This window comes from Cognatishimia sp. SS12, assembly GCF_028369055.1.
Classification (GTDB): Bacteria; Pseudomonadota; Alphaproteobacteria; order Rhodobacterales; family Rhodobacteraceae; genus Cognatishimia.
Window position 1 is genome coordinate 622,130 of the sequence record NZ_JAQNCZ010000001.1, and the last position, 110,671, is coordinate 732,800.

General features: G+C 59.2%; 115 protein-coding genes and 6 tRNA genes (2 of these 121 cut by a window edge). 57 read left to right on the plus strand and 64 right to left on the minus strand.

Annotation, left to right across the window (positions count from 1 at the left end; translation table 11 throughout):
* Both purN and purM read right to left on the minus strand, forming a co-directional pair.
* A protein-coding gene (gene purN / locus N6L24_RS03015; RefSeq protein WP_271843156.1) for a phosphoribosylglycinamide formyltransferase crosses the window boundary here: on the minus strand, nt 1-149 show its 5' portion. Its footprint begins 445 nt before the window's first position; 149 of the gene's 594 nt are visible here — the first part of the coding sequence; its start codon is at nt 147-149; the stop codon falls past the left edge of the window.
* Nucleotides 146-1,192, minus strand: a complete 1,047-nt coding sequence (purM, locus tag N6L24_RS03020; protein ID WP_271843157.1) for a phosphoribosylformylglycinamidine cyclo-ligase — start codon at nt 1,190-1,192, stop codon at nt 146-148. Before purM ends, purN begins: the two co-directional genes overlap by 4 nt.
* 150 nt (nt 1,193-1,342) lie before the next feature.
* On the opposite strand from purM, the gene N6L24_RS03025 reads away from it, so the two are divergent.
* Nucleotides 1,343-1,419, plus strand: a tRNA-Ile gene (locus tag N6L24_RS03025).
* A gap of 31 nt (nt 1,420-1,450) precedes the next feature.
* On the opposite strand, the gene N6L24_RS03030 is transcribed toward N6L24_RS03025, so the two are convergent.
* The gene (locus N6L24_RS03030; RefSeq protein WP_271843158.1) at nt 1,451-2,782 is read right to left on the minus strand and encodes an ATP-binding protein; all 1,332 of its coding nucleotides are present in this window, start codon (nt 2,780-2,782) and stop codon (nt 1,451-1,453) included.
* A gap of 42 nt (nt 2,783-2,824) precedes the next feature.
* Here N6L24_RS03030 and N6L24_RS03035 point away from each other — a divergent pair, with 42 nt between their 5' ends.
* The 3 genes from N6L24_RS03035 to N6L24_RS03045 all read left to right on the plus strand — a co-directional run bounded on the left by N6L24_RS03035 (nt 2,825) and on the right by N6L24_RS03045 (nt 3,989).
* On the plus strand, nt 2,825-3,739 hold the full coding sequence (locus N6L24_RS03035; protein ID WP_271843159.1) for an MBL fold metallo-hydrolase: 915 nt from the start codon (nt 2,825-2,827) through the stop codon (nt 3,737-3,739).
* A gap of 80 nt (nt 3,740-3,819) precedes the next feature.
* A tRNA-Asn gene (locus N6L24_RS03040) sits at nt 3,820-3,894 on the plus strand.
* 20 nt (nt 3,895-3,914) lie between these two features.
* Nucleotides 3,915-3,989 (plus strand) — tRNA-Asn (locus tag N6L24_RS03045).
* Nucleotides 3,990-4,142: 153 nt separating this feature from the next.
* On the opposite strand, the gene N6L24_RS03050 is transcribed toward N6L24_RS03045, so the two are convergent.
* Entirely contained in the window at nt 4,143-6,482 is a 2,340-nt protein-coding gene (locus N6L24_RS03050) for a Tex family protein (protein ID WP_271843160.1), read from the minus strand.
* Nucleotides 6,483-6,533: 51 nt separating this feature from the next.
* A complete protein-coding gene (locus tag N6L24_RS03055; RefSeq protein ID WP_271843161.1) occupies nt 6,534-8,075 on the minus strand; it encodes a helicase HerA-like domain-containing protein in 1,542 nt (513 codons plus the stop codon).
* A 419-nt stretch (nt 8,076-8,494) separates the two neighbouring features.
* Here N6L24_RS03055 and N6L24_RS03060 point away from each other — a divergent pair, with 419 nt between their 5' ends.
* Nucleotides 8,495-9,097, plus strand: a complete 603-nt coding sequence (locus tag N6L24_RS03060) for an invasion associated locus B family protein (RefSeq protein ID WP_271843162.1) — start codon at nt 8,495-8,497, stop codon at nt 9,095-9,097.
* Nucleotides 9,098-9,170: 73 nt separating this feature from the next.
* On the opposite strand, the gene N6L24_RS03065 is transcribed toward N6L24_RS03060, so the two are convergent.
* Genes N6L24_RS03065 through N6L24_RS03080 form a run of 4 tightly spaced genes read right to left on the minus strand, consistent with a single transcriptional unit; the run spans nt 9,171 to nt 13,438 of the window.
* The gene (locus N6L24_RS03065) at nt 9,171-10,379 is read right to left on the minus strand and encodes a beta-ketoacyl-[acyl-carrier-protein] synthase family protein (protein WP_271843163.1); all 1,209 of its coding nucleotides are present in this window, start codon (nt 10,377-10,379) and stop codon (nt 9,171-9,173) included.
* A 43-nt stretch (nt 10,380-10,422) separates the two neighbouring features.
* On the minus strand, nt 10,423-10,680 hold the full coding sequence (locus N6L24_RS03070) for an acyl carrier protein (protein ID WP_271843164.1): 258 nt from the start codon (nt 10,678-10,680) through the stop codon (nt 10,423-10,425).
* A 33-nt stretch (nt 10,681-10,713) separates the two neighbouring features.
* Complete coding sequence (lpxD, locus tag N6L24_RS03075; protein WP_271843165.1) at nt 10,714-11,805, minus strand: UDP-3-O-(3-hydroxymyristoyl)glucosamine N-acyltransferase; 1,092 nt, start codon at nt 11,803-11,805, stop codon at nt 10,714-10,716.
* Between the two features lie 25 nt (nt 11,806-11,830).
* Nucleotides 11,831-13,438: a L,D-transpeptidase family protein gene (locus N6L24_RS03080; protein ID WP_442872571.1), complete on the minus strand. Its 1,608-nt coding sequence runs from the start codon at nt 13,436-13,438 to the stop codon at nt 11,831-11,833.
* A 326-nt stretch (nt 13,439-13,764) separates the two neighbouring features.
* On the opposite strand from N6L24_RS03080, the gene N6L24_RS03085 reads away from it, so the two are divergent.
* Complete coding sequence (locus N6L24_RS03085) at nt 13,765-14,328, plus strand: YcbK family protein (RefSeq protein ID WP_271843166.1); 564 nt, start codon at nt 13,765-13,767, stop codon at nt 14,326-14,328.
* A gap of 295 nt (nt 14,329-14,623) precedes the next feature.
* Here N6L24_RS03085 and N6L24_RS03090 read toward each other — a convergent pair whose 3' ends face one another.
* Nucleotides 14,624-14,887 (minus strand): glycine zipper 2TM domain-containing protein, encoded by a 264-nt coding sequence (locus N6L24_RS03090; protein WP_271843167.1) that lies wholly within the window; start codon nt 14,885-14,887, stop codon nt 14,624-14,626.
* Nucleotides 14,888-15,158: 271 nt separating this feature from the next.
* Here N6L24_RS03090 and N6L24_RS03095 point away from each other — a divergent pair, with 271 nt between their 5' ends.
* Nucleotides 15,159-15,677: a hypothetical protein gene (locus tag N6L24_RS03095; RefSeq protein ID WP_271843168.1), complete on the plus strand. Its 519-nt coding sequence runs from the start codon at nt 15,159-15,161 to the stop codon at nt 15,675-15,677.
* Nucleotides 15,678-15,789: 112 nt separating this feature from the next.
* Here the strand turns inward: N6L24_RS03095 and N6L24_RS03100 are convergent.
* The 11 genes from N6L24_RS03100 to N6L24_RS03150 all read right to left on the minus strand — a co-directional run bounded on the left by N6L24_RS03100 (nt 15,790) and on the right by N6L24_RS03150 (nt 24,021).
* Nucleotides 15,790-15,866 (minus strand) — tRNA-Arg (locus N6L24_RS03100).
* A gap of 63 nt (nt 15,867-15,929) precedes the next feature.
* Nucleotides 15,930-17,150 (minus strand): cysteine desulfurase, encoded by a 1,221-nt coding sequence (locus tag N6L24_RS03105; RefSeq protein WP_271843169.1) that lies wholly within the window; start codon nt 17,148-17,150, stop codon nt 15,930-15,932.
* A 3-nt stretch (nt 17,151-17,153) separates the two neighbouring features.
* On the minus strand, nt 17,154-17,720 hold the full coding sequence (locus N6L24_RS03110) for a YIP1 family protein (RefSeq protein ID WP_271843170.1): 567 nt from the start codon (nt 17,718-17,720) through the stop codon (nt 17,154-17,156).
* A 3-nt stretch (nt 17,721-17,723) separates the two neighbouring features.
* Entirely contained in the window at nt 17,724-18,221 is a 498-nt protein-coding gene (locus N6L24_RS03115) for a YIP1 family protein (RefSeq protein WP_271843171.1), read from the minus strand.
* On the minus strand, nt 18,221-19,507 hold the full coding sequence (locus tag N6L24_RS03120) for a SufB/SufD family protein (protein WP_271843172.1): 1,287 nt from the start codon (nt 19,505-19,507) through the stop codon (nt 18,221-18,223). The genes N6L24_RS03115 and N6L24_RS03120 overlap by 1 nt, the downstream gene beginning before the upstream one ends.
* Entirely contained in the window at nt 19,507-20,262 is a 756-nt protein-coding gene (sufC, locus tag N6L24_RS03125) for a Fe-S cluster assembly ATPase SufC (protein WP_271843173.1), read from the minus strand. The genes N6L24_RS03120 and sufC overlap by 1 nt, the downstream gene beginning before the upstream one ends.
* A gap of 202 nt (nt 20,263-20,464) precedes the next feature.
* A complete protein-coding gene (locus N6L24_RS03130) occupies nt 20,465-20,779 on the minus strand; it encodes a heavy metal-binding domain-containing protein (RefSeq protein ID WP_271843174.1) in 315 nt (104 codons plus the stop codon).
* A gap of 1 nt (nt 20,780) precedes the next feature.
* Complete coding sequence (locus tag N6L24_RS03135; RefSeq protein ID WP_271843175.1) at nt 20,781-20,981, minus strand: hypothetical protein; 201 nt, start codon at nt 20,979-20,981, stop codon at nt 20,781-20,783.
* Nucleotides 20,981-22,504, minus strand: a complete 1,524-nt coding sequence (sufB, locus tag N6L24_RS03140) for a Fe-S cluster assembly protein SufB (RefSeq protein ID WP_271843176.1) — start codon at nt 22,502-22,504, stop codon at nt 20,981-20,983. The genes N6L24_RS03135 and sufB overlap by 1 nt, the downstream gene beginning before the upstream one ends.
* 15 nt (nt 22,505-22,519) lie before the next feature.
* Complete coding sequence (locus tag N6L24_RS03145) at nt 22,520-23,560, minus strand: cysteine desulfurase family protein (RefSeq protein WP_271843177.1); 1,041 nt, start codon at nt 23,558-23,560, stop codon at nt 22,520-22,522.
* Nucleotides 23,557-24,021, minus strand: a complete 465-nt coding sequence (locus N6L24_RS03150) for an Rrf2 family transcriptional regulator (RefSeq protein WP_271843178.1) — start codon at nt 24,019-24,021, stop codon at nt 23,557-23,559. Before N6L24_RS03150 ends, N6L24_RS03145 begins: the two co-directional genes overlap by 4 nt.
* A gap of 166 nt (nt 24,022-24,187) precedes the next feature.
* Here N6L24_RS03150 and N6L24_RS03155 point away from each other — a divergent pair, with 166 nt between their 5' ends.
* From N6L24_RS03155 to typA, 4 genes are all read left to right on the plus strand, one after another.
* The gene (locus tag N6L24_RS03155; protein WP_271843179.1) at nt 24,188-24,841 is read left to right on the plus strand and encodes an alpha/beta hydrolase; all 654 of its coding nucleotides are present in this window, start codon (nt 24,188-24,190) and stop codon (nt 24,839-24,841) included.
* A gap of 12 nt (nt 24,842-24,853) precedes the next feature.
* Nucleotides 24,854-25,087: a hypothetical protein gene (locus tag N6L24_RS03160; RefSeq protein WP_271843180.1), complete on the plus strand. Its 234-nt coding sequence runs from the start codon at nt 24,854-24,856 to the stop codon at nt 25,085-25,087.
* Nucleotides 25,084-25,665 carry an HD domain-containing protein gene (locus tag N6L24_RS03165; protein ID WP_271843181.1) on the plus strand — a complete coding sequence of 194 codons (582 nt, stop codon included), beginning with the start codon at nt 25,084-25,086 and terminating at the stop codon, nt 25,663-25,665. The genes N6L24_RS03160 and N6L24_RS03165 overlap by 4 nt, the downstream gene beginning before the upstream one ends.
* Nucleotides 25,666-25,810: 145 nt before the next feature.
* A complete protein-coding gene (gene typA, locus N6L24_RS03170; RefSeq protein WP_271843182.1) occupies nt 25,811-27,628 on the plus strand; it encodes a translational GTPase TypA in 1,818 nt (605 codons plus the stop codon).
* A gap of 102 nt (nt 27,629-27,730) precedes the next feature.
* On the opposite strand, the gene N6L24_RS03175 is transcribed toward typA, so the two are convergent.
* The 4 genes from N6L24_RS03175 to recA all read right to left on the minus strand — a co-directional run bounded on the left by N6L24_RS03175 (nt 27,731) and on the right by recA (nt 32,344).
* Nucleotides 27,731-28,114, minus strand: a complete 384-nt coding sequence (locus N6L24_RS03175) for a VOC family protein (protein WP_271843183.1) — start codon at nt 28,112-28,114, stop codon at nt 27,731-27,733.
* Between the two features lie 65 nt (nt 28,115-28,179).
* Nucleotides 28,180-28,467 carry a DUF1330 domain-containing protein gene (locus N6L24_RS03180; RefSeq protein WP_271843184.1) on the minus strand — a complete coding sequence of 96 codons (288 nt, stop codon included), beginning with the start codon at nt 28,465-28,467 and terminating at the stop codon, nt 28,180-28,182.
* Nucleotides 28,467-31,115 carry an alanine--tRNA ligase gene (gene alaS / locus N6L24_RS03185; protein ID WP_271843185.1) on the minus strand — a complete coding sequence of 883 codons (2,649 nt, stop codon included), beginning with the start codon at nt 31,113-31,115 and terminating at the stop codon, nt 28,467-28,469. Before alaS ends, N6L24_RS03180 begins: the two co-directional genes overlap by 1 nt.
* A 152-nt stretch (nt 31,116-31,267) precedes the next feature.
* Complete coding sequence (gene recA / locus N6L24_RS03190) at nt 31,268-32,344, minus strand: recombinase RecA (protein WP_271843186.1); 1,077 nt, start codon at nt 32,342-32,344, stop codon at nt 31,268-31,270.
* A 190-nt stretch (nt 32,345-32,534) separates the two neighbouring features.
* On the opposite strand from recA, the gene N6L24_RS03195 reads away from it, so the two are divergent.
* Nucleotides 32,535-33,131, plus strand: coding sequence for a gamma-glutamyl kinase (locus N6L24_RS03195; protein WP_271843187.1), 597 nt, complete (start codon nt 32,535-32,537; stop codon nt 33,129-33,131).
* On the opposite strand, the gene N6L24_RS03200 is transcribed toward N6L24_RS03195, so the two are convergent.
* The 3 genes from N6L24_RS03200 to guaB all read right to left on the minus strand — a co-directional run bounded on the left by N6L24_RS03200 (nt 33,111) and on the right by guaB (nt 38,121).
* Nucleotides 33,111-35,399 (minus strand): ATP-binding protein, encoded by a 2,289-nt coding sequence (locus tag N6L24_RS03200; protein WP_271843188.1) that lies wholly within the window; start codon nt 35,397-35,399, stop codon nt 33,111-33,113. The two genes, N6L24_RS03195 and N6L24_RS03200, sit on opposite strands and share 21 nt — an antisense overlap.
* A gap of 119 nt (nt 35,400-35,518) precedes the next feature.
* Nucleotides 35,519-36,673: an RsmB/NOP family class I SAM-dependent RNA methyltransferase gene (locus N6L24_RS03205; protein ID WP_271843189.1), complete on the minus strand. Its 1,155-nt coding sequence runs from the start codon at nt 36,671-36,673 to the stop codon at nt 35,519-35,521.
* Nucleotides 36,673-38,121 carry an IMP dehydrogenase gene (gene guaB, locus N6L24_RS03210; RefSeq protein ID WP_271843190.1) on the minus strand — a complete coding sequence of 483 codons (1,449 nt, stop codon included), beginning with the start codon at nt 38,119-38,121 and terminating at the stop codon, nt 36,673-36,675. Before guaB ends, N6L24_RS03205 begins: the two co-directional genes overlap by 1 nt.
* A gap of 188 nt (nt 38,122-38,309) precedes the next feature.
* Between guaB and N6L24_RS03215 the strand changes: the two genes are divergently transcribed.
* From N6L24_RS03215 to N6L24_RS03240, 6 genes are all read left to right on the plus strand, one after another.
* A complete protein-coding gene (locus tag N6L24_RS03215) occupies nt 38,310-40,343 on the plus strand; it encodes an ASKHA domain-containing protein (protein WP_271843191.1) in 2,034 nt (677 codons plus the stop codon).
* Nucleotides 40,344-40,451: 108 nt separating this feature from the next.
* On the plus strand, nt 40,452-41,597 hold the full coding sequence (locus tag N6L24_RS03220) for a DNA cytosine methyltransferase (RefSeq protein WP_271843192.1): 1,146 nt from the start codon (nt 40,452-40,454) through the stop codon (nt 41,595-41,597).
* Between the two features lie 6 nt (nt 41,598-41,603).
* Entirely contained in the window at nt 41,604-42,314 is a 711-nt protein-coding gene (locus N6L24_RS03225) for a GIY-YIG nuclease family protein (protein ID WP_271843193.1), read from the plus strand.
* A gap of 117 nt (nt 42,315-42,431) precedes the next feature.
* Nucleotides 42,432-42,851, plus strand: a complete 420-nt coding sequence (locus tag N6L24_RS03230; protein WP_271843194.1) for a hypothetical protein — start codon at nt 42,432-42,434, stop codon at nt 42,849-42,851.
* A 79-nt stretch (nt 42,852-42,930) separates the two neighbouring features.
* A tRNA-Gly gene (locus N6L24_RS03235) sits at nt 42,931-43,004 on the plus strand.
* 101 nt (nt 43,005-43,105) lie between these two features.
* The gene (locus N6L24_RS03240) at nt 43,106-43,318 is read left to right on the plus strand and encodes a GDCCVxC domain-containing (seleno)protein (protein WP_271843195.1); all 213 of its coding nucleotides are present in this window, start codon (nt 43,106-43,108) and stop codon (nt 43,316-43,318) included.
* 30 nt (nt 43,319-43,348) lie between these two features.
* Here N6L24_RS03240 and phoB read toward each other — a convergent pair whose 3' ends face one another.
* The 10 genes from phoB to N6L24_RS03290 form a co-directional block, all read right to left on the minus strand.
* On the minus strand, nt 43,349-44,038 hold the full coding sequence (phoB, locus tag N6L24_RS03245; RefSeq protein WP_271843196.1) for a phosphate regulon transcriptional regulator PhoB: 690 nt from the start codon (nt 44,036-44,038) through the stop codon (nt 43,349-43,351).
* Between the two features lie 12 nt (nt 44,039-44,050).
* A complete protein-coding gene (gene phoU / locus N6L24_RS03250) occupies nt 44,051-44,770 on the minus strand; it encodes a phosphate signaling complex protein PhoU (protein WP_271843197.1) in 720 nt (239 codons plus the stop codon).
* A gap of 11 nt (nt 44,771-44,781) precedes the next feature.
* Nucleotides 44,782-45,582: a phosphate ABC transporter ATP-binding protein PstB gene (gene pstB, locus N6L24_RS03255; RefSeq protein WP_271843198.1), complete on the minus strand. Its 801-nt coding sequence runs from the start codon at nt 45,580-45,582 to the stop codon at nt 44,782-44,784.
* 22 nt (nt 45,583-45,604) lie between these two features.
* Nucleotides 45,605-46,936: a phosphate ABC transporter permease PstA gene (pstA, locus tag N6L24_RS03260; protein ID WP_271843199.1), complete on the minus strand. Its 1,332-nt coding sequence runs from the start codon at nt 46,934-46,936 to the stop codon at nt 45,605-45,607.
* Nucleotides 46,936-48,417: a phosphate ABC transporter permease subunit PstC gene (gene pstC, locus N6L24_RS03265; RefSeq protein WP_271843200.1), complete on the minus strand. Its 1,482-nt coding sequence runs from the start codon at nt 48,415-48,417 to the stop codon at nt 46,936-46,938. The genes pstA and pstC overlap by 1 nt, the downstream gene beginning before the upstream one ends.
* A gap of 86 nt (nt 48,418-48,503) precedes the next feature.
* Nucleotides 48,504-49,535: a substrate-binding domain-containing protein gene (locus N6L24_RS03270; protein WP_271843201.1), complete on the minus strand. Its 1,032-nt coding sequence runs from the start codon at nt 49,533-49,535 to the stop codon at nt 48,504-48,506.
* A 129-nt stretch (nt 49,536-49,664) separates the two neighbouring features.
* The gene (locus N6L24_RS03275) at nt 49,665-50,702 is read right to left on the minus strand and encodes an ATP-binding protein (protein WP_271843202.1); all 1,038 of its coding nucleotides are present in this window, start codon (nt 50,700-50,702) and stop codon (nt 49,665-49,667) included.
* A gap of 23 nt (nt 50,703-50,725) precedes the next feature.
* Nucleotides 50,726-51,247: a gamma carbonic anhydrase family protein gene (locus N6L24_RS03280; protein WP_271843203.1), complete on the minus strand. Its 522-nt coding sequence runs from the start codon at nt 51,245-51,247 to the stop codon at nt 50,726-50,728.
* The gene (gmk, locus tag N6L24_RS03285; RefSeq protein ID WP_271843204.1) at nt 51,244-51,885 is read right to left on the minus strand and encodes a guanylate kinase; all 642 of its coding nucleotides are present in this window, start codon (nt 51,883-51,885) and stop codon (nt 51,244-51,246) included. Before gmk ends, N6L24_RS03280 begins: the two co-directional genes overlap by 4 nt.
* Before the next feature lie 3 nt (nt 51,886-51,888).
* Complete coding sequence (locus N6L24_RS03290; RefSeq protein WP_271843205.1) at nt 51,889-52,779, minus strand: YicC/YloC family endoribonuclease; 891 nt, start codon at nt 52,777-52,779, stop codon at nt 51,889-51,891.
* A gap of 166 nt (nt 52,780-52,945) precedes the next feature.
* Here N6L24_RS03290 and N6L24_RS03295 point away from each other — a divergent pair, with 166 nt between their 5' ends.
* On the plus strand, nt 52,946-53,617 hold the full coding sequence (locus tag N6L24_RS03295) for a PAS domain-containing protein (RefSeq protein ID WP_271843206.1): 672 nt from the start codon (nt 52,946-52,948) through the stop codon (nt 53,615-53,617).
* 75 nt (nt 53,618-53,692) lie between these two features.
* Here N6L24_RS03295 and N6L24_RS03300 read toward each other — a convergent pair whose 3' ends face one another.
* Entirely contained in the window at nt 53,693-55,063 is a 1,371-nt protein-coding gene (locus tag N6L24_RS03300) for a class II 3-deoxy-7-phosphoheptulonate synthase (RefSeq protein WP_271843207.1), read from the minus strand.
* Between the two features lie 182 nt (nt 55,064-55,245).
* Nucleotides 55,246-56,346, minus strand: coding sequence for a PQQ-dependent sugar dehydrogenase (locus N6L24_RS03305; RefSeq protein ID WP_442872579.1), 1,101 nt, complete (start codon nt 56,344-56,346; stop codon nt 55,246-55,248).
* Nucleotides 56,347-56,585: 239 nt separating this feature from the next.
* On the opposite strand from N6L24_RS03305, the gene N6L24_RS03310 reads away from it, so the two are divergent.
* Both N6L24_RS03310 and N6L24_RS03315 read left to right on the plus strand, forming a co-directional pair.
* Nucleotides 56,586-56,714, plus strand: coding sequence for a hypothetical protein (locus tag N6L24_RS03310; protein ID WP_271843209.1), 129 nt, complete (start codon nt 56,586-56,588; stop codon nt 56,712-56,714).
* Between the two features lie 44 nt (nt 56,715-56,758).
* Nucleotides 56,759-57,091 (plus strand): TfoX/Sxy family protein, encoded by a 333-nt coding sequence (locus tag N6L24_RS03315; protein ID WP_271843210.1) that lies wholly within the window; start codon nt 56,759-56,761, stop codon nt 57,089-57,091.
* A gap of 4 nt (nt 57,092-57,095) precedes the next feature.
* Here the strand turns inward: N6L24_RS03315 and rpiB are convergent, their stop codons facing one another.
* Complete coding sequence (rpiB, locus tag N6L24_RS03320; protein WP_271843211.1) at nt 57,096-57,530, minus strand: ribose 5-phosphate isomerase B; 435 nt, start codon at nt 57,528-57,530, stop codon at nt 57,096-57,098.
* 82 nt (nt 57,531-57,612) lie between these two features.
* On the minus strand, nt 57,613-58,035 hold the full coding sequence (gene ndk / locus N6L24_RS03325; RefSeq protein ID WP_271843212.1) for a nucleoside-diphosphate kinase: 423 nt from the start codon (nt 58,033-58,035) through the stop codon (nt 57,613-57,615).
* Nucleotides 58,036-58,258: 223 nt separating this feature from the next.
* Between ndk and N6L24_RS03330 the strand changes: the two genes are divergently transcribed.
* The 4 genes from N6L24_RS03330 to N6L24_RS03345 are packed head-to-tail and all read left to right on the plus strand — an operon-like array spanning nt 58,259 to nt 61,696.
* Nucleotides 58,259-58,537, plus strand: a complete 279-nt coding sequence (locus N6L24_RS03330) for a hypothetical protein (RefSeq protein ID WP_271843213.1) — start codon at nt 58,259-58,261, stop codon at nt 58,535-58,537.
* A 47-nt stretch (nt 58,538-58,584) separates the two neighbouring features.
* Nucleotides 58,585-60,435 (plus strand): ABC-F family ATP-binding cassette domain-containing protein, encoded by a 1,851-nt coding sequence (locus N6L24_RS03335; RefSeq protein WP_271843214.1) that lies wholly within the window; start codon nt 58,585-58,587, stop codon nt 60,433-60,435.
* Between the two features lie 14 nt (nt 60,436-60,449).
* Nucleotides 60,450-61,073 carry a MarC family protein gene (locus N6L24_RS03340; RefSeq protein WP_271843215.1) on the plus strand — a complete coding sequence of 208 codons (624 nt, stop codon included), beginning with the start codon at nt 60,450-60,452 and terminating at the stop codon, nt 61,071-61,073.
* Between the two features lie 41 nt (nt 61,074-61,114).
* Nucleotides 61,115-61,696, plus strand: coding sequence for a retropepsin-like aspartic protease family protein (locus tag N6L24_RS03345; RefSeq protein WP_271843216.1), 582 nt, complete (start codon nt 61,115-61,117; stop codon nt 61,694-61,696).
* Here N6L24_RS03345 and N6L24_RS03350 read toward each other — a convergent pair.
* Together N6L24_RS03350 and N6L24_RS03355 are read right to left on the minus strand one after the other, a co-directional pair.
* On the minus strand, nt 61,693-62,160 hold the full coding sequence (locus tag N6L24_RS03350) for a DNA polymerase III subunit chi (RefSeq protein ID WP_271843217.1): 468 nt from the start codon (nt 62,158-62,160) through the stop codon (nt 61,693-61,695). The two genes, N6L24_RS03345 and N6L24_RS03350, sit on opposite strands and share 4 nt — an antisense overlap.
* A gap of 5 nt (nt 62,161-62,165) precedes the next feature.
* Nucleotides 62,166-63,611 carry a leucyl aminopeptidase gene (locus N6L24_RS03355; protein ID WP_271843470.1) on the minus strand — a complete coding sequence of 482 codons (1,446 nt, stop codon included), beginning with the start codon at nt 63,609-63,611 and terminating at the stop codon, nt 62,166-62,168.
* Nucleotides 63,612-63,756: 145 nt separating this feature from the next.
* Here N6L24_RS03355 and lptF point away from each other — a divergent pair, with 145 nt between their 5' ends.
* From lptF to rsmA, 6 genes are read left to right on the plus strand one after another with little or no spacing between them, the layout of a single operon-like run.
* On the plus strand, nt 63,757-64,875 hold the full coding sequence (gene lptF, locus N6L24_RS03360) for an LPS export ABC transporter permease LptF (RefSeq protein ID WP_271843218.1): 1,119 nt from the start codon (nt 63,757-63,759) through the stop codon (nt 64,873-64,875).
* On the plus strand, nt 64,872-65,969 hold the full coding sequence (gene lptG, locus N6L24_RS03365) for an LPS export ABC transporter permease LptG (protein ID WP_271843219.1): 1,098 nt from the start codon (nt 64,872-64,874) through the stop codon (nt 65,967-65,969). The genes lptF and lptG overlap by 4 nt, the downstream gene beginning before the upstream one ends.
* Nucleotides 65,969-68,158 (plus strand): LPS-assembly protein LptD, encoded by a 2,190-nt coding sequence (locus N6L24_RS03370; protein ID WP_271843220.1) that lies wholly within the window; start codon nt 65,969-65,971, stop codon nt 68,156-68,158. Before lptG ends, N6L24_RS03370 begins: the two co-directional genes overlap by 1 nt.
* The gene (locus tag N6L24_RS03375) at nt 68,155-69,384 is read left to right on the plus strand and encodes a peptidylprolyl isomerase (RefSeq protein WP_271843221.1); all 1,230 of its coding nucleotides are present in this window, start codon (nt 68,155-68,157) and stop codon (nt 69,382-69,384) included. The genes N6L24_RS03370 and N6L24_RS03375 overlap by 4 nt, the downstream gene beginning before the upstream one ends.
* Complete coding sequence (pdxA, locus tag N6L24_RS03380) at nt 69,381-70,373, plus strand: 4-hydroxythreonine-4-phosphate dehydrogenase PdxA (protein WP_271843222.1); 993 nt, start codon at nt 69,381-69,383, stop codon at nt 70,371-70,373. Before N6L24_RS03375 ends, pdxA begins: the two co-directional genes overlap by 4 nt.
* A gap of 15 nt (nt 70,374-70,388) precedes the next feature.
* Nucleotides 70,389-71,231, plus strand: coding sequence for a 16S rRNA (adenine(1518)-N(6)/adenine(1519)-N(6))-dimethyltransferase RsmA (gene rsmA / locus N6L24_RS03385; protein ID WP_271843223.1), 843 nt, complete (start codon nt 70,389-70,391; stop codon nt 71,229-71,231).
* Nucleotides 71,232-71,285: 54 nt separating this feature from the next.
* On the opposite strand, the gene N6L24_RS03390 is transcribed toward rsmA, so the two are convergent.
* The 3 genes from N6L24_RS03390 to prfA form a co-directional block, all read right to left on the minus strand.
* Entirely contained in the window at nt 71,286-71,924 is a 639-nt protein-coding gene (locus tag N6L24_RS03390; RefSeq protein WP_271843224.1) for a DUF4167 domain-containing protein, read from the minus strand.
* Nucleotides 71,925-72,147: 223 nt separating this feature from the next.
* Nucleotides 72,148-72,981 (minus strand): peptide chain release factor N(5)-glutamine methyltransferase, encoded by an 834-nt coding sequence (prmC, locus tag N6L24_RS03395; protein WP_271843225.1) that lies wholly within the window; start codon nt 72,979-72,981, stop codon nt 72,148-72,150.
* The gene (gene prfA / locus N6L24_RS03400; RefSeq protein ID WP_271843226.1) at nt 72,978-74,033 is read right to left on the minus strand and encodes a peptide chain release factor 1; all 1,056 of its coding nucleotides are present in this window, start codon (nt 74,031-74,033) and stop codon (nt 72,978-72,980) included. Before prfA ends, prmC begins: the two co-directional genes overlap by 4 nt.
* Before the next feature lie 61 nt (nt 74,034-74,094).
* Here prfA and N6L24_RS03405 point away from each other — a divergent pair, with 61 nt between their 5' ends.
* From N6L24_RS03405 to N6L24_RS03440, 8 genes are all read left to right on the plus strand, one after another.
* Entirely contained in the window at nt 74,095-74,385 is a 291-nt protein-coding gene (locus N6L24_RS03405) for a hypothetical protein (RefSeq protein ID WP_271843227.1), read from the plus strand.
* A gap of 158 nt (nt 74,386-74,543) precedes the next feature.
* Nucleotides 74,544-75,176, plus strand: a complete 633-nt coding sequence (locus N6L24_RS03410; RefSeq protein ID WP_271843228.1) for an outer membrane protein — start codon at nt 74,544-74,546, stop codon at nt 75,174-75,176.
* Nucleotides 75,177-75,269: 93 nt separating this feature from the next.
* A complete protein-coding gene (gene mazG, locus N6L24_RS03415) occupies nt 75,270-76,070 on the plus strand; it encodes a nucleoside triphosphate pyrophosphohydrolase (protein ID WP_271843471.1) in 801 nt (266 codons plus the stop codon).
* 78 nt (nt 76,071-76,148) lie between these two features.
* Entirely contained in the window at nt 76,149-77,162 is a 1,014-nt protein-coding gene (locus N6L24_RS03420; protein WP_271843229.1) for a Fe(3+) ABC transporter substrate-binding protein, read from the plus strand.
* A 164-nt stretch (nt 77,163-77,326) separates the two neighbouring features.
* Nucleotides 77,327-78,268, plus strand: coding sequence for a nucleoside hydrolase (locus tag N6L24_RS03425; RefSeq protein WP_271843230.1), 942 nt, complete (start codon nt 77,327-77,329; stop codon nt 78,266-78,268).
* Complete coding sequence (locus N6L24_RS03430) at nt 78,265-78,714, plus strand: GNAT family N-acetyltransferase (RefSeq protein ID WP_271843231.1); 450 nt, start codon at nt 78,265-78,267, stop codon at nt 78,712-78,714. Before N6L24_RS03425 ends, N6L24_RS03430 begins: the two co-directional genes overlap by 4 nt.
* Nucleotides 78,715-78,744: 30 nt before the next feature.
* The gene (locus N6L24_RS03435; RefSeq protein ID WP_271843232.1) at nt 78,745-80,163 is read left to right on the plus strand and encodes a protein adenylyltransferase SelO; all 1,419 of its coding nucleotides are present in this window, start codon (nt 78,745-78,747) and stop codon (nt 80,161-80,163) included.
* Nucleotides 80,164-80,217: 54 nt separating this feature from the next.
* On the plus strand, nt 80,218-81,060 hold the full coding sequence (locus tag N6L24_RS03440) for a PhzF family phenazine biosynthesis protein (protein ID WP_271843233.1): 843 nt from the start codon (nt 80,218-80,220) through the stop codon (nt 81,058-81,060).
* 1 nt (nt 81,061) lies between these two features.
* Here the strand turns inward: N6L24_RS03440 and N6L24_RS03445 are convergent, their stop codons facing one another.
* Nucleotides 81,062-82,396 (minus strand): DEAD/DEAH box helicase, encoded by a 1,335-nt coding sequence (locus N6L24_RS03445; RefSeq protein ID WP_271843234.1) that lies wholly within the window; start codon nt 82,394-82,396, stop codon nt 81,062-81,064.
* A 286-nt stretch (nt 82,397-82,682) separates the two neighbouring features.
* On the opposite strand from N6L24_RS03445, the gene N6L24_RS03450 reads away from it, so the two are divergent.
* Together N6L24_RS03450 and N6L24_RS03455 are read left to right on the plus strand one after the other, a co-directional pair.
* On the plus strand, nt 82,683-83,102 hold the full coding sequence (locus tag N6L24_RS03450; RefSeq protein WP_271843235.1) for a Fur family transcriptional regulator: 420 nt from the start codon (nt 82,683-82,685) through the stop codon (nt 83,100-83,102).
* Between the two features lies 1 nt (nt 83,103).
* A complete protein-coding gene (locus N6L24_RS03455) occupies nt 83,104-83,979 on the plus strand; it encodes a DMT family transporter (RefSeq protein WP_271843236.1) in 876 nt (291 codons plus the stop codon).
* Here the strand turns inward: N6L24_RS03455 and N6L24_RS03460 are convergent.
* Nucleotides 83,954-85,057: a PAS domain-containing sensor histidine kinase gene (locus N6L24_RS03460; RefSeq protein ID WP_271843237.1), complete on the minus strand. Its 1,104-nt coding sequence runs from the start codon at nt 85,055-85,057 to the stop codon at nt 83,954-83,956. The two genes, N6L24_RS03455 and N6L24_RS03460, sit on opposite strands and share 26 nt — an antisense overlap.
* A 312-nt stretch (nt 85,058-85,369) precedes the next feature.
* Here N6L24_RS03460 and eno point away from each other — a divergent pair, with 312 nt between their 5' ends.
* The 3 genes from eno to N6L24_RS03475 all read left to right on the plus strand — a co-directional run bounded on the left by eno (nt 85,370) and on the right by N6L24_RS03475 (nt 87,625).
* On the plus strand, nt 85,370-86,647 hold the full coding sequence (gene eno, locus N6L24_RS03465; protein ID WP_271843238.1) for a phosphopyruvate hydratase: 1,278 nt from the start codon (nt 85,370-85,372) through the stop codon (nt 86,645-86,647).
* A 106-nt stretch (nt 86,648-86,753) separates the two neighbouring features.
* Nucleotides 86,754-87,206: an MEKHLA domain-containing protein gene (locus N6L24_RS03470; RefSeq protein WP_271843239.1), complete on the plus strand. Its 453-nt coding sequence runs from the start codon at nt 86,754-86,756 to the stop codon at nt 87,204-87,206.
* Nucleotides 87,203-87,625, plus strand: a complete 423-nt coding sequence (locus N6L24_RS03475; RefSeq protein WP_271843240.1) for a cupin domain-containing protein — start codon at nt 87,203-87,205, stop codon at nt 87,623-87,625. Before N6L24_RS03470 ends, N6L24_RS03475 begins: the two co-directional genes overlap by 4 nt.
* Before the next feature lie 79 nt (nt 87,626-87,704).
* On the opposite strand, the gene N6L24_RS03480 is transcribed toward N6L24_RS03475, so the two are convergent.
* Nucleotides 87,705-88,811 carry an anhydro-N-acetylmuramic acid kinase gene (locus tag N6L24_RS03480; protein WP_271843241.1) on the minus strand — a complete coding sequence of 369 codons (1,107 nt, stop codon included), beginning with the start codon at nt 88,809-88,811 and terminating at the stop codon, nt 87,705-87,707.
* 61 nt (nt 88,812-88,872) lie between these two features.
* Here N6L24_RS03480 and tyrS point away from each other — a divergent pair, with 61 nt between their 5' ends.
* Entirely contained in the window at nt 88,873-90,123 is a 1,251-nt protein-coding gene (gene tyrS / locus N6L24_RS03485) for a tyrosine--tRNA ligase (protein ID WP_271843242.1), read from the plus strand.
* Nucleotides 90,124-90,258: 135 nt separating this feature from the next.
* Nucleotides 90,259-91,014, plus strand: coding sequence for an SDR family NAD(P)-dependent oxidoreductase (locus N6L24_RS03490; RefSeq protein WP_271843243.1), 756 nt, complete (start codon nt 90,259-90,261; stop codon nt 91,012-91,014).
* 36 nt (nt 91,015-91,050) lie between these two features.
* Here N6L24_RS03490 and N6L24_RS03495 read toward each other — a convergent pair whose 3' ends face one another.
* From N6L24_RS03495 to N6L24_RS03505, 3 genes are all read right to left on the minus strand, one after another.
* Nucleotides 91,051-92,865, minus strand: a complete 1,815-nt coding sequence (locus N6L24_RS03495) for an ABC-F family ATP-binding cassette domain-containing protein (protein ID WP_271843244.1) — start codon at nt 92,863-92,865, stop codon at nt 91,051-91,053.
* 48 nt (nt 92,866-92,913) lie between these two features.
* On the minus strand, nt 92,914-93,651 hold the full coding sequence (locus tag N6L24_RS03500) for a GNAT family N-acetyltransferase (protein WP_271843245.1): 738 nt from the start codon (nt 93,649-93,651) through the stop codon (nt 92,914-92,916).
* Between the two features lie 65 nt (nt 93,652-93,716).
* The gene (locus tag N6L24_RS03505; RefSeq protein WP_271843246.1) at nt 93,717-94,157 is read right to left on the minus strand and encodes an outer membrane protein assembly factor BamE; all 441 of its coding nucleotides are present in this window, start codon (nt 94,155-94,157) and stop codon (nt 93,717-93,719) included.
* A gap of 99 nt (nt 94,158-94,256) precedes the next feature.
* Between N6L24_RS03505 and N6L24_RS03510 the strand changes: the two genes are divergently transcribed.
* The 8 genes from N6L24_RS03510 to N6L24_RS03545 all read left to right on the plus strand — a co-directional run bounded on the left by N6L24_RS03510 (nt 94,257) and on the right by N6L24_RS03545 (nt 99,624).
* Nucleotides 94,257-94,811: a YceD family protein gene (locus N6L24_RS03510; RefSeq protein WP_271843247.1), complete on the plus strand. Its 555-nt coding sequence runs from the start codon at nt 94,257-94,259 to the stop codon at nt 94,809-94,811.
* 138 nt (nt 94,812-94,949) lie between these two features.
* Entirely contained in the window at nt 94,950-95,156 is a 207-nt protein-coding gene (gene rpmF, locus N6L24_RS03515; protein ID WP_271843248.1) for a 50S ribosomal protein L32, read from the plus strand.
* A gap of 29 nt (nt 95,157-95,185) precedes the next feature.
* Complete coding sequence (plsX, locus tag N6L24_RS03520) at nt 95,186-96,283, plus strand: phosphate acyltransferase PlsX (RefSeq protein WP_271843249.1); 1,098 nt, start codon at nt 95,186-95,188, stop codon at nt 96,281-96,283.
* Nucleotides 96,280-97,251 (plus strand): beta-ketoacyl-ACP synthase III, encoded by a 972-nt coding sequence (locus N6L24_RS03525; protein WP_271843250.1) that lies wholly within the window; start codon nt 96,280-96,282, stop codon nt 97,249-97,251. Before plsX ends, N6L24_RS03525 begins: the two co-directional genes overlap by 4 nt.
* 111 nt (nt 97,252-97,362) lie before the next feature.
* Complete coding sequence (gene ihfA / locus N6L24_RS03530; protein WP_271843251.1) at nt 97,363-97,665, plus strand: integration host factor subunit alpha; 303 nt, start codon at nt 97,363-97,365, stop codon at nt 97,663-97,665.
* Nucleotides 97,666-97,677: 12 nt separating this feature from the next.
* Nucleotides 97,678-98,346 carry a MerR family transcriptional regulator gene (locus N6L24_RS03535; protein WP_271843252.1) on the plus strand — a complete coding sequence of 223 codons (669 nt, stop codon included), beginning with the start codon at nt 97,678-97,680 and terminating at the stop codon, nt 98,344-98,346.
* A gap of 68 nt (nt 98,347-98,414) precedes the next feature.
* A tRNA-Pro gene (locus tag N6L24_RS03540) sits at nt 98,415-98,491 on the plus strand.
* Nucleotides 98,492-98,547: 56 nt separating this feature from the next.
* On the plus strand, nt 98,548-99,624 hold the full coding sequence (locus N6L24_RS03545) for a 2'-deoxycytidine 5'-triphosphate deaminase (RefSeq protein WP_271843253.1): 1,077 nt from the start codon (nt 98,548-98,550) through the stop codon (nt 99,622-99,624).
* Here the strand turns inward: N6L24_RS03545 and N6L24_RS03550 are convergent, their stop codons facing one another.
* Nucleotides 99,625-100,152, minus strand: coding sequence for an Lrp/AsnC family transcriptional regulator (locus N6L24_RS03550; protein ID WP_271843254.1), 528 nt, complete (start codon nt 100,150-100,152; stop codon nt 99,625-99,627).
* 79 nt (nt 100,153-100,231) lie between these two features.
* Here N6L24_RS03550 and N6L24_RS03555 point away from each other — a divergent pair, with 79 nt between their 5' ends.
* On the plus strand, nt 100,232-101,380 hold the full coding sequence (locus N6L24_RS03555) for an MFS transporter (protein WP_271843255.1): 1,149 nt from the start codon (nt 100,232-100,234) through the stop codon (nt 101,378-101,380).
* Here the strand turns inward: N6L24_RS03555 and N6L24_RS03560 are convergent.
* From N6L24_RS03560 to N6L24_RS03595, 8 genes are all read right to left on the minus strand, one after another.
* On the minus strand, nt 101,377-101,559 hold the full coding sequence (locus N6L24_RS03560; protein ID WP_271843256.1) for a hypothetical protein: 183 nt from the start codon (nt 101,557-101,559) through the stop codon (nt 101,377-101,379). The two genes, N6L24_RS03555 and N6L24_RS03560, sit on opposite strands and share 4 nt — an antisense overlap.
* Nucleotides 101,560-101,635: 76 nt before the next feature.
* Entirely contained in the window at nt 101,636-102,343 is a 708-nt protein-coding gene (scpB, locus tag N6L24_RS03565; protein ID WP_271843257.1) for an SMC-Scp complex subunit ScpB, read from the minus strand.
* Nucleotides 102,340-103,137: a segregation and condensation protein A gene (locus N6L24_RS03570; RefSeq protein WP_271843258.1), complete on the minus strand. Its 798-nt coding sequence runs from the start codon at nt 103,135-103,137 to the stop codon at nt 102,340-102,342. The genes scpB and N6L24_RS03570 overlap by 4 nt, the downstream gene beginning before the upstream one ends.
* A 3-nt stretch (nt 103,138-103,140) precedes the next feature.
* Complete coding sequence (gene nagZ / locus N6L24_RS03575; protein WP_271843259.1) at nt 103,141-104,127, minus strand: beta-N-acetylhexosaminidase; 987 nt, start codon at nt 104,125-104,127, stop codon at nt 103,141-103,143.
* Nucleotides 104,124-105,041, minus strand: coding sequence for an SPOR domain-containing protein (locus tag N6L24_RS03580; RefSeq protein WP_271843260.1), 918 nt, complete (start codon nt 105,039-105,041; stop codon nt 104,124-104,126). Before N6L24_RS03580 ends, nagZ begins: the two co-directional genes overlap by 4 nt.
* A 77-nt stretch (nt 105,042-105,118) precedes the next feature.
* A complete protein-coding gene (argS, locus tag N6L24_RS03585) occupies nt 105,119-106,864 on the minus strand; it encodes an arginine--tRNA ligase (RefSeq protein ID WP_271843261.1) in 1,746 nt (581 codons plus the stop codon).
* 51 nt (nt 106,865-106,915) lie between these two features.
* Nucleotides 106,916-107,518 (minus strand): hypothetical protein, encoded by a 603-nt coding sequence (locus N6L24_RS03590; protein ID WP_271843262.1) that lies wholly within the window; start codon nt 107,516-107,518, stop codon nt 106,916-106,918.
* Nucleotides 107,519-107,582: 64 nt separating this feature from the next.
* A complete protein-coding gene (locus N6L24_RS03595) occupies nt 107,583-108,737 on the minus strand; it encodes a deoxyguanosinetriphosphate triphosphohydrolase (protein WP_271843263.1) in 1,155 nt (384 codons plus the stop codon).
* Nucleotides 108,738-108,832: 95 nt separating this feature from the next.
* On the opposite strand from N6L24_RS03595, the gene N6L24_RS03600 reads away from it, so the two are divergent.
* Nucleotides 108,833-109,156, plus strand: coding sequence for a HesB/IscA family protein (locus N6L24_RS03600; RefSeq protein ID WP_271843264.1), 324 nt, complete (start codon nt 108,833-108,835; stop codon nt 109,154-109,156).
* Between the two features lie 3 nt (nt 109,157-109,159).
* Here the strand turns inward: N6L24_RS03600 and N6L24_RS03605 are convergent, their stop codons facing one another.
* On the minus strand, nt 109,160-109,591 hold the full coding sequence (locus N6L24_RS03605) for an SRPBCC family protein (protein WP_271843265.1): 432 nt from the start codon (nt 109,589-109,591) through the stop codon (nt 109,160-109,162).
* A gap of 54 nt (nt 109,592-109,645) precedes the next feature.
* Here N6L24_RS03605 and xth point away from each other — a divergent pair, with 54 nt between their 5' ends.
* Nucleotides 109,646-110,425 (plus strand): exodeoxyribonuclease III, encoded by a 780-nt coding sequence (gene xth / locus N6L24_RS03610; RefSeq protein ID WP_271843266.1) that lies wholly within the window; start codon nt 109,646-109,648, stop codon nt 110,423-110,425.
* On the opposite strand, the gene N6L24_RS03615 is transcribed toward xth, so the two are convergent.
* Nucleotides 110,426-110,671: the 3' portion of an FAD-dependent monooxygenase gene (locus N6L24_RS03615; RefSeq protein ID WP_271843267.1), read on the minus strand. 930 nt of this gene lie beyond the right edge of the window; the window shows 246 of its 1,176 coding nt (coding positions 931-1,176); its start codon lies off the right edge, out of view; its stop codon occupies nt 110,426-110,428.

Below are 110,671 nucleotides of genomic sequence, written 5' to 3' on the forward strand. Positions count from 1 at the left end.
GCAGCGGCCTTTTTCAGACCGCCCGCCTCGGCATCATTGGCCAGCACCAGCACCGGCGTGGCCGCATGGCCGCCCGCTTGCATATCCTCAACGAGACGGACCATGTTTGAGCCGCCACCAGAGATAAAGATCGCGACCCGTTTTGTCACAGAAGGCTGCCTGTATAACGCATGCCGGCGCCTTCAGTCACGCTGCCGATGCGGGCAACGGTTTCACCCTCGGCACGCAAGAGCGCTTCCAGCGCCTCTGCCTCAGCCGCATCCACAGCGAGGATCATGCCGAGCCCGCTGTTGAATGTTTTCAGCATTTCGGATTCGGCCATACCGCCGGTTTCAGCCAACCATTTGAAGACGGCGGGCAGCTCCCAGCTGTTCAGATCAATATCCGCGCCCAGACCCTCGGGCAGCACGCGCGGCAGGTTTTCGGTCAGGCCACCGCCAGTGATATGCGCCAGGGCGTGAACACCGCCCGCGCGCACAGCCTTCAGCGCCTGTTTTACATAAAGACGGGTCGGCGTCAGCAGGTTCGCGCCCAGCGTGCCCTCGGCCCAAGGGCAGGAATCATCCCAACCAAGGCCGGAAACTTCAACCAGTTTGCGCACCAGCGAATAGCCGTTTGAATGCACACCGTTGGAGGCCAGCCCCAAGAGCACATCGCCCGCTTTGACGCCAGCCGGCAGATCGGCACCGCGCTCCATCGCGCCAACCGCAAAGCCCGCGAGGTCAAAATCACCCGCTTCATACATGCCCGGCATCTCAGCGGTTTCACCGCCGATCAACGCGCAACCGGATTGATAACACCCCTCAGCGATGCCCTCGATAATACGCGCAGCAGTTTCTGTTTCCAGTTTGCCGGTGGCAAAATAATCTAGGAAAAACAAAGGCTCCGCCCCTTGGCAGACCAGATCGTTCACGCACATGGCCACCAGGTCGATGCCCACGCCGTCGACATTTCCAGTGTCAATTGCGATGCGCAGCTTGGTGCCCACGCCGTCGGTGGCGGCCACAAGGATCGGATCGGTATAGCCGGCGTCCTTAAGATCAAACAGCGCGCCAAAGCCGCCCAGCCCGGCCATTACGCCCGCGCGTGTCGTGCGCTTTGCGGCCGGTTTGATCCGCTCCACCAGGGCGTTGCCCGCGTCGATATCTACACCTGCGTCCGCATAGGTGATGCCGTTCTTGCCGTCGCTCATGAGGGTCTCCATCGCTTGTTGCGACGGCCCTACCCCATCACTGCCCAAAGGGCAACGGTTGCCTGCTGCTGAGCGCCCGCGACCGGGAAAAAACCCCACAGAAATGCGCTTGACCCGCCCCGCCGGTATGCTAGCAATGCGCGCAAGGTGGGGCCTGTAGCTCAATTGGTTAGAGCAGAGCGCTCATAACGCTTTGGTTGCGGGTTCAAGTCCTGCCGGGCCTACCAGATTTTCCAGACAGTTGACTGCGTGCACGCCCTACTCCGCCGTCTGCATTTCCGTCGCAATCACCAGTTCGGCTTGCAGGCCGCCAAGGCGCGCGCTTTGGCTTAGGCGCAACACACCGCCGTGCGCGCGGGCGGCGTCGGCAGCGATGGATAGGCCAAGCCCCACGCCGCTGCCTTTGTTCTGATTGCGCGCTGGTTCCAGTCGCGCAAAGGGTTTCAGCGCCTCTTCGCGCTTGTCTTCGGGGATGCCGGGGCCGTTGTCCTCAATGCGGATGGTGACAGTGCGGCGGCTTTGACTGGCGCTGACCTCAACGGTATCACCATAGCGCAGCGCATTGTTGATCAGGTTTTCCACCGCGCGCTGGATCACCATCTTGCGGATCATCACGCTGCCATTGACCGTGCAATGCGCCAGCGACAGATGCCCTTCCCCATGCGGTGCATCCGCCACCAGATGCGCCAGGAAGGCACAAAGCGGGACTTTTTCGGGGGTCACATCAGCGGCACCGCGGGCAAAACTCAGGAATTCATCCAGCATGCGCTGCATATCGTCGACATCGCGCTCCAGCGGGGCGCGGTCAGCTTCGTCCAAAAACGACAGCCCCAGCCGCAGCCGCGTCAGCGGCGTGCGCAAATCATGGCTGACGCCCGAGAGCAACAGCGTACGCTGTTCTATCTGCCGTTCAATCCGGGCGCGCATGTCCAGAAAGGCGCGGCCCGCGGCCCGCACCTCTAGCGCACCACGCGGATGATAGGTCACATGGTGGCCCCGGCCAAAGGCCTCGGCGGCATCAGCCAGCCGCGTGATCGGGCGCAGTTGATTGCGCAGATAAAGATAGGCGATGAACGTCATCAGCCCGCCAAAGAACACCATATTGACCAGCAGCTGGTGCGGGTTGGAGGCCGAGACGCGCGCGCGCGAAAACTCGATCAGCACCGGGCCAAACCTTGTGCTGGCAAAGGCGCGCACATAGCGATCGTCTGGCAGACGAATGGTCGTGATTTCGGGGATGGCGGCATGCAGCTCGCGCATCACGACGGTGCCGGAAAAATCATACCAACGGCGCTGCGCCGTAATCTCAGCGCGGCTGTCAAACGCCACGGTCAACCCAAGGTGCGGCGCGATTTCTGCAATAGCCGCTTCAGCGGCGCCGCGCGTGTCTTCCTCGTTGATTTCCGAGAGGACCAGCGTCAACTCATTGGCCAGCGAGCGGGTCATCTGCGCGGTCACCCCCTCAAAATGACGCTGAATAAAGACCACGGACACCACCAGTTGCAGGGTCACGACCGGCAGCACCAAAATCAGCGCGGCCCGCCCGTAAATGCCGCGCGGCACATATTTCTTGAGCCAATCAAAGTTCATGTGGCAATCATTGCCGTGTTCACGCGGCAAAGGAAACCCCGGATGACACAAGACAATTGGCAGAGCCGCCCGCGCCCTGGTTCAGTGATCAAGCTGGCCCCGGGGCTGCGCATGATTCTGGCCGACAACCCCTCGCCGATGACCCATTGGGGCACCAACACCTATATTCTGGGGCAGCGCGCGCTGGTAGTGATTGACCCGGGGCCCGATGACCCTGCGCATTTGGCGGCGATCTTAAAGGCGGTTGGGCCGGATCAGCACATCAGCAAGATTCTGGTGACGCACAGCCATAAGGATCATTCGCCCTTGGCCCGCCCACTGTCCGATGCCAGTGGTGCGCCGATTCTCGGCTTTGGCGCGTCAGGGACTGGGCGCAGCGCGGTGATGGATCAATTGGCAGCCGCAGGCCTTGCAGGCGGCGGCGAAGGGATCGATGCAGATTTTGCGCCGGACCAAACGCTGGGGCATGGCGCGCGCGTGGCGTTTGACGACCAAGAGATCACCGTGCTGCACACGCCGGGGCATCTGGGCAATCACCTGTGTTTCGCTTGGGGAGATGTCTGTTTTACAGGCGATCACGTGATGGGCTGGGCCAGCTCGCTTGTGTCGCCACCCGACGGCGACCTGACAGATTTCATGGCCTCGTGTCATATGTTGGCGGCGCGGGACTGGCGCGTCTTTTACAGCGCCCATGGCGCGCCGATCCTTGATCCGGCCGCGCGTCTCGCCTGGCTGATCGACCATCGCAAGAGCCGCGAGGCGCAGATCCTGAAGGTCTTGGCCGCCAGCCCCGCCACGGCCCACACGCTGACAGCGCAAATCTATCGGGATATCGACGCGAAACTCTTGCCCGCGGCAGAGCGCAACGTGCTTGCACATCTGGTTGATCTTTATGGGCGCGGTGTCGTGTCCACGGATCAAGCCATTGATCACAATGCTATTTTTATTGTTGTCTAAAAAATAGCTGCGAAAATGAAAAAAATATTACAGCGCCACTGGACGGCGGAAAATTCGTTGGCTATACGGTGCCTCGTTGATCCGGCGTAGCTCAGCGGTAGAGCAGTTGACTGTTAATCAATTGGTCGTAGGTTCGATCCCTACCGCCGGAGCCAACCTATAATACCGTATTTGTTCCGGCGTAGCTCAGCGGTAGAGCAGTTGACTGTTAATCAATTGGTCGTAGGTTCGATCCCTACCGCCGGAGCCAAATTCCAAGATTTTTCTGACGTTCCTTTAAGGATTTAAAGGCCCAGATTTGGGGCTTTTGGCGGGTTTTCTGCGGCGCGTATTCACAAATGAAGCACGCGCAAACAGAACGCCACAGGAATTCTGCAGCGTTCTTTTGTTTTAAGACAGAGGTTTACTTCCCTTTCTTCAGCGCCTGCATCAGGGCATCCCCCAGCGCGCCGGTGCTGCCAGTGGTCTGTTGCTGCGGTTTACGTGTGGGCTGTTTTCCGCGCGGTTTTGCGCCGGCATTCCGGCGTTCTTGCTGGGCCGCGCCTTTGCCGCCGCTGCGGTCAGGCGCAGCGGTACCAGAGCCGGATTTACGCATACTCAGGCCAATGCGGTTGCGCGGCACGTCCACTTCGGTGACGCGCACTTTGACGATTTGTCCTGCCTTTACAACATCATGCGGGTCTTTGATAAAGCGATCGGCGAGCTGGGAGACATGCACCAGCCCATCCTGATGCACCCCGATGTCGACGAAGGCCCCAAAGGCCGCGACATTGGTCACGGTGCCCTCCAGCATCATGCCGGCTTTCAGATCGCGGATGCTCTCCACCCCGTCGGTAAATTTGGCGGTTTTGAACTCTGGGCGCGGGTCGCGGCCGGGTTTTTCGATCTCTTGCAGAATATCGCGCACCGTCATTTCGCCAAAATCGGCGCTGACAAAATCGCGTGCGTTCAGCTTGGCCAGTGGGCGCGGATCTTGCATCAAGCTGCGGATATCACGGCCACAGGCGGCCACGATGCTGCGCGCGACCTCATAGGCCTCTGGGTGCACGGCAGAGGCATCCAGCGGCTCTGCCCCGTCGCGAATACGCAAGAACCCTGCGCATTGTTCAAAGGTTTTCTGCCCCAGACGCGGCACCTGCATCAGATCCTGCCGCGCGGCAAACGCCCCATGGGCATCGCGATGGGCCACAATCATTTCCGCAAGGTTCAATCCCAGCCCGGACACCCGCGCCAGCAGCGGCGCGGAGGCCATATTGAGATCAACCCCGACCGCGTTCACCGCGTCTTCGACCACACCGTCGAGCGCCTTGGCGAGGCGCGATTGGTCAACATCGTGCTGATACTGCCCCACGCCAATCGACTTAGGGTCGATCTTGACCAGTTCGGCGAGTGGGTCCTGCAGGCGGCGGGCGATGGAAATCGCGCCGCGCAGCGACACGTCCAGATCAGGGAATTCGCGCGCCGCAAGTTCTGAGGCCGAATAGACCGAGGCCCCGGCTTCGGACACCACCACCTTGCTGGGTTTCTGGCCCGGCAGATCGCGGATCACCTCTTCCACCAGACGCTCTGATTCTCGGCTGGCGGTGCCATTGCCCACGGCAATCAACGCAACGCCGTGTTTCTCGATCAAATGCCGCAGGGTCGCCATGGCGCCCTGCACGTCCTTGCGCGGTTCAAACGGATAGATGGTCGCGGTGTCCAGCGCCTTGCCGGTGGCATCCACCACGGCAAGCTTGCAGCCCGTGCGAATGCCCGGATCAAGGCCCAGCACCGCTTTGTTGCCCGCTGGCGCCGCCAGCAGCAGATCTTTGAGGTTGCGCGCAAAGACCGTAATCGCCTCTTCCTGGGCGCGGGCACGCAGATCGCCCATCAGATCGAGCATCATGGTCAGGCTCAGTTTGACGCGCCACGTCCATTTCGCCAGCTTGCGCAGCCAAAGATCCCCGGCGCCCGCGCCCGCAATAGCGAGCTGCGCGGCAATCATATCCTCGATCAGCTGCGTTGCAGCCTCATCGGCGGGGCCGATATCAAGGCTGACGACTTTTTCATTGCTGGCCCGCATCATGGCCAGCGCGCGGTGACTGGGGACAGTTGCCCATTTTTCTGTGTGTTCGAAATAGTCCGAATATTTCGCGCCGCTTTGCGCCATCCCGTCGTTGACGCGCGACGTCAGCACCGCGGTGGCCTGAAGGTGGCTGCGCAAACGGCCCAGCAGATCGGCGTTTTCCGTCAGGCTTTCGGCGATGATATCACGCGCGCCGTTCAGCGCGGTTTTCACGTCCGCCACGGCCTCTGTCAGATAGCCCGCTGCCAAAGCCTCCGGATCGGCGCCGCGGTCCGACAGAATCGCGTCAGCCAATGGCGCAAGGCCGTTTTCGCGCGCGATTTCGGCGCGGGTGCGCCGCTTCGGTTTATAGGGCAGATAAAGGTCTTCGAGCGTTGCCTTGGTGGCGGCGGCATTGATGTCGCGCGCCAGCGCCTCGGTCAGCTTGCCCTGCTCGTCGATGGATTTCAGAATGGTGGCGCGGCGGTCTTCAAGCTCGCGCAGATAGCTCAGCCGCTCGGACAGCGTCCGCAATTGCGTATCATCCAGCCCGCCTGTCGCCTCTTTGCGGTAGCGCGCGACAAAGGGCACGGTGGCCCCCTCGTCCAAAAGCGTGATGGCGGCGGTCACTTGTTTGGCGGCCGCGCCGATGTCTTGCGCAATGGTTTGAACGATGCGGGGGGCGGGTGTTGTGGTCATTTGGTACGTCTTTGGTTGGTGCTGGCCCGAATGGTCCGGCCAGGCGCGCCTTTAGCGCCCCTTGAACAAACCACCCAGTAGGCCGCGCACAATGCGCCGCCCGGTCGTGCCCGTCAATTCCTTGACAACCATTTTTGTCATTTGCTCGCCAAAGCTTTGATCGCTGCTGCTTCTGCGGCTGCTGGAGCGGCCAACCCGGCTGCCCTTGTAGCGCCGCGCCTTGGCAAATTCGCGCTCTTCTTCCGCAAGCCGCTCGGCCTCGGCCTCTTGGGCCTGCGCCTCGGTGGCAGCCTGATCAGCCCGTGATTTCAGGATTTCATAGGCAGACTGGCGATCCTGCGGGGCGTCATATTTTGCGGCCAGCGCGCTTTGCGCCAGAATGGTTTTGCGCGCAGACGCGGCCAGCGGCCCAAGCTGGGAACTGGGCGGGCGGATCAGGGTCCGCTCTACAATGCCGGGCACACCTTTTTTCATCAACATGGATGTCACCGCCTCGCCGACACCGACGTCGCGAATGGCGTCTTCGGTCGAAAAGCGCGGATTGTCGCGATAGGTTTCTGCTGCAAGGCGCAGGTTCTTGCGGTCGCGCGCGGTAAAGGCCCGCAGCGCATGCTGCACCCGATTGCCAAGCTGGCCCAGGATGTCCTCGGGGACGTCAGCCGGGTTCTGAGTGATGAAATACACCCCCACGCCTTTTGAGCGAATAAGCCGCGCCACCTGCTCGACCTTGTCGATCAACGCCTTTGGGGCGTCATCAAACAGCAGATGCGCCTCGTCAAAAAAGAACACCAGCTTGGGTTTGTCCGGATCGCCCACCTCGGGCAGGTCCTCAAACAGCTCGGACAGCAGCCACAGCAGAAAGGTCGCATACAGCCGGGGGGACGCCATCAGTTGGTCTGCCGCGAGGATATTGATGCGGCCCAGCCCGGCGGCGTCGGTCTGCATGATGTCTGCAAGGTCCAGCGCCGGTTCGCCAAAGAATTCGGCAGCGCCCTGATTTTCCAGCACCATCAACCGGCGCTGGATCGCCCCAATGGACTGCACCGAGATATTGCCATAGCGCAGGGCCAGATCCTTGCGGTTTTCCCCCACCCAAACCAGCAGAGCCTGCAAATCTTTCAGGTCCAGTAGCGGCAGCCCCTCTTCGTCTGCCAGACGGAAGGCAATATTCAATATCCCTTCCTGCGCCTCGCTGAGTTCCAGCAGGCGCGCCAGCAACAAGGGGCCCATTTCGGTGATCGTCGTGCGCACGGGATGGCCCTGCTCGCCAAAGAGATCCCAGAAAGTGACGGGAAAGCCCTGATAGCTGTAATCGCTAAATCCGATGGTCTCAGCCCGACTTTGGAAAGCGTCATGCAGCTTGAAATCCGCGCGACCAGCGGCCGCAAGCCCGGAAAGGTCGCCCTTCACATCCGCCATGAACACAGGAACGCCCGCCGCCGAGAGCCCCTCGGCCAGAATTTGCAGTGTCACGGTTTTGCCGGTCCCGGTTGCCCCGGCCACCAGCCCATGGCGATTGGCATATTTCAGGTCCAGATATTGCTTATCGCCATAGCCTTCGCCGCCACCGCCCAGAAAAATCAAATTCTCCACTGCCTGCCCTCTTGCGCTGCTTGTTCTGCAGGTAAAGCCTAGCCGGTTCCATGGGCTGTGCCAATCGGCCGCGCGCGGGGAATTACAGAGACAACCGCGCAAAATTACAGCGAAAATCGCGCTTCGGCGGCCTGTCACATTTTTTTATTATTTCCCGTTGACGGAGAGTTTCTTTCGACGTAGCGTCCTACCCAATGAATAAGTCGGCCAGTCCGACGGGGAGTGTAAGATTAAAAGGGGCCGTCAGGCCCCTTTTTTCATGTCCGCGTTTTTGAGCGAACAAAACCATCCCAAATTTCCTCGGTTCGGGCCGTTTGCGCGAAATCTTGCACAGAACCACCGGGCAGGCGGAATTGCAAAATGACACTCTTTGCGGAACATGATATGCCTTGCGCAAATTTGAAACATTTGGGGGCAAGATGCTCAAAAATATAAACAAAATCCTTTTGACGTCGGTCTTTCTGATGGGGTCCGCCGCGGTCGCGCAAGAGGCCGGCACAGCTGAGGACACACCCGCCGAAGCACCTGCTGCAACGTCAGGTGCCGAAGGTCTGTCCACCGGCCAGGATCTTGCGCAGCAGGCGCCAGAGATCAAAAACGAAGAGATCGGCGATTGGGTTCTGCGCTGTCAGGCGCTTGAGGGTGGCGAGCGGTGCCAGATGTATCAGCTCTTGCGCGATGCGACGGACAATCCTGTGGTCGAGGTCAACTTTTTCCCGGTGGACAACGGTGGCCAGGTCGCGGCGGGCGGATCGATCGTTGTGCCGCTGGAAACCCTGCTGACCGCGCAACTGACGGTCACGGTGGATGATGGTGCGGCCAAGCGCTATCCCTTTGCGTTTTGCACGCCAAATGGCTGCGTGGCGCGCATTGGCCTGACGGCCGAAGACATCGCCAGCTATAAGAAAGGCGCAAAGGCCACCGTCTCTCTGGTGCCGGTCACGGCGCCGGATAAAACGGTTTCCGTTGACATGTCACTAAGCGGGTTTACCGCCACCTATGACAAAATGAACGGTCAGTAATTTCGTATGACAGCAAAATGAAAAAGGCGCTCGTGCTATGCGAGCGCCTTTTTTCTTGTCCGCAGAGCTCTGATCAGACCGCGCGCAGCGCCATCACCGCGTTGAGCCCGCCAAAGGCGAAGGCATTGGACAGCACCACATCCACTTTGGCGTCGCGGGCTTCATTGGGCACAACATCCAGCGCGCATTCCGGGTCCGGCTCTTCATAGTTGATGGTGGGGGCAATCACCCCCTCTTTCAGGGCCATGATGCACGCCAGAAGCTCGACAGCGCCGGTGCCGCCGATCAGGTGGCCGTGCATGGATTTGGTCGAACTGATCATCAACCTGTCCGCGTGCGGGCCGAACACATCGGCGACAGCGGCACATTCGGTTTTGTCATTGGCCGCCGTCCCTGTGCCGTGCGCGTTGATATAACCGACCTCTTCGCGGTTGATGCCAGCGCTTTTCAGCGCGCCCTTGATGGCACGGGCGGCCCCCTGTTTGGAGGGCATGACGATATCGCTGGCATCAGAACTCATCGCAAACCCGGCAACCTCTGCAAGGATATTCGCGCCACGCGCCTTGGCGTGTTCAAACTCTTCAAACACAAAGACGCCTGCGCCCTCGCCTTGCACCATACCGTTGCGGTTGGCAGAAAACGGTCGGCAGCCGTCTTTGGACATCACGCGCAGCCCTTCCCAGGCCTTAACCCCGCCAAAGCACAGCATGCTTTCCGATCCGCCGGTCATCATGGCCGGGGCCATGCCACTGGCGACCATCTGATAGGCCTGGGCCATCGCGTGGTTGGAGCTGGCGCAGGCGGTGGCCACGGTGAACGAGGGACCCCGCAGGTTAAATTCCATCGAAACATGGCTGGCGGCGGCGTTGTTCATCAGCTTGGGCACAACAAAAGGATGCACCCGGTTCTTGCCGTCCTCGTAAACCGTGCGGTAGTTTTCATCCAGCGTCTGCATCCCGCCACCGGAGGTCCCCAGGATCACACCGCAGCGATCGGCCATCTCGCCGTGAAATTGCAGGCCGGATTGCTCCATCGCTTCGCGTGCGGCCACCAGAGTGAACTGGGTGAACCGATCATACAGCGCCATTTGCTGACGGTTGAACAGACCCTCGGTTTCAAACCCGTGCACCTGGCCGCCGATCTTAATGGACAGACGGTCCACATCGCGCAGGTCAAGCGGGCCAATGCCGCTCTTGCCTTCTTTCATCGAAGACCAGGTTTCCTCAACGTTATGGCCGAGGGCGTTGATTGTCCCTGCCCCGGTGATGACGACACGTTTCATAGGGTAATCTTTCGGTTCATCAGAAGCGCAGATCGGCCTGCATTCAGGCCTGCTCTTTCACCAGTTTTTCGATGCCATCAATGATTGAGGCAACCGAGGAAATGTCAAAATCGCTCTCAGTGGGTTCGTTTGCGTTAAACGGCACAGAAATGTCAAAAGCTTCCTCAATTGCGAAAATGCTTTCGACCAGACCCAGGCTGTCGATCCCCAGATCTTCAAGTGTGCTTTCAAGCGTGACGTCGGAGGTTTCCAGCACGGCCTGCTCAGCAATGATCTCGATAACCTTGTCTTTGACGTTCATTTTCTTGTCCTTTCGCCAGAGCTGCACAGTGATTTAGTCATTTGGCGACAGATTTGAAATAGCTTTCTTCAAAGCTGCCACCTCTTTGACCAACCGCGGCAAGCGGCGCAGCCCTTTGTAGGCTTCAATTTGGGTTTCCATTTTCATCGCCGGGGAGCCCAGCATCGCGCGACCACTTGGGACGTTGGACAGCACCGTTGTGGCCCCGCCTGTCACCACATTGTCGCCAATCACCAGGTTGTCGGCCACGCCGGTCTGCCCGCCCAGCACGACATTATTCCCGATTTGTGTAGATCCTGCGACACCCACCTGCGCGCAAAGCAGGCAGTCATTGCCAATCACCACGTTGTGGCCCACCTGCACGAGGTTATCGAGTTTGACGCCATTGCCGATGCGCGTGTCGCGGATGGTGCCCCGATCCACCGTCGAATTGACGCCGATTTCCACGTTATCGCCAATGCTGACCGACCCAAGGCTATGGATACGAGCCCAGTGTTGGGTGTCGGCCGTGACCGATTTGCCCAAAGTTTCGCGGGTGCTTTCCACATGGCTTTTTTCCGGGGTGACAAAGGAAAACCCGTCGCCCCCGATGCGCGCGCCCGATTGGCACCAGAAATCATCGCCGATGGTGACACGGGCCAGCAGGCTGACGTGATCACGCAGGGTGGCCCGTGCGCCCAAGGTGACGTCAACGCCGATATAGCACTGCGGCCCTATGACAGCATTGTCGCCAATCTTGGCGCGGGCCTCGATCACGGTAAAGGCCCCGATACTGACATTCTCACCAATCTCTGCTGTCGGGTCGATAATGGCGCTCGGGTGAATGCCCGGCTGCGTGCCGACGCCCAAATCAAACATCTGGGTCAGCCCGGACATCGCATAGCGCGCGCGCGGCACGGTGATCGCAGCCTCAAGGCCAAAACCCTGCCAATCCGCCCCATCCCACAGGATCGCGGCGCGGGCACCGCCTTGGGTGAGCCCATCGGCAAATTTCGGGTTCAGCGCCAGCGCGATATCATCGGCACCCGCCTCAGCAGGTTCCGAGACACGAGCGACAGACAGATCAACGGCCCCAAAGGCCTGCGCCCCAAGAGCCGTTGCAATTTCTTTGATGGTAAAAGCCATGTCGCCCCCTCAGTTTGGGGCGTGTTTATCCGCCCACCGTACGCAAAGCCACCCCTTCCTGCGCCAAAGCCTGCCAGATCTTGGCGTCACGACCATAGATGTCGCGACGGTACTGCATCGGGCCTTTGGCGTTGGTAAAGGCGGTGCGGTAAATGATGTGCACGGGAACGTGTTTTTCAAGCTCTACCGTGGTTTCACGCCCGGTCTCCAGACGGCTGTGGAAGAAGCCTTTGGGGTTTGCTTCCTGCTTGGACAGCAGCTCATAGGCAAATTCAAATGGTTTGTGCAGACGAATACAGCCATGGCTATAGGCGCGCACTTCGCGCGAAAACAGGTTCTTGGCCGGCGTGTCATGCAGGTAGATATTGTGGCGGTTCGGGAACATGAATTTCACCAGCCCCAGCGCGTTGCTGCGGCTGGGCGGCTGTTTGATCGCAAAGGGGAAAGACGCTTTGGTGAACTGGGTGAAATCGACGCTGTCGCGCCGCACGATGCGGCCGCGCGAGTCAATCAGGTTCAGGTGGCTGACCGCATTGGGGTTGCGCTGCAGCATCGGCAGATATTCTTTGGTCGCAATGGAGCGCGGCACATTCCAGGTCGGGTTGATGACCATATGCTCCATTGTGTCCGAAAACTCTGGTGTCACGCGGTCCTTTGGATTGGCACCGATCACCGCTCGGGTTTCAAACGTCACCTTGTTGTCGTCCATAATCCGCGCGGTGAAATCCGTGAGGTTCACCAGGATATGGCGTTCACCGCGTTCCATATTGGTCCAGCGTTCGCGTTCCAAGGCAACATGAATGGATTGTAGCCGTTTTTGGGCCGATACGTTGAGTTCAGCAATCGTGCCTTTGCCGGCAACACCATCCGGCGTCAGCCCATGGGCCAGCTGAAACTGCTGAACCGCCGCCTGAATGTCGCCGTCATAACGGCTCGCGGCGGAGCGCTTCATATACCCCATGCGCACCAGTTTGTTGCGCAGCTGAGCCACGGCAGCACCGGTGTCGCCCGGCTCCAGCTTGCTGGTCTGAATTTCCGGACCAAAGCCTCCCTTTTGCAGGGTTTTCTCTAGCGTCATCTTTTCTTTCAGCAGGCGCGTATATTCGGGCGAGCTGGGCACCAGCGCCTTGAAATAACGGGTCGCCGGGCTTTTGGCGAAATTCTGCAGGTATTGCTGACGGTCGCGATAGGGCACTTTGCGGACAATCGCAGGGTCAATGCGGCTTGGGGTCAAAATACCTGTCTGAATGTCGCGCGCATAGGTCAGGAAAGTTTTGGACAGCATCACTTCGACACGGCCAAGGTCGCGCTGTGTTTTGGCAGCTCCCAGCTCGGCCTTCAGGACATCAATGCGATAGCGCGCCACTGGCAGGCCATGCATATCGGCATTTTGCAGCGCGCCAAACAAGGCACGGCGACGCTCGGTGAAACTGTTGCCGCGTCCTGTCCACAGCGGGGCATAATCGTTTTGACGGTAAAATGCGGCGATATCTGTGTCTTTGGCGGCGGCTTCGGCCACCGATTGTTTAAAGGCCGTCACCTGCGCTTCTGCCGGTGCGGTGCCAAAGGAAACAAGCGACAACATCACAAACAGAAGTGACAGCGTTTTGGCCAACCTCTGAAAATCAAACATACTTTTAACCCTTATTCGTGCCATTTGCCCAAGCGGCACATGCCGCGCGCTGTATTTTTTCCCATGTGTCAAAGTACAAAGTCCATTCACATTTGAGCGAAGTGATCAGGCGGGCGCAGAGTGATGCCTTGATGCACCGCCTGCCGTGTTCTGAAAGGCAGAAACACCACGTTAAGCAATTTTTCGCCCAAAACGCTTGAATTTGGGAACCTTTTCGAACTTGGACTTGGCGCAAGAATCAAGCTGTGCAATAAACCCCACATCTGGGGATAACATATGTATCCACGTAACATCGTGGGGCAGGACAGCGACGGGACAGGCGCACAATGACGACCTCTACGGGTTTCACGCGACGTGGCGTGATAGGTGCATTTGCAGCAACAGCAGTGATGGCAGCTCCGACTTTTTCCAATGCAGCAGGGCTTCTGCGCGGTGCAGGTGATGTGCGCCGACTGCGGATGTTCTCTGGGCGCACCGGCGAAAGCATCGACACGATCTATTGGATCGAGGGCGAGTACATCAAAGAAGCGGTGAAAGAGATCAACCACTTTATGCGCGATTGGCGTACCAGCGACGTGATCAATATCGATACCCGGACCCTGGACATCATGGCCGCCTCGCATCAGCTGTTGGATGTCAAAGAACCCTATATGCTGCTGTCGGGTTATCGCAGCCCAACCACCAACAACATGCTGCGCAACCGCTCGCGCGGCGTTGCCAAAAATTCCTTGCACATGAAGGGCCAAGCGGCGGATTTGCGTCTGAAATCCCGTTCGGTCAGCCAGATCGCCAAAGCCGCGGTCGCCTGCCGCGCGGGCGGTGTCGGGCGCTATAGCAGCTCTAACTTTGTGCATATGGACTGTGGCACTGTGCGGACCTGGGGTCGGTAAACTCCCTTCTGGCGCAGGACCTACCCCGACAGACGACGCGATCAAAAGGTGCCCAGCGGCGCCTTTTTTGCTTTTCAGCCTATGCATATCGGCACCAGCTGGTGTTTGAATATGTGGGTTTGGCAGCATGAGCAGAGCGGCAGGTCATATCTTTTCGCACGTCAGCGGGCAGTTTTCAGATCAGGCAAAGCGGCTGGGGACCGCATGACAGGCGCTGAACTGATTTCGCAGGCCGCAGACGCCCCCTTCCAAACATCTGCGGCCTGGTCCCCTTTAGTGCGCAAAGCGCGAGCAATCAGGGGCAATCGGCGACATAGCGGTTGCCATACCGATCCTGATAGACACACTGTCCCGGCTGTTGTGCCTTGCCAATATAGCTGCCGGCCACGGCACCCACGGCGCCGCCCACGACAGCACCTTTCACTTCATCACCGTCATTGGCTACGGTTGCGCCAACCGCAGCCCCCGCGGCCGCCCCGACAAGGGCGGATTGTTCGGATGTGGTCTGACAAGCGGTGGTGATCAGAACGGTTGGTAGAACAAGAAATAGCTTTTTCATCGGTTTTTCCTTTGATTGCTCGGGGGACCAACGTGCTGCCTCTCTGTTGGTTCCTCGCCCGCGCGGAAAATTTTCAGCCGACTGCGAAGATCGCCACCATAGGCAGGAAATTGCCTGCTCTGAGCGGGCGCGCGAATATTTCAGGAACCCATTTTGAAGGCGGGTGTTGAGTCCCCGGATGCCGCCACGGTGGCCGCCCGGTGTATTGCGTCACTTCGGACGTCGCCGCGTGTGGTCCACGGCATTGGCAAAAGAAAGAAAGGAAAGTGAAATGAAAATTTTTCGCACCACTGCCCTCGCTCTCGTAACCGCAGCTGTCGCAACCACGGCTTATGCCTATGATGGCACCGTTGCCGAAATTGATGTGAAAACCGAACTCAGCGATTTCGCCAACAGCAACGCCCTGGAATACTGGCCGGATCTGGAAAAAGATCTGAGCATTGCGCTCGCCAACCGTCTGAAGCTGGAAGATGTGCCAAATGGCGACCGTTTGGTTGTCACCATCAGCGACATCAACCTGAATGGCAATCCAACCCTGCCGCAGACTGGTGAATTCAACCAGTTGGAAGGCGCTGTGGTTCTTTATGACTATGGTGATGAAACCCGCGATGCCGACGACAATGGCTCAACCACCATTATCGCCGAGCGTAGCTTTCCGCTGCGTCTGTCGGCAGTCGCCGGTGACGTGATCGCCCCGGCGGACACGATTGTGATCCCGCCAAGTAAGGACGATTTTTACACCGCCCTTGTGAATGGCTTTGCTGACGCAACGGTCGACAACCTCGACTAACAGCGGCGGCAATCGCCCCTTTTGGCAGAGCACCTGCCCTGCCCGACGCCACGTTGCCCTGCAGCGTGGCGTTTTGCTGTCGGCGCGTTTGGATCTGATTCAAAAAGGAAAATGGCGCACCCATGAGGATTCGAACCTCAGACCTCTGCCTTCGGAGGGCAGCGCTCTATCCAGCTGAGCTATGGGTGCCTGCGTGTCGTTATACCGTGCGGAAATTTCCCCGCAAGCGGGAAAACACGCGCTGAGGCCGGATCACGCCAGAAGCTCATGCGCCAATTCCAGCGCATCGACAAGCACGTCAATTTCTTCGGTGGTGTTGTACATGCCAAAGCTCGCGCGGCAGGTGGCGGAGACGCCCAGATGCTCCATCAAGGGGCCAGCGCAATGGTGCCCGGCCCGCACGGCCACGCCGCGCTTGTCGAGAATCGTAGAAATATCATGGGCATGCGCCGCCCCGGCAAGGGTCATTGAGAAAATCGCCGCCTTGCCCGGCGCGTCGCCCTGAATGTTCAGCCAGTTCATGCCGGCAAATTTTTCTCGGGCATAGTCGCGCAGCATTGTTTCGTGGGCGGCGATATTCTCCATGCCGACGTCCATCATATAGTCCAGCGCCACGCCCAAACCGATGGTCTGCACGATGCCGGGGGTGCCGGCCTCAAACTTCATCGGCGGATCGTTATAGATCACCGTGTCTTTGCTGACCTCTTTGATCATGTCGCCGCCGCCAATGAAGGGGCGCATTTCGGCCATGCGCTCTTTCTTGACATAGATCGCGCCGGAGCCGGAGGGGCCATAGAGCTTATGGCCCGTGATGGCGTAAAAATCGCAGCCAATCTCTGTGACATCGACCGGCGCGTGCACTGCCCCTTGTGAGCCATCCACCAGCACGGCAACCCCGCGCGATTGCGCTTCGTGTGTGATGGCTTTGACATCCACCATAGTGCCCAGGACATTGGAACACTGGGTGATGGCGATGAGTTTGGTCTTAGGCGTGATGGCGTCAATGACAGCCTGCGGATCAAGGCTGCCGTCCGCCGCCACATCCACCCATTTGAGAACAACCCCCTGCCGTTCGCGCAAAAAATGCCAAGGGACGATGTTGGCGTGATGCTCCATGACCGACAGGATGATTTCATCCCCTGCCTCAAAGCGCGGCATCGCCCAGCCATAGGCCACCATATTGATGCCTTCGGTGGTGCCGGAATTCAGGATGATTTCATTTTCATCAGCAGCCCCCAAAAACCGCGCAATGGTGCCGCGCACGTTTTCGTATTTTTCGGTCGCCAGGTTCGAGAGGTAATGCAGCCCGCGATGCACATTGGCGTATTCATCGCCATAGGCGCGCGAGATGGCGTCAATCACCACCTTGGGTTTCTGCGCTGAGGCCCCATTGTCCAGATAAACCAGCGGCTTGCCGTTGACCTCGCGCGACAAGATAGGAAAGTCGGCGCGAATTTTGTGAACGTCGTACATGGGTTATCCAACCGTGTTAAAGCCGATGAAAGTCAGCAGCAGAGACAGCACAACCGTCATGCCCAGAATGGACAGGACCAGGTTTGATGCCGCGCGGCCAAGGGAGTCAAACCCCTGCGCCACCTTTAGAAAATTGATCAGGATCCAGAAACCATAAAGATAGGCAATGGTGGTCAAAACGCTGGCCAGCCCCGGTAGGAACACCATCAAAACAAATCCGCCAACCTGAACCGCCACGCGCATCATTTGCAGCCAGCCCAGCAGGGTCAGCACATCTGTGAACTCTGCAATGCCTTTCAGAAAGCGCCCGGCCGAAAACAGCAGACCGGCTGTCGCGGCGATCACCACCAGAAAGGCCGCTGTCAGCATCACCGGGTTGAGCGCAACCAGAAACGCCCCGTCAACCGCAGGCGGGAACATCATGACGGTCACGACCACCATGATTGCATTCAGGATCGAGGCGATGACCGCGAGCTGCCAGGCTTGGCCATTGCCCAGTCGCAGCGCCAGAATCTGCTCGGCCGCTTTCTGCGGCTCAAAAATAGAAGTTTGAAACAGAGATTTAAGCATCACTCACGCGCCCGTTGCAGATGCGGCCTTTGTGGCGGTTTGCAGCCCCGCTGTCCAGAACCAGAAAAAACAGATGAACCCGACCAACCCCACAACGTCATAAAGCGTGCCAGTGCCGATAAAACCGCCAACCAGCCCCCGGAACAAGGCAATCGGCGTGGTCGCCAGCAATGCCCAGAACAGGGCAATGCGGCTGCCATATCCGCTGATCGGCTTGCCCAAAAGGCGCATGCCCCCCTGTGCCAACAGGCTGATGACATAGAAAAACAGCGGCATCATGAACACCCAAAGCAACAGCTGAGAGCCAAGCAGCGGGTTCAGCTCCACCTGATCGATATGGGCGACGCGCGCAAGTTTCGGCCATTGCGCTACAAAGATCACCCCGCAGGCCGCCATCAGCAGTGCCAAGGCGCGATCTTCGCGCGGGCCTCCCGGCAGGCGGCGCGCATAAACCGCGCGCGGCCCCCGGTATGTTGCGAGGATATCGGGCAGGATTGACATCAGCCGCGACGCCGCTCCAGCCAGCCTTCCAGCCGCGCCAGAATGATGCCTGCCAAACCCTCGTCCTCGATCTCATCCACCGCTTCGGCCAGAAAGGCCAGCGTCAACAGATCGGTTGCGATGGGCGCAGGCACGCCGCGCGCGCGCAGATAAAACAACATGTCCTCATCAATCGCGCCCGTGGTGGACCCATGCGAGCAGGCCACATCATCGGCATAGATCTCAAGCTCTGGCTTGGCGAGGAACTGGCTGTCATCATCCAGCAGCAAGGATTGGCTGATCTGATACCCGTCGGTTTTCTGGGCGTCAGGTTTGACCAAGATTTTGCCTTGGAACACCCCTGTCGCGCCGTTGCGCAGCACTTTCTTATAGACCTGACGGCTTTCGCAATTCACCGCATCATGGGTGACAAAAACCGTGTCATCATGATGGAAATCACCATCGCCAACGCAGGCACCTGCCACATGGGCCACAGCGTCATCTCCGGTCAGCTCAATCACACATTCATTCCGCGTCAGAACGCCGTTCACCGTGAGGGTGAAGGATTTGAACGTGCTTTCAGCACCAAGGCGCGCAAACATATGCGTGGCGGCGCGGCGCTCGTGGTCGCGCCCCTGGGCGCGGACGTGGTGGAAGGCCGCTCCATCGGCGATATCCACCTCCAGCACCTCGTTAAAGCGCGCAGCGGCTGGGCCGTTTTCCAGCAGGGTCAATGCCCCGCCCTCTTCCACTTTGATCACATGATGCAACACCGCATCCGAGGCGCTGTCGACATGTTTGTAGATCAGGCTCACGGGCCGGGCGACCTGACCTGTCACGCGGATGACAACGCCGTCGCTGGCCAGCGCGGTGTTAAAGGCCGCCAGCGGGCGCTCCACCGGGGACTGGCCCTTGGCTTCCAACGCACCATAAAGATCCTTGGCCCAATGAATATCGGCCTCGGCAACATCCGCCAGCCGTTCGATGCGCATGGCTTCGCCTGACAGATCATCAGAGGCCGCCGCGTCAAACACGCCATCCACGAACACGACCTTAAGGCGGTCGACTTCGTCAAAAACCGGCGCTTCGCCGTGATTGAACGCCGCCGCCGCAGGCACCTCTTGCTGGGTCAGTGTCTCAGGGCGCGTGTATTTCCAATACTCATCGCGGCGCGATGGCAGTCCCATGGACCGCACGCGCGCCAGCGCATCTTGGCGCAGCGCCGTGATCCAGCTTGCGCCGTCAGCGATGCTGACGCCATCCAGCAGGGCCGACGTGGCCTCTTGTTTGGCTTGCAGCAGGCTCATTATGCGATCTCCGCCAGAATGTCGGCGTAGCCGTTTTTCTCAACTTCCAGCGCCAGCTCTGGGCCGCCGGTTTTCACGATACGGCCGTCTGCCATAATGTGCACCACATCCGGTTTGATGTGATCCAGCAGACGTTGATAGTGGGTGATCACCAGGAAACCGCGCCCTTCAGAGCGCAGCGCATTCACGCCTTCGGAGACCAGTTTCATCGCGTCGACATCCAGACCGGAATCGGTTTCGTCCAAGATGCACATCTTTGGTTCCAGCATCGCCATTTGCAGGATCTCGTTGCGCTTTTTCTCGCCACCGGAAAAGCCGACATTCACCGGGCGTTTCAGCATGTCGGCGTCGATTTTCAGCTTTTTTGCCTTGGCGCGGATCTCTTTCAGAAAATCTGCGGCTGACATTTCTTCTTCGCCGCGCGCTTTGCGCTGTGCGTTCACGGCGGTGCGCAGAAAGGTCATGTTGCCGACGCCGGGGATCTCAACCGGGTATTGGAACGCCAGGAACAAACCGAGCGCGGCGCGCTCTTCGGCTTCCAGCTCCAGCAGATCTTCGCCTTCCAAAGTGGCGCTGCCACCGGTGACTTCATAGCCTTCGCGGCCAGACAGGACATAAGACAAGGTCGATTTTCCAGACCCATTCGGGCCCATGATTGCATGGACTTTGCCCGCTTCCACGGTCAGATCCACACCTTTCAGGATCTGCTTGTCTTCATCTTCAAGTTTGACCTTCAGGCCTTTGATTTCCAACATATTATTTTCCTTTTCCGCCGTCGCGCTGGCGGTCATCTCTTGATTAGCATCTGGGCCACAACCGACCCTAAAAACCCGCTGACGAAACTGGTCGTCAGCACTTGTGTATTTGTCAGCATGGGGGCGATTTGACTGATGACAAAGGCAAAGCCGGCGCAGAAAAGCCCGGTGGTACACGCCGCCATCAACGTCGCCCGCAGCATTACGCCAGCACCACCGCGGTGCCAGAGGCCGAGACCATCAGCATGGATTGTCCGACCACCTCATAATCCAGATCCACGCCGATCACCGCATTGGCGCCTTTGGCGGCAGCGCGTTCTTCCAGCTCGCGCAGGGCGGTATCGCGCGCATCCTGCAGCTTGCTTTCATAGGCCCCTGACCGTCCGCCAACGATATCGGTGATCGAGGCAAAGACATCGCGTACGACATTTGCGCCCATAATCGCCTCGCCCACGACAATGCCGCGGTAATCGGTGATCTTTCGTCCTTCGACAGAATTTGTGGTGGTGATAATCATCTTAGCCCCCGATCCATTTGAACAGCATCATTGCGCCCATCCCCAGCGCGCCAACCGCCGCCGAGGTGACAAAAACCGAGCCGCCAATCAGCCCCTCGGTTTTGCCAGAACGTTTGCGGATGCTCAGCCCAATCATGCTGCCAAGCGCGCAGCCAAGCCCAACACCCAATGAGGCTTGCATCAATTGTTGCAACTCACCCATCAGCCTACGGAGCCTTCCAGAGAAATGGCCACAAGCTGTTGCGCTTCCATGGCGAATTCCATTGGCAGCGCTTGCAGCACTTCCTTGGCAAACCCGTTGACGATCAACGCCACGGCTTCTTCTTCGTCCATGCCGCGCTGGCGGCAATAGAACATCTGTTCATCATCCACCTTGGATGTCGTGGCCTCATGCTCCACCCGCGAGCTGTTGTTTTTGACTTCGATATAGGGGACCGTATGCGCCCCGCATTTATCGCCGATCAACAGGCTGTCACATTGGGTGTAGTTGCGCGAATTCTTGGCCTTTGGGTGCATCGACACCAGACCGCGATAGGTGTTCTGCGCCACACCCGCAGAAATGCCTTTGGACACGATGCGCGATTTGGTGTTTTTGCCCAGGTGGATCATCTTGGTGCCGGTGTCGGCCTGCTGATGATTGTTGGCAATCGCGATCGAATAAAACTCGCCCTGGCTGTCATTGCCGCGCAGGATGCAGGACGGGTATTTCCAGGTCACGGCAGAGCCGGTTTCAACCTGCGTCCACATCACTTTGGCCCGATCGCCCCGGCAATCGGCGCGTTTGGTCACAAAGTTATAGATGCCGCCGTTGCCGTTTTCATCGCCGGGGTACCAGTTTTGAACGGTGGAATATTTCACCTCGGCGTCTTCTTCGATGATGATTTCCACCACCGCCGCGTGCAGCTGCGTTGTGTCGCGCTGCGGGGCAGTACAGCCTTCGAGATAGCTGACATAGCTGCCCTTGTCCGCGATGATCAGCGTGCGTTCAAACTGGCCGGTGTTTTCAGCATTGATACGGAAATAAGTCGACAGTTCCATCGGGCAACGCACGCCCGGTGGGATGTAAACGAAGGACCCGTCAGAGAAAACGGCGCTGTTCAGCGTCGCATAGAAGTTGTCGGACACCGGCACAACCGAGCCAAGGTATTTCTTCACCAGCTCCGGGTGTTCTTTGATCGCTTCGGAGATGGAGCAAAAGATCACGCCAGCCTTTTTCAACTCAGCCTGAAAGGTGGTGCCAACTGAGACAGAGTCAAACACCGCATCAACCGCAACCTTGCGGCCTTCAGCAGGGGCATCTTCTGCGCCTTCAACCCCAGCGAGGATCATCTGTTCTTTCAGCGGAATGCCCAGTTTCTTGTAGGTTTCCAATAGCTTGGGGTCGACGTCATCCAGCGATTTGGGCTTTTCTTCCATCGATTTGGGGCGAGCATAATAATATTGGTCCTGAAAGTCGATTTCAGGATAGTTGACCATCGCCCATTTCGGCTCTTCCTTGGTTTGCCAGCGTTTGAACGCTTCAAGGCGCCATTCGGTCATCCATGCGGGTTCTTCATTCTTTTCCGAGATCAGACGCACGATATCTTCGTTCAGACCTTTCGGAGCGTACTCCATCTCGATCTCGGTTTCCCAACCGTATTTATACTTGCCACCGACCTCGCGGACAGCATCGACCGTCTCCTGATCAACGCCTTCCTTGACGTCCGTATGTTCCATCGTGGCCATCTGCGTCTCCTTTTGTCACGCCGCACGGGCGCGGAATTTTTTCCATTGGGTCAACCATTTATCGGCAAACCCTACAATGTCCTGTTCGCTTGTTTGCGGACCAAGGCTGACCCTGATCGCGCTGGACGCCACCGGGGCGTCATATCCCATTGCCGTCAGCACCGCGCTGCTTTTGACCTTGCCTGAAGAACAGGCAGACCCTGCAGAAATCGCGTAGCCAGCCAAATCCATCTGCATGACTTGGGTCTCGCCCTTCCATCCGGCAAGGGCAAAGCAGGAAGTATTGGGCAGGCGCTCTGCGCCTTTCCCGGCGATGATCACGTCGGGTGCGCCATCGGCGATGATCTCTTCCAGCTGATCGCGCAGGGTCGCGACGCGGCTCCAAACGCCGCTATCCAAATCCGCCTGCGCCGCCGCCGCCGCCGCGGCGAACCCGGCGATGCCAATGGTGTTTTCGGTCCCGGCCCGGCGCCCCATTTCCTGCCCGCCACCCAAAAGCTGCGCCGACACCTCGGTGCCGCGTTTCACCACCAGCGCGCCAATGCCTTTTGGGCCGCCCAGTTTATGGGCTGATATCAACGCCATTTCCGCGCCAAGCCAATTGAAAGCGACCGGCAGTTTGCCAAAGGCCTGCGTCATATCCGTGACCGCCAGACCCTGTGGAATATCCTGCACAACCCCGGTTTCGGAATTGGCCAGTTGCAGCGTGGCGCGTGCGGGGTCTGCGACGGTCACGCGACCCTCGGGGTCCACCGCCAGATCTTCGCGGATCCAATGCCGGACGGCGTCATGTTCCACCGCCGCGCCTTGCAAATCGCGCCCCTTCAGGGCCAGCGCCGCCGCTTCGGTTGCGCTGCTGGTAAAGATGATATCCGCCCCATCTGCCCCCAGCGCGATGGCGATGGTCTGCCGTGATTTTTCGATCAGCGCCTTGGCGGCCCGCCCTTCGGCATGCACCGAGGACGGGTTGCCCGCGACATCCATGGCCGCGATCATTGCGGCGCGGGCCTCAGGCCGCAGGGGCGTTGTGGCATTGTGATCCAGATAGACCCTCATTCGCAGTCATCCACCACAGCAAAGAGCGAGGGCACAGCCGGACAAGGCGCCAGATCATTTTCAACCACATCCGACAGCCGGGTCTGATGCAGGAACACGTAAACATGGGCGGATAGGCCTTCCCACAGACGGTTCGCCATCGATTGCGCCCGCGAGCCAGACTGCGCGCCAGAGGCACCCGCCCCGGTGTGCAGCGCCGAGACGGTTTCATCGACCGCAGAAAGGATATCGACCACCCGAATCTCGGATGCGGGCCGCGCCAGACGGTAGCCGCCGCCCGGGCCGCGCACAGATTCAACCAAATTGGCACGCCGCAATTTGACAAACAGCTGCTCAAGATAGGCCAGAGAAATGTCCTGACGCGCCGAAACTTCGGATAAAGTCACAAGCTTTTCAGTCGGTTGCAGGGCAATGTCCGCAAGGGCAACAACAGCGTAACGGCCTTTGGTCGACAGTTTCATAGCCTTCGCCCCTTCGCGAATTGATTGACCTTGGACGCCACAAAGCTTAGATCGCTAACAGCGCCGCTGGAATATTGTCCAGCACAATAATTAGAACCGTTCTAAGGTGCCTGAGCAAATTCGTCAAGAAACTGCTTTCGCCTGACTGAAGGAGACAGGGACGCTTATGCCCGAGGTCATTTTTCCCGGACCCGAAGGCCGCCTAGAAGGCCGCTACCACCCCCAAAAAGACCGTGACGCACCGATTGCAATCGTGCTTCATCCGCATCCGCAGTTTGGCGGGACCATGAACAACAAAGTGGTCTATAATCTGCACTACGCCTTTTACAACATGGGCTTTACCGTGTTGCGCTTCAACTTTCGAGGTGTGGGCCGTAGCCAGGGTGAATATGATCAGGGCATCGGCGAGCTGAGCGATGCCGCCAGCGCGCTGGATTACCTGCAATCCATGAACAACAACTCCAAACATTGCTGGGTCGCTGGCTTTAGCTTTGGTGCGTGGATTGGCATGCAGCTTTTGATGCGCCGCCCGGAAATCACCGGCTTTATCAGCGTGTCGCCCCCGGCGAACATGTATGACTTCAGCTTCCTTGCGCCCTGCCCGTCTTCGGGCTTGATCATCAATGGCACCGCCGACCGTGTGGCCCCACCTGCGGACACCACCGCGCTTGTGAACAAGCTGCATGAACAAAAAGGCATCACCATCACCCACAACCAGATTGAGGGTGCCGGCCACTTCTTTGAAGAGCCGCATATGGATACGATGATTGGCGATGTCTCTGACTATGTGAAACGCCGCCTGACCGAAAACACCCGCTGATCGAGGTTGCGCATGAGTTATGTCGAAGGCTTAGGGGAAAAACTGGCACGCGATGTTTTGGCCGTTCAGGCCGAAACCGGCGATCTGAATCTGGTTCAGGAAATCGCCGATGTGCTGGAAGCCTCGTCTTCGACATTGCACGAAGCCTTTATGACAGCCGTGCGCGTTTATGACGCCGAAAAACGCGCACGTGGGGTTCTGGATGCCAAGCTGAACGCAGCCCTCAAGGCGGCACAGTCACAATGAGTGATGCGCGGCTTGCGCAGCAACTGGCGTTTCTGACCGAAATCGATAAGCTGAAATCTGTCGTGCGCGCCACGCGACTCTGTGATGGCACGCGGCGCGAAAATTCGGGCGAGCACTCCTGGCATATCGCCATGTATGCGATGGTTCTGGCGGAACACGCCAATCGGCCCGTCGACATCAACCGCGTTATCAAGATGCTGCTCATTCACGACATCGTGGAAATTGATGCGGGTGACAATCCAATCCATGGCAATCACGACGTTGCGCAGATGGAAGTCATCGAACAGGCGGCCGCAGATCGCATTTTTGGTCTTTTGCCGACTGATCAGGAACAAGAATTCCGCGCGCTTTGGGATGAATTTGAAGCGGCGGAAAGCAACGATGCGATCTTTGCGAAATCTGTGGATCGTGTTCAGCCTTGCGTTTCAAATTTGGAAGTCGGCGGTGCTTCTTGGATTGAATACAATGTTTCGTATGAACAAGTGGAGCAAAGAGTGGGTGTCAAAGTCGCCAAAGGTGCCCCCGCCCTTTGGGCGTATCTGCAGGCACGTATTCGCGCATGGTTTGACGCCCGCTAAGCAGCGCGCCACCATGCCAGCCGTGCATATTTTTGCCACCGATTTGCTCTGTCATGTCCCTCATCCGGCGGCAGGCGCAGTTTATGCTGGTGTTTTTCAGCCAGTCGCGTTAGGGCGCGCGTGAACAGACATGAGGCAGGCCAAGATGGACCTTCGCAATATCGCGATAATCGCACACGTTGACCACGGCAAAACCACGCTGGTGGACGAGCTTTTGAAGCAATCCGGCGCATTCCGCGCCAATCAGGAAGTGGCCGAACGCGCCATGGACAGCAACGATCTTGAGCGCGAGCGCGGCATCACGATCTTTGCAAAACCCACAAGCGTTGAATGGAAAGGCACACGGATCAACATCGTGGACACGCCCGGCCACGCAGATTTCGGCGGCGAAGTTGAGCGCATCCTGAGCATGGTTGATGGTGTTGTCCTGCTGGTGGACGCGGCCGAAGGCCCGATGCCACAAACCAAATTCGTGACCTCAAAAGCGCTGGCGCTGGGTCTGCGCCCCATTGTTGTGCTGAACAAGGTCGATAAGCCCGACGCGGAACCTGACCGCGCGCTGGATGAATGTTTTGACCTCTTTGCCTCGCTGGACGCCACCGAAGATCAGCTCGACTTCCCGCATATGTATGCCTCTGGCCGCTCTGGCTGGGCGGATGCAGAGCTGGACGGCCCGCGCAAGGATCTGCACGCGCTGTTCAACCTGATTGTGAACCACGTGCCAGAACCCAAGCAGATCAAGCGTCAGGGCGAAGATTTCCGCATGCTGGCCACCACGCTGGGCTCTGACCCGTTTGTGGGCCGCATCCTGACCGGCCGCGTAGAAAGCGGCACGTTGAAAGTGGGCGCAACCGTTCAGGCCCTGAGCCGCGTTGGCCAGAAGATTGAACAGTTCCGCGTCACCAAAATTCAGGCCTTCCGTGGCCTTTCGCAACAGGACATCGAAGAGGCGCAAGCCGGCGACATCGTGTCGATTGCGGGCATGTCCAAAGCGACCGTGGCCGACACCATCTGTGCCCTTGCCGTGGACGAACCACTGGATGCGCAGCCGATTGACCCGCCCACCATTACCGTGACCTTTGGCATCAACGACAGCCCGCTGGCGGGCCGTGATGGCAAGAAAGTGCAGTCGCGCGTTATCCGTGACCGCCTTTATAAAGAAGCGGAATCCAACGTTGCGATCAAGATCGCCGACACCCCCGGCGGCGAGGCATTCGAAGTGTCAGGCCGCGGCGAACTCCAGATGGGTGTTCTGATCGAAAACATGCGCCGCGAAGGCTTTGAGCTGTCAATCTCGCGCCCGCAGGTGATCATGCGCGAAGAAGACGGCCAGAGAATTGAGCCGATCGAAGAAGCCACCATTGACGTGGATGACGAATATTCCGGCGCGGTGATCGAAAAACTGACCGGCGCGCGCAAAGGCGAGTTGGTGGAAATGCGCCCAGCCGGTGCGGGCAAAACCCGCATCATCGCCCATGTGCCCTCGCGCGGTCTAATCGGCTATCACGGCGAGTTTCTGACCGACACCCGCGGCACCGGCGTTCTGAACCGCGTGTTCCATGGCTGGGCCCCCTACAAGGGCGCCATCCCGGGCCGTCGTGCGGGTGTGCTCATTTCGATGGAAAACGGCACCTCGGTGGCCTATGCGCTTTGGAACCTTGAAGAGCGCGGCAAGATGATGATCGGTGCGCAGGCAGATGTCTACACAGGCATGATCATTGGTGAGCACAGCCGCGAGAACGACCTTGAGGTGAACCCGCTGAAAGGCAAAAAGCTGACCAACGTGCGGGCCTCGGGCACAGATGATGCGGTGCGTCTGACCACGCCGATGACCCTGTCGCTGGAAGAAGCCATCGCTTACATCAACGATGACGAACTGGTCGAAGTGACGCCAAACTCGATCCGCCTGCGCAAGCGGTATCTGGACCCACATGAGCGCAAGCGCATGGCAAAATCTGCCTGAATTCAATGATTTGACCTTGGGGCAACGCCCCAAGGTGCAATGAGTATTTGGAAAAAGATGAAGCGGAAACAGGGCGCGTATTGCGCCCTTTTTCATGCCTGGTCAGCTCGGGCGATCCACGTGCTGATCAATCAGGATCGTATTGCCATCTGGATCGGTCAGCGTGATATTGGCCGGCCCTTTGCCGAGCGGATCTGTGGGGACATCAGGCAGGATCCCGGCGGTTTTCAAGCGCTCTTGAATGGCGCGCACATCCTCAAAGCTGTCCTGCGGCGCAGCATTCTGATCCCAGCCGGGATTGAACGTCAGAAGATTGCCTTCGAACATGCCTTCGAAAAGGCCAATCACCGCCTCGCCGTTTTTGAGGATGGCAAAGCCATGTTCGCTCATGTCGTGATGGGATTTGAAGCCAAGAGTTTTGTAAAAGGCCACCGACGTGGCGAGGTCTTTGACAGACAGACTGATTGAAAATGCACCTAGGGACATAGCGCTCCTCCTCTTTCAAAGAATACGCGCCAGCTTGCCCGGTCAGCCTGCTTCTGCCAATGGTTTTATGACTCAACCTCAATAATGGTCAGCGTTCGCTCAGAGGCACCATCTGCAAACCGGACAGCGTCCTGATATGCGGCGCTGGCATAGCAGCGCTCGGCCGAAGCGAGATCCGGGAAGCGGATGATGGTGTGGCGCTCGGCCCCTGCACCCTCCAGTTGCCGGAAGGCCGCGCCGCGGGCGATGAACACACCGCCCATGGCTTCGATTGCGGGTACCGCGTGTTTGGCGTATTCGGCGTAGGCCTCTGGATCAGAGACCGTGACATGGCTGATCCAGAGCGCGGGCATCAGGCGCCCAGAACCGCTTCGGCGGCAGCGATGGCTGCATCGGCGTTTTCGGTCGACTTTGCGCCGCCCTGGGCCATGTCAGGCCGACCACCGCCGCCTTTGCCGCCGAGCTCTGCCACCGCAGCGCGCACCAGATCGGGGGCTTTGATGGTGTCGGTCAAATCCTTGGTCACGCCTGCCGCGACGGCGGCTTTGCCATCGGCCTCCGCGATCAGCAGCACCGCACCGCTTTGAATGCGGGCTTTGTGTTCGTCGATCAGGGCCGGCAAATCACGACCAGATACGCCCGACAGCACCTGAGCGACAAATTTCACCCCGTTGATTTCCTTGGCTTCTGCGCCGCTTTCGCCAGCGCCCCCTGCCATGGCCAACTCGCGGCGCAGCTGCGCCACTTCGTTCTGCAAGGCCTTGCGTTCCTCCATCAGGGATTTCACGCGCTCTGGCACATCGGCGGGCTGCGCTTTCAATTGCAGCGCGGTCTGGGCCAGGCGATGATCCTGCTCGGCCAGATAGCGCATGGCGTCGGCCCCGGTCAGCGCCTCAATCCGGCGCACCCCAGCAGAGCTGGCGCTATCGCCCAGCGTGACAAATGCGCCGATATCGCCGGTCTGGCGCACATGGGTGCCGCCACAAAGCTCAAGCGAATAGGTGTCGCCTTCAAGGCCCTTGCCGGTGTCGGCGTGGCCCATCGACACAACGCGCACCTCATCGCCATATTTTTCACCAAAAAGCGCCTGCGCCCCTATGGCGCGGGCGTCGTCCGGCGTCATGATGCGGGTTTCCACCGTGCTGTTCTGGCGAATATAGGTGTTCACTTCGTCTTCGACTTGGCGCAGTTCTTCAAGGCTCAGCGCCTTGCTGTGGCTGAAGTCAAAGCGCAGACGGTCGTCCGCATTGAGCGAGCCGCGTTGCGCCACGTGATCGCCAAGCGCGTTGCGCAGCGCCTCGTGCAACAGGTGTGTGGCCGAATGGTTGGCGCGAATGGCGGTGCGGCGGGCATGGTCCACCTCAAGCTGGGCGCCCTGCCCTTTGCTGATGGTGCCCTCGGTCACTTTGGCGATGTGAATGAAGACGCCAGCCGCCTTTTTGGTGTCGGTAACTTGGGCGCTGCCGGTTTCGGTTTTGATCACGCCGGTGTCCCCGACCTGACCGCCGGATTCAGCGTAAAATGGTGACTGGTTCAAAATGATCTGCACCGCGCCATCCGCTGCACTGACTTCGCCGCCGTCTGCGACCAGCGCGAGGATCTGGCCCTCGGCGGTTTCGGTGTCATAACCAAGGAAATCGGTGGTGCCGTGTTGGTCGGCGATATCAAACCAGATGGTGCTGTCCGCCGCTTCGCCAGAGCCCGCCCAGGCGGCGCGCGCCTTGGCTTTCTGTTCCGCCATGGCGGCGTCAAACCCGTCGGTGTCCACCGCGCGGCCCTGCTCGCGCAGCGCATCCTGCGTCAGATCAAGCGGGAAGCCATAGGTGTCATAGAGCTTGAAGGCCGCTGCGCCGGGCAGCGGCGCGCCATCGGCGAGGCCGCCAACCTCGTCATCCAGCAGTTTCAGCCCGCGATCCAGCGTTTGTTTGAACCGGGTTTCCTCAAGCTTCAGCGTTTCCTGAATCAGCGCCTGCGCCTGGCCCAGTTCTGGGTAGGCACCGCCCATTTTGCTGACCAGCGCGGGCACCAGCTGGTGCATCACAGGGTCTTTCGCGCCCAAGAGATGGGCGTGTCGCATGGCGCGGCGCATGATGCGGCGCAGTACATAGCCGCGGCCATCGTTGGACGGCATGACACCATCGGCAATCAGAAACGAAGTCGAGCGCAGGTGATCGGCGATCACCCGGTGGTGCACGTTTTTGTCGCCATAGGGATCGACCGAGGTGGCATGCGCCGAAGCTTCGATCAGCGATTTCATCAAATCGGTGTCGTAATTGTCGTGGCTGCCCTGCAGCAAGGCGCCGATCCGCTCAAGACCCATGCCGGTGTCGATGGATTGCATCGCCAGATCCACCATCGAGCCATCTTCGAACTGCTCGTTTTGCATGAAAACGATGTTCCAGATCTCGATAAAGCGGTCGCCATCTTCTTCTGGTGAGCCGGGAGGGCCACCCCAGATGTGATCACCGTGATCATAGAAAATCTCTGTACATGGGCCGCAGGGGCCGGTTGGCCCCATTTGCCAGAAGTTGTCAGAGGTGGCGATGCGGATGATCCGCTCTTCGGGCACGCCAATTTTCTTCCAGATATCATAGGCTTCATCGTCCGTGTGATAGACGGTGACGTAGAGCCGTTCTTTTGGAATGCCGAATTCTTTTGTGATCAGCTCCCAGGCGAATGGGATCGCTTGCTGTTTGAAATAATCGCCAAAGCTGAAGTTGCCGAGCATTTCAAAGAACGTGTGGTGGCGCGCGGTATAGCCGACGTTGTCCAGATCATTGTGCTTGCCGCCGGCGCGCACGCATTTCTGCGCGGATGTGGCGCGCACGTAATCGCGGCTTTCCACCCCGGTGAAGCAGTTCTTGAATTGCACCATACCCGAGTTGGTGAACATCAGCGTCGGGTCGTTGCGCGGCACCAATGGGCTGGAGGGCACAATGGTGTGGCCCTGCTTTTCGAAATAGGTGAGGAAGGTCGAGCGGATGTCGTTAAGGCTTGGCATGCGACGGCTTTCGTGCGGAATTTAACTGTTAGAAATGGGTTTAGCCGCCCCTCGCAGGGCTGTCCACCGGATATGGCGACAGCCCCGCGCCAAAACGAAAAAGCCGCGCGAACCGCGCGGCTTTCTGAAATTCTGAATTGCCTTGCCTTTGCTTAGCTTTCCAGCAGCGCATCGCTGTCCTCTGTGCCTGGCGGCATGTCAAAATCCAGCCCATGCGCGGCGCGGATCTTGTCTTCGATCTCAAGCGCCATTCGGGTGTTTTCCCGCAGGAAGGTTTTGGCATTTTCACGCCCCTGCCCGATCCGCTCATCGCCATAGCTGAACCAGCTACCGGATTTTTCCACAATCCCGGCTTTCACGCCAAGATCCAGCAGCTCTCCCATCTTGGAGATGCCTTCGCCATACATGATGTCAAATTCCACCTGTTTGAACGGTGGTGCCACCTTGTTTTTCACCACTTTCACGCGGGTGGCGTTGCCAACAACCTCGTCGCGGTCCTTCAGCGCGCCAATGCGGCGAATGTCCAGACGCACCGAGCTGTAGAATTTCAGCGCGTTGCCCCCTGTGGTCGTTTCCGGAGAGCCAAACATAACGCCGATTTTCATCCGAATCTGGTTGATGAAAATCACCATGCAGTTTGAGCGGCTGATCGAGCCGGTGAGTTTGCGCATCGCCTGACTCATCAGGCGGGCCTGCACACCCACGCTGCTGTCACCCATGTCGCCTTCGAGTTCGGATTTCGGGGTCAGGGCGGCGACGGAATCCACCACCACCATATTGACCGCGCCCGAACGCACCAGCGTATCGACAATTTCAAGCGCTTGCTCGCCAGTGTCCGGCTGTGAAATCAGCAGTTCATCCAGATCCACGCCAAGTTTCTTGGCATATTGCGGGTCCAGCGCATGTTCTGCATCGACAAAGGCGCATACGCCGCCTTTTTTCTGCTCTTCTGCAACACAATGCAGCGTCAGCGTGGTCTTGCCCGAGCTTTCCGGGCCGTAAATTTCAATGATCCGCCCCTTGGGCAGGCCGCCGATCCCCAGAGCAATATCCAGCCCCAAAGATCCGGTGGAAGTTGCTTCGATTTCCTGGATGGCATTGCCATCCCCAAGCTTCATGATCGAGCCCTTGCCGAACTGGCGTTCGATCTGGGCCAATGCGCTATCCAGCGCCTTTTGTTTGTCTGCGGAAGCCTTGCTGCTCATGTTCAATAAATCTGCCGTTGCCATGTGGTGCCATCCTTATTCCATACCCGCGAGAGCGCGGCAATGATAGGCTTTGTTCTACTCTTGTTCTCAATGTTATGAGATCAAAACAAGAACATTTCAAGAATTTTCTTTACCTGGCCACTGTTTCATAGGCGCATTAAGCGTTAGTTTACGCACAAAAGCAGAGAAATTTCTAAATTTGAGGCGCTAAATGCTTGTTTTCTGGAAACAAAAACTGGTGATCCTGGCGGTGCCCAAAACCGGTACCACCGCGCTGGCCGCAGCGCTGGGACCCAGCGCCGATATTGTGATCAACGACCCGCCGGAGCTGAAACATGCGCCGCTCTTTCGGTACAATCGGTTCTTTCGCCCGATGTTTGAAAAGGCCTGCAAAGAAGATGGCATGGAGACGCTGGCCATCATGCGCGAGCCGGTGGATTGGCTAGGTAGCTGGTATCGCTACCGGCAGCGGGATTTTCTGCTCGGCAAGCCGACATCAACGCGCGACATCAGCTTTGACGACTTTGTGCGCGAATACTGCAAAGAGGATCGCAAACCATTTGCCAATGTCGGCAGCCAGGCCAAGTTTCTGGAGCCGCGCCCCAATGGCACCAAGATCAACCATCTGTTTCGCTATGATGATCACCCCAGCATGCTGGCCTTTCTGGCCGAGCGTCTGGGCCGCGACATCACGCTGGGGCAGCACAATGTTTCGCCGCAGATGGCGCTGACGCTTTCTGATACGGTGCGCGCAGAGCTTGAGGAAAAGCGCGCAGCTGAATTTGCCTTATACCGCAGCATCGGCTGAGCTGTTGATCTGCCGCTCCACCGCATGTGAAAGCTCTGCCAAGGAAAACGGTTTGGGCAAAAATCCAGCGTTGTCGCCCAGATCTTCCTCTTCTGACAGGTGATCTTCGGCATAGCCGGACATGAAAATAACGCCGGTTTCTGGCCGTTGCGTGCGCGCCTTGCGCACCCAGTCCGGGCCATCCATGCCGGGCATCACCACGTCGGTGACAAAAAGATCCACCTGCAGGGCGTCATCCTCCAGAATATCCAAGGCGGCTTCGGCGCAATCGGCCTCAAGCACGGAATAGCCCTTGAGCTGCAGCGCGCGCGAGGCAAAGGCGCGCACCGGCGCTTCGTCCTCAACCAGCAGCACCACACCGGCGCCGCTTGGCTCTGCGGCAAGTTTCGGCAATGCGATGGGGCGCTCGACGCTCGGGTGCGGGCTGGCGACCGGGAAAAGCAAAGTGAAACTGGTGCCCTGGCCCAATGCGCTATCCAGAAAGATGAACCCGCCGGATTGTTTGACGATGCCATAGGCCGTTGAAAGGCCAAGGCCGGTCCCCTCGCCCGTGCGCTTGGTGGTGAAAAAGGGTTCAAACACTTTGGATTGGTTTTCAGGCGCAATGCCATTGCCATGATCCACGACCCGCACCTGAGCGTAATTGCCCGCAGGCACCACCGCGCGATCCCGGCTCAGCGGTTCAGTCAGGGTCAGCGGGTCTGCAAAAATTTCAATCTCGCCGCCCTCGGGCATGGCGTCGCGCGCATTGACCACAAGGTTCATGATCACCTGTTCAAACTGCTGCCTGTCCACATTGATAAACTGCGGCGCGCTATCGACATGCACATTCAGGCTGACGGTTTCGCCCACCAGCCGGTCCAGCAGCGTCCCCAGATCATCAAGCGAATCCGCCAAGGCAAATGTCACGGGTTGCAGGGTTTGCTTGCGCGAATAGGCCAAAAGCTGGCTGACCAGACCGGCGGCGCGACCACTGTTCTGATAGATCTGCATCAGATCGGAATAATCCGGGTCACTGACGTCCTTGTCGTGCAGCAAGAGGTCACAATGGCCGGAAATGGCGGTCAGCAAGTTGTTGAAATCATGGGCAATCCCACCGGCCAGCTGCCCGATGGCCTGCATCTTTTGGCTTTGTACAAATTTCGCCTCAAGTGTCTTCAGCTCGGTCGCGTCATTGAGAACAACAAACAGGCTGGTATGGTTCTCTTCGTCGAGCCGCCCCAAAGTCACCTGAACAAAAACCTCTTTATTCTCGCGCTTTAGACGCAGAAATTCATGTAAATTATCAGACCGTTCTTCAGCGGCTTCCTTGAGCCAGCCCCGCAGCGGTCGGCCAAGCCCCTCGACCACATCACTCAGGTGGTCCGCTTGGCTCAGCCGCCGCCCCAGTAAGCTGCGGGCCATTTTGTTTGCGATCAGAATATCACCCTCGACGCTGGTTTTGATGACCGCGACGGGCAGATCCTCGATCGAGAGGCCCGAATTGGCAAACCGCTGACCCTGTGCGGGCATAAAATAAATCTCTCGCCGCCCGCCCTTCAGCGGTTTTTCAAGGATAAAGCAGCGGGTCAGACCACGTGCGGTGCGCACCGCATTCATGTCAGATGGCACCAGCGCCTGCGTGTCAAACACATCGTCAATCTTGGTCAGCCGCCCACCAAGAAAGGATTTCGCAGCCGCACTCATGAACAGGATCGTGCCGCTTTCGGCCACGGTGATCATCGGCAGATCCAATCCGGTGGCCACCGGCAACGGGGCGGTTTTTTGCGCAATCCGCCACAGAAGCAACGAGGCGTTCAAGGCCGCGCAGGCGACGCGGATGGTGCCAGAGCGGGTCGGAACATCTTCACTCATATGGCCATTGAATTGCGCGGCTTCCCCAAGGATTGCGGCTGACTCGCCAGAGCCGGCGCCCATCGCCTCAAAAACGTCGGGCAGCGTTTCTTGCGTCAGCGCAGCCGATGTACACGCCAGATTGCGGTACAGCACCCGCCCCGCAAGATCGGTGATCAAACAGGGGGCCGTTTCATAATGAATGGCCGGTGCAAAGCTTTGGGCATCCCGCTGGCGCAGATGGCGCTGGCGGATGTGATGCAGCGCCCAGCCAAAGGCGATGGCCGAAAGCGCGCCGCCCGCCACAAGAAGACCTGTGCTGAACGATGAAGGTAACACAAAGGGCGCGATCCCCATAAGCGCGGTCAAACTGACGGCGACTGCGATCACACCCCGCGACCGCGCCGTCCATTTTGTGACAGCGGGTGGCTTCATCACCCTCCCCTTTGCGTTGATCATCCCGATGCGAAAAGCGTACCGACATATTGCTTAACAAACCCATAACGAGCGTAGCGCCCTCATAGGTTGAAAATCAACATAAAACTTCGCGCAAATCAGGGCGCGCGCAGCAAGGCGGTAAAGAACCCGTCGCATCCCTCAAGCGGTGTCCAGCGCTGTTCATAAGCCAGCTGCCAGCCGGGGTGCGTCGCCAAGAAGCGTTTGATTTGCAGAACATTTTCTGCATCAAGCAACGAGCAGGTTGCATAAGCCAATGCGCCGCCGGGCGCGACAAGCGCAGCGGCCTCGTCCATGATCTCGGCCTGAAGCGCCGTGACCGCATCCAGATCCTCGCGGGCAAAGCGCCATTTGGCATCCGGGTCGCGACGCCAGGTGCCGCTGCCCGAACACGGCACATCACAGAACACCAGATCAAACTGCTGTCCCTTAAGGGTGCCTGTATCGCAGACCGTGGCGTTAACACCGGCCCGTTTGGCGCGCGCAGGCAGATCGCGCAGGCGCACGGCAATTGCATCATGTGCAAAAAAGGCCGCTTTGCTGCGCCCTGCCATAGCCAAAAGTTTGCCGCCACCGCCCGCGCAATAATCGAGCACGCGCATATCATCGCGGAGCGGCAAGAGATCAATGGCGGCTTGACTGGCGGCGTCCTGCAATTCGATCAGCCCGTCACGATAAGCAGCGCTGTTTCTGATCTTGCGCGCGCCTTCGGTGATTTCGATGGCGGTTGGGCTGGCCGCGTGCGCCGTCCCTAAAATGCCCTCTGCCGCAAGGGCAGCTAAGGCCGCGTCGCGGTTAGCCTTGCGCAAATTGGCGCGCAGGATCACGGGGGCACGCTGCTTCATGGCGGCCATGACCGGGGCAAAATCACCCCCCAAAGACGCCTCAAGCTGCGGGATCAGCCAGGCAGGCATATCAATCACGTCGTCAGCGGCTGCCGCTTGGGCGCGCTCAGCCTCGGTCAATTCCGTGGGGGCGTAGGCCAGTCCGGTAAAGATTTGCTCCGGGTCAACGCCCTGTTGGCGCAGCAGGCCGAGCATCAGGGCGCGGCCCGTTTCGCCGCCGCCAAGCGCGGCCAGAGAGCGGCGCTGGCGCAACACGTCATAAACATGATCACGGATCGCTGCCCGATCCTTGGATCCGGCAAACCGCGCACCACGCGCCCAGCCCGTCAGGCAGCGTTCGGCAGGCGCGCCATCCAGAATATCATCCAGCAGCTCAATCGCCGTCTGAACGCGCGCCGCCGGTGTCATCAGCCCACCCGGTAGTTCGGAGACTCGCGGGTGATCTGCACGTCATGCACGTGGCTTTCCTTAAGCCCGGCACCGGTGATTTTTACGAAAGAACACTTCTTGCGCATATCCGCAACGGTGGCATTGCCGGTATACCCCATCGCCGCGCGCAGACCGCCCACCAACTGGTGAATGACCGTACCAGCCGACCCTTTATAGGCCACCTGCCCTTCGATGCCTTCTGGCACCAGTTTGTCGCTGGCGGCATCTTTCTGGAAATAGCGATCCGCAGAGCCGCGCGCCATGGCGCCGAGGCTGCCCATACCGCGGTAAGATTTGTAAGAGCGGCCGTTATACAGGATCACCTCACCGGGGCTTTCATCGGTGCCCGCGATCATCGAGCCAACCATGGCGCAGGAGGCACCGGCGGCAATCGCCTTGGCGAAATCACCGGAGAATTTGATGCCGCCATCTGCGATCACCGGCACGTCACCGGCCGCCGCGGCACAATCCATGATCGCGCTCAGCTGCGGCACGCCAACGCCGGCCACCATGCGTGTGGTGCAGATCGAGCCCGGGCCGATCCCGACTTTGACCGCGTCGGCACCCACATCAATCAGCGCGCGGGTGGCATCCCCAGTGGCGACATTGCCTGCAATAACCTGAACGTTGCTGTAGGCCGCTTTAATGCGTTTCACCGCGTCCAGCACCCCTGCGGAATGGCCATGGGCCGTGTCCACAACCACAATGTCAACGCCCGCATCGATCAGCGCTTCTGAGCGGGCAAAGCCGCTGTCCCCAACCGAGCTGGCAGCCGCCACGCGCAGGCGGCCCAGATCGTCTTTGCAGGCTGTCGGGTTCAGCACCGCTTGTTCGGTGTCCTTCAGGGTTAACAGGCCGGTCAGCTTGCCGCTGCCATCCACCACCAGCAGCTTTTCAATACGGCGCACCCGCATCAGGCTTTTGGCCTCTTCCAGGTCAGCGGGTTCGTTGAGCATCGCAAGATTGTCGCTGGTCATCATCACCGAAACCGGCGTGTCGTCGCGATCGGCAAACCGCATATCCCGGTTGGTCACGATGCCGACAACGCGCCCATCGGCATCCACCACCGGAAAGCCCGTCACATTGTAGCGCTCTTGCAGCGCTTTGGCGTCTGCCAGCGTCTGGTTCGGCGTCAGGGTGATCGGGTTGTAAACGATGCCGCTTTCAAAGCGTTTGACCTGGCGCACCTGGCGCGATTGTTCTTCTAAGTCGAGGTTCTTGTGGATGACCCCCATGCCGCCGGCCTGGGCCATGGCGATTGCCATGCGCGCCTCGGTCACAGTGTCCATGGCTGAGCTGAGCAAAGGAATGTTCAGAGAGATTGACTGGGTGACAAATGTCTTTGTATTTGCGGTGCTGGGCATCACATCGGACGCGGCGGGAACCAGCAGAACATCGTCAAAGGTCAGGGCCTCACGAATCTCCATCACACTTCTCCTTGGGTGGGGTCGTTTGGCGCTTCGCTATTGCATGTTTGTGGCAAATGGGAAAGCCCCTATCTGCGCATTTCCCTCCTTGTCAGCGGCCCCAAGCGCGGAAATTGCACCGCATGGCTTTCCCTCTTGGTGAAAACCCCTATTGTCGCCCCGAAACAGGACTGACGCGCAGGTGCAAAATGAAAAGTGATCCATTGGTGATCTTTACGCCATCCGGCAAACGGGGCCGCTTTGCGGTGGGCACGCCGATCCTCACGGCGGCGCGGCAGTTGGGCGTTGATCTGGATTCGGTCTGCGGCGGACGCGGGATCTGCTCAAAATGCCAGATCACACCTGCGGTGGGTGCCTTCCCAAAACACGGCGTCACCGTCAGCGAAACTGCGCTGAGCCCCTGGAACGCGGTCGAGCAGCGCTATGACGACAAGCGTGGGCTGAAACCCGGGCGGCGCCTTAGCTGTCAGGCCACCGTGCAAGAAGACGTGGTGATCGACGTGCCCGCCGAAAGTCAGGTGCATCGTCAAGTGGTGCGCAAACGCGCCGAGGCGCGCGACATCACCATGAACCCGGCTGTGCGCCTCTATCTGATCGAAGTGGCCGAGCCGGACATGCATCATCCCTCCGGTGATCTGGAGCGTGTCACCGATGCGCTCGCCCGCCAATGGGACATCAAAGGCGCCGTTCTGGAGCCGCATCTGCTGGCGGTTCTGCAGCCGGTGCTGCGCAAGGGCAACTGGCAGATCACGCTGGCGGTGCATCACGACCATACCGGGGCCGCGCCTCGGATCGTCGCGCTTTGGCCGGGATTTTTTGAAGGGCCGGTTTTTGGCATGGCGGTGGACCTTGGCTCGACCACCATTGCCGCGCATCTTTGCGACCTCAGCACTGGCGAGGTCATTGCCTCGGGCGGAGTGATGAACCCGCAGATCCGCTTTGGCGAAGATCTGATGAGCCGCGTCAGCTATGCGATGATGAACGACGGCGGCGCAGGCGAAATGACCGCTGCGGTGCGCGACGGGATCAACACGCTGTTTGATCAGGTTTGCGCGGAAGGTAAAATCGACAAAGCCGATGTGCTGGACAGCGTCTTTGTCTGCAACCCCGTGATGCACCACCTGTTCCTCGGGATTGATCCTTATGAGCTGGGGCAAGCGCCCTTTGCCTTGGCTACAAATCAATCTTTGTCGTTGCCTGCCAAAGCATTAGAGCTTGACCTTCATCCAAATGCGCAGGCCTATGTTCTGCCCTGTATCGCCGGCCATGTTGGCGCAGATGCCGCGGCGGTGGCGCTGTCTGAGGCACCGAATAAATCTGACGATCTGGTCTTGGTTGTCGATGTGGGCACCAATGCCGAGATCATCCTTGGCAATGCATCCCGCGTTCTGGCCTGCTCGTCTCCGACGGGCCCCGCCTTTGAAGGCGCGCAGATCAGCGCCGGTCAGCGCGCCGCCCCCGGCGCGATCGAGCGGGTTGAGATCGACCCGGAGACCAAAGAGCCGCGCTTTCGCGTGATCGGCTCGGACCTTTGGTCCAATGAGCCGGGGTTTGAGCGCGCCATTGCCACGACGGGCATCACCGGCATCTGCGGGTCCGGCATTATCGAAGTGCTGGCTGAAATGCGCATCGCTGGCCTGCTGGATGCCAGCGGGCTGATCGGGTCAGCCGCGCAGACCGGCAGCGCGCGCTGCGTGCCCGATGGGCGCACCCATTCTTATGTTCTCTGGGATGGGCGCGCCGAGGATGGGCCGTTGATTACCGTGACCAATGCGGATGTGCGCGCCATCCAGATGGCCAAGGCGGCGCTTTATGCTGGGGCGCGGCTGTTGATGGACAAATTCGGTATGGAGCGGGTGGACCGCGTGGTGCTGGCCGGGGCCTTTGGCGCGCATATCTCGGCCAAACATGCCATGGTGCTGGGCATGATCCCTGATGTCGCCCTCGAAAAGGTCAGCAGCGCGGGCAATGCCGCGGGCACCGGCGCGCGCATTGCGCTGCTGAACATCGACGCCCGCCGCGAGATTGAAACCACCGTGACCGAGATTGAAAAGATCGAAACCGCGATTGAGCCGCGTTTTCAGGAACATTTCGTCAATGCCTCCGCCCTGCCCAACGCCGTCGATCCCTTTCCGACGCTGGCGCAGCATGTCACCCTGCCGGATGTCAATTTTAATACCGGCGGGGACAGCGGCGGTCGTCGGCGGCGGCGACGCGGATAATTCGCGCTTGAGTTCCCATTTTGTTCCATGTCATATTCAGCAAAAGCACATCACGCTTGATCGCTCGGCGGGCCACTGCGATAAGCAAGATGTTGAGGGCAGAAACCTATGGCGCACACATACTATGATTTCTTTGCCGGTGGCGGCATGGTCAGCTTTGGCCTTGGTGCGGATTGGACATGCCTGTTCGCCAATGACATCGACGCCAAGAAAGCCGAAAGCTATCGCGCCAACCACCACGGTGGCGCAGAGCTGCTGCTCAAAGACGTGGCGCAGGTCTCGGTTGAGGATCTGCCCGGCACGCCGGATCTGATCTGGGCGTCCTTTCCCTGTCAGGATCTGTCGCTTGCGGGCAAAGGTGCCGGGCTTGCCGGCAAGCGCAGTGGCATGTTCAAACCCTTCTGGAAGCTGGTGCGTCAGCTGCATGCCGATGGACGCGGCCCCAAGATCATTGCCTTGGAAAACGTTTATGGCGCGATCACCAGCAATGGGGGGCGTGATTTCGCCACGCTCGCCGCAGCGTTTTCGGGGCTTGGCTATCGCTTTGGCGCAGTTGTTGTCGATGCGGTGCATTTCCTGCCGCAGTCCCGCCCGCGGTTTTTCATGATCGGCATTCGCAGCGATCAGCGCCTGCCCGCAGGGCTATGTGCCGATGGGCCCGCCCCGCTCTGGCACCCGCCTGCCCTGCGCGAAGGGCAGCGGCTGTTGTCCAAATCCGCCGCCGCGCGTTGGCTGTGGTGGGATCTGGCCGCGCCGCTCAAGCGCAATATTGGCCTTGCCGATCTGATCGAAGAGCAGCCCGGCAGCGTGACGTGGCACAGCGCGGCGGAAACCCAATATCTGCTGGATCTGATGAGCGATGTGAACCTTGCCAAAGTGCGGGCTGCGCAAAGCTGCGGTCGCCGCATCGTCGGAACCATCTATCGGCGCACCCGCACCGATGCAGCGGGCGTCAAACGCCAGCGCGCCGAGGTGCGTTTTGACGATATCGCTGGCTGCCTGCGCACGCCGGCCGGGGGCTCCAGCCGCCAGACCATCATGGTGGTGGACGGTAAGCGCATTCGCTCGCGCCTCCTGTCCACCCGCGAAGCAGCGGCGCTGATGGGGCTGCCTGACAGCTATGTGTTGCCCGCGCGCTATAACGCCGCTTACAAGCTGGCTGGGGATGGTGTGGCCGTGCCCGTGGTGCGCCATCTGGCTGAGCAGATTTTTGAACCGGTCCTGAGGCGCAACCGGCTCTCGCTGGTCGCCTGACACGCGATGGATCTTTTCGCCGACAGCACCCATCAGCCGCCTTTTGAAACCGAGGATCTGCGCGACAATCTTGCGCGGTTTCTGGCGCAGGCTTTTGACGATCCGGTCCAAGGCGGGCAGCGCCCGGTCGGGACGTTCAAATGGGGTGTCTATGCGTTTTTTGATTATGATGGTGAGCCGATTTATGTCGGTCAGACCAAAGAGAAAATCAGCACCCGCATCCGTCGTCACCTGACCAACCAGCGCACTGATGCGGTGGCCATGTCGGTGCTGGATCCATTTGAAGTCTATGAGATCGAGGTCTGGCCGCTGCCGCAGTTTGAAAAGACCAGCGGCAATGACGCCACGGCCAAGGCCCATCTGGATGCTCTGGAACGGTTGATCTACGAAAAAGCCATCGAAAACAGTACATTCAAGGCCATTCTGAATGAAAAAGATCCCCCAATATCAGGGGTAAAAATTGAGGTGCCGCCCTCTTTCCGGTCCTGCATCGTCAGCCCGCATGTCTATCAAATCCGCGCCCATCCTGATTTCCGCATTGCGCGCCGCGCCTTGATCATTTCGCGTCTGGCGCAGGTCATTTCCGAACGCAAAGTGCAAGGCGGATTGCGCCGGGTTTTGCGCACGCAGGCAAAGCGCCTGGAATGGTTGGCCGCCCGCCGCTATGAGGCGCTCGGCGGTGCGGACTCGCTGTTGCATGAGGCGGAAGACCTTTGATGTGGCACGTGCCGAACGGCGGGCAGATCTTTAGCGCATAAAGTGCAAATGCGCGGTTGAGTATTCCCCTTTTACGTGTTTTTTTACCCCAAAGAATTTACGACCACAGAGCAGATTATGACCAAGAAAATTTGTGCCGCCCTGGCGCTAGCGGGCACCATTGCCGGCTGCGCAGAATATCCGGCCAACGTCGAAGCCGCCTATATACCCAGCATTGTTTACAAAGGTGCGACATGCACCGAACTGGCCGCGGAAAGCCGGCGCCTCATTCATTATGTCGACGATCTGACCCGACGCCAGCGCCGCAGCGCCAATATTGACACTGCGCTTGTGACCACGGGCACCTTCTATTTCTGGCCGGCGCTTGGCGGCCTGCCCCTGACCCGCGATCAATCTGCGCAGCTCGCTGTGGCGCGGGGTCATTATGATGCGCTGACCACCGCCGCGCAGAAACTGGGCTGTCAGGGCGCAGCCCCGGCGCGGTATCAGACCGGCACAAATTGGAAACGCGGCTACGGCAGTTTCCCACCGCTTTGACGGCCGACAAGAAATCTGCGGCCAAAGCGGCAAACCTCTCTTGCGCTTTGCCGCGCTGCGCGGTAATCGCAGATCAGCGGCGGGTATGGTGAAAAGGTATCACGGCAGCTTCCCAAGCTTTAGTTACGGGTTCGATTCCCGTTACCCGCTCCACTCTCTCCCAAAACGAGCAGCCCCCCTGATAACGCCGATGTGCGGTGTAATTTTTTGTATGCGGCGCTAAGGTTTGTGGCGTAATAGAGGGGGAGATCACCTTGGCCAACGTGAACCTGCAAAGCACAATCACCTGTCCTGCCTGCGGGCACAGCCAGACCGACACCATGCCAACCGACAGCTGCCAATGGTTTTATGACTGCAAGGGATGCGGCACGGTCCTGACGCCCAAAGCCGGGGATTGCTGCGTCTATTGTTCGTTTGGCACCGTGCCCTGCCCGCCCATTCAGGATGGCAGCGGCTGTTGCGGATGAGAAAGCCGGGCTAATGCCCGGCCTACTGTGTCATCCCAAGGCATATCCGGCGCCGCGCACGGTGCGCAGCGGATCCGCCCCGCCATGCACACACAGTGCCTTGCGCAACCGGCCGACATGGACATCAACCGTCCGGCTGTCGACATAGATGTCCCGGCCCCAAACGCGATCCAGCAGCTGTTCACGGCTCCAGACCCGGCCCGGCTTTTCCATGAAGGTCGAGAGCAGTCGAAACTCTGTTGGGCCAAGCTTGAGCGGTTCATCCGCACGGGTGACGCGGTGGGTTTCCGCGTCCAGTACAATGTCTTCAAACTCCAGCCGTTCCCCGACGGACGCGGGGCGCACGCGGCGCAATTGGCTGCGCACGCGGGCCATCAGCTCAAGGACGGAATAGGGTTTGACCACATAGTCATCGGCCCCGGTTTCCAGCCCGCGCACCTTGTCGACCTCTTCGCTGCGCGCAGACAGCATCAGGACAGGAATAGCGCGGGTTTCTGAGCGTGATTTCAAGCGACGGCATATTTCGATGCCCGAGATCCCTGGCAACATCCAGTCCAGCACGATGATGTCCGGCGATTCTTCTTCCACCAGCAGCATCGCCTCATCGCCATCTGCCGCGGAAACGACATCAAAGCCTTCGGATTGCAGGTTGTAAGACAGCACTTCGCGCTGTGCGGGCTCATCTTCCACCAGCAGCACTTTGGGGTGATCTTGTGCCATGTGACGCCCTTCTTACTTCGGTTCCGACAATTCGGGGTCGCGGGTGGTCATGTCGCTTTTGGGGCGTGCTTCGTCCGGCATGGTGCCCGTCACAAGATAGATCACCTGTTCCGCAATTGCGGTGACATGATCGCCCATGCGTTCGGTGTTCTTGGCGATGAAATGCAGATGCATGCAAGGCGTGATATAACGCGGATCTTCCATCATGAAGGTCAGGAATTCGCGGAACAGCGCATTATACATCTGGTCGATCTCTTGATCGCGCTCCAGAATTTCCTGCGCTAGCTCGACGTCACGCTGAATATAGGCATCCAGCGCATCCTTGAGCATGATCTGCACTTCGCGGGCCATGCGGCCAAGCGCAGTGCGCGCGCCTTCGACCGGGGTCATATGGACCAGTACGGCATTCCGCTTGGCCATGTTCTTGGCATAGTCGCCGATCCGCTCAAGGTTGGAGGCAATTTTCATCACCGACAGGATCACCCGCAGGTCAACCGCGGTGGGCGCGCGCAGCGCGATGATGCGCGAGGCCTCTTCGTTGATGATCTCTTCCAGGGCGTCAATGGCCTTGTCGGCTTTGCGCACTTTCTCAGAAAGCTCTTCGTCCCGCTCACGCAGCGCTTGAGAGGCTTGCAGGATCGCCTCTTCGACAAGGCCACCCATCTTCATGATGTGGGCCTGAACACTCTCCAGATCCCGATCGAAGGAAGAAACAATATGTGTGTCGTTCATTGGAAACGTCCTTAACCAATACGGCCGGTGATGTAGCTTTCGGTGCGCTCATCTTTCGGGTTGGTGAAAATTTTCGAAGTATCATCGTATTCCACCAAATTGCCGAGGTGGAAAAATGCGGTTTTCTGCGACACGCGCGCGGCCTGCTGCATGGAGTGAGTGACGATCACCACCGAGTAGCTTTTGCGCAGCTCGTCAATCAACTCTTCGACCTGTGCTGTCGCGATTGGGTCAAGCGCCGAGCATGGCTCGTCCATCAGCAGCACTTCTGGTTCGGTCGCAACCGCGCGCGCAATGCATAGGCGCTGCTGCTGACCGCCCGAAAGCCCGGTGCCTGGGGCGTGCAGACGGTCTTTGACCTCGTTCCAAATCGCGCCGCGGCGCAGGGATTTTTCGACGATGACGTCCAGGTCCGCTTTTGAATTGGCCAGGCCATGAATGCGCGGCCCATAGGCGATATTGTCATAGATCGACTTGGGGAACGGGTTCGGCTTTTGAAACACCATGCCGACCTTTGCGCGCAGCTGCACCGGGTCGACCTTGGGGTCATAGATGTCTTCGCCATCCAGCAGAATATTGCCAGTGACACGGCAGATATCGATGGTGTCGTTCATGCGGTTCAGCGTGCGCAGAAAGGTGGATTTGCCGCAGCCGGATGGGCCGATAAAGGCGGTCACGGTCTTGTCTTCGATTTCAACGGAGACATCCTTGATGGCGTGGGTGTCGCCGTAGTGGACCTGCACATTGTCAGCGGAAATCTTGATGTCGTTCTGGGTCACTGCGGTCTCCAGGTTGGTCGGTGCGTCGTACATTTGTGTATACCTTACTATCAGATTACCAGCGACGTTCGAAACGGCGGCGCAGGATGACTGCCAAGATGTTCATGGTCAGCAGGAAAATGAGAAGAATAATGATGCCACCCCAGGCCTTTTCATAGAACCCGACATCGGCGCGTGCCGCCCAGGTGTAGATCTGTGCAGGCATGGCAGAGTTTGGATCGGTGAAGCCCGCGATAAAGCCCTCTGGGTAGCCGCGTGCCACAAAGCCCACCATCCCGATCAGCAGCAGCGGTGCGGTTTCGCCAAGCGCCTGCGCCAGACCGATGATGGTCCCGGTCAGAATACCGGGCATCGCCAGCGGCAGAACGTGGTGAAACACTGCCTGCATGCGGGATGCGCCCAGGCCCAATGCCGCGTCGCGGATCGATGGGGGCACCGCCTTGAGCGACGCGCGGGTTGAAATGATGATCGTTGGCAGGGTCATCAGCGTCAGCACCAAGCCGCCCACCAGAGGCGCGGATTGTGGCAGGTGCATGAACTGGATGAAAACAGCGAGGCCCAAAATGCCGAACACGATGGAGGGTACCGCGGCCAGGTTTGAAATATTCACTTCGATCAGATCGGTGAATTTGTTCTGCGGCGCGAATTCTTCCAAGTAGATCGAGGCCGCCACTCCAATGGGCAGCGACAGGCACAGAACTACGAGCATCATGAAGAACGAACCGACCACCGCGGCACCAATGCCAGCACCGCCGGGGTTGTCCACGCCGGAGTCTGCACCTGTGATAAAGTTCCAGTTGAAGGTCTCTTTGATGATGCCCGCATCAATCAGCGCATCTACGATGTCCAGATCCGCGGCCTCAAGGAAACGGCTGTCTTCCATCGAGTCACGGGTCACGCGGCCATTCATATAGCCATCCACACGCGAGGAAGCGGAGAGTTCAAAATCAACCTCTTCGCCGAGGGCCTCAGGGTTGGCACGATAATATTCGCGCAGCGTCCCGCCGGTCTTGCCCAGAATGCGTTCAAACGCTGCGGCGTCGGTTTCGACCTCAAGACCTTTTTCACGGAGCGTGCTCACAAGCGCCTCGTTAAAGGCTGCGGAATAGGCTTTGGTCTTGAAAAGCTGACCTTCGGCAGCATCAAACTGCTCTTGCGTCATGGTAAATTCAACGCTGACAACGGTCTGCGTGAAGGCCGGAAGGCCAGAGCGGATAATCGACACCGTCAACACGACCAGAAAGAACAGGCCAATCGCGATCGCGCCAATGCCATAGGCCTTAAAGCGTTTCTCTGCGGCGTGACGCTTGCGGGTGCGCGCATCGGTCCGGTGCAAAGACGACTTTGGTGCTGCGGGCACCGTTGATTCCATAGTTGCGTCAGACATTAGTCATACTGCTCCCGGTATTTGCGCACGATATACAGCGCGACGACGTTCAGGCAGAGCGTCAAGATAAAGAGGGTCATGCCAAGCGCAAAGGCGACCAGCGCTTCGGGCGAGGCAAAGTCACTGTCCCCGGTCAGCTGCGACACGATCTTGGCGGTCACGGTTGTCATGGCTTCAAAGGGATTAAGGCTGAGCCGCGCGGCGGCCCCTGCCCCCAGCACCACGATCATGGTTTCACCGATGGCGCGCGAGGCGGCCAGCAGGATCGCGCCCACGATGCCCGGCAATGCGGCGGGAATGATCACTTGGCGGATGGTTTCTGATCGCGTCGCTCCCAGCCCATAAGACCCGTCGCGCAGCGACTGTGGGACGGCGTTGATAATGTCATCGGACAGCGAGGACACAAAGGGGATCAGCATGATGCCCATCACGATACCGGCGGTCATCACCGCGCGGCCGCCACCCTGCCAGTTCACACCCAGCCAGCCGCCTTCACCGAAGATGTCCACCAGCAGCGGACCCACGGTTAGCAGCGCAAACAGACCGTAAACGATGGTCGGGATACCCGCGAGAATTTCCAGCATGGGCTTGGCAAATGCGCGCACTTTTGGCGACGCATATTCAGACAGGTAAATCGCTGCGAACAGCCCGACTGGGATCGCAACCGCCAACGCAACGATGGAAATATAGAACGTGCCCCAAAGCAATGGGATCACACCCAGAGAGGAGGAACCGCCGCGCCCAGAAAAGCTGGGAGCCCATTCAACGCCGAATAGGAAATCCCAGGCGTTATAGAGGCGGAAAAATTCAACGGTGTTGAACACCAGCGATAGGATAATGCCAATGGTTGTCAGGATCGCGATTGAGGCTGCCGCAATCAACAGCGCGCGTATGCCGCGCTCTACCACGTTGCGCGCCCGGAAGAGCGGCTTGGTTTCAACAACACCCCAGGCCAGTCCGGCCGCTGATACCGCCAAGACAAGAATGGTCATCAACAGAGTGCCAGAGGCCACCAATTCATTGGTGCGCTGCGCGGCAAGAATAACCGTTCCGCTGAGGTTGGATGTCACGATCTGACCCGCGTCTTTCAGACGCTGCGTGAACTCGGCAACGTCGGCGCGGCCATCTTCGGCCATCTCGCGCGACATCGTCCCATCGGCCACAGCATTGCGAATGCCTTCTGCAGTCCGGTTCACTTCGGCCATCACAAGACCAATGCTCGCGCCTTCGTCAATCTCTGAGGCCGGGATCATCGACGCGACGGTCCGATCAATAATCAAAGGTTGCGCCAGCAGCCAGATGACCATGATACCAAAGGCCGGTACGATGATCTTCATCAGGACGTTCGCGCCGTAATATGACGGCAGTGAATGCAGATCACGCGAGTTCCCGCCAGCGCCGGCGAGAGCACGAGACCGCCCCAGGAAATAACCGACCGCCGCCAAGGCGAAGACGATTAAGACGAGCCAAGATAAAGGCATGCGCACCCCAAGAGTTATCGTTGAATTCAAAAAGGAAAAAGGAGCGGCGCTAATCACCGCCCCTTCCTATCACCCCAGTGTGGGGCTTAGTTCATCATTGCGCCTTCAGCGTCAACATTGGCCTGGGTTTCTGCCAGAGCTGGATCAGAGACCAGACCGTATTGTGCCAGAGGGCCATCTGGGCCGGCCAGTTCGTCAGAGATGAAGAACTGAGCGTATTCTTTCAGGCCAGGAATAACGCCGATGTGTGCTTTCTTCACGTAGAAGAACAATGGGCGAGACACTGGGTATTCGCCGGTTGCGATGGTTTCAGTGGAAGGTGCAACACCCGCCATTGTCGCAACTTTCAGCTTGTCGGTGTTGTTCTCGTAGAACGCCAGGCCGAAGACGCCGATGCCGTTTGCGTTTGCATCGATGGAGGCCAGAGTTTCAGTGTAGTCACCGTCGATGTCGACTGCGCGGCCATCAGCCATCACTTCCAGACATGCATCTTCTGCGTCGTCTTCGGACATGCCGCCAGCAATCATCGCTGCCATTGCGCCAGTGGCTTCACAGCCTGCTGCAACAACTTTTTCTTCGAACACTTCACGGGTACCGTGCTTGGTGCCTGGGATGAAGGCCAGGATGTCTTCTGCTGGCAGATCAGCGTTGAAGTCAGACCATTTGGTGTGTGGGTTGTCGACCAGCTCGCCGTCTACCATGACTTTTGGTGCCAGCGCGTTGAAGATGTCAGACTGGGTGAAAGCAGTATATGCTGGGCCGTCTTTTTGGGACGCGAACACGATGCCGTCATACCCGATGCGCACTTCGATGATCTCGGTGACGCCGTTTTCAGCACATGCTTTGATTTCTTTTTCACGGATTTTGCGGGAAGCGTTCGCAACGTCGGTGTGCTGGGTGCCAACACCTTGGCAGAAACGCTTCAGACCTGCAGAAGAACCGCCGGATTCAACAACTGGCGTTGGGAAGTCGGTGTTTTCGCCGAATGCCTCAGCAACGATGGATGCGTATGGCAGAACGGTCGAAGACCCGGCAACTTGCACTTGGTCGCGTGCAGCAGCAGAGGTGGCAGCAACGGCAGCGATCGCCAGTGCGGAAGCGGTCAGTTTGACAGACATTAATATAACTCCTGAGTGTCCAAGCCGCTGATTGATGCGGCCTCGGCGCCGAATTACGGGCTACGCGCAAAGCTTTTGTGACACCAATGTAACGCTATTATGACAGCAGGCAGGACGCAGCGATTTTTCTTATTCGACAGGCAAAAAAATCGAAAAAACACTGCCCTTTCCGACAACGCTTTCGATTTTCATCCGCCCGCGATGACGCGCGACGATGTGTTTGACGATCGCAAGACCCAAGCCGGTGCCGCCCATCTCGCGCGACCTGTGGGAATCGATGCGATAGAACCGTTCGGTCAGCCGCGGCAGATGCACCTCATCGATGCCCGGCCCGGTGTCCTGTATCGCGATGCGTACCGCGTCTTTGCGCAAAGAGGGATCGCGCGCCAAGGGATGCATGCTGATTGTGACTGTCCCCTCACCGCCATCGGCCCCGCCGTATTTCAGTGCGTTTTCAATCAGGTTGATAAAGACCTGCATCAGCTGATCGCGATCGCCGGGCACCACAATCGGCACCTGTGGCGCGTCAAACAGAATGCTCTGGCCCCGATCCTGCGCAACTTCGCCGAGGTTACGGATAACCGTTGCGATCAGCTCCACCAGGTCCACAGGTTCGGTTGGGCGCATGCGAGCGTCTTCTTCAACGCGGCTCAGAGACAGAAGATCGCCCACAAGTCGGTTCATCCGGCTGGCTTCGGTTGCCATGATGCTGAGAAACCGTTCTCGCGCATTGGCATCGTCCTTGGCCGGACCGCGCAGGGTTTCAATGAACCCCAGCAGCGCGGTGAGCGGTGTTTTTAATTCATGGCTGACATTGGCCACAAATTCGCGGCGAATCTCTCCGGCCTGCTGCAGCTGCGTGACGTCCTGAAAGCAAGCCATGACCCCGCCGCCATCGGCGATCTTTACAAAGGAACAGGTCACTTCATAGCGCGTTTCCTGCGACCCATCCGTGTGGACATAAATCGCGTGCTGGGTTTCGCGGCTCCGCAGGCACTTTTCAATCGCGGCGCTGAAGCCTGGTTGGCGAAAGACCAGAATAAAGGTGCGGTTCTCGCCGGCATTCGGTTTGATCGCCAAAGCACGCGCATTCGCCCCTTGGATACGCGCGTCCATTCCGATGAAGACCGCGGGCAGCGGCACCGCATCCAGCATGGATTGTATCATGTGACTGCCCTGCCCCTATTTGCTTAGATCTTGATGAGCCCGGCGCGAAAACGCCGCATGTTGGCCTGATAGTTCAACGCGCTTTTGCGCAGCCCCTCGATGGCCCCAGCATCTAGCTGGCGCACCACTTTGCCCGGTGCCCCCATCACCAAGGACCCATCTGGGATCTCTTTGCCTTCGGTGATCAGCGCCCCGGCCCCGATCAGGCAGTTCCTGCCGATCTTGGCCCCGTTGAGCACGGTTGCCCCCATACCGATCAGGCTGTTGTCGCCGATGGTGCAGCCATGCAGCATCGCCTTGTGGCCCACGGTGCAGCCCGCCCCCACGACCAGCGGATAGCCCATGTCAGTATGCATCACGGTGTTTTCCTGAACATTGGAGCCATCGCCAATCAGGATCTGCTCATTGTCGCCGCGCAATGTGCAGCCAAACCAGACCGAGGCCCCGGGCGAAACCACGATGTCACCAATCAGGTTGGCATCGGGTGCCACCCAGCTGTCAGCGGCGATCTGCGGCGAGACGCCATCCAGCGCATAAAGCGTCATGTGTCGTCCTCAAACTCGGTCTGAAGCCGGCGCACATGCTCCACCAGATGTGGCTGCTGAAGACGGCGCAGACGGGTCGCGGTCACGATGTCTTTCAGATCCTGTTCGGTCTTTTCAAGATCATCGTTGATCAGCACATAATCATAGCTGCCCCAGTGGCTGATTTCATCCCAGCTTTTGAGCATGCGTTTGCTGATCGTTTCAGCGCTGTCTTGATTGCGGCTTTCCAGGCGGCGGCGCAACTCTCGGATCGAGGGTGGCAGGATAAAAATCGACAGCGTATGCGCGCCCAGGGCCGAGTTGCGGATCTGCTGCGCACCCTGCCAGTCGATGTCAAAGAGAACATCTTTGCCGCCATCGATCGCGGCTTCGACCGGGCCGCGCGGCGAACCGTAGAAATTGCCAAAGACATGGGCATGTTCCAGCATGCCATCCTGCGCCACTTGGTGTTTGAAGGCGTCGGCGCTCATGAAATGGTAGTCCTGACCATCCACTTCGCCCGGACGAGGGCTGCGCGTGGTGGCCGAAACGGAAAAGGCAATCGTCGGATCCCAGCTACGCAAGCGCTTGGACAGGGTCGATTTCCCCGCGCCGGACGGCGAAGAAAGGATGATCAAGAGGCCACGACGGTTTTGCATGTCTTATTCCACGTTTTGTACTTGTTCGCGCATTTGTTCGATTGCAGCTTTCAGATCAAGCCCCACCTGCGTCAGGGCGATGTTTTGCGCCTTTGAGCACAGCGTATTGGCCTCGCGGTTGAACTCCTGCATCAGAAAATCAAGCTTGCGGCCAATGGGGCTGCCTTGGGCCATCAGATCGCGCGCCGCTGCAACATGGGCGCGCAGCCGGTCTATTTCTTCGGTGACGTCCGCCTTGACCACAAGCACGGCCAATTCCTGCGCCAGTCGCTGTTCGCTCTGCCCTTCGGTGTTGTCGATCAGGGTTTGCAGATTGCTGCGCAGTGTGGCGGCCATCTCATCTTTGCGGGCCTCGGCGACCTTGGCGGCCTGATCGGTCAGCGCAGCAATGGCCGCGATTTGCTCTGCCAGAACCGTTTCGAGCGCTGCGCCTTCTTTGGCGCGCATATCGGTAAAGCTATCGATCAGCGCCGGGATCTCCGTTAGGATCGCGGTGCGCAGCGGGGCGGTATCCGCATCGCTTTGGGCCACATCCATCACACCGCGCAGGGACAGAATATCCGCGGCGTTGCACGGCGCCAGCGACAGGCCTTCGTCCATGGCGCGGGTCTCGATTTGCAATAGCGCGGCCAGCGCCCCGTCGAGCGCGGCGGCATTCAATTGCGGCGCTGCGCTGCTTTCTGTCCGGCTCACCCGCAGGTTCAGCGCCACCGATCCGCGCACGATCGCCTTGCTCAGCCGCGCGCGCAGCTCAGGTTCCAGCCCTTCAATCCAATCCGGCACCCGCAGGCGCAGATCCAGCCCTTTGGCATTGACGCTGCGCAGCTCACAAAGCCAGTTATAGTCCTGATGGCTGCCTTTGCTGGCGGCAAAGCCTGTCATTGATCGCAACATGGCGGTGTCCTTCGCTCTTTCCCTAGCACCTAAGACATACCGCAACCTCAGAGCAATGGGCGAGGCGTGAAAACTCGGGGCTGTTAACCAAAAGCTTCGGATTTTCCCAAGATTTCACTCAAATCGTTTATATTAGGACTCTGTTAACCACACGGGGACCGCACCGATGAGTCAGACATTGCCACCGCTCCAGAGCTTGCCAAACCGCCGTTCCCCGGCGTTGACCCCCGTGCTGAAACGGGTGCAGCGCTATTGGTCGGGCCTGCCCGCGCAAAACGGTGTACCGCTGCGCCGCGATGTAGACCCGCGTGCGCTCGGCGCGGCGCTGCCACATGCTTTCGTACTGGAAAATGCTGCCCCGCGTGCGGCACGCATTCGTGTGTCGGGTGGTGCAGTCAATGACGCCCTTGGCATGGACCTGCGGGGCCTGCCGGTGAGCTGCCTGTTTGATCCGAACCACCGCGATGGGCTGCCGGTGCTGTTCTCAAAAACCTTTGACAAGCAGGCGCAGCTCTCGATGATGCTGGGCTGGGCGGCGTCTTATGAAACGGACCGGCCCATAGCCACGCGGCAATTGGCGGGGCATATGATCCTCTTGCCGCTGCGGGATGACAGCGGCCGGGTCTCGCGCGCCCTGGGGGCGCTGGTCTATCGTCGCCCGCCGATCCGCGGTGTGGGGCGATTTGTCATGCTGGATCATGCGGCCCGTCGCGCCGCCGACGCGCGCCCAGAGACCACCGCAGATTTTCCAAAGCTTGTGGTCAACAATGCGATCCCCCAGACGCGCGGGTTAATCCACGCCGAACCGAACTTGCGCCTGGTGCAATCACATCAATAACACCATCTAAGATATTGAAAACAAAAAGGGCGCTGCAAAGCGCCCTTTTCAAATTGTTGAAGATATCTCGAAAAATCAGACCGCTTCGGACAGTTGCGAGTCCCCGCGTAGCGCTGAAAGCTCTTCGGCCACCAAGAACGCCAGTTCCAGCGATTGGCTGGCATTGAGGCGCGGGTCACAGGCCGTGTGGTAGCGATCGGACAGATCTTCTTCGGTCACATCGCGCACGCCGCCGGTGCATTCGGTCACATCCTGGCCGGTCATCTCAAAATGTACGCCGCCCGGAATGGTGCCTTCGGCTTTGTGGACCGCAAAGAATTCCTGCACCTCGCGCAGCACGCTTTCAAATGGGCGGGTCTTGTAGCCGGTCGCCGATTTGATGGTATTGCCATGCATCGGATCACAGGTCCAAAGCACATTTGCGCCCTCTTCCTGCACGGTCTTGATCAGGCGCGGCAGATGATCGCCCACGCTGCCCGCACCAAAGCGCGCAATCAGAGTCAGGCGGCCGGCCTCATTCTCTGGGTTCAGTTTTTCCAGCAGCACCTTGAGGTCCTCGGCCGTCGTGGTTGGACCACATTTCAGACCAATCGGGTTCTGGACCCCGCGCAGGAATTCGACATGGGCACCATCGGGCTGGCGTGTCCGGTCGCCGATCCACAGCATGTGGCCCGACCCGGCAAGCCATTTGCCCGAAGTCGAATCCAGTCGCGTCAGCGCCTCTTCATATTCCAGCAGCAGCCCTTCGTGGCTGGTGTAGAAATTCACCGTGTGCAAGGCATGCGACAGGTTGCTGTTAACCCCGGCGGCCGACATGAAATCAAGCGCATCGCTGATACGTTCGGCCATGGCGCGATATTTCGCGGCATTCTCTCGCTCGGTAAAGCCAAGCGTCCAGGAATGAACCTGATGCACATCCGCATAGCCCCCGGTGCTAAAAGCCCGCAGGAGGTTTAGCGTCGCTGCCGCCTGAGTATAGGCCTGCAGCATTTTCTCCGGGTTCGGAATGCGCGACTCGGCGGTGAAATCCAGATCGTTGATGATATCGCCACGGTAGCTGGGCAGCTCAACGCCATTCACCGTCTCGGTCGGGGCCGAGCGCGGTTTGGCGAATTGACCCGCCATCCGGCCAACTTTGACCACAGGCACTTTGGCACCATAGGTCAGCACCATGGCCATCTGCAGCATCACTTTGAACGTGTCGCGGATCTGATCTGCATTGAACTGCTGGAAGGATTCCGCGCAGTCGCCGCCTTGCAGCAAAAAGGCCTCGCCGCGAGACGCAGCCCCAAGTTTTGCCTTCAAGCTGCGCGCTTCGCCAGCAAAGACCAAGGGCGGATAGCTTGCGACCTTGGCTTCTACTGCCTTCAGCGCCGCGTCATCCGTATAGTCAGGCATCTGAACTCGGGGCTTTGCGCGCCAGTCAGATTTTTGCCAGTCTGCCATTGTCTTTACTCCGGTTAACAATATTCGATGATACACGAGGTATCGGTAGAGGTGGAACCATATGCAATTTGGCGGCAGTGGCCATAGGCAAAAACCACCAAATGGTAGAAAATTGCCGAAATTCGCTGCTGCGCGATGGCAAATACCCGTCACATGCCGATCCCGGCAAGGATAGTATTGGCCTATTGTGACAGGCGAAAGACGGCGCCGCGGTCTTCGGAAATGAACCAGATGCTGCCATCCGGCGCCTCACGAATGTCGCGCACGCGCTTGGTCTCTGGCATTTTCAGCGCTTCGACTTCACGCAGGGTGTTGCCAGACAGCCTTGAAATATAATCAAACTTCAGACTGCCCACAAAAATATCGCCGCGCCAATCCGGAAACATGCTGCCCTGGTAGATCATCATACCCGAGGGGGCGATGGACGGGTCCCAATAGTGTTCAGGCTGCAAGAGGCCGGGTTTGGCGGTGCCTTCGCCAATTGTGCCACCCGAATAATGGCGGCCATAGGCAATTACCGGCCAGCCATAATTGCCCCCTTTGGTGATCTTGTTGACCTCATCGCCGCCCCGCGCGCCATGTTCCACAGCCCAGAGCTGCCCGCGCGAATCCAGCGCCATGCCTTGCGGGTTGCGGTGGCCAAAGCTCCAGATTTCTGCGGCGGCCCCTGGCCTATCAGCCAAAGGGTTGCCCGGCGCTGGCGCGCCCGCGCGGGTGATTTTCAGGATGCTGCCATTATGGCGCGCAAGATCCTGCGCAGAGGGCCTGTCGCCGCGGTCGCCCACGGTCACGAAGAGATGGCCGTCCGGGGCCTCAACAAGGCGGCTGCCAAAATGCCGCCCCCCGCTGGAGCCGGGCGCAATTTCAAAGATGATCTGCACATCCCGCAGACGTGCTGCCGCCAGATCCAGCCGCGCGCGCGCCACTGCGGTGCCGCTGCCGCCGGGCTGACGTTTGCTGAGGGTCATAAAGATTTGCGCGCTTTGCGCAAAATCGCGCGGCACCAGCACATCAAGCAGCCCGCCTTGCCCACTGTCCGCCACATCAGGCACACCGGCGATGCGCTGTTTGCTGCCATCCTTCTCAACCCGGTACAGACGCCCGCGCCGCTCTGTCACCAGAAAACTGCCATCCGGCAGGAAGCCCAAGGCCCATGGGGTTTGAAAGCCCGACGCCATGCGTGTCATCGCCAACTGCCCCTGCGAGGTGGATGCCCCCTGGGCCAATACCGGCGCTGCCAGAGTCGCCGCAGCCACCGCCGCCACAAACCCACGTCGATCCATTTTACCGCCACGCATGTCCAGCCTCCGTGATGTCATTGCTTGATCCTGATATGGGGCAGCACCGCAGATTTTCCACCGCAAGGCGCCATGGAAACAATATGGAACGCCTCGGCATATTGTTGCCCGAATCAGGTGGTAGGCTTCTTTGCAAGGGTCGGAATAAGGGATCGATCCGAAACGCCGGAGCCCAGAGGCAGGTTTCATAAAGGGGCAACCGGCCGCAGATGAGGAGCAGTCACATGCCAGTATCCATGCAGCAAGACCCAAAGCAAAGCGCCAATAGCACGCGCCAAAGCCCGCCGGAAAAACAGATCGCAGGCAAGCCCGGCCCGAAAAAACCGATCTTCAGCGATTGGGCCATGATCTGAGCCAAAGGATTGGATGCCGCGCAGCGCGCTGATATGATCGCGCCATGACGCCTGTATCCGCAATCAAGAACCTTGGCCCGGCCTATGAAGAGGCCTGCGCCCGCGCCGGGATTTCATCGGCCGAAGAATTGCGCAGCCTGGGCGCAGATGCGGCTTATGCCCGCCTGCTGCAATCGGGCAGCAAGCCCCATTTCATCGGATATTATGTGCTGGTTATGGCGCTACAAGGCCGCCCTTGGAACGATTGCAAGGGCAAGGAAAAAGCCGCCTTGCGCGAGCGGTTTGACGCCATCAAAGCGGCGTCATTTGACAAGGGGCGCTCTGAGCTAGAGCAGATGCTGAACCAGATCGGCGTGATCGAGCGCCCGCTGCCATAGGGCGTCAGCCTTCGATCATATCCACGCGGGTGGCGTGACGCCCGCCTTCAAATTCTGCACTCAGAAAGGCGTCGACGATCTCCAGCGCCAGCCCTTCGCCGATCACCCGCGCGCCAAGTGACAGCATCTGTGCATTGTTGTGCGCCCGGATCATCTTGGCGGAAAACGTATCAGAACACACGCCGCACCGGATGCCTGGGACCTTGTTGGCCGCCATCATGATGCCCTGCCCGGTACCGCAAATCAGAATCCCCAGATCCGCGCCGCCGTCGGCAATTTTCTGCGCCGCGGCCTGCCCGTGCAATGGGTAATGGGTGCTTTCAGAGGTCATCGGGCCAATGTCGATCGCCTCATAGCCCAGCTTCGCGACATGCGCGGCAATGGTCTTGCGCAGTTCGATATCAGCGTGGTCGCTCGACAGAACAATACGTTTGGTCATGGTTTTTCCATTCTAGATCAAAAGAAAAGCCGCCTCGCGATCCACGAGACGGCTTGTCAGTTTCCTCAGGTCACTGCGTGGCTTAGCCCACCAGCTCCAGACCGGAGAAGAAATACGCGATTTCCACCGCTGCGGTTTCTGGTGCGTCAGAGCCGTGAACAGAGTTTTCGCCAACAGATTCCGCGAATTCTGCGCGGATGGTGCCTGCGGCTGCGTCGGCTGGGTTGGTTGCGCCCATGACTTCGCGGTTCTTTGCGATGGCGCCTTCACCTTCCAGGACCTGTGCAACGATTGGCGCGGATGCCATGAATTCGCACAGTTCATCATAGAAAGGACGCTCAGCGTGCACTTTGTAGAATTCGCCCGCCTGCGCTTTGGTCAAGTGGATGCGCTTTTGCGCCACGATGCGCAGACCCGCTTCTTCGAATTTGGCATTGATTTTGCCAGTCAGGTTGCGGCGGGTTGCATCAGGTTTGATGATGGAGAACGTGCGTTCCAGAGCCATGGTGATACCTCAAGGATCAAAGTTGAAATTGCGCGCGGCGTAACATGGCGCTGGCCATTTGCAAAGCCTTTTGCGCGGGGTTTTTCGATTTGCTGTTGAGTGTGCCTGCCCGGGCCACGCAGGTGTCAAATAGGCACTCGACATATTTGGGGTTCTCGAATCTGATTATTTTTGTCAAGTATTGCCGCGCTGCATATGCAGCGAAGCAAACAAAGGAAATATCATGAAAACCACTCTCCTCATCGCCGCGTTGATCGGCCTTGCGAACCCTGCTTTAGCAGAGGATCAGGCGGTCCCGCTTACCTATGAAATCTTTGAAAACGCGGTGCCGCATCTGGATCTGGAAAACTGCCCTGCCCAGCTTGCGGGCGCAGATACCTTCTGCCGTGCCACGCTCCACCACGAAGAGCTGCATGTTTTTGCCTTTTCCTATGAGGGTGAAAATCCGATGACCGGCTTTCAAACCTTCCCAGCAGAAGGCTTGGAAACACTGCTGAAATAGGCAAATCCATTTGACAAGCCACGCCGCGTCGTAGACTGCTCGCAGCCATGTTAAAAATCTCTGACATTTCCTATAACGTCGAAGGCCGCCCGCTGTTTGAAGGGGCCTCTGCCACCATCCCGACCGGCCACAAAGTGGGGCTGATCGGGCGCAATGGGGCCGGTAAAACCACGCTCTTTCGACTGATCCGCGGCGAGCTTTCCCTAGAAGGCGGCAGCATCACCCTGCCCGACCGCGCCAAGATTGGCGGCGTTGCCCAAGAGGTGCCCAGCAACAACGTGTCGCTGATTGATACGGTTCTGGCCGCAGACACCGAACGCGCCGCCCTGTTGGCCGAAGCCGAGACTGCCAGCGATCCGGCGCGCATTGCCGATATACAAACACGGCTGAGCGACATTGACGCGTGGAGCGCCGAGGCCCGCGCCGGGGCGATTTTGCGCGGACTGGGTTTTGATCACGCAGACCAGCAAAAACCCTGTTCCGCCTATTCCGGCGGCTGGCGCATGCGTGTCGCGCTGGCGGCGGTATTGTTTTCGCAGCCGGACTACCTGTTGCTGGACGAACCGACCAACTATCTGGATTTGGAAGGCGCACTTTGGCTGGAAAACTACCTGGTCAAATATCCGCACACGGTGCTGATCATCTCGCACGATCGCGCGCTTTTGAACCGGTCGGTGAATGCCATTCTGCATCTGGATGAACGGCGCCTGACCTTTTACACCGGCCCCTACGATCAGTTTGTCAAACAGCGCAGCGCCCAGCGGGCCGTACAGGCCGCCGCCGCCAAAAAACAAGAGGCGCAGCGCGCCCATCTACAAAGCTTTGTCGATCGCTTCAAAGCCAAGGCCAGCAAGGCCAAACAGGCGCAAAGCCGGGTCAAAATGCTGGAAAAAATGACCCCAATCATTGCGCCAGAAGATGCGGCGCGGGTGGTCTTTACCTTTCCAACTCCCGAAGAGCTTTCGCCGCCGATTATCGCCACCGAGGGGGCGTCGGTCGGCTATGGCGAAACGATTGTTCTGAAAAACCTCAACCTGCGCATTGATCAGGATGATCGCATTGCGCTCTTGGGCAAGAACGGTCAGGGCAAATCGACATTGGCCAAACTGCTCTCCGGGCGGCTTGAGAAAAAAGACGGCCAGATGGTGACGTCCAGCAAGCTGCGCATTGGCTTTTTCGCGCAGCATCAGGTGGATGAGCTTTACGTTGATGAAACCCCGATTCAGCACCTCACGCGGCTTCGCTCTGGTGAGGGACAGGCCAAGATCCGCGCCCGTCTGGCCAGCTTTGGCCTTGGGGCCGCGCAGGCGGACACCGAAGTGGGCCGCCTGTCGGGCGGTCAGAAAGCCCGGCTGTCGCTGCTCTTGGCGACCTTGGATGCACCGCATCTGCTGATTTTGGACGAACCGACCAACCACCTTGATATCGAAAGCCGCGAGGCCTTGGTTGAGGCGCTGACCGCCTATCGCGGCGCGGTCATTCTGGTCAGCCACGATATGCACCTGCTGTCGCTGGTCGCCGATCGGCTGTGGCTGGTCAAGGATGGCGCGGTTACACCGTTTGAGGATGATCTGGATGCCTATCGGCGCTTGCTGTTGGCGAGCGATAAGCCCTCGGGCAAGGAAAAGCCAAAACCGGCCGCCCCCAAACGGGCGAGCCGCGACGTCATCCTTGCGCTTCGGGCTGAGGTGCGCAAATGCGAAGAGCGCGTCACCAAACTGAGTGAAATGAGTGAAAAGCTGCAAGCCAAACTGGCTGACCCAATGCTGTATGAAAATGAACGACTGGGCGAAATGGAAGTCTGGCAGAAGAAATACGGCGAGGTACGCGATGCGCAGGACCGCGCAGAAGCGTTGTGGATGACCGCGCTGGAAAAGCTTGAAACCGCTGAAAAATAAAGTTTATCTGCCTTATGGATACCGCATTTCTGATCACCGCCTTTGCAACCCTGTTTGTGATCATCGACCCCGTCGGTCTGATGCCGATCTTTATCGCGCTGACGCCGGGGGCGACGCCGCAACAACGCCGCGCCATTGCCATCCGCGCCTGCGTGATTGCCTTTGGCATCCTGTCTCTGTTTGCGTTTTTTGGCGAGGCCGTGCTGGGCTTCATCGGCATTTCCATGCCCGCCTTTCGCATTGCCGGGGGGCTGCTGCTGTTTCTGACCGCGCTCGACATGCTGTTTGAACGCCGCTCAAAACGGCGCGAAGACCGGGTGGATGATCAGATCGAAGAGATGCACGACCCATCGGTGTTTCCAATCGCCATTCCCCTGATCGCGGGCCCCGGCTCTATCGCGACGGTTATTCTGCTCAGCGGGCAGCTGCCCGGCATCCAGGGCACGCTATTGGTGCTTGCCGTGGCCTTGGTTGTGATGCTCGCCGTCATGCTGTTTTTCCTCGCGGGGGGGCTGATGGAGCGCGCGCTCGGCCCGATTGGGATCAATGTGGTGACACGGCTTTTGGGTATGTTGCTGGCTGCGCTGTCGGTGCAATTCATTCTCGACGGGCTCAAAGCCTTTGGCTTTGCATCGTAAAATCACCGCGCGCCCCTATATTTTAGATAGGGGGTTTTGAGATGACGGAATTTGAAATCGGCAATCTGGCCTATCTGGCCATTCTGGGCGTTGCGGTGGTGTTTTGGTTTTTTTCCGGCCATCGCCAAAGCCTCGGCAAATCAGTGCAACAGGCGCTGGCGTGGGGGCTGATTTTTCTGGGGATCATTGCCGCCTATGGCATGTGGGACGAGATCCGCGGCACCATCCTGCCGCAGCAGGCCAGCTTTAACGAAGGTGGCAGCATTGAAATTCCGCGCGCGCGGGATGGGCATTTTTATCTGACCGCCGAAATCAATGGCACCGACATTGAATTTGTCGTCGACACCGGCGCCAGCGATCTTGTGCTGGCCCCCAAAGACGCAGCCAAATTAGGTTTCACGGCAGACAGCCTGCAGTTTTTTGGGCGCGCCAATACCGCCAATGGCGAGGTGCGCACCGCGCCGGTGACATTGCGCTCGGTCGCGGTCGGACCCTATGAGGACCGCGATATTCGCGCCAGCGTCACCGAAGGCGCATTGAACATATCACTTTTGGGTATGAGTTATCTGAACCGATATGAGGCCATCACAATTGCCAACGGGCAGATGAAGTTATCGCGCTAAGACTTTGGATGTTCAGCCTTTTTAACCCACGATCCATCTTCGTCTGACCAATATTGTGCGCTGCAACCGGCGTCAGTCAATGCTTTCCACTGCACACGGGCACGCTGCTCTGCGTCGGCATCGTGACCGTCAAACAAGATGCAGACCCGCTCAGCGGCATTGACCTCTGCGGCGCCGACGTCTGCGCCCTGCACCGACATCAGACACGCGCGCGGTGGATCGGCCGCGCTGTTTGTGGTCAGCAATATCGGTTGCACCCCATCATGCGCGCCCCCGGCCATGGCATGGGGCAGAAAGCTATCCGCTGCCCCATGCCACAATTTTTCATCCAGCCATTCCATCTGCCCGGGATCGGTGCCACGCACTTCGATCTGCCAGCCCGCGCCCTGCGCCTTGCCCAAGAGCAGCAAGAGCGCGCTGTCCAGCGAGGACTGTTTCAGGTGATAGAAATACGCGGCCCCCATTGGGATTACTGCACCTCAAACCGGTTCTGCACCAACCGGTTGAGCGCCATGACGCCCCAGCCGGTCGCGCCTTTGGGCGCATGGGCGGTGTCCGATTTCACATGGGCCACACCTGCGATATCTAGGTGGATCCAAGGCGTGCCCTCCTGCACAAACCGATGCAGGAATTCCGCCGCCGTAATCGAGCCCGCCGGGCGGCCGCCCACATTTTTGACATCCGCAATGCGCGATTTCAGCTGATCGGCATAGGCCTTGCCCAGCGGCAGACGCCATGCGCCTTCGTTTTCCGCATTCGCCGCTTTCAAGAAAGCGTCGCAAATAGTGTCGTCATTGGAAAACACACCTGCGTTTTCATGGCCAAGCCCGATGATCACCGCGCCGGTCAGTGTCGCCAGGTCAATCATGGCAGCGGGTTTGAAGGTTTCTTGCGCGTAGTGCATTACATCACACAGCACCAGACGCCCTTCGGCATCGGTATTGATGACTTCGATTGTGTCGCCTTTCATCGAGGTGACAACATCGCCGGGACGTGTCGCGCTGCCGGATGGCATGTTTTCAACCAGACCGACCAGGCCCACGACATTCGCCTTGGCGCGGCGCAATGCCAGTGCGCGCATGGTGCCGGCCACGACCCCTGCGCCGCCCATATCCATGGTCATATCTTCCATGCCGGCCGCGGGTTTCAGGGAAATGCCGCCGGTGTCAAACACCACGCCCTTGCCCACGAGAGCCAGCGGCGCGCTGTCGTCTTCACCGCCCATCCAGCGCATGACCACAACTTTGGACGGGCTGTCGCTGCCCTGCCCGACACTCAGCAAGGCCCCCATGCCAAGCTCCGCCAGCTTGTCTTCCTCCAGCACGTCCACCTCAAGGCCAACGCCGCGCATCGCAATCAGACGTTCGGCAAATTCGGTTGTGGTCAGAACATTGGCAGGCTCGTTCACCAGATCGCGGGTGAAAAACACGCCTTCGGCCACCGCCAGCAGCGGCTCTGCCTTGGCGGAGACGCCCTCTGGGTCATTGACCATCATGGTGACAGTCCGGCTATCTTTGGTCTCTGCGTCGCTCTTGTGGCTGTCAAAGCGATAATCGCGCAGCGCCAGACCAAGGGCGACCTGATCCAGTTTGTTGTGGTTGTTCAGGCACACCAGCAGGGCATCAGTGCCGCGTTTTTTGGCCAAGGTTGCCCCGGCCGCGCGGGCCTCAGCGACGCTGCATTTGCGGTCAAGGCAGATCACATCCACCGCTTTGGCGGCCATGCTGTTCGGATAGGCAAGAACATGCGCATCGCCTGCCTTTGGCGCATCCTCAATCAAGCGGGCAATCGCCCCCTTGGTCAATCGGTTCACACGTCGCGCCAATGGGTCCATACGCCCATCCGGAGTGACAAATACCGCGACGCGCCCTTCAAATCCTGCGATTGCATCAATGTCGCTTTCGACAAAAGTCATCTCAATTGGTTTTACCAAGGTCGTGCTCCCTATCTATTGTGACAAGTCCTATCCAATCCACCAGACGTTGACCAGATAGCAGTTTTCCCGACCGATCAATTGCTTTAAGCTCAGCGCAAAGATCAACGTGCCTGGGGGGCAATCGGTGAACAGATTCGACCGCTATATGCTGTCGCAACTCATGATGCTGTTCGGCTTCTTTGCGCTGGTGCTGGTCTCCGTTTATTGGGTGAACCGCGCCGTTGTGCTGTTTGATCGGCTGATTGCAGACGGGCAATCCATTGGCGTTTTCCTTGAATTCACCATGCTCAGCCTGCCGAATGTTATCAAGCTGATCCTGCCCATCGCCAGCTTTGCTGCTGCCACCTATGTGACCAACCGGCTGTCAAGCGAGAGCGAGCTTGTGGTAATGCAGGCCACCGGGTTCAGCCCGTGGCGGCTGGCCCGCCCGATCCTGAATTTTGGCATCATTGCCGGTTTGATGATGGCGGCGTTGACCATTGTTCTGGTGCCCACCAGCTTGACGCAGCTCGATCAGCGAGAACGCGAAATCGCCGAAAACGCCACCGCGCGTTTGCTAAGCGAAGGTACCTTTCTGCACCCCTCTGGCAATATCACATTCTACATCCGCGACATCAGCAGCGATGGCGTCTTGCACGACCTGTTTCTGTCGGATCGCAGCAACCCGAAACAGACCATCACCTATACCGCGGAAGAGGCGTATCTGATCAAATCCGACGCCGGGCCAAAACTGGTGATGGTCGATGGGCTTGCGCAGGTTGAAAACACCGAAGATGGGCGGCTGTTCACCACAAATTTCGCAGATTTCGCCTATGATATCAGCAGCTTCCTGCAATATCGCAACAATCAGCAAAAGTCGCTGGAACGCACGGGCACGCTTGATCTGATCCGCGTGCCTGAAGATATCGCGCTGAAGCTTGACCTGCCACTGGGGTGGGTGATGGCCGAATTGCACGGGCGGTTTGCCCAGATTGGCATGGTGATCGTGGCGGCGCTGGTTGGGTTCTCAACCCTGCTGCTGGGGGGCTTTAGCCGCTTTGGCGTCTGGCAGCAGATCGTTCTGGCCTTTGCCATTTTGGTGGCGCTGGAAGCGATGAAAAACGGCGTCAGCGATCCCGTGCGCCGCAACGCTGAGCTGTGGTATCTGATGTATGTGCCTTCTGTGATCGGACTTGCGCTGGTTGTGCTGATGCTGGCCAGTCGCGCCTATCCGATTTCTCTGCGAAAACGGGGCACGTCATGACGCTCTATTTCTATTTCGCGCGTAAATTCATCTGGTTTTTCATGGCGTTGGCGGGCGTTTTTGCTCTGTTGCTTCTGCTCTTCAGCCTGGTGGAGCACCTACGGCGCTTTGACGTTGCCGAAATCGGTCTGTTTGAACTTTTCCGCCTCATGCTGCTGAACATGCCACGGGAAATGTATCAGATCATTCCGCTGATCATGATCCTGTCCTCGCTCACCCTGTTTCTTAGCCTTGCGCGCAGCAGCGAATTGGTGGTGACACGCGCCAGTGGCCGCTCGGCCCTCAAAAGCCTGCTCTCGCCCATCGCGGTGGCGTTGCTGATTGGGCTGTTTGGGACATCCACGCTAAACCCGATCGTTGCCGCAACCACGAAACGCTATGACGAATTGGCCGCCGCCTTCAACAGCGGCGGCACCAGCACGCTGTCGATCTCGCGCGAAGGCATCTGGCTGCGTCAGGGCAGCGAACGCGGGCAGACGGTGATCTTTGCCGAAGGGGCCAACCACGACGCCACCAAACTGCGCGGTGTCATGATGCTGAGCTACGCGCCTGATGGTGGTCCACGTCGCCGCATCCAAGCAGAGCGCGCCTCGCTTGAAGAGGGGCATTGGGCACTGCAGGGCGTGAAACTCTGGCCGCTGCTGGGCAATGAAAATGCAGAATCTGCCGCCGAGCGTCACGACAGTTTTGAATTGCCCACCACGCTCACGCGCGAGCAAATTCGCGACAGTTTTGGCAAGCCCCGCGCGGTCTCGGTCTGGGAATTGCCGCGCCTGATCAACCAGCTTGAAACCGCCGGATTTTCGGCGCGCCGCCATACGATGTGGCTGCATATGGAATTGGCGCAGCCCCTGTTTCTGATTGCCATGGTTCTGGTCTCTGCCGCCTTTACCATGCGTCACACGCGGTTTGGGCGCACCGGGGTTGCCGCGCTGGCAGCAACGATGTCCGGCTTTGCGCTTTATTATGTGCGCAACTTCGCGCAGATCCTTGGGGAAAACGGCCAGATCCCAATTGAACTTGCGGCCTGGACCCCGCCTGTGGCCAGCGTGCTCTTGGCAGTCGGATTGCTCTTGCATATGGAAGACGGATGATGCGGATCAACTCTCTGACACCCCGGCTCGCCGCAGCGACGCTGAGCGCAGTTTTGCTGCTCAGCGCGCCAATGGTTATGGCCCAGCAACGCCCAGCGGATGAAAACGTCATCCTTTTGGCCGACTCCGTCTATCTGCGCGGCAATAACACGCTTGAGGCGCGCGGCAATATCGAGGCCACACGCGGCGAGACCAAACTGACCGCAAGCGCGATCATCTATGACAGCCAGGCTGATACCATCACTGTGGAAGGTCCGATCACAATTGTCGACGGCGACACGGTTGAGGTCTTTGCCGAATTTGCCGAACTTGATACCGCGCTGCAAAATGGCCTGCTGAAAAGCGCGCGGCTGGTGCTGCGTCAGCAGGTGACCATTCAGGCCGCTGAGGCCGAGCGCATCGCCGGCAAAAAATCGGTGCTGTATTCCGCCACCGCGACCTCCTGCATCACCTGTGGCGACGAAGCGCCGCTCTGGCAGGTGCGGGCCCGCAAAGTCACCCATGACGAAGAAGCGCGCCAGCTTTATTTTGATGATGCGCAATTTCGCGTCATGGATGTGCCGATCTTTTACCTGCCGCGCCTGCGCTTTCCGGACCCCACGCAGACGCGCGCCACCGGGTTTCTTTTCCCTGAAATCAAATCGCGCTCCCGCCTCGCGACCGGGGTTAAGATCCCCTATTTCATTGCCATCGGCGATCACAAGGATCTGACGCTGACGCCGTATATCTCGCCCAATACGCTGACCATGGAATGGCGGTATCGGCAGGCATTTCGAAATGGCGGGCTTACCTTTGAAGGTGCGCTGTCGCGGGATGACTTCAGCACCCAGGGCAACCGCGCCTATGTGTTTGGCAATGGCGCATTTGAACTCGCGCGGGATTACACACTCAGCTTTGATCTGAAGGCCGTGTCCGATGATGCCTACCTTGCGGATTACGACTATTCGGGTCTGGACCGGCTCACCAGCGAAGTGGCGCTGACACGGGTCAATCGCGATGAAAATACCAAACTGGCGCTGCTGCACTATGAATCCCTGCGCGCCAGCGAAAGCAATCTGACGCTTCCGGCGATCGTTCTTTCGGCCCGGAAACAGAAACGCTTTTACCCCAATGCTTTGGGCGGCGAAGCGCTGTGGGAACTGGAAGCCCATGCGCATCATCGCCGCTCTGACGTGGCAACGGATGCCAATGGCGATGGGGTGATTGATGGGCGCGATGTGGCGCGCCTGAATGCCAATCTGGAATGGCGCGACACTTGGCTGACCCAAGGTGGGCTGGAATATGGCGTCACCGCCGCAGTGGCGCTGGACGCCGCGCGCACTACGCAGGATTCAAACCTCAGCGATGAATCCTATCTGCAAATCACACCCACCGTGGCGGCGCATCTGCGCTATCCGCTGATCCGCCAGACCAACGCGGGGGCCACGCAAATCCTTGAGCCAATTGCACAAATCGCCTGGTCCGGCGGTGGGCTGCGGCTGGGCAGCGATCTCGCCAATGACGAAAGCACGCGCGTCGAATTTGACGAAGGCAACCTTTTGGCGCTGTCGCGGTTTCCGTCTGATGACCGGCGCGAACGAGGTCTGGTCGGGGCTTGGGGGCTGAATTGGTCGCGGCTTGGCCCGGGCTGGGACGCGCATTTGACCGTGGGTCAGGTGGTGCGCGCCGAGGCGCATCCTGATTTCAGCACCAGCTCTGGCCTTGCAAGCCAGGCCTCCGATTTTCTGATTGCCACCAAGCTCAATGCCGAAAACGGGCTGTTCTTTACCACACGCACCCTGGTGGATGGCATCGAAGGCCTTGGCAAAGTTGAGGCGCGCGGCGGCTGGGACAGCGACAAGCTGGATGTCAGCGCCTCTTATGTCTGGCTGGATTCCGACCCGGCCGAAGATCGCGCCACCGATCTGTCCGAATGGAACTTTGACGGTGCCTACCGCGTCAATCGCCACTGGACGGGATTGGCCAATTGGCGCTTTGATGTGGCCAGCCGAGAGACCGCCGAAGCGGGCATCGGCTTTGAATATCGCAACGAATGTGTGAAAGCGCGGTTTTCCGTATCGCGTCGCTTCACATCTTCTACTACGGTACTCCCAGCAACGGATCTCAGCTTTACGGTTGAAATTCTGGGCTTTTCCGCGAATAGCGTGGATAAGAGCTATGCAAGAAAATGCGAAGAGACGGCAGGATGACACGCAAGATGACGCTGAAACACCTAATTTCTTCCGCCCTGACAGCGGCTGTGCTGTTGACCGGTGCGCCTGTGGCAGAGGCGCAGAGCCTGTTCAGCCCGGCTGTGACGGTGAACGAACGGGTTGTCACCTGGTACGAAGTAGACCAGCGGGTGAAGTTTTATGAAACCATCCGCCGTCTTGGAGATCTGCAAAAAATCGCGCGCGATGAGTTGATCGACGATCGGCTGCGGTTGCAGGCGGGCGAGGCGCTTGGCATTGAAGTCGATGATGACGCGGTCTCCGCTGGCATGACTGAATTTGCGGGCCGCGCCAATCTGACGGCAGAGCAATTTGTTGCCGGTCTGGCGCAGAATGGCGTTGATGCGCAGACCTTCCGCGACTTTGTGCGCGCCGGTCTGGTCTGGCGGCAAGTGGTGGCCGCGCGCTTCCGGGGTCGTGTGCAGGTCTCGGACGCGGAAATTGACGCCGCCTTGGGCGCTGCCGGTCAAGCCGGGCTGCGCGTGCTTTTGTCAGAAATCATCATCCCGGTCACGCCGCAGAACGAAGGAGAGGTCAAGCAGCTCGCCAATGAGCTGAGCACCCTGACCTCTTATGCGCGGTTCTCGGAGGCCGCAGGCCGTTTCTCTGCGGCGCGCACCCGTGCAAATGGCGGGCGTCTGGATTGGTTGCCGCTGACCAATCTGCCGGCCCCACTGCGGCCTGTCATTCTTGAACTGAAACCGGGCGAGGTTTCGGCCCCGCTTGAGCTGGAGGGCGCCATTGCCGTGTTCCAGATGCGCGGCATCGAAGAAATGCCGGTCCCTGCCACCGAATTTGCGGCGATTGAATATGGCGTGTTGCGCTTGCCCGGTGGCCGTTCACCAGAGACCCTGGCGCGGGCCGCCGAAATTCGCGGCAATATCGACACTTGCGATGATCTTTATGGTGTCAACTACGGTGGCCCCGAAGCCGCCCTGTCCATCGAAGCCAAGGCCCCCGCAGATATTCCGCGCAATATCGCGGTTGAGCTTGCCAAACTGGACCGGCACGAAGTCTCCACCGCGCTGACCAGCGCTGATGGCAGCCAATTGCTCTTTGTGATGCTGTGCGGTCGCACCGCCGCTATCAACGAAGAGGCCAGCCGCGAAGACGTCGCCGCAGCGCTGCGCAATCGTCGACTGTCCTCTTACGCCGATGGCTATCTGGCCCAGCTGCGCGCCGAAGCGACCATTGTGGAAAAATGACCCAGCTTCCCATCGCGTTGACCTGTGGTGAACCCGGCGGTGTCGGGCTCGAGCTTGCGGAAAAAAGCTGGAAAGCGCTGAAGGATGAGATGGTGTTTTTCCTGATCGGCGATCCGGACCATCTGCCGGGTGCTGTGCCACATGAGATCATCCAATCCCCGCACGAGGCCGCAGCGGTCATGCCGCGCGCCCTGCCGGTGCTGGCGCATCCGTTTTTTGGCGCGGGGACGCCCGGTGTGCTCGATCCGGCCAATGCGCAAAGTGTGGTGGATGTGATCGCTCAAGCGGTTGATTTTGCGATGCAGGGCGACGTCGCCGCCATTTGCACCGCACCGATCCACAAAAAGGCCCTGCAGGATGGTGCCGATTTCGCATGGCCGGGCCATACGGAATATCTGGCCTATCTGGCGGATGTCGATCAGGTCGTGATGATGCTCGCCAGCGACGTGCTGCGCGTTGTGCCTGCGACCATTCACATTGCTATTCAGGATGTGCCAGCGGCGCTGACCGCAAAGTTGCTGCGCGACACGATCAGGATCACCCATCAGGGGCTGCAAACGCAGTTCGGCATCGCTGCGCCGCGCCTGGCTGTGGCGGGGCTCAACCCCCACGCGGGCGAAGGCGGGGCCATGGGCCGCGAAGAGATAGACCTGATCAGCCCCCTGCTGGAGGAGCTGCGCGACGAAGGACTGACGCTGCTGGGCCCTATGTCTGCGGACACGATGTTTCACGCCGCCGCGCGCACCCAATATGATGCCGCCATCTGCATGTATCACGATCAGGCGCTGATCCCGATCAAGACCTTGGATTTTGACCGCGGCGTCAATGTCACGTTGGGACTGCCGTTCATTCGCACCTCGCCCGATCATGGCACCGCGCTCGACATTGCCGGCAAGGACCTTGCCAATCCCAGCAGCATGATCCATGCGCTGCGCATGGCGCAGAACATGGCCGACAGTCAGCCCCCCCGCGCCACCGACGCCCTTTAAAAAAGAAAGCCGCCAATGGCCGCCATCGACTCCCTGCCCCCGTTGCGCGACGTCATCGCCACCCACGACCTTTCGGCGCGCAAAGCGTTGGGGCAGAACTTTCTGCTTGATCTCAACCTGACGGCCAAAATCGCGCGGCTGGCTGGGGATCTGAGTGAAAGCGATGTGCTGGAAATCGGCCCCGGACCTGGCGGCCTGACACGCGGCCTGCTGGCCGAAGGCGCGCGCCGGGTCTTGGCAATCGAAAAAGACAGCCGCTGCATGCCCGCCCTTGCCGAAATTGCCGCCGCTTATCCCGGTCAGCTTGAGGTGATCAATGGAGATGCGCTTGAGATTGACCCGCTCAGCCACCTGACGCCGCCGATCCGGGTTGCCGCCAACCTGCCCTATAACGTCGGAACAGAGCTGCTGGTGCGTTGGCTGACGCCAAAGACCTGGCCGCCCTTCTGGCAGAGCCTGACGCTGATGTTTCAAAAGGAAGTCGCTGAGCGCATCACCGCAACGCCGGGCAGCAAAGCCTACGGAAGGCTTGCGATCCTGTCGCAATGGCGCGCGGATGCCAAGATTGTGCTGCACCTGCCGCCGGGGGCCTTTACGCCGCCACCCAAAGTCAGCAGCGCTGTCGTGCATCTCACCGCCCTGCCCGCCCCCAGATTTGAAGCCAATGCCGGCACGCTGAACAAAGTTGTGGCCGCCGCCTTTAACCAAAGGCGCAAAATGCTGCGTTCCTCGCTGAAATCGCTAAGCCCGGATATTGAAGATCGTCTGATCGCCGCCGGGATCACCCCCACCGATCGGGCCGAAGTCGTCCCGCTGGAAGGGTTCTGCGCCTTGGCCCGCGAAATGGACAAAGCCTAAAACGACAAACGCCCGAGCCATGGCCCGGGCGTTTTTCATAACTGTTCGTGGGACTTATTCAGCCGCCTTGGCGTCACCGGCATCTGCCGCAGGGGCCTCGGCGGTTTCTGCGGCTTTCGGCTTGCTGCTACGGCGGGGCTTTGGTGCGGCCTCACCGGCCTCTTCGCCCGCCTTTTGGCGCGGACGTCGCGGCGCGCGTTTGGGTTTGCTTTCGCTGGATTTGGTTTCGGGTGTTTCCACCAAATTGCTCTGACCGTTGCCATCCGCTTCGATCACATCCATCGCAACATCGGGTTGCGGTGCCTCGGCCGGATCGCTGGACGCTTCGGCCGCGGGCGCGTTGGATTCACGCTCCTGGCGTTCGGCCCGCGCGGCGCGTTCACGATCGCGTTCGGCCTGACGCTCCCGGTTCTGGCGCTCTTGCTCTTCGCGTTTGGCATCCATTTCACGCTGCGCTTCGCTCAGCAGGCGCATGTAATGTTCGGCGTGCTGCTGGAAGTTTTCCGTCGCAACCCGGTCGCCCGCCAATTGCGCATCACGCGCCAGTTGGTTGTATTTGTCGATGATCTGCTGCGGAGTCCCGCGCACTTTGCCCTCAGGGCCGCTACTGTCAAAAACGCGATTGACGACGTTGCCACCTGATGGGCGATTGCGGTTGTTCTTTGACCGCGAACGGGACTTCGATGATCTCATGGTATAATTCGTCCAGCCTTGATGTCACTGCTGTTAAAGACCGCTTCATCGCCATTAGGCAGTTCAGCAGGTCGGAAATTTTTTGGCTTGGTGTCTTGCGGGACCGCCTAAGGGCATCCACCGACCAGACCCTACCTGATTACCCTTCCCGTTTCTGTGACACAAGTGCCCGTGGGGGTTTTTTGCCAAAAAATCAGATTTTCAGGCTATTTGTCGCTGAAAACTAAGGTTGCGTGCCACAAACGACACGATCGCGCCCGTCCAGATCAGGCACAATTGCCACATCCGTCAATCCGGCGTCATTAAAAATCCCAGCAACATCGGGGCCTTGCTGCCAGCCGATTTCCACCAATATGCGCCCTCCGGGGGCCAGATGACGGCCGCAGCCTGCGGCCAGAACGTGATAAGGCGCAAGCCCATCCCCGCCCGGCGTAAGCGCCAGATGCGGATCATGCAGCGCAACATCCGGTGACAAATGCGCCATCTCCGCTTCGGTGATATAGGGCGGGTTGGACACGATCAGATCAAACGACCCGGTGACATCGGCGAACCAGTCTGATTTCAACGTTGTCAGCCGACCGGAGACCCCATGCGTGGACGCATTGCGCGCGGTGACGTCAAGACAAGGGGCGCTGACGTCCACCGCCACGCCCGTGGCCTTGGGCCATTCTGCCAGAAGTGTCACCGCGATTATGCCGCTGCCACATCCCAGATCAATCAACCGCTCTGGCGCAGGTCCCTTTAGGGCGGTTTCAATCAGGCTTTCGGTTTCCGGGCGCGGGTCAAGCACATCCGGGGTCACTTCGAAATCGCGCCCCCAGAAGCTGCGCCGCCCCAAGATGCGCGACACGGGTTCACGCGCGGCGCGTCGGGCCAGCATGTGGTGAAAGCGGCTGGCCTCTTCGGTGCTGACCGGCAGGTCTGGCTCAAGCGTCAGGCGCGACACAGAAATCCCAAGCGCTTCGGCCAGCAAGAGCCGCGCATCACGCTCTGGGCCGGGGATACCCACGTCGCGCAGGGCGCGGGTTCCTTCCATCAGCGCCTGGCGCAAGATCATGACTGCATCGCCGCCAATTGCTGTGCCTGATCATCAGCGGTCAGCGCATCGATGATCTCATCCAGATCGCCCTGCATCACTTGATCAAGCTTATAAAGCGTCAGGTTGATACGGTGGTCCGTCATGCGCCCTTGCGGAAAATTATAGGTGCGAATGCGTTCTGAGCGGTCGCCCGAGCCGACCTGCGATTTGCGATCGGCAGAGCGTTCATCCGCCAGCCGCTGCCGTTCCGCATCATAAAGCCGCGTTTTCAGCACCTGCATGGCAATTTCGCGGTTCCGGTGCTGCGATTTCTCTGACGAGGTCACAACGATCCCGGTCGGGATATGGGTGATACGCACGGCAGAATCCGTGGTGTTGACGTGCTGCCCGCCCGCCCCAGAGCTGCGCATGGTGTCAATGCGCAGATCATTGGCGTCAATCTGAATGTCGACATCATCCGCTTCGGGTAGCACCGCCACCGTTGCGGCCGAGGTATGAATGCGTCCGCCGCTTTCGGTGGTCGGCACGCGCTGCACCCGGTGCACGCCGCTTTCGTATTTCAGACGTGCAAACACGTTTTCGCCCTTGATATGGGCCACAACTTCTTTGATGCCGCCGAGTTCAGTGGCGGCCTCTTCGATAATCTCAAAGCGCCAGCCGCGCGCCTCGGCATACCGCTGGTACATGCGCAGCAGATCCCCGGCAAAAAGCGCCGCCTCATCCCCGCCTGTGCCGGGGCGAATCTCGATCATCGCCGGGCGCGCGTCAGCGGCATCTTTCGGCAAAAGCGCCAATTGCAGCGCCTCTTCGGCCTTGGGCAGCTGCTCTTTGAGCAGCGGCAGCTCTTCTTCGGCGAGGGCGCGCATGTCCGGATCTTCCAGCATCAGCTGCGCTTCTTCCAGATCCGCCAAAAGCTGTTTGTAGGCTGTAATCTGCTCAACCAGCGGCTTGATATCAGAATATTCTTTGGCCAGCGTAGCGATATCCGCCCCCGCTGCCCCATCTGCCATCTGCGCTTCGAGATATTCGAACCGCTGGGCGATCTGTTCTAGTCGATCAAAAGGAACCATGGCGTTTCATTTCCTATCCGCCCGGTTTGGTCAAGGGCGCAGTCTATGGTAAACTTAGGCTATGAAAGCCTTTGTTGCCCTGATCCTTGCCGGGCTGACCGCCCTGCCCGCGCTTGCGGATGTCACTGCCCCGAGTGGGCGCGTGATAGAATGTTATTGCACCGACAAAACCGGCAGCCGCGTTGAATTGGGCGAAATGACCTGCCTGCAGGTGGATGGGCGCATGTTCATGGCGCAATGTCAGATGTCGCAGAATGTGCCGATGTGGCGCGAAATCTCGCCCGGCTGTCTGAGTTCATCGCTGCAATCCCCCCACGGTCCTCCGGCCCCTATGGTGGACGCGCAAAGCTGACCCCCTTTTCCCAGATCCCATGCGCCGCCCACCTGTGACCTGCAGGAAACAGATTGTGGCAATTTTATGGAAATCCATACACTCCAACTCTTTTTTGCGGCAAAAACAGCGGATTGACGGCGCACGCGCCAGAATCGTTCGATATGCCCAGGTGGAAAATGTTCAAGAAAATCAGCGCCCTCGCCGCCCCAACACTTTGCGCGATGACCTTTGCGGGCAGCGCATTGGCCGGCTCGCTCGGCGATCCGATTGTCGAAGCCCCGCTTGAGGCGCTCAGCCCGAAAGATTGGCAAGGCTTCCGCCTGGGTCTGACCTACAATTCGGAAATCGACGGCGCAACGCAGGTTTATTCCGAAGGCTTCCTGTTCATCAACAGCCCCAATGACGGGTTTGATGGCTTTGGCGGTTTCCTTGGCTATGACCATCAGTGGCGCAATTTGGTTGTCGGGATTGAGCTACAGGCCCTGCCGCAGCAAACCGTTGTGCAAGGCAACCCAAACCATATCCACAGTGATCTAAATTCGCTACGCGCGCGCATCGGCTATGCCTTTGGCAATACGTTGATTTTCGGCAGCTTTGGCCTGGCGGAGAGCACGTTTAACGAAAATGGCACCCTCATCGACATGTCGGGCGACGTCTATGGCATTGGGGTGGAATATATGGTGTCTGACCACACTTTTGTCGGGCTTAGCGTCGATCACTATGCGATGTCAGGTGAAAACTTCTTTAGTGCGGCGTCAGCAGAAAGTGACCACACCATCGTGCAGCTGCGCATCGGCTTTAAGTTCTGATCAGCTTTGCTATGGTGGCCGCAACCATAATCTGCGGGCCTTATCGTGTCAGACAAATCTTCCGATGATCTCATCCATTCCCCCAACGGCGGCATGCCCCGTCTGCTGGAAATCATGCGCCGCTTGCGCGACCCTGAGACCGGCTGCCCCTGGGACATAGAACAAAATTTTGCGACCATCGCGCCCTATACAATCGAAGAGGCCTATGAGGTCGCGGACGCGATTGAGCGCCAGGATTGGCAAGATCTGAAGGGCGAGCTTGGCGATCTGCTGTTTCAGTCGGTCTTTCATGCGCAGATGGCCGAGGAGGCCGGGTTGTTTGATTTCAACGCCGTCGCCGACACGATGTCAGACAAGATGGTGGCGCGCCATCCGCATGTCTTTGGCGATGAAAGCCGCGAGAAATCAGCCGAACAGCAAACCAAGGACTGGGAAGCCATCAAGGCCGCAGAACGCGCAGGCAAAGCCCAGCAAGGCACGTTGGATGGCGTGGCCGTTGGCCTACCCGCGCTTTTGCGGGCCTATAAATTGCAAAAACGCGCTGCCCGCGTCGGCTTTGACTGGCCGGATGTCAGCCATGTGCTGGCGAAAATTGTCGAAGAAAGCCACGAGCTGATCGAAGCACGCGACACGCTCACCCAGACCGAAGTGACCGAAGAGCTGGGCGATCTGATGTTTGTCATCGCCAACCTCGCCCGCCACCTGAATGTCGAGCCAGAGGCCGCCCTGCGGGCCACCAATGCCAAATTCGTGCGGCGGTTTGAACAGGTCGAAGCCAAGCTGAAAGCGCGCGGCAAAACCCCGTCCGACTCGGATCTGGCAGAAATGGACGCGCTTTGGGACGAGGTGAAGGCCGAAGAAAAGGCGCGGCGAAAATTGGCGCAGAATTCCTGACTACAAAAATCAGGTATTGACCCGACAAAAAAACTCAGATTAAAAGCGGCCATCGAAACACAAACGAATGGTCAACCCATGTTCGCAACTTTTAAGAACTCCGTATTTGCAGCAGCTGCGAGCTGCGTCGCGCTGCCCCTCGCCGCTGCCGAGGTCAATGTTTATTCTTACCGTCAGCCTGAGCTGATCAAGCCGCTGACCGATGCCTTTACCGCCGAAACCGGCATTGAGGTCAACGTTGCCTATCTGGAAAAAGGCATGATTGAACGCCTTGAGGCCGAAGGCGCACGCTCCCCTGCTGATGTGATCCTGACCGTTGATATCTCGCGTCTTGCCGCTGTGGTTGATGCGGGTTTCACCCAGCCTGTCGCCTCTGAAACCCTGCTGAGCAACGTGCCAGAGATTTACCGCGATCCCGACGGCCATTGGTTCGGCCTGACGACCCGCGCGCGCATTGTCTATGCCTCCAAAGATCGCGTGGCAGAAGGCGAAGTGACCACCTATGAGGATCTCGCTGACCCGAAATGGCAGGGCCGTATTTGCACCCGCTCTGGCACCCACGCTTATAACGTTGCGCTGACCTCTGCGGTTCTGGAACATCACGGCGAAGCCTTTACCAAAACCTGGCTGGAAGGCGTCAAATCCAACCTGGCCCGCAAACCGCAGGGCAATGACCGCGCCCAAGTGAAAGCGATCTGGGCTGGTGAATGCGATATCTCGGTCGGCAACACCTATTACATGGGCAAAATGCTGTCAGACGACGAGCAAAAAGCCTGGGCCGACAGCGTGAATGTCATTTTCCCAACCTTCGAAAACGGCGGCACCCATGTGAACGTCTCTGGTGTTGCCATGGTGAAATCCGCGCCAAATCAGGACGAAGCGCTGCAATTCATGGAATTCCTGACCTCGCCAAAAGCGCAGGAAATCTACGCCAAAGCCAACTTTGAATACCCGATTGCCGAAGGCACCAAAGCTGATCCGCTGGTGGAAGGCTGGGGCAGCTTTACCCCTGACAGCGTCAACCTGATGACCCTTGCAGGTCAGCGCGATGCTGCGATCAAGCTGATCGAAACCGTGGATTTTGACGGCTAAGCAAGTCACTTGATCCAAGAATAGGCGGGCCAGCAACTGCGGCCCGCCTTTTTTGTGCGCGAGGCGCATCGGCGCCGCATCGCCAGCGCCGGGCTTTCACCTAGACATTTCGCGCCCGCGCCCGCAGTCTGACCGCAAAACATCAAAGGCAGGCGCACGCAGCAATGGCACGCAAGATTATCATCGATACCGATCCGGGACAGGACGACGCCGCGGCGATCTTTCTGGCGCTCGCCAGCCCCGAAACGCTCAGTGTTCTGGGCATCACCACGGTGGCGGGCAATGTGCCGTTGGCCCGCACCTCGGAAAACGCCCGCATTGTGTGTGAATGGGCGGGCAAACCCGAGACCCGCGTTTTTGCAGGCTGCGACGCCCCCATGCAGCGCGCGCTGGTGACGGCGGAACATGTGCATGGCAAGACCGGCCTCGATGGCCCGGCAAACTTGCCCAAACCCAAAATAGCGCTTCAGGACCAGCACGGCGTTGATTTCATTATCGACACCCTGCGCGCGGAACCTGCGGGCAGCGTGACGCTCTGTACGTTGGGACCGCTGACCAATATCGGCACAGCTTTTGCCAAAGCGCCCGAAATTATCGCGCGGGTGGCCGAAATCGTGATGATGGGCGGGGCATATTTTGAGGTTGGGAACATCACACCCGCTGCCGAATTCAACATTTATGTCGACCCGGAAGCCGCTGATATTGTTTTTAAATCCGGTTGCAAACTGACCGTTATGCCACTGGATGTGACGCATAAGGCGCTGACCAGCCCGGCACGGGTTGCCGCGCTGCGCGATCTTGGCACCACAGCGGGTATTGCCATGGCCGACATGCTGGATTTTTTCGAACGCTTTGATGTCGAGAAATACGGCAGCGCAGGCGCACCGCTGCATGACCCTTGCGTCATTGCCTATCTGCTTCGACCCGAGCTTTTCGACGGGCGACATATCAATGTGATGATCGAAACCAAGTCAGAGCTGACCCTCGGTATGACTGTGGCCGATTTTTGGGGCGTGACGGACCGCACGCCCAACGCGCTTTTCATGCAAGACGTGGACGCTGACGGTTTCTTTGCCCTGCTGACAGAAAGATTGGCCCGACTATGAGCACCGCGTTGCACCTTGCCAAACCGGCGGATCTGCCCAAACTGATGACGCTGGTGTCGGCCTTTCACGCCGAAATGGGCCTTGGCACCGAAGAAACCGCCCGTGAACGGGCGCTGCTGCCCCTGCTGGAAGGCTCGCCTTATGGGGCGATCTATCTGATGGGCCCCGCCCGCGCGCCAATCGGCTATGCGGCGCTGACCTTCAGCTGGTCGATCGAATTTGGCGGTATGGATGGCTTTATCGACGAGCTTTACGTGCGGCCCGGCGTGCGTGGGCGTGGTGTCGCAACCAATGCTCTGGCCGCGCTGCGCAATATGCTGAAATCGGCTGAGGTGCGCGCCGTGCATCTTGAGGTCGCGCGCGACAATGACGCGGTGCAGCGCCTCTATGGGCGGGCGCATTTCAAGCTGCGCGAGCAATACAGCCTGATGACTTTGCGCCTTTGATCATAGGCAAAGCCTGCTTATATAGCAGCCATGACCCTGAGCATTCCCTTTGACAACAGCTATGCCCGCCTGCCCGCATCGTTGTTTACCCCCTGTCAGCCCACGCCGGTCGCTGCACCAGAGCTGATCGCCTTTAATCGCCCGCTGGCTGATCAGCTCGGCCTGACCGGGGCCGACAATGACGCAGACCTGGCGCAAATCTTTGCGGGCAACCATATGCCGCAGGGTGCCGCGCCGCTGGCGCAGCTTTATGCTGGGCATCAATTTGGCCAATGGAATCCGCAACTTGGAGACGGGCGCGCGATTTTGTTGGGCGAGGTTGAGACCGATCAGGGGCGGTTTGACATTCAGCTCAAGGGCTCGGGGCCAACACCCTATTCGCGCAATGGCGATGGGCGCGCCTGGTTGGGGCCGGTCCTGCGCGAATATGTCGTGTCCGAAGCGATGCATGCGCTTGGCGTTCCAACGACGCGCGCGCTTGCGGCGGTGCGCACCGGCCAAAAGGTGCAGCGTGAAACCGCGTTGCCCGGCGGTGTCATCACCCGCGTGGCCCGCAGTCACATCCGCGTCGGCACATTTCAGGTGCTGGCGGCGCGGCAGGACATCGAAGGCCTGACAGCGCTTTATGAGCATGCCGTGGCGCGGCATTACCCGGCTGCCAAGGACCCGCTGAGCTTCCTTCAGGCGGTGATCGACGCGCAGGCCAATCTGGTGGCGCATTGGATGAGCCTTGGGTTCATTCACGGCGTGATGAACACCGACAATTGCGCCATCTCAGGGGAAACCATCGACTATGGCCCCTGCGCCTTTATGGATCACTTTCACCCGATGCAGGTATTTTCCAGCATCGACCGCAATGGGCGCTATGCCTATGGCAATCAGCCCGACATCATCGTTTGGAACATGGCGCAGCTGGCCACCGCGCTGGTGCCTCTGATGCCGGACACCGACGCAGCGGTGCGCGATTTCACTGAGGTCATTCACGCGATGCCGGACCTTCTGCGCAAAAACTGGCGCGATCGGTTCGCCGCCAAGCTGGGAATTACCGATGCGCGCCAAGAAGACGAGACGCTGATCAACGGTTTTCTGACCCTAATGGCGAATTCCCGCGCCGATTTCACCCAAAGCTTCCGCGCCCTTGCGCAAGGCAGCGCCGCGGATCACATGTCAGACGCTGCCGCCTATGCCAAATGGCAGGGCAGCTGGCAGGCGCGTATCGCTGAGGTGCCCGACCCCAGCGCGCATATGCGCGCAGTCAGCCCGTATCTCATCCCGCGCAATCACCAGATCGAAGCAATGATCGACGCAGCGGTGGCGGGCGATGACGCGCCGTTTCATAGGCTGACCACCGCGCTGGCCCGCCCCTATGAGGAAAACCCCGCCTATCGGGACCTCGCAGAGCCGCCAAAAGAAGACGAGATTGTGAAGGCAACATTCTGCGGCACCTAAGGTCGATCAAAAGCCAACCAAGCCCCCGAACAATGTGAGGAAAACGGCTCTCCCATGACTCAGTATTTCGTTTATGACGTCTTCACGGATCAGGCATTTGGCGGCAACCCGCTTGCCGTGATCCCGGATGCCACCGCCCTGCCCGAGGCCGATCTGCCGCGGATCGCGCGCGAATTCAATTTTTCGGAAACCACTTTTATCTATCCGCCTGAGGACCGGGCGCATACAGCGCGGGTGCGAATTTTTACGCCGACGATGGAAATCCCTTTTGCCGGGCATCCGCTCATTGGCACCACGCTTGCACTGTATGATATCGGTGAACCTGCTGAGATGGTGCTGGAACTGGGCGTTGGCCCCCTGCGCTGCTGGGTTGAGGGCGCGCGTGCCAGCTTCACGACCGCAAAGGCGCTGGAGCGGGTGGCAGACATTGAAACCGCTCTGGTCGCCCGAGCGCTCGGCTTATCCGAAGAGGACATCACAACAACAACTCACGCCCCGGTGCTGGCCACACTCGGATTGCCCTTTGTCATTTCAGAGCTGACCAGCCGCGCCGCCCTTGCGCGCATTCAAACCCATAGCGACGCCTTCCGCGAAGGCGCTGCGCGCTATCCGGCGGGGCTGGACTTTTCGCAGTTTGCCTATGTGCGCAATGGGCAAACCGTTGATGCGCGCATGTTTGCGCCGCTCGACAATATCCCCGAAGACCCGGCCACAGGGTCGGCCTGCGCCACACTGGCCGCCCTGCTAGCGGAAATCGAAGGCAAGGATCTGACGCTGCGCATTCATCAAGGCGACGATATGGGCCGCCCCAGCGTGATAGAAGCCATGACAAAAGGAAAGGCCGTGACCCTTTCGGGCACGGCCAAACGCATTATGCAGGGCACTCTCGTCTATTAGATCAGGCAGAGGCCGCCTTGGCCCCGCGACGCCCGTTGCCGCCACTGCGGCGCCGTCCGCCACCGGGTTTGCCGCCGCCGGCATGCGCGCCGCCTTGACCCCCAGCCTGCCCGCCGGGACGCCCGCCGCGCCGACCGCGGCCACCTGGACGACCGGAACCGCCGCGCCCTGGACCTTTGGATTTGTGGCTCGGATCATCCATGTCCATCCAGCGGGTGCCAGAAGCCACAGGGATTTCCATCTTCATGACTTTCTGAATCGCTTTCAGCTCATCACATTCATCCGGGGAACAAAAGGCAATCGCCGCCCCATCCATGCCCGCGCGCGCTGTGCGGCCAATACGGTGCACATAGTTATCCGGGACATTGGGCAGCTCGTAGTTATAGACATGGCGCACCACCGGAATATCAAGCCCGCGAGCGGCCACATCGGTTGCCACCAGCACCATGGTTTGCCCGCTACGGAAACCGGCGATCGCGCGTTCGCGCTGACCCTGACTTTTGTTGCCATGCACCGAAGCCGCAGAAAAGCCGGCCTTATCCAGCGTTTTCATCAACCGTTCTGCGCCGTGTTTCGTACGCATGAAAACAATCGCGGCTTCATCACGATGTTTGCCCAGCAGCTCTTTGAGAAGCGTGGTTTTTTCTGCTTTGGCAATGAAATGTACCGATTGTTCGATCTTGTCCGCCGCCTTGCCCGGAGGCGAAACCTGAATGCGCACGGGCGCACGCAGATAAGTGCTGGCGATTTCGTTCATCTGTTTCGGCATCGTGGCCGAGAACAGCATGGTCTGGCGTTCTTCCGGCAGCTCGCTGGAAATGCGGCGCAGTGCGTGGATAAAGCCCAGATCAAGCATTTGGTCTGCTTCATCTAGCACCAAGAAATCGGTCTGCTCCAGATCAATCGCTTTGCGATCCATAAGGTCAATCAACCGGCCGGGTGTGGCCACAACCACATCTGTGCCGCGCGCAATGCGGGTGATCTGCGGGTTAATCGCAACGCCGCCCACAACCAGACCCACTTTGAAATGGGTGCCATCGGTGAAGGCTTTGAGAGAGGCGCAAATCTGATTGGCCAGCTCACGTGTTGGGGCCAGCACCAAGGCACGCACACAACGCGGTGCCGGCTTGCTGCCATAGCTTTGCAATTGCGCGATCAGCGGCAGGCCAAACGCCAGCGTTTTGCCGGTGCCGGTTTGGGCAAGGCCCATCACGTCTTTACCGTTCAACCCATGTGGGATTGCACGATCTTGAATTGGTGTTGGTTTGGTCAGACCCATTTCTTTCAAACGAGTCACAATGGAGTTGGGCAAGCCCAACTCGTCGAAATCAGCCATTCGATATCCTTTCGCGCCCAAAGCGGGCTATGGCGTGTGACCGCCATAAACGAAAGACATCCCATATGCCTCTTGCTCGACAGCCCGGGCCTGCGCTGTGGCGCTGCCCGTCAATGGTTGCGATGCCCCGTTATTGGCATCGCCGACCTTTGTGCGGCATCTGCGCCCTTTTCCAGCGCCAGTCAAGCATTATTCCCAATCCCGGACACTGGACAATGCCGCTTAAGTGCTAGAAAAGCCGCCTCCCACTCTGTATGGAAGAGAGCCAGAGCAACTTGAGGCCCCTATGAGCGACACCATCCTTGCCCGCTGCGAAGCCAAAGGTCTGCGCATGACCGAGCAACGCCGCACCATCGCGGCTGTGCTGCAAGAGAGCGATGACCACCCTGACGTCGAAGAGCTGTACGCCCGCGCCAGTCAGCGCGATTCGGCGATCTCGCTGGCGACGGTCTACCGCACGGTCAAACTCTTTGAAGAGGCCGGGATACTCGACAAGTTGGAATTTGGCGATGGCCGCGCGCGTTATGAGGATGCAGAGCGCGAGCACCATGACCACCTGATTGATATTCACAGCGGCGAAGTGATCGAATTCATGGACCCTGAAATTGAAAAGCTTCAGGAAAAAATCGCTGAAAAGCTCGGCTTCCGTCTGATGGGCCATAAGCTAGAGCTTTACGGCGTGCCCCTCAAACGCGACAGGGGCTGAGGTGAACAACCTCAAAGCCATGTGGCTGATGCTGATCGGTATGGCCTGTTTCTCCAGCGCCGACGGTATCATCAAATTCCTCTCGGTCAGCATCTCCAAAGGCCAGATCATGACCTGCATGGGTCTTGCCGGGGCCGTGGTGTTTTATCTGCTCTGCCGCCGAAAGGGCACCACGGTGCGCGACGCGGTGTTTTTCCATCCGGTGCTGATCATTCGGAACATCGCCGAAATTGTCGCCGCACTGGCGATTTTCACCGCGCTGAGCCTTGCACCCCTGTCATCGGTGGCCGCAATTTTGCAGGCGGTGCCGCTGGTGATCACGCTATGCGCGGCTTGGGGCCTCAAGGAGAAAGTCGGCCCAAGACGCTGGGCCGCGATTATTGTCGGTTTTATCGGCGTTCTGATCATCGTGCGGCCCAACTCCGGCTCGCTGGATGTCGCGCTGCTGTTGGCGGTTCTTGGGATGGTGTCGCTTTCGATCCGCGACCTTGCCTCGCGCCTTGCGCCGCCCGAGGCCTCAACCCCACTGCTTTCGTTTTATGCCTTCTCTGGGCTGATCCCGACCGGTCTGATCCTGAGCGCGCTGACAGATGGGTTTGATCCGATCAACGGCACAGCGGCGCTGATACTGCTTGCGATGAGTGCATTGGCATTGACGGGGTATCTTTGCGTGACAATTGCCATGCGCATCGGCGAGGTTTCGGCCGTGTCGCCGCTGCGCTATGCGCGGCTGCCCTTTGCAGCGGTGGTTGGGTTTCTTCTGTTTGCCGAAGTGCCGGATGCGGCAACCCTATTTGGGTCTGCGCTGGTGATCGGATCCGGGTTGTTCGTGATGCTGCGCGAGGCGCAGATCAGTCGCGCTGCGCGGGGAATTTGACCCAAAAGGTCGCGCCGCGATCATCATTGTTGAAATAGCCGATTTCACCGCCCATGCCTTCGGTCATCTGCTTGCAGATCGCCAAACCAAGCCCGGTGCTTTTGTGCGTGACTTTTTGCGAATTCGCGCTTTGGGTGAACCGTTGGAACATCCGCCCCTCAAGTTCCTGCGGCACGCCGGTCCCATGGTCGCGCACCGCGATCATCACGCTGTCGTCCTTGTGCGTCAGCTTAAGCTCAATCGTGGTCTCACCGGGGGAAAATTTCGCCGCATTGGACAAAAGGTTCGCCAACACCTGTTGCAAACGGACCTCATCTGCCAGAATCGAAAGTGGCGCGTCGCCCTCTGGCAGCTCTACGGCAACTTTCTGGCCGTCTTGCAGATACCCCTGAATGGACAGCATCGCATCAGAAACCGCCGCGCGCGCATCGATGGGCGCGGTCTCATAGGTCAGTTGACCGTTTTCAAGGGTTTGAAAATCAAGCAGTTCATTCACCAGATGCAGCAGCCGGTTGGAATTGCGTTGCGCCAGCTGCAAAAGGTTGGTGACAGGGGCCGGCAAGTCACCCATCTGACCGCTATTTGCGATCTTCAGCGCGCCCAGGACCGAGGTCAGCGGCGTGCGCAATTCATGGCTGACCATGGCAATAAATTCGTCTTTGGCTTGTTGCTGCTCGCGATGATCCGTTACGTCAATATGCACACCTTGCAACCGCACGGGCTTGCCATCTGCGGCGCGTTCGGTCACCCCAGCATCTGATTGAATCCAAACCCAATGTCCGGCTTCGTGACGCACGCGAAACACCGATTTACTGCGGCGTGTTTCCCCCGCAAAAAGCGCGGCATCGGCGGCTTCGACGGCGGGCAGATCATCGGGATGAATCCGGTCGCGCCAGACCAACTGAGGGCTGAGAATGGCATCGCCGGGCAGGCCGATCATGGTTTTCCAGGTTTCATTGACGACAGAGCGTCCGCTGCGCAGGTCGAGATCAAAGATACCGATGCCCGCCCCCTCCAAAACAGAGGTTTCAAGCTGCGCAGGAGGCTCGCTTAGGGCCAGTTGCCTTGCATTTGTCATGCTATTCTCCGCCACCACTCGCACATCCACGTCTCCGACACCAATTAATAATCACATTCCCAATCGGCGCCAGCAAAACGCGATCTGCGCTATCTCTAAGCGCCAAATTTGTCCAAAATACGGAAACAATCGTGTGTTCTCTGTCACATTTGCACCGCTTGCATAATTTTTTTGCAGGCCGTTGGCGCAAACAGTCCCAAAAACAGCCCATTGCTTAGGGTTTTGCCGATGTTAGCGGTAACGAAGGTCGTTTACATTTGCCGCAACCTTGGTATGAAACAGCCAACCGAACACTGAGCTAAGGACAGCGTCATGAGCACAATCATTGATATTCACGCCCGCGAAATTCTCGACAGCCGCGGCAACCCAACCGTCGAAGTCGACGTGACCCTCGAAGATGGCACCATGGGCCGTGCTGCTGTGCCCTCCGGTGCCTCCACAGGTGCCTATGAGGCGGTGGAAAAACGCGATGGCGACAAATCGCGCTATCTGGGCAAAGGCGTGCTGGAAGCAGTCGCCGCAGTGAATGGCGAAATTGCCGAAGCGCTGGTCGGGTTTGACGCCACTGAGCAGGAATCCATCGACGCCGCGATGATTGAACTGGACGGCACCGAAAACAAAGGCCGCCTGGGCGCAAACGCAATCTTGGGTGTGTCCATGGCTGTCGCCAAAGCCGCCGCTGAGTTCACCGGCCAGCCGCTCTATCGTTATATCGGCGGCACATCCGCCCGTGTTCTGCCGGTGCCCATGATGAACATCATCAATGGCGGCGAACATGCCGACAACCCTATCGACATCCAAGAATTCATGATCATGCCGGTCTCTGCCAGCAATGTGAAAGAAGCGATCCGCATGGGTGCCGAAGTGTTCCATACGCTGAAAAAAGAACTCTCTGCCGCGGGCCACAACACCGGCATCGGCGATGAAGGTGGCTTTGCGCCAAATCTGGAAAGCACCCGCGCCGCGCTTGATTTCGTCATGTCGGCGATTGAAAAAGCGGGCTACAAGCCGGGCGAAGATATCTATCTGGCCCTCGATTGCGCCTCGACCGAATATTACAAAGACGGCAAATACGAGATGAAGGGCGAAGGCATTTCCCTGACATCCGAAGAAAACGTCGCCTATCTGGCCAAACTGGTCGCAGACTACCCAATCATCTCGATCGAAGATGGCTGTGACGAAGATGACTGGGACGGCTGGAAACTGCTGACCGACACCATCGGTGACAAATGCCAATTGGTTGGTGACGATCTGTTTGTTACGAACCCAACACGTCTGGCGACAGGTATCGAAAAAGGCTCTGCCAATGCGATGCTGGTCAAAGTGAACCAAATTGGCTCGCTGTCCGAAACGCTGAAGGCGGTCGATATGGCGCATCGCGCGGGCTTTAAAAACGTGATGTCGCACCGCTCTGGCGAGACCGAGGATGCCACCATTGCTGATCTTGCGGTCGCCACCAACTGCGGCCAGATCAAAACCGGCTCTCTCAGCCGCTCGGATCGTCTGGCGAAATACAACCAGCTGATCCGCATCGAAGAGATGCTGGGTGAAAGCGCCGAATACGCCGGTCGCGCGATCCTGAAAAAATAATCATCCCAAACGGATGACGCGGCGCGGGCCCCTGTTTGGGGTCCGCGTTTTTTTATGCGCCGCCTTCCCCCTTTTGCCACGCCGCGTTTCCGGCTAAGCAAACCGCATGTTACAGCCCGCCCCTGAAAATGACTATCACCCCGCCTTCAGCGCCACGCTGCTGCGCAGCTTTGCGGCCTGCCTTGGCCGACCGCTGCTACGCCCGGCGACCGCGCAGGCGCTCTATGAGGCACCGTTTCCGGTTCTGGCGCATAACACCGCAGATGATCCGATCCTGACCTACGGCAATCGCGCTGCGCAACAGCTCTGGGAACTGGATTGGGCGGCGCTGCGGCAACTGCCCTCGCGCCTGACGGCAGAACCGGGGCAACGCGCAGAACGGGCCGCGATGTTTGACGCCATGCGCCAAAACGGGTTTGCCGACGATTATTCCGGCATTCGGATCAGCGCCACGGGCCAGCGCTTTCGCATCAAAAACGCCATCATCTGGACCCTCACGAATGCCGCCGGGGTCAAGATCGGCGAAGCCGCCACTTTCAAGGACTATGAGCTGCTATGACCGCAGAAGATATTATCAAGACCCTCAAGATGCAGCCCCATCCCGAAGGCGGGCATTACGTTGAAACATGGCGTGCAAACAACGCTGGCCGCCCCGTGGGCACGGCGATCTATTTCCTGTTGCAGCAGGGCGAGCGCAGCCATTGGCATCAGGTGGACGCCACAGAGATCTGGCATTTCTACGCCGGCGCGCCGCTCAAGCTGCATCTCGCCTCCACCAGCGCTGGACCGGCAAAAACCCATATTCTCGGCACTGATCTGATGGCGGATCAACAGCCCCAGATCATCGTGCCAGCGCATCATTGGCAGGCGGCGGAAACCACAGGCGCATATACATTGGTGGGCTGTACGGTCTCGCCCGGGTTTGACTTTGCCGGCTTTACCCTGGCTGCGCCGGGCTTTGATATCCCGCGCGACTGATCCGCTTCATCTTTTCACAAATACTCCGGGGTGCAGGGGCAGCGCCCCTGCCCGGCCGCGCCGGATAAAGCCATGCGCTCTATTGCGGATGGCTGATCACCCCGCCCCCCACCAGGGCGGACACCCCTGTGGTGCCGGGGCTTGAGGTCGGCAGCCCGTTCGCGATGCGCGCTGCCAGATAAGCAAAGGCCTGTGCTTCCAGCATATCGCCATCCAGCCGGACGGTTTCGATCGCGTGCACCGGGCAATCCAGGCTCACGGCCAGCATCTCCATCAACACCGGATTGAGCCGCCCGCCCCCCGTGACGAGGACCTGCTCGGGCGCTTTGGGGCAATGCTCCATCCCCTGCGCCACGGCGGCGGCGCTCATCGCTGTCAGCGTGGCCACTGCGTCTTTGTCGTCTAGCTCACGCACCAGCTCGACCATCTCGGAAAAATCATTGCGGTCCAGAGATTTGGGCGGCATGCGGGCGAAATAGCTTTCGGCCAGAAACAGCTCCAGCGCGCCGGTTTCCACGGTGCCGCGCCGCGCGAGTTTACCGTCTTTGTCGTAGGGCTGCCCAAGTTTCGCGCGCATGAAATCATTGATCGGCGCATTGGCCGGGCCGGTGTCAAACGCCAAGAGCGCTTCCGGCTGTGTCGGGCTTTCCGCGCGCGGATCAACCCAAGTCATATTCCCGACCCCGCCCATATTCAGAAACACCAAAGGCGATTCCGCCTTGATCCATTTGGCGCAGGCAAAATGAAAGAACGGCGCAAGCGGCGCGCCCTCGCCGCCAAGCTCGACATCTGCGCTGCGAAAATCCCAGGCCACTGGCACCCCAAGCGCCGCGGCCAATGCTTCCCCGTCGCCAACCTGCAACGTGCCGCGCCCGCGCGGATCATGCGCCAGCGTCTGGCCGTGAAACCCGACCAGATCGCAGCCCTCAAACCCGGCGAGCGCCTCACGATGGGCGCGGGTCACAACCTCGGCTGCTGCCGCAACCTCGGGCCCCTGCCATTTGCCAAGCGCTGCGGTCAGAACCGCCTGCTCTTCCGCCGTGTAAGGGCGATAATGACTGTCGCCAAATTCGAGAATTTCATGCCCATCCGTGGTCACAACCGCCACATCCACCCCATCAAGAGAGGTGCCTGACATTGTCCCTGCGATTTTCAGGGGACGCTTGCTCAACTTGGCCTTCAACATGGCCTTTTCCTTTACCTCAAGCCTGATATACACGGCCCAGACACCATACGAGACGGACCCTATGACCTACCACCCCAAATCTGACTTCATTGCTGTAATGATGGAACGCGGTTTTCTGGCGGATTGCACCGACTATCAAGGTCTGGACGACGCTTTGATTGCAGGGGTTGTGCCGGGGTATATCGGCTTTGACGCAACAGCAACGTCGCTGCATGTCGGCAGCCTGATTCAGATCATGATGCTGCGCTGGTTGCAAAAGACCGGCCACAAACCGATCACCCTGATGGGGGGCGGCACCACCAAGGTGGGTGATCCTTCTTTCCGCGCCGACGAGCGCCCGCTGCTGACCGAAGATCAGATCAATTCCAACATTGCCGGTATCAAGCAGGTGTTTGCCAAATACATCAGCTATGATGACAGCGACACCGGCGCATTGATGCTGAACAATGCTGAATGGCTGGACGGGTTGAACTACCTTGAGTTTCTGCGCGACATCGGGCGGCATTTCTCGGTCAACCGGATGCTCAGCTTTGAATCGGTGAAATCGCGCCTGGATCGTGAACAGTCGCTCTCGTTCCTCGAATTCAACTACATGATCCTGCAGGCCTATGACTTCCTGGAGCTCAACCGCCGCTATGGCTGTCTGGTGCAGTTTGGCGGCAGCGATCAATGGGGCAATATCGTCAACGGGATCGACCTGACCCGCCGGGTGATTGATCAGCAGATCTTTGGCCTGACATCGCCGCTGCTGACCACCAGCGACGGCAAGAAAATGGGCAAGTCTGCGGATGGGGCCGTCTGGCTCAACGCGGATATGCGCAGCCCCTATGAGTTCTGGCAGTTCTGGCGCAATACCACCGACGCTGATGTGGGCCGGTTCCTCAAGCTCTACACCGAGCTGCCGGTTGACGAATGCGCGCGTCTGGGCGCCTTGGCTGGCTCAGAGATCAACGACGCCAAAATCATCCTTGCCAACGAGGTCACAACCCTGTGCCACGGGGCTGAGGCCGCCGCCGCCGCCGCCGCCACCGCGCGCGAAGTCTTTGAAAAAGGCGGCGTGGGGGACGATCTGCCCACCCTGACGCTGACCCCGGATGAAATCGGCGATGGCATTTCTGTTGTGCAACTTATCGTGCGTTCGGGCCTCGCGAAATCCGGCAAAGACGCCAAACGTCTGATCGCCGAAAACGGCGCAAAGCTGGATGATCAGCCTTTGACCGAAGTGAAAATCTTTGACGCGACAGCGCTGGCCTCTCCCATCAAACTGAGCGCAGGCAAGAAACGCCATGCTTTGGTGAAACTGGCGGACTAAGCCAACAGACCAACAAGGTGAAACGGGGTGCCTTGGCGCCCCGTTTTTCTTTGGGACGCGCCGTCATTCTAGACAGGCGCGCGCTGTCCTTGGTATCTGAACGCACGTTCAAATATCGCCTTCTGGAGTGAGCATATGAAAATCTCGGACACCGCAGCCGTCATCACCGGCGCCGCTTCTGGCTTGGGTGAGGCAACGGCGCGCCTGTTTGCCGCCGCTGGCGCGCAAGTCACCATCCTGGATCGCGACGCGGCGCGCGGCGCTGAGGTTGCCGCAGAAATCGGCGGGCATTTTGTTGAAACCGACGTCACCAGCGAAGAGTCGGTCTCAGCCGCCATCTCCCATGCAACGGAAAAAATGGGAAAAATCACCGCCGCCGTGAATTGCGCCGGTATTGCCCCCGCCGCCAAAACCATTGGCAAGGACGGCGCGCATCCGCTGAGCACCTTTCAGAAAACCATCGACATCAATCTGGTTGGCTCGTTTAACGTGGCGCGTCTGGCTGCCGAAGCCATGGCGCAAAACGCACCGGACGCAGATGGATCACGCGGCGTGATCATCAACACCGCCTCTATCGCGGCGATGGACGGGCAAAAAGGCCAAGCGGCTTATGCGGCTTCCAAGGGTGGCATTGTCGGGCTGAGCCTACCGATGGCGCGCGATCTGGGGCGCAGCGGCATTCGCGTGATGGCGATTGCGCCGGGCATTTTCAAAACCCCGATGCTGATCGCCTTTGGTCAGGAAATCATGGATGGGCTGGCCAAAGACGTCACCTGCCCGCCCCGTCTGGGCGAGCCGGAAGAATTTGCCAAACTGGCGCAGTTCATCGTGGAATGCGGCTATCTGAATGGCGAAGTCATTCGCCTGGATGGGGCCCTGCGCATGCAGTAACGCGGCGGCAAAGCGCGCATTTTCAGGCCGGGAGCGTTACGCGCTCTCGGCCTTTTCTTCGAGGGTCAGCCATTCTTCCTCAGCAGCGGCCAATGCCTCTTGCCGCTCCACCAGCGCCTCTGTCGCTTTCTGAAATTTGACCGGCTCTTTGGTAAACAGCTCCGGATCGGACATGAAATCTTCCAGCTTGGCAATCTCAGCGCTCAGACGCTCCATCTGCGCGGGCAGCGCATCCAGGCGCTTGCGCTCCGCAAAGCTGAGGCCGCTGCTCTCGGGCTTTGGCGCGGGGGCTGCGTCTGCCTTTTCTTTCTTTGGTTTTGCAGCGGATCTGGCCGCATCGTCCGGCGCACGCTGGGCGCGATAATCGGACCAACCGCCCGCATAAACCACCGCCTGCCCGTTGCCCTCCATCGCAATCGTTGTGGTGGCGACACGATCTAGAAAATCCCGGTCGTGACTGACCAGCAGCACCGTGCCGTCATAATCATCCAGCAGCTCTTGCAGCAGGTCGAGTGTTTCGACATCCAGATCATTGGTCGGCTCGTCCAGCACCAAGAGGTTGCTTTCCTTGGCCATCAGCTTGGCGAGCAAAAGCCGCGCCTTTTCCCCACCCGAGAGGGAGCGCACCGGCGCGCGGGCCCGACGCTCGTCAAACAGGAATTCTTTCAGATAGCCCACCACATGTTTGGGCACGCCGCGCACCATGACCTGATCGGCCTTGCCTGAAACGCGCATGTCCGGATCGCCGGTCAGCGAATCCCAAAGCGACATTTCCGGGTCCAGCGCAGCGCGGCTTTGGTCAAAAATCGCGGGCAAAAGATTGGTGCCCAAAGTCACGCTGCCCTCATCCGGGGTGTCCTGCCCGATCAACATCTTGATCAATGTGGTCTTACCCACGCCATTGGGACCGACAAAGGCAATCCGGTCGCCGCGCTGAATGAGTAAATCAAACCCGCGCACGATTTGTTTGTCGCCAAAGCTTTTGCTGAGGTCTTTGGCCTCAATGACCTTTTTGCCCGACTTTGGCCCGGCCTGAAACGCCATGGCGGCCGCGCCCTGCCGCTTGATCTGTGAGGCGCGTTCTTGACGCAGCTCACCTAGGGCCCGCACTCGCCCCTGATTGCGCTTCCGGCGGGCAGAGATGCCTTCCACCGCCCATCGCGCCTCGGCCTTGATCTTGCGATCCAGCTTGTGGCGCTGCATGTCCTCATCGTCCCACACCTTGTCGCGCCAAGCCTCGAAAGCCTCAAAACCCTTTTCCTGCCGACGGGTCATTCCCCTGTCTATCCAGAGGGTTGCGCGGGTAAGTTCACGCAAAAATGCCCGGTCGTGCGAGATCAGAACATAACCGGCACGGGTGGCCTTCAGCTCGTCTTCGAGCCAGCCAATCGCTTCGATATCCAGATGGTTCGTCGGCTCATCCAGAAGCATCAGTTCGGGTGCCTCGGCCATCAGCTTGGCCAAAGCGGCGCGCCGCCGTTCCCCGCCCGATGCCGTTTCAACGCTGCGCGCAGGATCAAATTTCAACCCTTCGCCCGCGCGCTCAACCTTATAGGCCTCGCCGGGATCAAGTTGCGAGGTGGCGAAATCCCCCAGCGTGGCAAAGCCCGCCATATCGGGATCCTGCTCCATATAACCGACGCTGACGCCGGGGGGCACAACCACATCGCCTTTGTCCGGCTCAACAAGCCCAGCCATGACTTTCATCAGGGTAGATTTGCCAGAGCCATTTCGGCCCACCAGCGCCACCCGATCAGCGGGCTGCACCACGAGGTCTAGATTGTCGAACACGGGATCGCCGCCGAAAGTCAGCGAGATACCGGACATTTGAAGTAAAGGAGCACGTGCCATGACGCTGAGCTACCCAGCGTTCGGCGCAAGGTCAAGCGTTGCTGATCGTCAGGAGCCAAGTGCCCGCAGCAAACGTTTACGCGCCGGCGGAATGGCCCGAATCTCAACCCCGGTAAAGACATGCAAGGTGTTCATCTGATCATCGACCACCGCATGGTCACTGACCCAGCCGCCCATCATCAGATAGGTACGCAACAACGGCGGCATGCGCATCTGCGCGTTTTTCAGATCAGGTTTACGGCGCAGGCGTTTGGCAAACTGAAACACTTTTGGGGCTTTGACCCGCGCGGCCCAGCGTTTTGGGGCCAAGTGCCGATCGCGCAACACGGCAAAAGCGTCCAGATACGGGTCGGTATCAGTGCCTTTGAAAGAGGAACAACCAAACAGCAGCTCAATATTGTTGTCATCGACATAGGCGGTCATCGCCGCCCAGGCGACTCGCAAAATATCCGGATCGGTCCAACCCGGATGCACGCAGAAGCGGCCCATTTCCACCATGGAGCCTTCGAAGGATTCCAGCGCGCTTAACTCGTAATACTGCGCCGAATAGCTGCGGCTGATGTCATGGCCGGTGGCCAAAGGCAGCATGCGAAAACAACAGACCAGCGCGTCGCTCTTTTTGTCAAAGACAAGAATATGCGCGCAGATGTCGTCAAACGGGTCGACGTCCAGCGCCCCATTGGCATCGCCATGAAACGCCAATTGCCGCAAGCGTTGCGCCGCCTGAATATCGTCAGCGTGATCGGCCTGCCGGGCGACATAGCGCCCCATCTTCAATCCAGCCATCTGTCACCTCGCACGTGATTGCCCCCATGATATAGGCGGCACTGCGTGACATCTCAGTGACAAGATTAGTTCAACAGGCTGCCAGCGTCAAAATTACCAAGGTTGCCCAGCAGCTGCCGCAGGAAGGAAATATTGTTCAGCCCGTTATCGGTCACGCGGCGCGACAGGCGCACAACACGGCCGTCCTCAAGGCCGAAGCGCTCGATATTGCTGACCACTCCGTTTTGATCAAAGCTGACAGCCACCAGTTGGCGGTCGACTTCTTCGGGGCGGAACGGACCGACGGTTTTGAATTGGCTGCGTACGTAGTAATAGCCGCCCTCGTTCAGAACGCCGCCGGCTGTGGGGGTGCCGATGCTTTCAGCGACGCTGTCGCGAGTATCAACGCCCACGATGATTTCAGCCAGGTCATCCTCGCTGGGCACATAGCCATGATTGCGATATTGTGCCGTGCAGGCAGCGGCCAGCAGACAGAGAAACAAAGCAGACGCCTTGAGTAATTTCATTGACCGATCCATCCCTGCCCTCTTGCCTTGGCGTGTATAGCCTTTTAACGGCTTACAAAATGAAAGCCGCAGGTTCAAGAATGGAAGGCATTTATCCTCATGTCAGATAACAACTTGGAGAAATTCGTGTATCGCGTTGCAGATCTGCGGCAGAATCAGCAGACTCGCTTTGTGATCGAGCCCGATGCCGCCGCGCTGGAGGCGCTGACGCGGGATCTGGACATCGTCAATCTGCGCAAACTGCGGTTTGAGGGGGCGATCATGGCCTCGGGCAAACGGGATTGGAAGGTTCAGGGTGCATTGGGCGCAACCGTGGTGCAGGCCTGCGTCGTCACACTCGCCCCTGTCACAACCCGGATCGATGCTGAGATCGAATGGATCTTTAAGGCAGATTACCAATCGCCTGAGGTTGAAGAGTATGAGCTGACCGACGAAGAAAATGTCGAACAGCTGGGCACAGAAATTGATGTCTTTTCGGTGATGCGTGAATCTCTGGCGCTGAATCTGCCCCTTTATCCCCGCGCCCCGGACGCAACTTTTGAAAAAATGGCCTATACAGAGCCGGGAAAAAAGGCCATGACGGACGAAGACGCTCGCCCCTTTGCGGGTCTCGCTGGCCTCAAGGACAAATTGGCCGGAGATGATCAAAATTAGGGGCTTGCGCCGCGCGAGATTCTGGCTATTTTCGCGCGCTCATTGGAATTTAGCGTTGGACTTGGCTGCGCAATGCGCATAAAGCCTCGGAACGCAGAGGAAATCGGGCGAAAGCCCCAGTAAATCGAAGGTTGCGACATGGCTGTCCAGCAGAACAAAGTATCGAAATCGCGCCGCAACAACCGCCGTGCACATGACGCGCTGGTTGCAGGCAACCCAAATGAATGCACCAACTGTGGTGAGCTGAAGCGCCCGCATCACGTTTGCGCGTCCTGCGGCCATTATGACGACCGCGAAGTGGTCGCGGTGGCTGAAGAAGTCGATCTGGACGAAGACGCAGCCTAAGACGGTTCGGAACGCCCCGCATGACCGTGATGAGCAAAACTGCTAAAGCGGGTGCCGGGCGCACCATTATTTCCGTTGATGCCATGGGTGGCGACCGAGGGCCGGCAACTGTTGTTGCCGGCATTTCGCGTTCTGCCAAGAAAAACCCGGATATCGGTTTTATCCTGCACGGCCCCAAAGATCAGCTCGAAAAGCTGGTCGGGCGCAAAAAAGCGCTGAAGGACCGCGTCGAGATTCGCCATGCCGACGCGGTTGTCACCATGGATGACAAGCCCAGCCAAGTCATGCGCACCGGCAAGTCGACCTCGATGTGGTCGGCGCTTGAAGCGGTGCGCAATGGCGAAGCGGATGTCTGCGTCTCCTGCGGCAATACCGGCGCGCTGATGATGCTTTCTGTGGTGCGTCTGCGCAAATTGCCCGGCGTCAACCGCCCAGCCATCGCCGTGCTTTGGCCGTCGCGCAGCGCGGGCGGGTTTAACATCATGCTGGATGTCGGGGCCGATATTCGCGCGGATGAAAACGACCTAATGCAATATGCGCTTATGGGGGCGTCTTATGCCCGCAATGGCATGGGGCTGTCGCGCCCCCGCGTTGGGCTGCTGAATGTTGGCACAGAAGAACACAAAGGCCGCGCCGAGCTGAAGGCCGCGCATGAGCTGATCAGCTCCAATGCCGACGCGGCGAATTTCGATTTTGTCGGATTTGTCGAAGGCGGCGATATTCCGGGTGATACCGCTGACGTCATTGTCACGGATGGCTTTACCGGCAATGTCGCGCTGAAGACCGGCGAAGGCACCGCCAAGCTGATCGGTAGCCTGCTGCGCGAAGCCTTTAAGTTTTCCCCCCTGTCGCGTTTGGCTGCGCTTTTGGCGCTGACCTCTCTGCGGCGATTGAACAAACGCATTGATCCACGCCGCGTCAACGGCGGTGTCTTTCTGGGCCTCAACGGCACGGTGGTCAAATCCCATGGCAGCGCCGATGCCACGGGTGTGGCGGCTGCCGTCAAGCTGGCCTTTACCCTGTCGCAGTCCGGCTTCTCGGAAAAGCTGGCCGCTCGGGTTGCATCCGCAGTGCAACTGCAGCAAGATGCTGAGACCGCTGGGGACAATAACGGATCAACACCATGACACTACGCGCCGTCGTTACAGGCGTGGGGCACTATCTACCTGAGCGGATCGTCCCCAACTCTGAATTCGAATCCAAAATCGACACCTCTGACGAATGGATTCGCACGCGCTCTGGCATTGAACGTCGGCATTTTGCCGCCGATGGTGAAACCACGTCCCAACTGGCGACTCATGCCGCGCAGGCGGCACTGAACGACGCTGGCCTCAGCGCGGATGATATCGACGCCATAATTGTCGCCACATCCACCGCAGATCTGACCTTTCCGTCGGCCGCCACCATGGTGCAGGCGCAGCTGGGCATGACCAAGGGGTTTGCCTTTGACGTTCAGGCCGTTTGCGCGGGCTTTGTTTATGCGCTGGCCAATGCCAATGCGCTGATCGTATCGGGGCAAGCGAAACGCGCGCTGGTGATTGGTGCAGAGACGTTTTCACGGATCATGGATTGGGAAGACCGCACCACCAGCGTCTTGTTTGGTGACGGTGCAGGCGCGCTGATCCTCGAAGCGCAGGATGGCAGCGGGGCCAAATCGGATCGCGGAATTTTGGCGACAGACCTCAATTCTGACGGGCGTTTCAAGGACATTCTCTATGTTGACGGCGGCGTGTCGCAACGCTCGACCGGTTATCTGCGCATGCAGGGCAAAGAGGTGTTCCGCCATGCGGTCGAGAAACTGGCGCAGACCGCCATCACCTCGATGGACAAGGCCGGGATCACCGCTGATGAAGTCGATTGGATTGTGCCGCATCAGGCCAATATCCGCATCATCAAAGGCACCGCCAAAAAGATGGACATCCCGATGAGCCGCGTTGTGGTGACGGTGCAAGATCACGGCAACACCTCGGCGGCCTCCATTCCACTGGCGCTGTCCGTGGGCAAGGCCGAAGGCAAAATCAAAGAAGGTGACATTGTTGTCACCGAAGCGATCGGTGGCGGGCTGGCCTGGGGATCGGTGGTTCTGCGCTGGTAAAGCCCCGGTTTTGGACCAAGTCACAGCGGTAAACCCTTGATTTCAGGCCATTGATGTTGACTCGTTAAATTGCTTGCCCCTATGTTTGTTGAAACATTATCGGGGGTAGTCATGTCTGAGAAAACTTTAACCAGAATGGATCTGAGCGAAGCCGTCTTTCGTGAGGTTGGCTTGTCGCGCAATGACTCCGCTCAGTTGGTCGAAAGTGTTCTGGGGCATATGTCCGATGCGTTGGTGCGCGGGGAACAAGTAAAGATCTCTTCCTTTGGCACGTTCAGCGTTCGCGAAAAAGCAGCGCGCATTGGCCGCAACCCGAAAACCGGCCAAGAGGTGCCGATCAACCCGCGCCGGGTTCTGACTTTTCGCCCGTCACATCTGATGAAAGATCGCGTGGCCGAAGGCAACAAACGCTAAGAGGCGGGGGCCATGGCCAAATCCAAAGATGCCTTTCGCACGATCAGCGAAGTTGCTGATTGGCTCGACGTGCAACCGCATGTGCTGCGGTTCTGGGAAAGCAAATTCACCCAGGTGCGCCCGGTCAAACGTGCCGGTGGGCGGCGCTATTATCGCCCCGCCGACATGCTGTTGATCGGCGGCATCAAGGCCCTCTTGCATGATGAAGGCATGACCATCAAAGGCGTGCAGAAACTGCTGCGCGAAAAAGGTGTCAAAGAGGTCAGCGCCCTGTCGCGGCCGCTTGAGGATGACGATGCTGCGATGTTGGATGCGGTTGACGACACGCCCATAGAAGCAGTGCCGCAGGTCGGCGAAGCGCCAAGCGCGCCCCCCGCCGCAGACAGTGCCGTGACCCCGGCCCGTGTTATGGCGAGCGCCTCTGAGGACAGCCCGGCCCCCCCGGCCGCCAGCGCACCGCAAACAAAACCGGCAGAGCCCAGCGACAGCAGCGCGGCATCGCAGACCAAAGCCGTGCCCCGCAAACCCGTTGTGGCCGAGGCCGACAGCTGGCGCCTGCGCCGTGGCATCTTGGCCCGCCTGCTGGAACTGGATCATCTGCCGGTCGCCGATCAACCCGCAATTTCTGCCGCGCTGACCGAGTTGCGCGCCTGCCGCAAACAGCACGCCGCGCAAAGATAATCGGGACCGAATTTTTGGATTTAAGGTCTTGCCCCCACGCGACAATAGGTTATGAACAACGCCACCGTCGGGCTATAGCGCAGCCTGGTAGCGCGTCCGTCTGGGGGACGGAAGGTCGCAGGTTCGAGTCCTGCTAGCCCGACCAACAAAAACGCCTGAGCGCTGCTGCGCCCGGGCGTTTTGCACATCTGGGGAATGACGATGACTGGTGTACTTCCAAGCCAAACCATTGAAAAAATGATCGAAACTGGCGAGATCGGCCTTGCTGTCCCGCTGGTGGATGGCCAGGTACAACCGGCAAGTCTGGATCTGCGGCTGGGCAATATCGCCTATCGCGTGCGCGCCTCTTTCTTGGCGGGCGAAGGCAATCGTGTCGCCGATCGCCTCGATGAATTTGAGATGCATCAGATTGATCTGAGCAAAGGCGCGGTGCTGGAAAAAGGCTGCGTTTATGTTGTGCCGCTGATGGAATCATTGGCGCTGCCGGCAGATGTGAATGCCGTCGCCAACGCCAAAAGCTCCACCGGGCGGCTTGATCTGCTGACCCGCACGATCACCGATGAAGGCGTTGAATTTGACCGCATTCCAGCCGGATATTCCGGCCCGCTATATGCAGAAATTTGCCCCCGCTCGTTTTCGGTGCTGGTGCGCCCCGGCATGCGGCTTAATCAAATCCGCTTCCGCCGTGGGCAAAGCGTTCTCAGCGATGCGGACCTGATGGCCCTTCACGCGGACACACCGCTGGTGGATGTCAGCGCGCTGATCGACGATGGGCTGGGGTTTTCCGTTGATCTGCGCCCGACCACCGGGGATCTGGTGGGCTATCGCGCCAAGCCGCACACCGGCGTCATCGACCTGGAGAACATCGGGCATTATGACCCGGCAGACTATTGGGAAGAGGTGCATAGCACCGATGGGCAGATCATCCTCGATCCCGGTGCGTTTTACATTTTGGTGAGCCGCGAGGCCGTCACCATCCCACCGCAATATGCCGCCGAAATGGCCCCTTATCTGGCCATGGTTGGTGAATTCCGCGTGCATTACGCCGGGTTCTTTGACCCCGGCTTTGGCTTTGCCGATGCGGGCGGCGCCGGCTCACGCGGTGTGCTTGAGGTGCGCTGCCATGAGGCCCCTTTTGTGCTGGAACATGGGCAGGTCGTCGGGCGTCTGGTCTATGAAAAAATGGCCGAAGTTCCGACCCAGATGTATGGCGCGGGCATTGCCTCCAACTACCAGGGCCAGGGGCTGAAACTGTCCAAGCATTTCAAATCTGCCTGATTACTTCAGGTGATCCCCCTCTGACAGTTCCGCTGTGATTGTCGGCTGCACACCGCGCTCCACATGGGTGGAAAGCGCAACATATGTGCGCGTGCTCTGAACGCCGGTTTTGTCGTAAAGCCGCCAGAGGAACCCCTCCATCGCGCGCGCATTTTCCATCCGCACCTTGAGAATTAGGCCGGTGTCACCTGTGACCGCGTGGATTTCCTCCACCTCGGGCAGGTCGGCCAATTCGATGATTTCCTGCGTCTTGCCCCAACCGGAGCTTTCGACATGGATGAAGGCGAGAAAGTTTTTGCCAAGCGCCGGACCATCCAGTTCCGCCACGGTGCGTTTGATCACCCCAGCCGCGCGCATCCGCTTGACCCGCTCGTGGACCGCAGGGGCTGACAGGCCGACCTCGCGGGCCAATTCAGCATAGCTGCCGGTGGCGTCCTCGGCCAATTTGCCTAATATTTTTCGATCCATCGCGTCCACAGGCCGCGATTTGGCCCCGGTTTGCCGAACGTTGTCTGTTTCTTTTGTCATGCCTCACATCCCCATTGCCCTGATTTATTCAGTAAATATATCTATTGACCTAATATCATTCAGAGATGGTGACACACAAATGGTTTTGCTTTTGATGATCTCGGTCGGGTTGATCGGCGCGAATTCCCTGGTGCTCTCGCCGATCGCCGCCGAGGTGGCCGCCGGGCTGGGGCTGTCCAATCCAGCGGATGTCATGTCCGCTGCCGCAGCCTATGGCGGCGGCGTGGCGCTGTCTGCGCTGCTGCTGGCCCCGCTGGCAGACCGCATTGGCGCGGATCAGGCGCTGAAACTGTCAATGATTGTTGTTACCGCCGCGATGGGCCTCAGCGCCGCTGCGCCCAATGTCGGTTTTCTGACCGTCAGCCAGATTCTGGCCGGGGTCGGCGTCGGCATGGCCCTGCCGGCGATCTATACGATGGCCGCGCTGATGGCCCCTGCTGGGCGTGAGGCGCGCACCATCGGGATGGTGCTCACCGGCTGGACCTTGTCGATGGTCGGCGGTGTAACCTTCAGCGCCTATATCGCTGATATCTTCGGCTGGCGCATGGTCTTCACCCTGCTGTCGCTTGGCCTGTCGGTGGTGCTGATCACACTCTATCTGGTGCCCCTGCCCCTTGCACCGCGGTCCGAAAAAATCACCTCGCCCATAAGCGCCCTGCGCGTCAGCGGCATCCTTCCGGCGCTGTTTTCCGTCGGTGTCTTTGGTGTTGGGTTTTATGGGGTCTATAACTATCTCGGCACCCATATCACCGAGGTCATGGGGCGCAGTATTGCCGAAGGTGGGCGCTTTACGCTGCTTTACGGGCTGGGCTTTGGGGCCTCGATGCTGCTGGACCCGCTGCTGGATCGGGTCGGCCCGCGCAAGGCGCTCAGCGTGATTTTCCTGTTGCTGGTGCCGTTCTTTGTGGCCTGTTATTTCGCCGCGCAGTCCTTTGTGCTGTTTTCCAGCCTGATGTTTGTCTGGGGGATGATCAATCACCTTGGCCTGAACATGACGGTCGGGCGGCTGAGCCGTCTTGACCCAGACCAACGCGGCGCGATCATGGGGCTGAATTCCGCGACGATGTATTTCAGCGTCTTTGCTTCCACGCTGATGTATCGTCCGCTTTATGATGGTTGGGGGATCGAGGCCTGCCTGATCGCCTCAGGTGCCGTGGCCCTGCTGGGCGCGGCTGAGGCCTTCTGGGCGCGGGCGCGTCGGCCTGCGCCTCAGATGGTATCCTCTTAAAACTTTGACATGCGCCGCAGATGGCGCATGGCTTGCCGGGCCTGTTTTTGCGACTCTGGGCTGGCGGGCTTGCCGCTGCGTTTCTGGCTGGCGGCATCCATGCCTTTACTCAGCCCCTTGCGCAGCAATAGGTTCAGCCCCCGGCGCAGGATCATATTGATCAATTTGTTGGTGTTCATGACGCTTCCTCACATGCAAAACGACGCGATTTGCCGTGACCATACCCCCAGATTGCGCCGTTTTTAGGGCGTGGGTTCAATCTTCGAACAGCTCTGACTGCCCTTCATTCGTCTCTTCGGCAGCATCCGTGTCATCCGGCTGAAGCGGCATCGCCCCGGGCGGCAAACGGTTGTCCAGCAGCCCAGCCGCGCGCAGTTCTTTCAGACCGGGCAAATCGCGGGCGCTTTCCAGACCGAAATGATCCAAAAACTGCTGCGTGACCACAAAGGTCACTGGCCGCCCCGGCGTCATCTTGCGCCGGCCAAAGCGAATCCATTCCATGTCAAACAGCTGATCGACTGTGCCCCGGCTGACTGAAACGCCGCGAATCTCTTCGATCTCTGCCCGCGTGACCGGCTGGTGATAGGCGATGATGGCCAAAGTCTCGATCGCTGCGCGGGAAAGTTTGCGGGTTTCCACCTGCTCTTTCTGCATCAAAAACCCAAGGTCCGGCGCGGTGCGGATCGCCCAGGCATCCCCCACGCGCACAAGGCGCACGCCCCGCCCTTCATAGCGTTTGCGCAGATGCACCAGCGCCTCAGCGGCATCAGCGCCATGCGGCATGCGTGCGTTCAACTCATGCACGGTCACAGGCTCGGCGCTGGCAAAGAGAATGGCCTCGATCATCCGCTCCTGCTCGCCAATGGGCGGCGCTTCAAACAGGCTTTCTTCTGCCGGCTCTTCGGAGCTGGCATCTGTCTGCTGCGCGGTCTCGATGTTGTCTTCGCTGATCTCTTCGCTCATGGCCCACGGCGCTCCCTTGCGCGCAATTGAATGGGTTCAAATGTCCCCGACTGACGGATTTCGACCTTACCCTCTTTGGCCAACTCGAGCGAGGCGGCAAAGGTCGCTGCAGTCGCAGAGCGGCGGCGCTTGGGGTCCGCGCCCCAGCCCTCGGGGAGATAGCTAAGAATGTCTGTCCAGCTGCCGGCAAAGCCGATCAAGCCGCGCATGCGATCCAGCGCCTCTTCCATGGTGAACACCGACTCGCGGTCCATGACAAAGGGGCGGAACTCGTCCTTGGTACGCAGGCGCGCATAGCCTTGCATCAGATCCAGCAGATTGGCCGAATAGGTCACGATGCGCGTGCGAGTCACATCCTCGGGAATGCCACGGGCAAAGACATCACGGCCCAGGCGATCCCGCGCCATAAGTTTGGCGGCGGCATCGCGCATGGCTTGCAAGCGCTCCAGCTGAAAGGCCAGATGCGCCGCCAGTTCTTCGCCGCTCGGGCCTTCGTCCTCGGGGTCTGGGGGCAGCAGCAGGCGCGATTTCAGAAAGGCGAGCCAGGCGGCCATCACCAGATAGTCTGCCGCCAGTTCCAGCCGCAGCTGTTTGGCTTTTTCAACAAAAGTCAGATATTGCCGCGCGAGCTGCAGGATCGAGATTTTGCGCAGATCCACCTTTTGGGTGCGTGACAGCGTCAGCAACAGATCCAATGGGCCTTCAAAGCCATCGACATCCACAATCAACGCTTCGGCAGCCAGCCGTTCGGCCACCGCATCGCGTTTTGATTGTTCGATGAAATCGTCGGTCATGACCTATCCGTTCAGCAATGACTCAAGCTCCGCCTTGAGCGCGGCGATGTCAACACTGTCCGGGCGCTGGCGTGCCGCCAGCACCGCCTTGGCACGTGTCAGCGCCTTGCCTGTCAGGGCGCCGCTCGCGGCCGCAATCTGTTGCATCTCCTCCAGATCGCCATTGCAATGCAGCACCACATCACAGCCCGCCGCAATCGAGGCCTCGGCCCGCGCGCGCATCGTGCCGCTGAGCGCCTGCATCGAAATATCATCGGTCATGATGAGCCCATCAAAGCCAATTTGATTGCGGATCAGACCCATCATCTTGGGTGAGATCGTCGCAGGCTGTGGGTCCAGCGCCTCATAGACCAGATGTGCGGTCATGCCCATCGGCAGATCATTAAGGGCGGCAAAGGGGGCAAAATCCTGCGCCAGGTCTTCGGCAGAGGCGCTGACGCGCGGCAATTCCAAATGGCTGTCACTCTGAGCGCGACCATGGCCTGGAATGTGCTTGAGAACCGGCAGCACGCCGCCATCCAAATGCCCCTGCGCCACGGCGCGCCCAATGGCGATCACCGCATCCGGCGTGGTGCCATAACAGCGATTTTTCAAAAACGGATGTGTGGCCTCGCTCGCAACATCCACGAGCGGGGCGCAGTTGCTGTCAATGCCAAGCGCCCGCAGCTCTGCCGATTGCAGCCGCGCCCGCAAATACATCGAGCGCGCGGCGCCGTTCCCGGCCATGGCGATCTGATCAAGCGGCGGCAGCCAGTCTGCTGCCAGCGGGGGCCGCAGGCGTTGCACCCGCCCGCCTTCCTGATCAATCAGGATCGGCGCATCATGCTGGACGGTCGCGCGCAGCTCATCGCAAAGCGCGCGGATCTGATCTGCATTGTCGATATTGCGCGCAAACAGGATAAAGCCGAAGGGCTGTACCTCTTTGAAAAACTGCCGTTCCTCTGGCGAAAGCCGCAGCCCGGCGCAGCCCAGAATGGTCGCGCCAATCACCGTGTGACCACCGGGATGCAATCGGCGTTTTCGGCCTTGAGCGCCGCGCAGATACGGCGCGCGTCACTCAGGTCGGCAAACCCATGCGCGCGCAACCGATAAAACGTGCGCCCACCGCTTGAGGCCTCTTGCACCACACGCCGTTTGTCACCGAGGTAATCGCCAAAGCGGCCTTGCAATTTGTCCCATTCTGCACGCGCAATTTCGGCGCTGGCAAAGGCACCCAGTTGCACAAGCCGCGTCCCGGCGGGCAGACCGTCCGGGTTGATATCCAAGGGCAGTGCAGCGGCCTCTGTTGGGGCGGCGGCTGCCGCGGTCTGCGTGACTTCGCGCAGGTTGGTCGGGCGGGCTTTCGGGCGCAGGGACCGGCCAAGGCCACCCGCCACCACCTTGGGCTGTTTCACGGCATCGGGGGCCGCGATCTCTTCGCTTTGGGCTGCGGCCACAGCCTCGGTCACGCTTTCATCAATGCTGATGCTGTTCAGCGGTTTGGGGGCAACGATGGCCGCATTTGTACCGGGTTTGGCCGGCACTGCCGCCTCGGGCAATTTTGCGCTGCGCAGGCTGCCGCTTGGCGCATCTTCCTGCCGCAGCTTAATGGGCGGCGGCGCAAGCACCAGCCGATCGGCCGGGGCCGCAGCGGTGCCAACGGCGGCAACGCCATTGACCGACAGCCCCTGATGCGCAGCCTGAGAACCGCCGGGATCTTTGGGCTGCTCGCGCATCGGCCCTTCGATGGCGCGTACAACCGGCACGCCACTGACATCACGCACCAGCAATTTATAGCCCCAGACCCCTGCCCCGACGATCAGCGACAGCGAGACCACAGCCCCGGCCCAATTGGCCATGGTCGACAGTGATCCGCGCGCGGACGGGTCAGCGTTACGGGAGTCCGTCATTGGGAGTTCAGCCATGCTCGCCTCTCTCACAGACCGGCGAAGCTTCGCCGGGGTTGCCTTGCCTATGCCTCAACCCCGACAGTGTGCTGATTTTAGCGCATCTCCTGCGCGGGGGTTACACCCAGAATACCAAGACCGGCGGAAATAACAATGGCGACAGCCCGCGCGAGGGCGATTTTCGCCTGCGTGACAGCGGCGTTGTCTTCTTGGACAAAGCGCAGCTCTGCATTGTCTTTGCCTGCGTGGTAGAGGCTGTGCAGATCACCCGCCAGCTCATAGAGGTAAAAGGCCACGCGATGCGGCTCATGGGTGCGGCCGGCGATTTCCACCAGACGCGGCCATTCAGCCAGCTTCTTGGCCACCGCCCATTCCGCCGGGTCCGCCAGCAGCGACAGATCCGCGCCGTTCAGTGCCGCATCTGACACATCAATGCCCGCCTCTTCGGCCTTCTTCACCGCCGAACACACCCGTGCATGGGCGTATTGCACATAGAACACCGGGTTGTCCTTGGATTGCTCCAGCACCTTGTCAAAATCAAAATCCAGCGGCGCGTCATTTTTGCGGGTCAGCATCACAAAGCGGGTCACATCCGCGCCGACCTGATCGACCACATCGCGCAGGGTCACAAAGGTGCCTGCCCGTTTGGACATTTTGAAAGGCTCGCCGTTTTTGTAGAGCTTCACCAACTGCGTCAGCTTGATATCCAGCGGCACCGTGCCACCCGAGAGCGCCGACACCGCCGCCTTCATCCGTTTGACATAACCGCCGTGGTCCGCCCCGAACACGTCGATCAATTCGTCATAGCCACGCTGCACCTTGTCGTAATGATAGGCGATGTCGGGCGCAAAATAGGTCCAGGAGCCATCGGATTTCTTGACCGGGCGATCGACGTCATCGCCGTGCTCGGTGGATTTGAACAGCGTTTGTTCACGCGGTTCCCAATCCTCGGGCTTTTTGCCTTTTGGCGGCTCCAGCACGCCTTCATAGATCAGGCCCTTGCTTTCCAGCGACTGAATAGCCCCCTCGATCAGACCCGTGCCGTAAAGAGATTTTTCCGAGAAGAACTTGTCCATGGAGATATTGAGCTGCGCCAGATCTTCGCGGATCAGCCCCATCATCTTTTCGGTGGCAAAGGCGCGCACCTCAGCCAGCCAGACGGTTTCGTCTTGGCCCACATAGGCATCCCCGACCTTGTCTTTCAGGGCTTTGCCCACCGGGATCAGATAGTCGCCGGGATAGGTGCCATCCTCAAAGGCCACGTCCTGACCATGGGCCTCAAGGTAACGCAGATAGACCGAACGCGCGAGCACATCGACCTGCGCACCGCCATCGTTGATGTAATATTCGCGCGTGACGTCATAGCCAGAGAAATCCAGCAGCGCCGCCAGGGCATCCCCAAACACCGCGCCACGGGTATGACCGACATGCAGCGGCCCGGTGGGGTTGGCCGAGACATATTCGACGTTCACCCGCTTGCCCTGCCCCATGTCCGAGCGGCCGAAATCCGCGCCCGATTTGAGCACAGCGGCCACCAGATCCTGCCAGAGGACAGGCGCAAGGCGCAGGTTCAAAAAGCCGGGGCCCGCCACTTCGGCAGTCTGAATACGCGCATCCTCTGCCAGTTTCGCCGCCAGCGCATCTGCGATATCGCGCGGTTTCATCTTGGCAGGCTTGGCCAGCACCATTGCCGCATTGGTGGCCATGTCGCCATGGGCGGCATCGCGCGGCGGTTCCACCGCAACATTGACGAAATCCAGTCCTTCGGGCAGCAGCCCGTCGGCCTGCAAAGCATTCAGTTGCGCCACAACAAGCGCGCGGATCTCGGAAAACAGGTTCATCGACTATGTCCTTATGCGTTTGTCAGCGGTTTACCACTGCCAGCGCGCAGGTCAATGCGCAGCGGACTGAATGGGGATCTGCAACCCGCCCACAGGCAAGGTTCCGGTTTCTGCAAGAAACGCAATCGCTTCGGCCATATCGCTGGCCGAAGCACCGGGCACCGGGCGCAACACATTGATGCGCACATCTTTGGGGGCCCAGAGGTGGCCCATGACCTCGGTAATGCGGCAGAGCCCGGCCTCGTCGATCTGATAGGCCACCGGATCTTCGGCGCAGGCTTTGGGAATGACCGAAATCACCCGCCCTTTCGCAGCCGCCAAGCCCGAGGCGAGCCCCTGCAGCAGCGCCAGATCTGCGCTGACCAAACGCCCCTGCCGGTCATGCGGACCCAGCGGCAGCAGATCAATCAGCAAATCCAGCGGTTCATCCCCCCAGATCGCTCCAATCTGTTGAAACGGCTGCGCGGCAATCCGGCTTACTGGGAGCGGTTCAAACTGGCGCGGGTTACGGCGGGCCATAGCGATCAATTCTTCAGCGTCGCTGTCGATCAAGATCGCGCGCACGCCTGCAGATTGGAACAGCGGCAACAACCGCCATCCCAAATCGGTGGCCGCCCCGGCGACGATCACAATTTTCCCGGCCAAACGGTGCATGAAGACACCCTGTCAATGCAGAACCCGCTGACACCTACTGTCCTTTGGTAAAAAAAGCACGCCCTTAGAGCGGGAGTTTTTCGCCGGTCAGACGCTCAAATTCCGTCAGCGCAAAACGATCAGTCATACCAGCAATATAATCGGAAACCTTGCGCGCGACATCAGTTTCATCCGGGAGTTGTTTGATGTCATTTTCCCAAGCACCGGGCAAAAGATCGACCCGCTCCATGAACAGCGGAAACAGCGTTTCGACAACCCGTGTGACCTGCGCCCTTTTTTCCATCACAGATGGGGCACGATACATGCGCGAGAATAGAAATTTTCGGATAACATCCAGCTGCTCAAGCACCGCCGGAGAAAAGGCTATCACCGGCGCGCCGAAGTCGCGAATATCCTGGACTTTGCTTGCGCCACAATCCTCTAGCAGCGCGCGCGATGTATCGATGACATCAGCCACCATGACCCCAAAGACACGGCGCAGCGCCTCGTGGCGACGGCGGTTCGCATCCAATGCCGGATAGGCCTCATCGACCGCAGCAAAGGCCGCGTCAATCATCGGCAGCTGCGCAATATCCTGATCCGTGAACAGACCGGCACGCAGCCCATCCTGCAAGTCATGGTTGTTGTAGGCGATATCATCGGCCAATGCGGCAACCTGCGCCTCGGCGCTGGCGTGGCTGTGCAGCTCCAGATCGTGCAGTTCATTATAGGCCTCAAGCGCGTAGGGAATCGCCCCCAAGACCGGCCCATTATGTTTGGCGATGCCTTCCAGGCATTCCCAGGTCAGGTTCAAACCGTCAAATTCGGCATAGTGACGCTCTAGCGAGGTGACGATCTTGACCGCCTGCGCATTGTGGTCAAAGCCGCCAAAGGGCTGCATCAAGAGATCAAGCGCATCTTCACCCGTATGCCCAAAAGGCGTGTGCCCCAGATCATGCGCCAAGGCGACAGCTTCGGTGATCTCCTGGTTCAGCCCCAAAGCCCCCGAGATCGTGCGCGCCACCTGCGCCACCTCGATCGAATGGGTCAGCCGCGTGCGGTAATAATCGCCTTCATGCTCGACAAAAACCTGCGTCTTATGCTTGAGACGGCGAAAGGCGCTGGAATGGATAATCCGGTCTCGATCCCGCTGAAAGCAGGAGCGAAACGCGCTTTCCTCTTCGAGCACCCGCCGCCCACGGGCATCTTTGGGATCAGAGGCATAAGGCGCATTCATCATTCTTATCCTTGAGACCAGTGCTGTCTGAACATATATTGCACTCTGCTAAGAACATCGACCGGGTGCAACCGCCCAATTGCCTGTCAGGAGTGACCATGCAGCTTCCGCCGAAAGTAACCGACCGTGCCTTTGAGCGTCTCGCCGAGATTGGTGCCGGTGATCAGGGCCAAGCGCTGCGCGTCGCTGTTGAAGGCGGCGGCTGTTCCGGCTTTCAGTATGAGATCAAACTGGACAGCCCGTCTGACGATGATCTGGTGCTGGAAGGCAACGGGCAAAAAGTGGTGGTGGACAGCGTTTCCCTGCCGTTTCTGGCCAATGCGGTGATTGATTTCACCGAAGAGCTGATCGGGGCCCGCTTTGTCATCGAAAACCCGAATGCCACCGCGTCCTGCGGCTGCGGCACCAGCTTCTCCATGTAAGTCTCAGCGCGCGGCGTAATCCGCAAAGCTGCGCATCAGGGCCTCGGTCTGGGCGCGAAACGTGTTTTTGGACAGCATGGACATCAGCTTGTAGGTGCCCTGCAGTTTCATCTGCATATCGACCGTCCACAGGGTGCGCCCCCCGTCCACGTCAGTGAAGCGATTGCGCGAAATACTGGCCGACTGCATTGACACATACGACACCGTAAAGCTGCGCGGCAGGTCGCGGTCCAAAATGGTTTCGATCATGTGAAACCGCTGCTCGCCGACCTGAAAGGTCAGCTGCGTGGTCGCCCCGACGGTGCCGGGCGTGCCATCAAGTGGAACGTGGCCCACAAACCCCGGCTGCCAGCGCCGCCGCGTGTCATGGGTTGTCAGCATCTCGACCACGCGGTCGCGATGCAGGTCAATTTCCATTTCCACCGAGTAATTCATGTCGTCCCCTCAATTCGTCTTGAGCGTCCCGCGCGTTGCCGCCATAGTCGCGCCATGAAAATCGCGAGCTTCAACATCAACGGGATCAAAGCCCGTATCAATGCCTTACCCGAGTGGTTGACCGAAGCCCAGCCAGATGTGGTGGTGCTGCAAGAAATCAAATCCGTGGATGAGGCTTTTCCGCGCGAGATCCTTGAGGATCTGGGCTATCAGGTGGAAACCCACGGACAGAAAAGTTTCAACGGCGTGGCCATCCTGTCCAAGCTGCCGCTTGAGGATATCAGCCGCGGCCTGCCGGGGGATGACAGCGACGAACAGGCACGCTGGATCGAAGCCACCGTTATGGGCGACGTGCCGATCCGTGTTTGCGGTCTCTACCTGCCCAATGGCAACCCGGTGCCGGGCCCAAAATATGATTACAAACTGGCCTGGATGGCGCGGATGCACGCCCATGCGCAGACCCTTCTGGAACGTGAAGAACCTTTCCTAATGGCCGGAGATTACAACATTATTCCGCAGGATGAAGACGCCCGCCGCCCCGAAGCTTGGCAGGAGGACGCGCTGGCGCGCCCCGAAAGCCGCGCCGCTTATCGCCGGCTTTTGAACCTTGGGTTTACCGAAGCTTTCCGTGCCCGCACGCTTGGGCCGGGGCATTATTCCTTTTGGGATTATCAAGCCGGGGCCTGGAACCGCGATGACGGCATCCGCATTGATCACTTTTTGCTCAGCCCGCAATGCGCGGATCTGCTGCTGGACTGCCAGATCGACAAAGATGTGCGCGGCCGCGAAAAACCCAGCGATCATGTGCCCATTTGGGTGGAATTGGCGGCGTAACTAGGCCGCCTCGCGCGTGACGTCGTGCTGGTAAATCCAGTCAAACTGCCCTGTCAGACGTCGCGGTGCCACGGTGCTGAGTGTCCGCATGGCCGTATGCGCGGCCCATCTGAGCGGCGGAAACGACAGGTGATATTTCCAGGCATTGCCATTGGCGGTATCGACAATCTTTGAAACGCGCTCAAATCGTCGCTGCTGATAAAGCGCCAGCCCGGCAGCCCTATCATCCACCTGACTCAGGCTGTC

Bases quoted from the DNA above. Each gene is read 5' to 3' on its own strand.
- N6L24_RS03230 (WP_271843194.1), top strand. From the start codon at position 42,432: ATGACCAAGAAAATTTGTGCCGCCCTGGCGCTAGCGGGCACCATTGCC.
- N6L24_RS03145 (WP_271843177.1), bottom strand. From the start codon at position 23,560: ATGAGGGTCTATCTGGATCACAATGCCACAACGCCCCTGCGGCCTGAG.
- pstB (WP_271843198.1), bottom strand. From the start codon at position 45,582: ATGTACGACGCACCGACCAACCTGGAGACCGCAGTGACCCAGAACGAC.
- N6L24_RS03115 (WP_271843171.1), bottom strand. From the start codon at position 18,221: ATGTCAATCCTGCCCGATATCCTCGCAACATACCGGGGGCCGCGCGCG.
- N6L24_RS03035 (WP_271843159.1), top strand. From the start codon at position 2,825: ATGACACAAGACAATTGGCAGAGCCGCCCGCGCCCTGGTTCAGTGATC.
- N6L24_RS03350 (WP_271843217.1), bottom strand. From the start codon at position 62,160: ATGGGGGCCGCGTATTTCTATCACCTGAAACAGTCCTCGCTGGACAGC.
- N6L24_RS03060 (WP_271843162.1), top strand. From the start codon at position 8,495: ATGCTCAAAAATATAAACAAAATCCTTTTGACGTCGGTCTTTCTGATG.
- N6L24_RS03345 (WP_271843216.1), top strand. From the start codon at position 61,115: ATGACGGAATTTGAAATCGGCAATCTGGCCTATCTGGCCATTCTGGGC.
- N6L24_RS03030 (WP_271843158.1), bottom strand. From the start codon at position 2,782: ATGAACTTTGATTGGCTCAAGAAATATGTGCCGCGCGGCATTTACGGG.
- N6L24_RS03080 (WP_442872571.1), bottom strand. From the start codon at position 13,438: ATGTTTGATTTTCAGAGGTTGGCCAAAACGCTGTCACTTCTGTTTGTG.
- N6L24_RS03305 (WP_442872579.1), bottom strand. From the start codon at position 56,346: ATGGATCGACGTGGGTTTGTGGCGGCGGTGGCTGCGGCGACTCTGGCA.
- N6L24_RS03600 (WP_271843264.1), top strand. From the start codon at position 108,833: ATGCAGCTTCCGCCGAAAGTAACCGACCGTGCCTTTGAGCGTCTCGCC.
- N6L24_RS03085 (WP_271843166.1), top strand. From the start codon at position 13,765: ATGACGACCTCTACGGGTTTCACGCGACGTGGCGTGATAGGTGCATTT.
- N6L24_RS03390 (WP_271843224.1), bottom strand. From the start codon at position 71,924: ATGAGATCATCGAAGTCCCGTTCGCGGTCAAAGAACAACCGCAATCGC.
- scpB (WP_271843257.1), bottom strand. From the start codon at position 102,343: ATGAGCGAAGAGATCAGCGAAGACAACATCGAGACCGCGCAGCAGACA.
- N6L24_RS03205 (WP_271843189.1), bottom strand. From the start codon at position 36,673: ATGACACCGGCGGCGCGCGTTCAGACGGCGATTGAGCTGCTGGATGAT.
- N6L24_RS03425 (WP_271843230.1), top strand. From the start codon at position 77,327: ATGGCACGCAAGATTATCATCGATACCGATCCGGGACAGGACGACGCC.
- N6L24_RS03580 (WP_271843260.1), bottom strand. From the start codon at position 105,041: ATGGCTGAACTCCCAATGACGGACTCCCGTAACGCTGACCCGTCCGCG.
- N6L24_RS03175 (WP_271843183.1), bottom strand. From the start codon at position 28,114: ATGTCCCTAGGTGCATTTTCAATCAGTCTGTCTGTCAAAGACCTCGCC.
- phoU (WP_271843197.1), bottom strand. From the start codon at position 44,770: ATGAACGACACACATATTGTTTCTTCCTTCGATCGGGATCTGGAGAGT.
- N6L24_RS03570 (WP_271843258.1), bottom strand. From the start codon at position 103,137: ATGACCGACGATTTCATCGAACAATCAAAACGCGATGCGGTGGCCGAA.
- mazG (WP_271843471.1), top strand. From the start codon at position 75,270: ATGCCCCGTCTGCTGGAAATCATGCGCCGCTTGCGCGACCCTGAGACC.
- N6L24_RS03495 (WP_271843244.1), bottom strand. From the start codon at position 92,865: ATGGCACGTGCTCCTTTACTTCAAATGTCCGGTATCTCGCTGACTTTC.
- N6L24_RS03450 (WP_271843235.1), top strand. From the start codon at position 82,683: ATGAGCGACACCATCCTTGCCCGCTGCGAAGCCAAAGGTCTGCGCATG.
- N6L24_RS03180 (WP_271843184.1), bottom strand. From the start codon at position 28,467: ATGCCCGCGCTCTGGATCAGCCATGTCACGGTCTCTGATCCAGAGGCC.
- N6L24_RS03500 (WP_271843245.1), bottom strand. From the start codon at position 93,651: ATGGCTGGATTGAAGATGGGGCGCTATGTCGCCCGGCAGGCCGATCAC.
- argS (WP_271843261.1), bottom strand. From the start codon at position 106,864: ATGAACCTGTTTTCCGAGATCCGCGCGCTTGTTGTGGCGCAACTGAAT.
- N6L24_RS03110 (WP_271843170.1), bottom strand. From the start codon at position 17,720: ATGCTTAAATCTCTGTTTCAAACTTCTATTTTTGAGCCGCAGAAAGCG.
- N6L24_RS03120 (WP_271843172.1), bottom strand. From the start codon at position 19,507: ATGAGCCTGCTGCAAGCCAAACAAGAGGCCACGTCGGCCCTGCTGGAT.
- N6L24_RS03300 (WP_271843207.1), bottom strand. From the start codon at position 55,063: ATGGCAGACTGGCAAAAATCTGACTGGCGCGCAAAGCCCCGAGTTCAG.
- plsX (WP_271843249.1), top strand. From the start codon at position 95,186: ATGAGCAAAACTGCTAAAGCGGGTGCCGGGCGCACCATTATTTCCGTT.
- N6L24_RS03605 (WP_271843265.1), bottom strand. From the start codon at position 109,591: ATGAATTACTCGGTGGAAATGGAAATTGACCTGCATCGCGACCGCGTG.
- N6L24_RS03310 (WP_271843209.1), top strand. From the start codon at position 56,586: ATGCCAGTATCCATGCAGCAAGACCCAAAGCAAAGCGCCAATAGCACG.
- N6L24_RS03505 (WP_271843246.1), bottom strand. From the start codon at position 94,157: ATGAAATTACTCAAGGCGTCTGCTTTGTTTCTCTGTCTGCTGGCCGCT.
- N6L24_RS03220 (WP_271843192.1), top strand. From the start codon at position 40,452: ATGGCGCACACATACTATGATTTCTTTGCCGGTGGCGGCATGGTCAGC.
- N6L24_RS03135 (WP_271843175.1), bottom strand. From the start codon at position 20,981: ATGGGTGAGTTGCAACAATTGATGCAAGCCTCATTGGGTGTTGGGCTT.
- alaS (WP_271843185.1), bottom strand. From the start codon at position 31,115: ATGCCAAGCCTTAACGACATCCGCTCGACCTTCCTCACCTATTTCGAA.
- xth (WP_271843266.1), top strand. From the start codon at position 109,646: ATGAAAATCGCGAGCTTCAACATCAACGGGATCAAAGCCCGTATCAAT.
- N6L24_RS03090 (WP_271843167.1), bottom strand. From the start codon at position 14,887: ATGAAAAAGCTATTTCTTGTTCTACCAACCGTTCTGATCACCACCGCT.
- N6L24_RS03105 (WP_271843169.1), bottom strand. From the start codon at position 17,150: ATGTACGACGTTCACAAAATTCGCGCCGACTTTCCTATCTTGTCGCGC.
- N6L24_RS03160 (WP_271843180.1), top strand. From the start codon at position 24,854: ATGAGTTATGTCGAAGGCTTAGGGGAAAAACTGGCACGCGATGTTTTG.
- N6L24_RS03490 (WP_271843243.1), top strand. From the start codon at position 90,259: ATGAAAATCTCGGACACCGCAGCCGTCATCACCGGCGCCGCTTCTGGC.
- lpxD (WP_271843165.1), bottom strand. From the start codon at position 11,805: ATGGCTTTTACCATCAAAGAAATTGCAACGGCTCTTGGGGCGCAGGCC.
- N6L24_RS03545 (WP_271843253.1), top strand. From the start codon at position 98,548: ATGACTGGTGTACTTCCAAGCCAAACCATTGAAAAAATGATCGAAACT.
- N6L24_RS03070 (WP_271843164.1), bottom strand. From the start codon at position 10,680: ATGAACGTCAAAGACAAGGTTATCGAGATCATTGCTGAGCAGGCCGTG.
- tyrS (WP_271843242.1), top strand. From the start codon at position 88,873: ATGACCTACCACCCCAAATCTGACTTCATTGCTGTAATGATGGAACGC.
- N6L24_RS03330 (WP_271843213.1), top strand. From the start codon at position 58,259: ATGAAAACCACTCTCCTCATCGCCGCGTTGATCGGCCTTGCGAACCCT.
- N6L24_RS03225 (WP_271843193.1), top strand. From the start codon at position 41,604: ATGGATCTTTTCGCCGACAGCACCCATCAGCCGCCTTTTGAAACCGAG.
- recA (WP_271843186.1), bottom strand. From the start codon at position 32,344: ATGGCAACGGCAGATTTATTGAACATGAGCAGCAAGGCTTCCGCAGAC.
- N6L24_RS03195 (WP_271843187.1), top strand. From the start codon at position 32,535: ATGCTTGTTTTCTGGAAACAAAAACTGGTGATCCTGGCGGTGCCCAAA.
- N6L24_RS03445 (WP_271843234.1), bottom strand. From the start codon at position 82,396: ATGGCTGATTTCGACGAGTTGGGCTTGCCCAACTCCATTGTGACTCGT.
- guaB (WP_271843190.1), bottom strand. From the start codon at position 38,121: ATGGAGATTCGTGAGGCCCTGACCTTTGACGATGTTCTGCTGGTTCCC.
- eno (WP_271843238.1), top strand. From the start codon at position 85,370: ATGAGCACAATCATTGATATTCACGCCCGCGAAATTCTCGACAGCCGC.
- N6L24_RS03275 (WP_271843202.1), bottom strand. From the start codon at position 50,702: ATGATACAATCCATGCTGGATGCGGTGCCGCTGCCCGCGGTCTTCATC.
- prfA (WP_271843226.1), bottom strand. From the start codon at position 74,033: ATGGTTCCTTTTGATCGACTAGAACAGATCGCCCAGCGGTTCGAATAT.
- phoB (WP_271843196.1), bottom strand. From the start codon at position 44,038: ATGGCACAAGATCACCCCAAAGTGCTGCTGGTGGAAGATGAGCCCGCA.
- N6L24_RS03340 (WP_271843215.1), top strand. From the start codon at position 60,450: ATGGATACCGCATTTCTGATCACCGCCTTTGCAACCCTGTTTGTGATC.
- N6L24_RS03535 (WP_271843252.1), top strand. From the start codon at position 97,678: ATGGCCAAATCCAAAGATGCCTTTCGCACGATCAGCGAAGTTGCTGAT.
- N6L24_RS03270 (WP_271843201.1), bottom strand. From the start codon at position 49,535: ATGTCTGTCAAACTGACCGCTTCCGCACTGGCGATCGCTGCCGTTGCT.
- N6L24_RS03315 (WP_271843210.1), top strand. From the start codon at position 56,759: ATGACGCCTGTATCCGCAATCAAGAACCTTGGCCCGGCCTATGAAGAG.
- N6L24_RS03480 (WP_271843241.1), bottom strand. From the start codon at position 88,811: ATGTTGAAGGCCAAGTTGAGCAAGCGTCCCCTGAAAATCGCAGGGACA.
- N6L24_RS03370 (WP_271843220.1), top strand. From the start codon at position 65,969: ATGCGGATCAACTCTCTGACACCCCGGCTCGCCGCAGCGACGCTGAGC.
- N6L24_RS03095 (WP_271843168.1), top strand. From the start codon at position 15,159: ATGAAAATTTTTCGCACCACTGCCCTCGCTCTCGTAACCGCAGCTGTC.
- rpiB (WP_271843211.1), bottom strand. From the start codon at position 57,530: ATGACCAAACGTATTGTTCTGTCGAGCGACCACGCTGATATCGAACTG.
- N6L24_RS03470 (WP_271843239.1), top strand. From the start codon at position 86,754: ATGTTACAGCCCGCCCCTGAAAATGACTATCACCCCGCCTTCAGCGCC.
- N6L24_RS03440 (WP_271843233.1), top strand. From the start codon at position 80,218: ATGACTCAGTATTTCGTTTATGACGTCTTCACGGATCAGGCATTTGGC.
- N6L24_RS03290 (WP_271843205.1), bottom strand. From the start codon at position 52,779: ATGTTGCGATCAATGACAGGCTTTGCCGCCAGCAAAGGCAGCCATCAG.
- sufC (WP_271843173.1), bottom strand. From the start codon at position 20,262: ATGTTGGAAATCAAAGGCCTGAAGGTCAAACTTGAAGATGAAGACAAG.
- lptG (WP_271843219.1), top strand. From the start codon at position 64,872: ATGACGCTCTATTTCTATTTCGCGCGTAAATTCATCTGGTTTTTCATG.
- N6L24_RS03560 (WP_271843256.1), bottom strand. From the start codon at position 101,559: ATGAACACCAACAAATTGATCAATATGATCCTGCGCCGGGGGCTGAAC.
- ndk (WP_271843212.1), bottom strand. From the start codon at position 58,035: ATGGCTCTGGAACGCACGTTCTCCATCATCAAACCTGATGCAACCCGC.
- N6L24_RS03430 (WP_271843231.1), top strand. From the start codon at position 78,265: ATGAGCACCGCGTTGCACCTTGCCAAACCGGCGGATCTGCCCAAACTG.
- N6L24_RS03435 (WP_271843232.1), top strand. From the start codon at position 78,745: ATGACCCTGAGCATTCCCTTTGACAACAGCTATGCCCGCCTGCCCGCA.
- N6L24_RS03550 (WP_271843254.1), bottom strand. From the start codon at position 100,152: ATGACAAAAGAAACAGACAACGTTCGGCAAACCGGGGCCAAATCGCGG.
- N6L24_RS03355 (WP_271843470.1), bottom strand. From the start codon at position 63,611: ATGACTTTTGTCGAAAGCGACATTGATGCAATCGCAGGATTTGAAGGG.
- N6L24_RS03065 (WP_271843163.1), bottom strand. From the start codon at position 10,379: ATGAAACGTGTCGTCATCACCGGGGCAGGGACAATCAACGCCCTCGGC.
- N6L24_RS03555 (WP_271843255.1), top strand. From the start codon at position 100,232: ATGGTTTTGCTTTTGATGATCTCGGTCGGGTTGATCGGCGCGAATTCC.
- N6L24_RS03130 (WP_271843174.1), bottom strand. From the start codon at position 20,779: ATGATTATCACCACCACAAATTCTGTCGAAGGACGAAAGATCACCGAT.
- N6L24_RS03295 (WP_271843206.1), top strand. From the start codon at position 52,946: ATGAGTCAGACATTGCCACCGCTCCAGAGCTTGCCAAACCGCCGTTCC.
- N6L24_RS03410 (WP_271843228.1), top strand. From the start codon at position 74,544: ATGTTCAAGAAAATCAGCGCCCTCGCCGCCCCAACACTTTGCGCGATG.
- N6L24_RS03460 (WP_271843237.1), bottom strand. From the start codon at position 85,057: ATGACAAATGCAAGGCAACTGGCCCTAAGCGAGCCTCCTGCGCAGCTT.
- sufB (WP_271843176.1), bottom strand. From the start codon at position 22,504: ATGGCCACGATGGAACATACGGACGTCAAGGAAGGCGTTGATCAGGAG.
- N6L24_RS03405 (WP_271843227.1), top strand. From the start codon at position 74,095: ATGAAAGCCTTTGTTGCCCTGATCCTTGCCGGGCTGACCGCCCTGCCC.
- purM (WP_271843157.1), bottom strand. From the start codon at position 1,192: ATGAGCGACGGCAAGAACGGCATCACCTATGCGGACGCAGGTGTAGAT.
- N6L24_RS03335 (WP_271843214.1), top strand. From the start codon at position 58,585: ATGTTAAAAATCTCTGACATTTCCTATAACGTCGAAGGCCGCCCGCTG.
- ihfA (WP_271843251.1), top strand. From the start codon at position 97,363: ATGTCTGAGAAAACTTTAACCAGAATGGATCTGAGCGAAGCCGTCTTT.
- N6L24_RS03475 (WP_271843240.1), top strand. From the start codon at position 87,203: ATGACCGCAGAAGATATTATCAAGACCCTCAAGATGCAGCCCCATCCC.
- gmk (WP_271843204.1), bottom strand. From the start codon at position 51,885: ATGCAAAACCGTCGTGGCCTCTTGATCATCCTTTCTTCGCCGTCCGGC.
- pstC (WP_271843200.1), bottom strand. From the start codon at position 48,417: ATGCCTTTATCTTGGCTCGTCTTAATCGTCTTCGCCTTGGCGGCGGTC.
- N6L24_RS03150 (WP_271843178.1), bottom strand. From the start codon at position 24,021: ATGAAACTGTCGACCAAAGGCCGTTACGCTGTTGTTGCCCTTGCGGAC.
- N6L24_RS03200 (WP_271843188.1), bottom strand. From the start codon at position 35,399: ATGAAGCCACCCGCTGTCACAAAATGGACGGCGCGGTCGCGGGGTGTG.
- typA (WP_271843182.1), top strand. From the start codon at position 25,811: ATGGACCTTCGCAATATCGCGATAATCGCACACGTTGACCACGGCAAA.
- N6L24_RS03595 (WP_271843263.1), bottom strand. From the start codon at position 108,737: ATGATGAATGCGCCTTATGCCTCTGATCCCAAAGATGCCCGTGGGCGG.
- N6L24_RS03420 (WP_271843229.1), top strand. From the start codon at position 76,149: ATGTTCGCAACTTTTAAGAACTCCGTATTTGCAGCAGCTGCGAGCTGC.
- pstA (WP_271843199.1), bottom strand. From the start codon at position 46,936: ATGTCTGACGCAACTATGGAATCAACGGTGCCCGCAGCACCAAAGTCG.
- prmC (WP_271843225.1), bottom strand. From the start codon at position 72,981: ATGATCTTGCGCCAGGCGCTGATGGAAGGAACCCGCGCCCTGCGCGAC.
- rpmF (WP_271843248.1), top strand. From the start codon at position 94,950: ATGGCTGTCCAGCAGAACAAAGTATCGAAATCGCGCCGCAACAACCGC.
- pdxA (WP_271843222.1), top strand. From the start codon at position 69,381: ATGACCCAGCTTCCCATCGCGTTGACCTGTGGTGAACCCGGCGGTGTC.
- rsmA (WP_271843223.1), top strand. From the start codon at position 70,389: ATGGCCGCCATCGACTCCCTGCCCCCGTTGCGCGACGTCATCGCCACC.
- N6L24_RS03525 (WP_271843250.1), top strand. From the start codon at position 96,280: ATGACACTACGCGCCGTCGTTACAGGCGTGGGGCACTATCTACCTGAG.
- N6L24_RS03050 (WP_271843160.1), bottom strand. From the start codon at position 6,482: ATGACCACAACACCCGCCCCCCGCATCGTTCAAACCATTGCGCAAGAC.
- N6L24_RS03215 (WP_271843191.1), top strand. From the start codon at position 38,310: ATGAAAAGTGATCCATTGGTGATCTTTACGCCATCCGGCAAACGGGGC.
- N6L24_RS03280 (WP_271843203.1), bottom strand. From the start codon at position 51,247: ATGACGCTTTATGCGCTGGATGGCGTCTCGCCGCAGATCGCCGCTGAC.
- N6L24_RS03375 (WP_271843221.1), top strand. From the start codon at position 68,155: ATGACACGCAAGATGACGCTGAAACACCTAATTTCTTCCGCCCTGACA.
- N6L24_RS03510 (WP_271843247.1), top strand. From the start codon at position 94,257: ATGTCAGATAACAACTTGGAGAAATTCGTGTATCGCGTTGCAGATCTG.
- N6L24_RS03155 (WP_271843179.1), top strand. From the start codon at position 24,188: ATGCCCGAGGTCATTTTTCCCGGACCCGAAGGCCGCCTAGAAGGCCGC.
- N6L24_RS03590 (WP_271843262.1), bottom strand. From the start codon at position 107,518: ATGCACCGTTTGGCCGGGAAAATTGTGATCGTCGCCGGGGCGGCCACC.
- N6L24_RS03165 (WP_271843181.1), top strand. From the start codon at position 25,084: ATGAGTGATGCGCGGCTTGCGCAGCAACTGGCGTTTCTGACCGAAATC.